We start from the raw sequence: 115,343 nt of genomic DNA, 5'->3' as shown, positions 1-115,343 counted from the left end.
GTGAGCCTCGTGATCCAGGTGCTGAGCGGGCATGCACCGAAAGACATCGCAGAAGCGGATATCTACTTCATCGATGCCATCGGATTGACCAGCCACCTCTCCCCCACGCGTTCCAACGGGCTGCTTTCCATGCTCAAACAGATGAAGCTGTACGCCGTCGCATTTCAGGCTAAATCAATGCAAAACTGACGCACAATGGAAATAACGATGAGAGACCAGGTGGAGGAAGCGTTGCGCACGGTGTACGATCCCGAGATCCCCGTGAACATTTTCGACCTGGGCCTGGTTTACCAGATTGAAGTGAAAGACGAAGGCAAGGTGCTCGTCATCATGACCCTCACCGCTCCCGGATGCCCCGTTGCGGGGTCTATCATGGAAGAGGTGAGCCAGAAGGTGTCCGCGATCCCCGGCGTTACGGATGCGGATGTTCGACTCACGTTCGACCCACCCTGGACGAAAGACATGATGAGCGAAGAAGCCAAGCTCGAATTAGGATTTTTATAAAACATTCGAAAGACGCCCTGCAAAGTGGCGTCTTTTTTAATACTACACACATGGCAGAAGACTTACAGATCATAAGGGGCACGAAAGCCGAGCAATATGAAGCCCTCCTCCCGCAGATCAAGGCGTTGATCACAGGTGAGCCGGACCTTACGGCCAACCTGGCCAATATTTCAGCTGCACTGAAAGAGCAGTTTGGATGGCTCTGGGTGGGATTTTACCTGGTGAAAGACGGGGAACTGGTGCTGGGGCCTTTCCAGGGGCCGGTTGCGTGTACGCGTATCCGTAAGGGGCGCGGGGTATGCGGGGCGGCGTGGGAACGTGCGGAAACGCTGGTGGTCCCGGATGTGGAGGCGTTTCCCGGGCATATTGCCTGCAGCAGTCTTTCCCGCTCGGAGATCATTGTGCCGCTGTTGGTGAACGGTGAAGTGAAGGGCGTGCTGGATGTGGACAGCGTGGACCTGGATACGTTCGATGAAACGGACAAACGTTACCTGGAAGAAATTACGGGCTGGATATTTTAATGCCCGCTCGGCTGGCGCAATCGCCTGACTGAAAGCCGAAATTTATTGGATTGATTTTCTCAGCATGAGAAAATTTTTCGCGTATATCTTTTCCGTACTTTAATTGCGGTTGTTAAAACGATGTGTTTCGTTTCAACAACCGCAATTTTGCTTTATATCCAACAAGCAAATAACCCAAACCTTGCCACTATACGGCATTTCAATTTGTTGACCCAAAACGATTCAATTATGAATTATTATGATCATTTCGCCGAATGGCTGTTCAGTCCGGAACGTTCCACCCAACAAAAAACGATCATTACACTTATCGGAATTGCTGCCATTTTCTTTACGAACGATTTACTAGGCCTCAGCTATTACTACGTCATGCAGCGCAAAACCGAACATTTTACGAAACTGACAGCCATCATCAATGCTCCTGCCACAGACAGCACCAGCAAATCGCTGGCATTTGAAATCAGAAAAGAAATCATCGAAAGGGAACCTTACTCTTTCTTCCTTTTTGACCTTTTAAAAGGAAATTCGCCTTCGTCCCAGGACAACCACCAGAAAAAACCAACAGTCCCGAATGCAATGAAATATGCAGAAAATATTTCCATAAAAAACCAGATGTTGTTTATTGCATCTTCGGGCGGAATCTACTTCATTTCATCATTCATAACTTTTTTGATGCTGTTTTTCGGGTTCAAAAAATTGCTATCGGGTTATTTAATACTGATTTTCCCGCTCATCATTACCATTCAATTTGCAGCGGGCTCAGCACTTGCATTTTTCTGCAGTTTCATTCCCAATTTTTCAAATGATACCGGATGGAATTACCTCTTCAATTTTCTCCTGCAATTATCCACCTTATTTGTATCTTATCCGTTGATTATCAAACTGATCCACCACCACAAAAAACGCCGCTGAAAGCAGCGGCGTATATGATCACATAACACGTAGCATCGAGTTGTACTACTGACGCTCAACCACGATGAATATTACTGACATTGGGGGCAACGTAAACCGGAGCCCATCCATCGTTTTGGCGGACCAGGCCTTCACGCTACCCACGTCTTCCGGCCCACCGGCAACGCCTGCAGGCCCGTTTCCGTTTACAAATACTTTTCTCGAAAAATAACTTACACCTTCTCCGCCCGTCAGCTCGTACCAATAGTATCGCTCGCCGGCCCGGAAGTTTTTCAGGTCTACCGAAACCGTCTGTGCAGCCGCCGCCCGGTTCACGATAACCAGGCCGGCATGGCCGCTGCTGAAAGTGGTCGTATAGGCGTTGATATTATGATTGTTTGCCGGCAGCTGCGTTTCTACCAGCCGGTTGCCCAGGCATTGCTGTAAGTAATACAGGTAGAAGAACGCCGGCCGCGCATTCCATTTAGTTTCGCCGGAAGCCGGCTCCCCCTGGCTGAAAAGCCCGTGATCATTACCGTTTTCCCAGGCGTTGGCGAGGTCCCACCGGCAAGCCATCCCAAATCCGTTCCGCAACAACTCTCCCACCACCAGAACCGCATGCATCCCCGCCACCTGAGACACCATCTGCTGCGAGCCCACCGCGAAAATGTTCCATTCCGTCAACGCCACGGGCTTCTGGGCCACACCATTCCGCTGGACCGTCGATTTCAGGTGCTCCATCATCGCTTTGGAAACGGCTTCCGCGGAAGCCAGCACTTCGGGCGGATTGGAATTCGTGTTGTAAGGCGTGTAATAGCTATGCACGATATAATAATCGGCCATGGCGCCCGCTTCCTTCAACACGCCTTCGTTCCAGTTTTTGTCCGTAGCCGTGGCCCAGGTGGGCGGATCGTGCTCCAGCAGCTGCGCGCCGATATAAATCGTGTGCCCGATGGATGCCGCCGCTTTCCGCATGGAATCAGCAAACACACGCCAGTGGCGGCCATACAGTTCTCCGGTGACGATGGCTGGCTGTGCGTCGTGGTTCGTGGCGGGATCGATCCGGTAACCGGCCTGCCAGGTGCCGTTGCTTTCGTTCCCGATCTCCCAGTACCGCGTCCGCCCTTTATCAAACCGCACCCATTCCGCCGCCAGGTGTGCCGCCGCCGCCACAGGATCGGCGCTTGTTCCGTACCGCGCGTAGCCGTAGTTAATGGTGATCACGCCTTCGTTGCCGGTTTGCTGCAGCATGGCGTAGTAATTGGCCGTGCTCATCGTCCAGCCATCGGTATTACCACCGAACCAATAGGCCGCGGGCTTCGTGGTACCGTCGGCATCCGCGAGCTGGGGCGGCGCATCGGCCGGTGCATGGCCAGGCGCGGCGTTCCAGAAAAAGATGCTGCTGATGTTCCCGCCGGGAAACCGCACCAGGCCGGGCCGAAGCAGCCGCAATTGTTGCAGCAGCTTCGGTTCCGTCACCATCTGCGTCATGTAAACGTTCGCGTTGTTGCCCAGCATCGTGGGCGGGATTTTGGTGAGGATTTTGGACATGTCGGCCGAAACAACGACCGAACCGGCAGCCGGCGGCGCTTTCTCGATGAAATCCGGCGCAGTGAACGTTTTCTCCTTCCACCCATCCATAAAAAACCCGATAGTTGCCGCCGTGGGCGGGTCTTTGGGCGACAGTACCGGACCGGTAGTATCGCCACCACCGCCATTGTTGACACGGTCGCCCGACTTTTTGTTGCAGCCCATCGACGCGCAAACTATCATGCTCCATAAACAGATCCCTCTTACCGTATTTTTCATTCCTATTTTATCTTGACGATCCTGAAATTGTCGAATGCTGCGTTAAAAACTTCGATGGGTTTGTCTTCCGACACCATCCTGAAAGTAAATGCCACTTTCCCGCCGGCGGCCACCAGTTCGCCCATAGACGCAGCGCTGGCGCCGGTGCCTTCCACCCCGTCTGCCGCTGTCTTGAATGCCGAAAGCTGCACGGTTACGGTAGTCCAGGTATTTTGGGTATGGAAAGCATTGCCGGGCAGGGAGCTCCAGGGCTTCCAGCGCACTGCGAAATTCTCGCCGAGCCGCAATACGCATACCGCCGTGGTCCAGGGTTCCTTAGTATTGACTTCGAACTTCAGCGCATAATCGGCCGCTTGTTTGGTACGGATAGCGTCGGTGAACAAAACGGTCTCGTTGAAATTGCCGGACCTTCCGCCTTCCCACCAGGCGCCGTTGTTCACGCCTACGCCGCCGAAAACGCAATTGAGATAGTAGCCCCGCGTACCGGGGAATTTCGTGGCATCGTTGATCCGGTCTGCACCCCACCAGGCCCAATTTAGACGGGGCAATTCTCCCGTTTCTCCGTCGTTCGTGAGATTGCTGATCACGTCGCCGCTCTGGTGATCGTTCAGCGGCCCGTTAGACACGGCCGTTCCGTATTTGGCTACTACCGACAATCGTCCCGTATCCGTTCCCAGGTCCGGCAGTTTGAACCCGACGCGCGTACCTTCCGGATTGGCGTTGAATTGCGTGATTTCCCGGTTCCCCGGCAAGGTGATCTTATTGATCAGCCACAGGCTGGAACCGAAGATGATCACGGAATCCCCCGGCATTGCGTTTTCATTGCTTACCTGCGCGATCGCCGGCGGAGGGATTTCCAACGTGAATTTGAACACCGCATCGCCACGGTCTGTCCTGATCCGCAGCTCGTTCGGTACATTCCGGTCGGTAGCCTCTGTGGTAGCGTTTTCCGGAATATTGATGATGATATGGGTGTTCGTATTGTATGCCGGGTTAAAGTATGCATCGAAATTATTGAACAGGACATGCGTTGCGCCCTGGAGGTTTTCACCGGTGATGAGAATGAGCGCACCGGGCAAGGCACGCACAAATGCGCTGTCCATTTTGGAGGAATCGAGCAGCGTCACGCGGTGGATGACCGGCGGGCCCGAAGGACCGTCATCTTTGGTACAGGCCGCCAGCAGCACGATCATCAGGCCAGCCAGCAGCAATCGGATATTTTGTTTCATACGTTTCGTTTTTGTGGGATCAGAACTTGAAAGGAACGGGAGGTTTCCGGAGATTCGGGGCGGCCGACAATTCTACCGCCGGAATGGGCAGGTAAAAATTGCCTGCCGTCACGGGATATTTGGCCACCACGTCTGACGTGATCTGCCAGGAAGTGGCGTTGAGCTCCGAATTGGGAACGATGCGATAGGTGCCGCGGTCCTGGTCTTTGATCATATCCAGCACCTTGGCGGGCGCATAGTAATACATCCGTACGAGGTCGTACCATGCTTGTCCTTCCATGGCCAGTTCCAGCCTGCGTTCGCGGTAAATATCATCTGCTGTGATCACCGTTTTTTCACCTACGTTCGCTCTTTTCCGGAGAGCATTGAAGTACTGGAGCGCCAACGCCTCGCTCGTGGAAGCGCTGTTGCCCAACGCTGCTTCGGCGTATACGAGGTACACATCCGCCAGCCTTAACATATAGGTGTTGATTTCCGTATGCTGCTGCGTCACTTTACCGTCGTTGTCTTCCGGCCGGCCTACGACGTATTTCTTCACCCAGGCCCGTGTATTGTACCTTTCCGTGCCCACCCATCTCCAGGGCACCTGCAATTCCTGGATGAGCTTTTTACCGGGATTGGCAGGATCGTCTACCGCCTGGTGGATGTAGGAGTAATGTGCGCCAGGCAGCATGAACGTGGCTTTCAGCCGTTTGTCGTTCGGGGAATAGAGCCGCAGCTGATCGAACGAAGCGCCCAGGTCGCTGCCCCATCCATCACCGAACCCGGTGATCTCAGAGCCGAAGGCCAGGAAGGCCTGCACGCTGTTTTGCGTCCCCCAGTCGCCGTCGTATTTCCATTGCAATGCAAAGAGGCTTTCGGAATTGTTGTTGTTCTTTGTCAGGAAAAGGTCTTCGTAATTGGCCATCAATTGCGCCCCGCTGTTGGCGATAACGTCTTGCGCGAGGGCTTTCGCCTTGTTGAGATCATCGGCATTACGTTGCCCGTTCCCGGCGAGCCCTGCGCGGGTGAGATAACTTTTCGCCAGCATCCCCTTCGCCGCCCATTTCGTCACGCGGCCTTTCTGGGCCGGCGTTGCGGGCAGATTGTCTGCGGCGAACTGGAACTCCCGTATAATGAATTCCCAGATGCTTTCCACGGTATTCCTTGCCACGGAGGTGTCCGTCAACAGGGTATTGTTATCAGTGATCACCGGCACCGGGCCCCAGTTCTGCACCAGGTAATAATAAGCCATCGCCCGCATGAACTTCCCTTCCGCGATCCCCATCTGCTTCACGTTTTCCGGCACACTGGGCGCCGTGTATTTCGTGACGTTGTAGATCACCATGTTGGATTGCGCCACCACGTTGAAAAAGGCCGTCCAGGAACTGTACACTTCCGGCGTAACGTCGGTCGTCTGCATGCGGATGTTCTCCACCTGGTAAGAGCCGGACATGAGGATGCCGGCGCGCCCGTCCCCGATCCCGTGCGATGCCTTGTCGTTATAGGCGAACCACACCACGTTATAAAGCGGCGCCGTTCCTGCCAGCACCTGGTCTGCCGTCTGGTAAAAATTCACGTCCACGATGGCGTCTTCCGGCGGACGGTTCAAAAAATCCTTGCTGCACGACGCCAGGAGCGCGCCGCAGCCGAGGAGGAACATATATTTGAAGATGTGCTTTTTCATGATTCGGATTATTTGATGCTTAAAAATCAACCGCCACGGCTGCGTTGTACATACGGGTCAGCGGATACCGGCCCGCGTCCACGGCGATCAGCTGGCTGTTGAGCTGCACTTCCTTGCCCAGATAGGCGCCCACTTCAGGATCGAAGCCGGAATATTTAGTGAAGGTGTGCAGGTTTTGCGCCCCGATCGAAAGGCGGACGGAACGCACCACCCGCTGCCGGCTCAGCCATTCCGACGGTAACACATACCCCAGCGTCACGTTCTTGATACGGATATAGGAACCATCTTCCACAAAGAAATTGGTGAAACGGTTGCCGTTCCCGTTCACATCCGTTCCCACGATGCGCGGAACGGAAGTTCCGGGGTTCGACAGCACATCCTTCCCGCTGCCGTCCTGCACGATGCGCGCATAATCGAACGCTTCCGACATGAGGTTGCGGCCCAGGTTGATGTTGTTGGGATTGGAATTGCTGTAGCGGACGTAATTGTAGATATCGTTCCCCGAAGCGCCCGTCAACAATATGCTCAGGTCAAAACCCTTCCACGAGAACGAGTTGGTCAGCCCGAACGTGAGCTTGGGCCATGGGTTGCCGATGAAGGTCTGATCGCGGGAGTCGATGACCTTATCGCCGTTGAGGTCTTTGTATTTGATATCGCCGACCCACACGCCGCCGTCTTTCTGGATGGGCAGCGGCGAACCGTCCGATTGCGTAGGGATGGGGCTTTTGCGTATTTCATCCTCCGACTGGAAAACCCCTTCGGCTACATACCCCCAGAACATCCACGGTGCCTGTCCGAGCGAGGACCGGGCCGTGAAATTATTCATATACCATGCGCTCCTGCTGAGGAAAGCCGCGTCGGAATAGAATTTCGTGATTTTCGTTTTGAAAGACGAAATATTGAAATTGGTTTTCCAGGTGAAGTTATTCCGGTTGATGTTGGTCGTGTTCACCGTGATCCCGAAACCTTTGTTCTGCATCGACCCGATGTTGACGATAGGTGCGCTGATGGCCCCTTCGCCCTGGGTGCCCATGTATGCGGGCAGCGGGTTGGGCATGAGCAGGTTGTCGGTTTTGCGGATGTAATAATCCGCTTCGATCTGTACCCTGTCTTTCAGCAGCCCGATATTCAGGCCGATGTTTTTCGTTTCGGTGGATTCCCACTTCAGGTCGGCATTTCCGTATTGCCCGGTGCGGAAACCCGCGCCCCATGGGGTTGTTACGGACGACAGGGAGCTAAACTGTGCGCCACCGCTGCCGCTGTTGCCGGTAGTCCCCCACTCCGCGCGGAGCTTCAGGTCGCTGATCACCGGCACTGCCTGCATGAAGGGCTCGCGCGAAATCCGCCAGGCCGCGGAAGCAGAGGGGAAATAGCCCCAGCGGTTGTTGGCGCCGAAGTTCGAAGAACCGTCGGCACGGCCCGCTACCTGCAGAATGTATTTTTCGTCGTAAGTATAGATTACGCGGCCGAGCCAGGACTCCAATGCGCCGGAGCCTTTAAACCCGCCCGTGGTCTGCCCCTGCGCGTCGCCGAGGTTGATGGACGGGATTTCGTTGCTCGCAAATCCCACACGGGTGATGCTATAACCTTCATAGTTCCAGGCCTGGGCTTCGTGGCTCGCCATGGCGTTGATGGCGTGCTTGCCGATATTCGTATTGTATTGCAGCAGCTCGTTGAGGTTCCAGTAAAAATTGCGGTTATTCTGGACAGACATGCTCGCTTTTTCGTTGACGTTGAAACCCAGGCGGTAAGTGGGCGTGAACTTCACACCGTCGAAGTATTCGAAGTTGCCGTTGAAGCTCGTGCGGAACGTCAGTCCTTTGATGATATTTACGTCTGCCGAAAGGCCGCCCATCCCGCCGGTCCGTTTCAGGTTGTTGCTGATGAGGTTGGCGATGGCCACGGGGTTGAGGGGCGCATAACGCGCGTTCGTCCCGAATTCATTTTCCGTAGCGCCGCCCCAGCTGCCGTCCGGATTCTTAACCGCCACGTTCGGCGCGAGGTTGATGGCGTTGCGGATCACATCCTCGCTGGTAGACGATAACTTTTCCTTCGTCTGGTAAAAATTGACGTTGGTGTTCAGCGTCAGCCATTTGAAAAGTTTGTTGTCCATATTCAACCGGAAACTGTACCGTTTGAAGTCGGACCCTACGGCCACGCCTTCCTGGTCGAAATATTCCCCCGATAGGTAGTAACCGGTGCGCTCCGTGCCACCGCTCACCGTGAGCTGATGGCGCTGCAGGGGCGCGGTTTTGAACAGCTCCTGCTGCCAGCGGGTGCCATCTCCCAACACGGAAGGATTGGCGAATTCCGGTGTGGGCGTGCGGCCCAGCAGCGCGGCGATCTCGTTGTTCATGATCGCGTATTGCCGGAGGTTGAGCGTCGCAACTTCTTCCGGTTTGTCTTGCAGCGTATACAGATAATTATAGCCCACTTTCATCTGCCCCTGCCTGCCCCGGCGGGTGGTCACCAGCACCACGCCGTTGGTGGCGCGGGAACCGTAGATCGCCGTGGCGGACGGGCCCTGCAAAATTTCCATGGACTCGATGTCATTGGAGTTGATCCCCGCCAGCGGGTTCATGGAGCTGGTATTGCCGTAAGACACGGTAGCCGGCTGGATCTGCACCCCGTCGATCACGTACAGCGGCTCGTTGGTGCCGCTGAGCGTATTCACCCCGCGGATCACCACCGATACGCCGCCACCTGGCTGACCGGAGTTTTGCGTCACATATACGCCCGCAGCGCGGCCCTGGAGCGCCTGGTCGATGGTGGTGTTCACCGTCCGGCCGATGTCCGTGGCGGAAACGGATACCTGGGCGCTGCTCTGGTCGGTCTTCTTCATCTTTCCATATCCAACTACTACCACATCGTCCAGCGTTTTGCTGTCGGTTTCGAGGGAAACATTGTAAGATGAGGCGCTGCCGATACGGATTTCCTGCGACGTCATCCCGATGAACGAGACCAGGAGAATATCCCCCGTTTTCGCGGAGATGGAAAAGCGGCCTTCGTTATTGGCGGCCACGCCCTGCGTTGTGCCTTTGATGGCTACCGTTGCACCGGGCACGGGTTGCCGCGAAGCGCGGTCGGTGACCACGCCGGTGATGGTACGTTTCTGGTCCGGGGAATTTTGGGCAAGTACCGTCACCTGGGCCAGCCATAGGCAGATGAACATCCACCAGGCCGGGCTCGGCTTGCCCGCTAAACTGATTTTTTTCATACGTAGAATGTTAATGAGTGGAATGAAATGCGCGTTTGATTTGGTTGACTATTGTAAACGTGGGCCCTCATCGGAGGGCAGGATAAAAGTATCCCGAATCTTCGGGAGGCAGGGTACCGCAATGTTTATAATCCGGGGCGCGAATGTTGCTACCGGAGGGTTAAAATGTTAATTACAGCGGTATGATTTGTTGCCTTCAGGGTTTGCGCATGGCCGTCGCATAGGCCGAAGGCAGCATGTGGTAGGCCATCTTGAAGTAACGCGCGAAATATTTGGGGTTATTGAATCCTACTTCATATGCCACCTCGGCGATGTTCATTTCCGTCTTCGAAAGCAGATCGGCCGCACGGCGCAAACGCACGGAACGGATGAATTCGATGGGCGGCTGCCCGGTAAGGGCGTAAATCCTTTTGTAAACAGAAACCCTGTTCATATGCAACTCCCGGCTGAGGGCTTCCACCGAAAAATCGGCGTCTGAAAGATGCTTTTCCACGATTTCCAATGCCCGCTGCATGAATTTTTCGTCGGCCGACAGCTGTCCGGGCTCCGCGTCTTTCGGGATCACCCAATGCACCGGTGCCTTCCTTTCGAGCAGGTTGCGCACGCGCGACAGCATGATCTCGAAGCTGAAGGGTTTCACGAGATAATCGTCTGCCCCTGCATCCAGCCCCTCCAGCTGCACCGTTTCCTCCCCCATGGCCGTTAACAGGATCACCGGGATGTGGCGGGTGCGCGCGTTGCCGCGGATCTTCCGGCAAAGGCTCAGGCCGTCCATCCCGGGCATCGTGATATCGCTGACCACTAAATCCGGTTGGGCCGACAAAGCCTTCTGCCATCCGGATTCGCCATCGGCGGCTTCCAGCACCTGGTAATATTGCTGCAGGTTCTCTTTCAGGTAAAAACGAAAATCCTCCGTGTCTTCCACCAGCAAAACCGTCGGTTTGCGCTTGCCTTTCCGCGGCGCTGCGGCACGGTCGCCACTTGAAGGAGCCGGCGCCTCCGGTACCACAGTCTCCGTTTTAACTTCCGCCGAAACCAACTGATACGGGATCCGCACGGTAAAACAGCTCCCCTGGTCGGGAACGCTCTCCACCTCCACGGTCCCCTGTTGCATGGTCACGAACTCGCGGGTAATGGCCAACCCGATGCCGCTGCCGGGGCTCACGAACGCGCTGCGCTGATCGGCCTGGAAATACCGGTCGAAGATTTTACCGATCCGGTCGGGCGAGATCCCGATCCCTGTATCGCGCACGCGCAGCTCCAGCCAGGCACGCTCCGGCTCTGGCGATATATCCACCGACACTTCCACTTTTCCGCCCGCCGGCGTGAATTTGAATGCATTGGAAAGCAGGTTGAAAACGATGCGCTCCAGCTTGTCGTGGTCGAACCGGGCGTACACCGGCTCCTCGCTGGCGGCATAATCCAGGGAAACGCCCTTCCGCTCGGCGAGGTCGGAAAACGACTGCACCGCTTCGCGCAGGAAGCTCATGAGCTCGCCCGGCAGCGGGTCTGTCCGCAGTTCCTGCATTTCCATTTTCCGGAAATCCATGAGCTGGTTCACGAGATTGAGGAGGCGCCGCGCGTTCCGCCGGATCAGCTGGAACTGGCGGCGGTCACTCTCATCGGCCGACTTCCGGATGAAATCCTCTATGGGGGAAAGTATGAGGGAAACGGGCGTCCGTAATTCGTGGCTGACGTTCGTCAGCAGCTTGATCTTCATTATGTCCAGTTCGTGGAGCCGTTGTGCCTCGCGGCGCTCGTTTTGCAGCGCGAAACGGCGATGCGCCCTGCGGATGATGGCCATCCGCCCGAGGTACAGGGCCGCGATCAGCAATACCACATATATCGTATACGCCCAACCGGTAGCCCACCAGGGCGATAAAATCCTGATCTGCAACGAGATGCCTCCGCCCGTGGGGTTCCCGTCTTCCGGCGACGACCGCACATGCAGCGTATAGGCGCCGGGGTTAATATTGGTGTAGGATATCCGGCGCGTCTTGCCGTCGGTCAGCATCCATTCCTTGTTAAACCCTTCCAGCTTGTATTCATACCGGTTCTTGTCCGCATGCCGGAAATTCAGCGAAGCGAAATCGACCGAAAAATCATTTTCATTATACCGCAATTCGATCTCCTGCGTTTCCGGCAGCGATGCGCTCAATACGGTGTGGCCACGGAAATTCTCGCCCGGCGCGATCGTTTTGTTGAATAGCTGCAGGCCCGTGAAAACCAATGCCGGCGGGGTCCTCGTTTCACGAATCTCCGCGGGGTTGAAGAGGTTGAACCCGTCTGCCCCGCCAAACAACATTTCCCCGCTTTTCAGCCGGAGCGCGGCATTGACGTTGAACACCTTGCCCTGCAAACCATCCTGTTCGTCGTAATTCCTGCAGGAAATGGCCAGCGCGCTTCCCTCTCCCGTGGCCCGTATGCGCGACAAGCCCCGCGTCGTGCTCACCCAGAGGTAACCGTTATCGTCTTCCAGGATGCTGACGATCGTATTGTCCGGCAGCCCGTCTTCCATCCTGAACGTCCGGAAGAGTTGGGTGGATGGATCGTAATAACTAAGTCCCTCGCGGGTCCCGGCCCACATGCGCCCCTGTTTGTCGCAAAGCAGGGAGGTGACGTTGTCGTTGCTGAGCTGGTGCGTGCTGCGCAACAGGTGCACGAAAATCCCTTTCGATTTGTCGAGCACATCGATACCGTAGGCCGTTCCGATCCAGAGGTCGCCGGCGGGCGTTTCGGCAAATGCGGTGATGTAGTTGGAATGGACGGAATTGGCCATGTCCACACTGTTATGATAGAAGATGCCATTGCCGCGGTCGAACCGGTCGAGCCCGCCGCCCAGGGTGCCAGCCCAGAAATTGTTCCGCCGGTCTTCATAGAGTTTCCAGACGGTTTTGTTGGCCAGGCTGTTCGCGTCTTTCGGGGAATGGCTGTAATGCGTGAAGCGCCCGTTGCTAAAGTATCCCATCCCGCCGAAATAATAACCGATCCAGAGCTGGTCCCATTTATCGACGTGGAGGCTTACGATAACGTCGTTGCTAAGACTGTTCTCATCGCCCGGTTTGTGCCGGTATTGGCGGTACAGCTTTGTTTTCCGGTCGTAATAGATCAATCCGCCGCCGTTCGTCCCGATCCAGATATTGCCTTTTTTATCCTCCGCGAAGCAGTTCACATCGTTGTAGGGCAATGAAAGCGGATCGCCGTGTTTGCTGTCGTGCAGCGCGAATTTCATTTTGTTCTCCGCGAAATAGCTCAGGCCGCGCTTGTACGTTCCGCACCACACGATGCCCTGGCGGTCTTTATACAACGCATAAATCGCATTTTCCGCGATGCTTTTGGAATCTTCGGGCCGGTTCACGAAAAACCGGGCCTTGAACGTGTTTTTATCGAGGATGTTGACGCCGCCATGATCGGTGCCGATCCAGATCAGTCCATGATCGTCCTGGATGACGCTGTTGACGATATCGTTGTTGAGGATGCCCGATTTCCGCGAGACGATGCGTTTTTCGCCGGTCGACGGCCGGAAGTACAACGCGCCGAAGTCGATGCCCGGCCGGTAGACCCAGCAATCTTTCTGCGCGTCTACGAACAAAGCGAGCGGCAAATTCCCGCGGGTAACGTCTGCACAAAGCGTTTCGGAATGCCAGATGGTGCGGCCGCTGCGGAGATCGATGCGGGTGAGGGCGCCATCGTGCCAAAGGAGCAACAATCCCTTTTCGTCTTCGCGGCGGATGTCCACGATCTGCGCGCCCGTCCGCATGGGGAGCGTGATCCTTGCGGCGCGTCCGTTGGGCAGTTTGCGATACAATCCCGAATCCGCATACGCCGCCCAGCAGGTATCTCCGGCCATGAGCATGGAGGTGAGCCCTGTTTCCGGCAACCCGCGCTGCCGCAGCCAGGGCGCTGCCTGCGAAAACTGTTCCCGGCGGGGATCGTACACGTTGTCGCCGTTGCGGGTGCGTACGTACATGCGGCCGTCAGGTGCGGAAAACAGGGCGATGATGTAATCGTCGCTGAGGGAAAGGGAATCGGAAAAGATGTGGCGGAAGACGCGGAAATTGGTACCGTCGTAGCGGTTGAGGCCGCCGAGCGTGCCGAACCAGAGGAAACCGCGGTCGTCCTTATAGATACAATTCACCTGGTTGTTGCTCAGGCCGTGGTGGATGTTAAGGCTGGAAAAAGGGTACGACGGCTGTTGTGCATTGGCATAACAGCACGCGGCGAGACATAGCGGGATCAGTAGTTTCTTGAACATGGAACATCGTGGAACTACCGTAATTTATGAAATAAAGGGCGAAAAAAAGCGCCCCCGGCCGGGGGCGCTTCGGAATTATTTCGGGCCTGTGTTATCAGGGGGCCGGTTTCCAGGTGTTGTTCGCGGGGTTAACGTCGGGCAGTACCTTGTCGGGGTCTACCGTTACGGCTACCACTTTGCTTTTGGAGAGGTGATGGAACGTCCATACCCCGCCGTTTTGCCAAACTTCCACGGGCAGATCGACGCGGGAGGTTTTGCCGTCGGCTTCCTTGATCTCCACGGTCACCGGCATCGGTGCTTTTTCCACGCAGATCACCTGGATGGCGGTGGTGGAATCGTTGCGCTGGAGCACGGTCCCGGCGGCCATGTCCACCTTCCAGTTATTGATGATCCAGCCGCGCCAGAACCAGTCCAGGCTTTCACCGGCGCTGTTCTCGATGGCACGGAAGAAGTCCCACTGCGTCGGGTGCTTGAACGCCCAATTGTCGATGTAATATCTGAAAGCTTTGTCGAACCGCTCTTCGCCGAGCACCACATCGCGGAGTATCTCCAGGCCTACAGCGGGTTTGTAGTACCCGAGGGTCCCATAGCTCATGGGCTTGATCACGTCCGGGCGGTGCAGGATGGCGGCGGCGGAATCGTAGAACATCATGCGGGCCACGGAATGGCGGTCGCGCGGGTGATAGAACTCCCCTTTATTGAATGCCCTGTCTGCGATCCCGTTGATGAAGGTATTAAAACCTTCGTCCATCCAGCCGAAGCGTCTTTCGTTGCTACCTACGATCATGGGGAACCAGTTATGTCCGAATTCGTGGTTGGTTACGCCCCACAGTCCGCCCTTCTGCGAGCGGGAAGAGCAAAACACGATGCCGGGATATTCCATCCCGCCCACGATCCCGGCTACGTTTACGGCAACGGGATAAGTGTAAGGGTACCATTTTTCGGAATAATGTTCGATGCAGCCTTTCACGAATTCGGTGGAACGGCGCCAGGCGGAATCGCCGGCGCTTTCTTCGGGATACACGCTCATGGCGAGGGCTTTTTTACCTGCGGGCAGATTGATGCGCGCGGCGTCCCAGATGAACGATTTGCTGGCGGCCCAGGCTACGTCGCGGGTATTGACGCAACGGAACTTCCAGGTCAGTTTGTCTTTGGCCGGGCGCGATGCGGGGTCTTTCACTTCGGAAAGGTCGCGCAGCATCACGGTTTTATCGCTCGCGGAAGCCTGTTTCCAGCGGGCGAGCTGCGTGGGCGTGAGCACTTCGGCGGGGTTGAGCAGTTCGCCCGAACCTACTACGATATGCGCGGCCGGCGCGGTCACGTTATAATCGATATTGCCGTATTCCAGGTAGAATTCGCCCTGTCCCATGTAGGGCAGCGTGTTCCAGCCGAGCACATTATCGAAAACGCACATCCGGGGATACCACTGCGCGATCTCGTAAATACGGCCGTTTTTCGTATTGAGGATGCCCATGCGGTCTGTTCCGTATTCCGGAATGGAAAACGAAAAGTCCACCTGCAGCTGGACCGTGCCGCCATTGGCTTTCAGCGCCTGCGGCAGTTCCACGCGCATGCGGGTATCGTTGATATTGAATTCCGCTTTTTGCGATTTGCCCGCCTGCAGCAGGGCTACGTTGGTGATGTTGTACCCGCCTTCGAAATTGCGGTTGGCCCAGCGGCCGCCCGTAGGTGAAGTGGCGGCTACGGAGCGCGACGAGAGCTTGTAAATGTTCTGGTCGAGCTGCAGCCAGAGGAAAGGCAGGTTTTCCGGGCTATTGTTCTTGTAAGTGATGATCACGGTGCCGGAAACGGTTTCCTTCACATCGTCGAACGTAACGTCGATCTTGTAATCTGCGCCGTTCTGCCAGTACCGGGCGCCGGGGCGGCCGCTGGCGGTGCGCTCGTCCGTTCCGTTTTCGGGGTAGAACACCGGGTTGAAGGCTTCGTAGGCATTGTAGCGGGATTCTGGTTGTTGCGCTGCGGCCGTGGAGCAGATGCAAATGCATCCCGCCATGGCGGCAAGCCAATTTTTAGTTTGCTGTAATGCAGGCATAATTCTGTTGTTAAGAAGAGGGAAAACTAGGGATATTTATTTGTTAAACAAAGCGATGTGGTATGAACGGCGTCCCGGGTCAGCGGCGCTTCCAGGCGTCCAGGACGGTTTCGCCCCTTGGGCTGAGCCGGTAACCGACTTCCAGGCTTTCGGTGAGGCCCATGTTCTTGAGCTTTCGGATGCTGACCTTCAGCCAGTCTTTATCGATCTGCAATGCTTCTGCCAGATTGCCTGCCCTTTCAGCCGGGCGCTGGCGGATGATGCCGAGGGCCCGTTTGGTCCAGTGGCCGTAGGGGCTCCGCTGGTCGAGGCCTTCCAGCTTTTTCAGGAGCTTTTCCATTTCGCCGGCGTCCAGGTCCCCGGATTCCCGCAGTGCGATGCGCGGATCGTCTCCCCCATAATGAAAGCGGATACGGAACAACGTCCCTTCCCGTTTATCCAGTTCCGTTAGTAAGGCCTGGCGGGTGGCGTAGCCGGATTCCCGAGCCGTTGCGTCGGTAATATCCTTGAGCGGCACTTCGTCTACCGCGTCGATATGCAGCAGGCCGATGGCCGTCAGCAAGGTGCCGCCGGCTTTGACGGTCGGCCGTTTCCAGCGGCGGTATGCCAGTTTGACCTTCCCCTGGCGGATGGGCTCCAATATCTTCTCCCTGAACAGCATACCCGAATATAAGGCTTTTTTTAAGCATATAAACGACCGCCAACTTGTCGCAAATGCCCCCTGATGGACTGATTTTTGTATATTTACTCCTTAAATTTTGAGCGTATGAAAATAGACATCTGGTCGGACGTGGCCTGCCCGTTCTGTTACATCGGCAAACGCCACCTGGAGGCCGCGCTGGCACAGTTCCCCCATGCGAAAGACGTGGAGGTGACCTGGCACAGTTTCGAGCTGAACCCCGATGCGCAAAAGGATTACAAGGAAGATCACTATACATTGCTGGCTTCGAAATACGGTATGACGCGTGAGGCGGCCGTGGCGAACTCCCAACGGGTTTCCGAGTCGGGAAAGGCCGTGGGCATCGATTTCAAGTTCGACGAGCTCATCCATACCAATACCTTCAATGCCCACCGGCTGATCCAGCTGGCGGCGCGGCATGGCAAGCAGGATGAAATCGAGGAGCGCCTTTTCCATGCTTACTTCACGGAAGGCAAACATATCGGTGAAACCCCGGTACTGGAAACCATCGCCAAAGATGCGGGCCTGGATGCGTCGGATATGCTGAAAGGCACGGATTTCACCGGTGAAGTGCGGCAAGACGAAGCGCAGGCCCAGCAACTGGGCATCCGCGGGGTGCCGTTTTTCGTGTTCGACATGAAATATGCCATCAGCGGGGCGCAGCCTGTGGAAGCATTCAATCAAACCCTGGAAAAGGTTTGGAGCGAGTCGCACCCGGCTTTGGTGAACGTACAGGGCGATGCGGACAATTCCTGTTCCGACGGGTCGTGCAGCATTTAATTACGATCGTCTCCCATAGAAAAAGCCTTCCTGCGCCGGTGTTAATACCTGCGCCGGAAGGCTTTCATTTTTAGGGTAATTTCCTAGAAGTTATACCCGGCCTTCAGCCCGAAGAAGCTGTTGGTGCCGTTTTTAAACCATCCCTCCCATTTGGCCTGCACATCGAGCCCGAGCACGCGGATGCCTACGCCCGGCGCGAAAAGGAACGCCGAGCCGTCGAGATCGCCGGTATAGTTGGCCGCACCTGCTTCCGCTTTTACGTACAGGATGGAAATCAGTTTGTATTTGAGGCCGATGCGAACGGGAACGGCTGCCACGTTGGGATAATCGATATTGTTCTCGGACTTGCCGCCGAAACGCATGTAACCGACAGACCCCGTCACGCCGAAACCTGCTACCAGCTTGATGTCTGCATTAAGACCAATGCCATAGCCGGTATTGTTGGTTTTGCTGAAATCCCCGACCGGGAAGCCGGCTTCTACATAAGGACCGATACTGAATCTTTTTAATTGCGCGCTGGCGGCGAAGCTGCCACAGAGCAGCAGTACCAGCAAAAGGGTTATCTTGTTTTTCATGCAACGGATATTTGGTGGTGATACATAACACGAAAGTATTATTTCTTTCCGATTCAGCCTAAAGTTCTTATTGTGAATTCCCTGGGCCTGAGCGGTTTCCTTTCGCATGCGTTTAATCGCTTCCGTTATAACGCGGGCGGGGCCGCGGGGGTTCTGTTTCGGGGAAGAAAAGATAAATTAGTATCTTCCGCTTTCCATTTTATGAAACGACTTGTTTTCCCTTTGATATTGCTCATGCTGGCCCAAACGGCATTTGCACAGCGCGGCGGCTGGGGCCACAGTGCCGCAATCCGTCTGAACACGACCGCTTCCGGGGCCAACGTTCCGGGAGATGTGGCGGGCTATCCGCTGGCGGTTTCCCTAAATGCGTCCAACTTCAACTTTTCCGACGCCATCGCAAACGGTGCAGACATTCGGTTTTCGGAAACGCCCGACGGGCCTTTCCTGCCGCAGAGCATCGAGTGGTGGGACCCCGCGGCCAAAGAAGCCCTCCTATGGGTCCGCATCCCTCTCGTAAAAGGGAACAGCCGCGCTCAGCTGCTGTACATGCACTGGGGCAATGCTGCCGCCACAGCCGCCGACCGCCCCGCCGAAGTTTTCGCTGTCTCGGACGGCTTCACCGGCGTTTGGCACCTCCAGGAGCCCGGCAACACCCTGCCCGGCGGCTATGCAGACGCCACGGCCAACGAAGCCAATGCCACCGGCGTCAACATGATGCCCTACAGCACGGTGAAAGGCGTGCTGGGCAAGGCGCAACGCTTCCGGTACCCGGAAAGGCAATGGATCAAGGTAGACGGCGAAAAGCGCAAGCTGTTCGATCTCGTGGAGCAAATGACGTTTTCCATCTGGGCGTATGCCGATACTTATTCCAATGCGGGCGATGAAGCCAAAAGAGTGCTTCCGGGATACGAAACCATGTTTGCCAAAGGCGATAATTCGTGGCGGTTACAGAAGTTCGGCATCCGCAACTGGCACCAGCCGGAGGCGGACCTGGTCGAGATTTGCGTGGAAAGGGCCTCGCCGCGCGGCGATCTTTGCGTGGTCGGCAAAACGGACATGCGGCTGAAACAATGGTACCACATCACCGGGGTGCATGATTTCCCCTACGTTCACCTGTACGTCAACGGTAAGCTGGAAAAAACGGAAAAATTCGATACCCCCTGGAAATCAGATGACCATCCCGTAGGGATCGGCAACCAGAGCCAGTTCCCGGACAAAGGCGGCCGTTTCTGGGACGGCGTGCTGGACGAAGCGCGGGTGATCGCAAAAGTAAAAGACGCCAACTGGATCAAATTGGATTATGAAAGCCAACGCCCCGGGAGCAGATTGCTTGAATTCCCTGCGGCTACCGCCGGCAGGTAAACCCGCGCTCCCGCGCCTGACCGCTATTTCTTCCGCTTCCGGCTGCTTTCGGCCGTTATGATACCGTTATATGAAATGGGCGACCGGTTATTGTTCGTGACCTGCAGCGAGGCGTACCCGTTCTCCGAAATCGTGAAGAACATTTGCTGCACATCGCGGTTGTCCCGGGGTTTGACCGTGATCTCCCAGCCTCCTTTCTTGCCGGCCGTTTCCGTGTATTCGAAATCGGTGGAGATAAAGTCGAGCCCATTGCGGGAAGGGTCTATCGGCGCGTTATACGCCCGCCCGAAAAACGGCAGGTAGGAATTCACCGTGTCTTTTGAAATCATCACCTCATACCCATCCCCCGCTACCTGCCGCGTTCTGCCGCTCATCGGCAATACGGTTTGCGCCCTGAAAACAAAGGAGCGGGCAGCCACGATGGATTTAATATTTTCTGCGCCGGCCGTAGGCACCTGTTGCGTGGAAGAACAGGCTAACGCCGTGAATGCCAGGAGCCAGACAGGGATCGTGTTCAGAATACGCATAGAAAACGGTTTAACAATATAAAAGGAAGAACAAAAGGTGGGCCATAAATGTTGCCGGGATTCCTTATATTGGGGTACTATATCCTTAAACACCTGATGCTATGACTCCATTCGTTTTGCTCGCCGCAGCAGCGGCCCTGTTTTTCGTCGCACATGTTCTTCTCCTTTTCACTTCCTTCGGGAAAGACAGCTACAACCGCAAAAAGTATCTCTGGTCTCACCTGACCCTGTGGATCTGCGGGGTGATCCTTTTTGCCATGACCACGCTGTTTGCCGGCAAGGGAACTTCCGAAGTGATGGACGTGTTCGATACGCCCGTGAAGCGCTGGCTGATCCTGGTGGTGGCACTGGGCCTCTCCGCGATCGCCCACACGGTCGTGAAACTGCTCGTGATGCCGAAATACCAGGCCCGCTGACCCCAGGGTTGCGCTGCTCCTTCCCGTTTCTTGCGTAAATTGCGGACATGACGCTCCGCAAAATCATTCATATCGACATGGATGCCTTCTACGCATCGGTGGAGCAGCGCGACCATCCGGAGTACCGCGGCAAACCCATTGCCGTGGGCGGCTCACCGGAAGGGCGTGGCGGAGTGGTGGCTACGGCCAGCTACGAAGCAAGAAAATTCGGCGTTCGCTCCGCCATGCCTTCCAAAAGAGCCCTGCAACTTTGCCCGCAGATCATTTTCGTATATCCCCGGTTCGATGTCTATCGCGACGTGTCCCGCCACGTCCGCTCCATCTTCCAACGCTATACCGATCTCATCGAACCGCTTTCGCTGGATGAAGCTTATCTCGACGTTACCCTCGACAAACTCAATATCGGTTCCGCCATCGCCATCGCGCAGCAAATCAAACAGGCGATCCGCGACGAGCTGAGCCTCACCGCTTCCGCCGGCGTTTCCGTCAATAAATTCGTGGCAAAAATCGCGTCGGACATGCAGAAGCCCGACGGGCTCACGTTCATCGCCCCCGCCCAGGTCGAAACCTTCATGGAAAACCTGCCCGTGGAAAAGTTTTTCGGGGTGGGAAAAGTGACGGCCGACAAAATGCAACGGATGGGGCTTTTCAAAGGCGCCGACCTGAAAAAACTGTCGGAAAACGATCTCGTCCAGCACTTCGGGAAAGCAGGCCGGTTCTACTTCCGCATCGTTCGCGGGCAAGACGACCGGACCGTGCAGCCCCACCGGGAAACGAAGTCCGTAGGCGCGGAAGACACCTTCCCCCACGATCTCACCACCCTCGCCGAAATGAACCCGGAATTGGACAAACTGGCCGTCAAAGTCGCATCCCGCCTGGAAAAGCATCAACTCAAAGGCCGCACCGTTACCCTGAAAGTGAAATACAGCGATTTCCGGCAGATCACGCGGAACCATTCCACCATCCACCCCATTTCCGACATGGAAACCATTGCCGGCGCCGCTAAACAGCTCCTCGCCAAAACCGAACCGGAGGAAGAAGGCGCCAAAATCCGCCTGCTCGGCATCACGGTATCCAACTTCAACGACGAACGCCCGGAAACGCCCCAGCTTTCCCTGTTTTGATCTCCCCTTTTCCGTTACATAAAAAAACCGCCACCCAATGAGTGACGGTTTGCATTATCGTGAGAACAGAACAGATCAGTATTTGGCGGCCTGTCCTTCTTTCGGGATGGATTTGAGGATGAACTGGCGCAGGTGCTCGTTGCTGGTAGCCAGATCGTCTTTGCGCAGGTACATCATATGTCCGCTGCGATACCCTTCGAACGACATCCGGTCTTTCAGCTTGCCGCCGGGGTCCATTTGCCAGAGGTTGTATTTGGCGTTGAAATAATCGCAGGCGCCGTCGTAATAGCCGCTTTGTACGAACACGTGCAGGTAAGGGTTCTGGGCCATGGCCTGGCGGAGGTTCTCGCCGGTGCGGTTATTGGACTGGTCCCAGGGCCAAACGGGCCCGAACATGTTGTATTTCAGGTCGGTCTTGTATTTCAGTTCCTCGCGGATGTAGATATTGATGGCCGGGGTGAAGGAATGCAGCCAGGAAGTCAGCTCCGCATTGTAATCCACGCCCTGTCCGGCGTCTTTTTTATCGATCCCCAGGTACCGGGAATCCAGCCGGCCAACTGTGTAGCCGCGGTCGCGGAGCAGCTCCTTCCAGAAGAAATTCGGCGAAATGTCGAGGTTGTTCTGCAACACCACTTTTTCGGAAATACCGGCATAGCGCGCCACTTTCGCGGCGATCTCCTTTCTTTTCGCATCGGGCAGGTTTCCGCCGAGCGCCAGTGCGGGCAGGTATTCGCGGATGGTGAAATCTTCCACTTCCGGGAGCATGGCGTTGAGGTCTTTCTGCTGCAGTTCGGGCGTGAGGGCTTTATGGTACCAGGCCGTGGCGGCGAAGTAAGGCAGCCGGAGCGCCGCTTCCGCCGGGCCGTTCCGCTCGATCCCCAGCTCCGTGGGCGATACGAGGACAACGCCGTTCACGTAGATCCATTGGGAGTTCTGCAGTTCCAGCGCCAGCCCGGACACGCGGGTGGTACCGTAGCTTTCGCCCACGAGGTATTTGGGGCTGGCCCAGCGTTTATACCGCGTGATGAACGTGCTGATCCATTCGGCGAGATACTTCACGTCCTGGTTCACCCCGAAAAATTTCGACCCCTGCACGTCTTTATTGGCCATGCGGGAGAATCCCGTGTTCACGGGATCTACATACACGATATCGGCCACATCGAGGATGGAATGGGGATTGTCTTTCAGTCCGTACGGCTGCACGGGATAGCCCTCGTCGTCGATTTTCAGCACCCGCGGCCCGGTATACCCGATCTGCATCCAGACGGAAGCCGTTCCCGGCCCGCCGTTGAAAGAGAATACCAGCGGCCGGGCGCCCTGGTCGGCCACGCCGGTGCGCTCGAAATAAGTGTAAAACACCCCGGCGATGGTTTTACCATCGTCGTCCCAGACGGGCAATGTGCCGGCGGTGACTTTATACGGCACACGCTGGCCTTTTATAGTGGCTTCGTGGGTGGTGACCACCGAGCGGTCGATCTCGAGCTTCCGCTCAACGGCGCCGGTGCCGGATTCGGCTTTCTCCGCTTCCGGAGCCGGTTTTTGAGCTTTTTGAGCAAAGACGGTAGTGCAGCAAAGCAGGCAGGCTGCGGCTAAGGTTGATTTCATATGCAAATAAAGAGCGATTTATATCCCAATATGGGAAATAAATCGCTCTTTACGGCATCAAAGGGATAAAAGGCGGATTATTTTGCCTGTGCGGTCATGAACGTCCATTTGACTTTGGGGGCGTAGCCGAAGGGCTTCCCGGAAGCGGGCTTTTCCATGCTTCCTTTTCCGTTTTCGGCTTTCAGCAAGACTTTCGTGAACTGCCCTTTTTCAAAATCGAAGGTATTGCCATCATCGTCGTACAGCACGAACGATCCGGGCGCGCTGCCGTACACCCGCACTTCGAGCGGGAGCACTTCCCCTGTTTTCGGGGCTTGCCGGCGCGGGGGCACCATGGGAACGAGGCCGCCGTCGCGCACGAAGAGCGGGATGCGGTCGAGCCGCGCATTCACGCTGATCACCCCGTCTTCCCCAGCCAGTTCACCGGTATAGAAATCATACCATTTTCCTTTCGGGAGATAAACTTTCCGGGCGGAATCGCCGGCGAAGAAGGGCGCCACGATGATATTGTCGCCCATCATGTACTGGTCTTTCAGCTCAGATCGGGTTTTGGCTTCGTAGGGGTTCAGCGTGGCGTCGAGCTTGCCGCCGCTCACCTGGGCCGTATAAGCGAATCCGTCGATGAGGTTCATGGAGCGGAAAGGCGGTTTTCCTTCGAATTTATATTGCGCGAAAGTGGAATAAATGTACGGGAGCAGCTGCATGCGGAGCATGGCCACTTCTTGCACGGCGGTTTCCACTTCGGGGAACGACCAGGGCTTGGTGCCGTCTGCCCAGGCGTTGAGCATGGCCATCGGTGAAAAACATACCGACTGCATCCGCCGTACCCATTCTTCGGCCGATTTGGAGGCACGCACTTCCGGCGTCCAGAGCACGCCGATGAAGCCGCTGTTGACCAGCGCGGTGATGAAGTCGGGATGGGAATAATAATCGTTATAGATCACGTAGGGAAATCGGCTGGCGCCTGCGTTGGACGCGCGTACCAGGCCGTACGTCCGCCGGTTTTGTTCGCGGAACCATTCGTCGGTCATTTGTTGCATGGCAAGACCGTAGATCTGGCGCATTTCTTCGGCCGACGTGCCCGACGGGAAGGTGGCCACATCGGGCCAGAGCCATTTGTCGTACCCATCGTTCTCATCCATTTTATAACCGCTGACGCCGAGGGAAATATGGTTTTTGATGAAGTGCCCGCGGAAAAGGGCTTTCGCCTCCGGCAGCGTGAAATCCGCCACCAGTCCGTTCCATACCGTATGCGACCCCGAAAGCGGCTTGATAGGCGCGTACAGGCTGCTTTTGGGGGAAACGTAGGGGTTGATCCAAAGGTTGGCCTTCACGCCCATGTTCCCCAGTTTTTTGATGAAACCCGCGGGGTCGGGGAAGCGCTTTTCGTCCCACTCGAACGTGCAGGGGTACGACATGGAATGCCATCCCGGTTCCACGCCGATGAAATCCAGCGGGAAGTTGTGCGTTTCGAATTCCTTCGCTTCGCGGATGATATCGTCCTGGCTGTACAGCGTCGGCACGCGTTGCGTGAAACCCAGGCCCCATTTGGGCGGCAGGTACCCGCCGCCGTTGAAGAGGTTGTATCGCTGTACGGCGTTCATGGCGGTGGGGCCGCCGAAAATGTACACCTCCGCCCCTTCTGCCGGCACGAGCATTTCCACGGCGTCGGAATAGGGTTGGGATTCCCAGTCTTTGTTGCCGTTGCGGTCGTGCAGGACGGGCGGATTTTTAGTATCCACGCGCACGGCGGTGCCGGCGTAAACGGTGATATAGCGCGCTGCGTCGACGAGCACGCCGTATCCGCGGGACGAAATGTACAGCGGCACGGGCGCATGGGTGCGGCCATCGTCTTTACCGCCGTAATGGTCTACATGCAGCTGGCTGACACGGCCGCGCTGGTTCACGGTTTTGAAGTTGAGGCCCAGGCCGAAGAGCTGTTCGTTGCGTTCGAGGGGGAAGCGGAGATAGACTTTCCCGTCAGCGAGCTTCACGGCGATTTCGCCGGGATCGAGCGGGAATGCGGACGGCGGGAGTTTGGCGAGGGCGGAGCTGTCTGGCGTAGCGCCGGCGATGCCGAGGAGGGTCACTTTGCCGGGAGTGCCCGCGGTGCCTTTCCAGACGCCCGGCATTACTTCGCGCCATTGCAATTGGGCGCTGAGGGTGGTGGACAGGCAAAGCAATCCGCACAGCAGCGGCAATGAAAATCTGATGTTCATAATCGTGGTAATTGGACGAGAAGATAATCAGATATTCCGGGTTTGCCGCGGCCGTGCGAAGATTCAGCCAACAACGGTGAAAATGCAGTTATCGTTTGACGGTGGTGGAATTGACGGGGTCCGTGGCTTTGGGGTTTACCTGGTAGCAGAGGACATCTCCGTTCTGGAGCACTTCCACGATGCGGTACCCGAAATAAGGCACGCCCCAGCTGCCGCCAAGGTGGCCGTCGAAGAAGTAATGTTTGCCGTTCTTTTCCTTCATGCCGTCTTCCGCGTGGTCGTGCCCGTGGAATATGGCGCGGAGGTTCTGTTGTTTGGAGAACATGTCCACCAATTCCGGGCAATCGATGCCGTGCTCGGTCCATTTCACGGGGGTGATATGCTGGATAACGAAGAGGTTTTTGGCATTGTTGTGTTTAGCGAGATGATCGCGCGTCCAGTCCAGATCAGGACAAACATATTTGCCTTTAATATCGGCCGTATTGAGGACGACGAAGGCGTTGTTGCCGACGGTGAAATCGTGGTGCCATCGGGTGCCGAAGACTTTTTCCCATTCGGATTCCTCTATCATGTCGTGGTTGCCGTGGGAGACGTAATATTTGGTGGAGAGCTGGTCCCACGCAGCTTTTGCGGGATGGATGAGGGCGGGATCGTTATGGAAAACATCGCCGTTGACGACGGTGAAATCGAGCCCTCTGCCGGCGGCTTCCTTGTTGAGGAGTTGGACCATGGCGCTGTGGTTTTCGGCGAACGTGGTTTGCGGCTGGCCGTAATGGCCATCGGAGGCCAGTGCGAAGCGAAGTTTCACTTTTCTGCGGGGAGGCAGTACGAAGCTTCCCGGCGCAAAGGATTGCAGCGCGGAACCGGCGCCGATGAGGACGATGCTTTTGAGCGAAAGCCCGATAAAATCTCTGCGGTTGATCATAAGCGAAGACGTTTAACCTTTCCAAGATAATAGAAAAAAAGTGTTGAAAAAATAAATGCTTGCCGGAAAATTTTTCGCGCGGGAATTTCCCGTATTGTTGGTTGCTAAAACATGCTGGGTGTAGTTTTCACGAATGATAAAATTTACATCCTTCAGTCATGGTGAAGAAAAATAAAAAAACAGTTCCGAAAAATTTTCGCGCAGAAAAAACAATTACAATTGAATCATAAAACCAGACGACTATGACATTTACGCTAACGATTCCCGACGAAAACCTGCAGGAACTGCATATGCAATCCGGAATTTTCAACCGCACCAAATTATGCCAGGAAATGGTGAGTTTTTATCAATGGATGCTGGATGAAGTCTGGAGTGGTAATGAAATCGTTTCCCAGGATCCGGAGGGGCAACACCAAAAGGTAATCAACTGCACCTCCATTCAAAACATTCAACGAAGAAGGCAAAATTTTCTCCATGGAAAAAAGTGATGATTCATTAATTGAAAAGTACCTGGTAAACTCGGGTGAATTGACCGCAGAGCAAAAGGCGGGTATGAAAATCGCCCAAATCCTGCTTTGGATGATCGGCGGGGTTATTGTGCTTTATGCGATGATCTGCATGGAACGAGGTTGCAGTCAAAGCCGGGCGCCCGCTCCAGCGGGCGCCACTTTAACACAACAGTTGCCGGCGTGGGGCCTCGCATGCGATGTGAATAAAAACCCTCCTTCGCAGTTGGAATTCGCCTTCCACAATTTCCAGTATGTATTGAATGTTTTGTTACCCGTCTTCACGACGGTGCTGGGGTACATCTTCGGCACCAGGTCCCGCGGCTGACCCGGCCCGGTTACCCGATAATTCTGACAGTTAATCATTTTTTTATTTTCCGGCGTAGCGGCTGTACTTTTTCAGCAGGCGGATGATTTCTGTGTGAGGAATCCCCGGCACAAAGTTCCCGTTGATCCCGGTCATGTCTCTCCCGGCCACGATGGCATTGAGGATCGCTTCTTCCGTTGCGAAAACGGTAGCGGTAAAGAGCGGGTCGATCTGATCGTTGGGGAGCATATCAAGCTTGGGGGCCACGTCGCGGCGGGAGGCTCTGGGATTGGCCGTACTGAAGGCGAGGAAGATATCGCCGGAAGAGTTCTCTCCCATTCCGCCCACCCTGGCAACGCCCAGCGCTACCCGCCGTGCGATGCGATTGAGCTGATGGGGCAATAACGGTGCATCGGTGGCTACGATCACGATGATGGAGCCGGTCCCGGGTTTGGCTTCGCCGAATTTCATGCGCCATTCCTTCGTCTTCAGCTCTGGCCACATCGGCACGCCCGCGATCGTGAGATGCCGGAACGCACCGTGGTTCGCCTGAACGAGCACGCCTACCGTGTAGGCCGAATCTCCCACGCGCACCACGCGTGACGATGTGCCCGTCCCTGCCTTGAACCCATGGCTCACCATGCCGGTGCCGCCACCCGTGCTGCCTTCCGATACCGGGCCGGACGTGGCACTGTCCAACGCATGAAAAACATGTTCTTTCGTGACATGCATGCCGTTGATATCGTTGAGCATCCCATCGTAGGTTTCCGCGACGATGGGCAGGGCCCAGAACAGTCCGTCGGTTTCTTCCAGGGGGAGGAAGTGTTTGTGTTTGTATTGCCATTCCACCACGGCATCGCGTACGATGCCGACGGAGTGAGTATTGGTGATGGTGACCGGCCCTTCCAGGAACCCGGATTCCGTGATCCAGGTGGTGCCGGTCATTTCGCCGTTACCGTTCAACGCGTACCATCCCGCGAATACCGGGTCATAGGTGTTGCCGCGCGGCAGGATGGCCGTTACGCCTGTGCGCACGGGGCCTTTCCCGGTTTGCAGGTTGCCTTCGCCGGAAATGAGGGTGGTCAGCCCCACCTTTACGCCCGGAACGTCTGTGATCGCGTTGAATTTACCGGTTTTGCCGGTGAGGGGAATCCCCAGGTCGCGCGCGCGGACCGCTTGCTGGGCAAATGTCGTATCGGGAATAAGGCTACCCAGTATGCAGGCGCCCATTAGCAGGGATAGGAGTTTCATGATCGGGGGTTTTTATGATTGTGGTAACAAATTGCGCATAGTTAAATTGCAAATCCACATGCAGGGCGTTGGTCGCGCTTACACATCCGTCAACAAGCCCATCTGACGGCTGTAGTCATATTGCTAATCCTCAGGCTGGGCGTCGATCGCGCTTACACCTTCGCCAACAACTCCAGCTCACGGCGATAGTCATATTGCAGATCCTCATGCTGGGCGTCGATCGCCTTTTCGATCTTGCGCAACTGCTGGAAATACAGGTTTCCCAGCTGCACACTGCTTTTCAGCAAATCCCCCGCGCGCCGGAGCCGCTTGCTGAAATGCAGCAGCAACTCGATCTCCGCAGTCTTGGATTGCGTAAAACGGATGTGTTTATTCGTAATACGGAGGATCTTCCGGATCGTTTTCTTCGCGAGATAAGCATGCGTGGTTCCGAGGTTATCGAATTCCGCATCGATATACGCCTTTACCTGGTCGAGATAGGTTTCGGGGTAAGACGCGTCGAACAACAGGTAACTGAGCAGCTCCTTGTTTTCCTTCTTGAATTTTGCCAGCCGGAGGCAAATTTCCACCAGTTCCGCATGCGGCAGCGACCCCATCTCCTTTTTCAATTCGTTGACCGTCACCGCCTTGATTTCCGCTTCGTTCTTTTTCTTTTTGGCCATACGCGTCCGGCTATTCCGTATAAAAATCGATCAGCGAACCGAAATACGCATCCCGCCAGCCTTCCACGATATCGTCGAACGCTTCGTCGGGGATATTGGAATGGCGCAGCTCCGCCGATGTGCCTTTTTTATGCGGGTGCAGGATGATCGTTACGATAGACGCGGGCTCCTGGTCGCCGAAGTACCACTCCTGCACCAGCTTCCGCCCTTCCTCGAACTCCAGGTTGCGGCCGGCGATGCTGCCGTCCCACAATGAGAACTCGGAACCGGGCTCGGTGCTCATTTCCGCCACGTCGCCCGTCCACAGCCGGATGGTGGCTTCGCGGGTAAGCGCCTGGTACACTTCTTCGGGTGGTGCGGGGATCACGAAATGTTGCTTGAAGTCTTTCATGTTGTGCAGGATGTTTATTCTTCTATCAGCTTAATGCCGGTTTTCGTCAGTTCGATTTTTTGTTGCTTGTAGAGCGCGCCCACGGTCATCTTGAAAGTCTTCTTACTCATGCCGAAGAACTCGCGGATTTCGTCGGGGTCCGACTTATCGTGGTAAGGCAGGTAACCGTCGTGCTCGCGGAGCAGCCGCAGCATGCGGGAGCCCTCGTCTTCCACCCGGTTGTACCCCGACTGGCCCGGCGCCACGTCCAGTTTATTGTCTTCCTTCACGGCTTTTACGAACCCTTTGAGGCGGTCGCCGATATCGAGCGGACGGAAAACGTCCGAATAATGCAATATCCCGGTGTGGCGGTTGTTGACGATGGTCACGAAACCAATGTCTGACCGGCGGTATACCAGCAGATCTACCCCATCCTTTTCCTGGACGGTCAGCGGATCGTTGCTGAGGAAAGGATCGATCTTTTCGGTGGCGGCCACGCGGCCGGTGAGCTCGTCGAGGTATATCATGACAAGATAATCCTGTCCTTTATGCATCTTGGAAACTTGCTGCGAAAGGGGGACGAAGAGGTCTTTGGCGAGGCCCCAGTCCAGGAACGCCCCCTGGTGGGTCGTGTCTACCGCCCTGAGGGAAACGATGTCGCCTACCACGCCTTTCGGCTTGTCTGTAGTGGCGATCAGCCGGTTTTCGGAATCGTGGTAGAGGAAAACGGTGAGCTCGTCGCCCGGGCGGGTGCCCGCGGGGACGTAGCGTTTGGGCAGGAGGATTTCCGTATCCCCGCCACCATCAAGATACACGCCGAAATCCGTCTCTTTTTTGACTTCCAGCTGGTTATATTCGCCGACTTTGTACATATCTGTTTTAAATTCGGCGGTAAAGGTACGATAAAAATAACGGGGCGGCGTGGGTGGTGGAAATTGGAAAAAGATCGATAAATTACCGGAACAATCCACGGACTATGAAAGAAACGCTCATGCTTCCCTCCAGCCGCCTGCCCGCCATCCCTGCCTGGCTCGCGGCCCCGTTCCGGCTGCTGGAGCCTGTCGGTAACCGGCTGCTGCTCATCGCCTTTTGCGGCGCGTTCAGTTTTGTTTTCATGTGCCTGTTCACGCCATTCAACATGAACCAGTGGTATAACGGCGGGCCGGTAACGGTCACGGGCGTGTTCGCGGTATTTTCCGGCTGCGGGATCGCCGCGCTGAGCATTTCGCAGTTCGGGTTGATGCGCCTGAAAGGGAAAAAGCCCCTCCGGCACTGGCAGTTCCTCGCCTGGTTCATGGGCGAATCGATGCTGGTGGCAGCCATCGTCAACATCGTCAATGTGTCGCTGCACGATTACCTTTCTTTCACCTGGTCGGAATATTGGGATACCTATAAATATGGGTTCGGCGTGCTGGCGCTTCCCTACTCCATCGCTTTGCTGTGGTTCCAGCGGGGCGTCCCCCAAATCCAGCCGGCCCCGGTACCCGTTCCGTTGGTAGAAGAAAAAGTGGCGGAACACCTCCTCATCCGGGATGAATACGACAAATTGGCCCTGAGCCTTCCGCCGGCGAGCTTGCTGATGTTGAAGGCCGAAGATAATTACGTACAGGTTTTTTACCGGAATGGCCAGGGGGTGAAAAAGGAACTGGTGCGCTCGTCCCTCAAAAAGCTGGAGCCCCAGCTTGCGGGGTTCAACATTACCCGGGCACACCGGTCGTACATGGTAAATATATCCAACGTGTTGTTATTCAAGAAAAACGCGAAGGGGCACTATTTGATGCTGGAGGGTCTGGACGACCAACCCGTGCCCGTATCGGCCAGTTACCTGCCCCAATTCCAGCAGAAATTCACCCCAGATTCATGAATTTCACCCCGCAACCCCGTTCCTTCACCCCGAAACAGCATTGTACAGGCAGCCGGTGAATGGTAATTGCATAATATCGCCTTTACCATCCCAACCAAAATTACTCGCCCATGTACAAACTGATGCTACTGTTCACGATAGCCATGCTGTCTGCATGGTCTACACATGCCCAACACGTGTTGACGGGTAAGGTGCGGAACAGCCAAACGGGGGAAACGGTGCCTGCGGTATCCGTTAAAGCCCGCAACACGCCTTATGGCGACTATACCAATGACCAGGGGAACTTCCGCTTCACCCTGAAGGCCCCGCTCCCCGTGACCCTCGTTTTCTCCTCAGTAGGGTACGGCACGAAGGAAGTGCTCGTCAGTAGTCCGGGCGCCATAGACGTTCAGCTCGACCCCGCCTCCATCCTCGGCACCGAAGTCGTTGTTTCCGCCAGCCGGAACATCCAGCGGAAAATCGAATCGCCGGTAACCATCGAACGGATCGACAACAAAGATGTCATGAATTCCCCCCAGCCCAGCTATTATTCCATGCTCCAGGGCCTCAAGGGCGTCGACATCACCACTTCCTCCCTCACCTTCACCACCATCACGACGCGCGGTTTTAACACCAGCGGCAACACCAATTTCACCCAGGTGGTAGACGGGATGGACAACCAGGCCCCCGGCCTCAACTTCCCCCTCGGCGCCGCCATCGGCCTCACGGAACTGGACGTCGACAACCTCGAGCTCCTTTCCGGCGCCTCCTCCGCATTATACGGCTCCCGCGGCCTGAACGGCACGCTGGTCATGACCGGCAAAGACCCCTTCAAATACCAGGGCCTCAGCTTCCAGATCACCCAGGGCGTAAACCATATCAAAAAAGGCAAGGGCAATGACCCCATGGGCGCGTCTCCCTATTACGACTGGACGCTCCGCTGGGCCAAAAAAGTGAACGACCGCCTGGCGTTCAAGGTGAATGCGCAGTACACCAAAGCGAAAGACTGGCTGGCGGCAGATACCAGCAACACCAACGGCATGGGATCGAGATACACCGACCCCAATTACAACGGTGTCAACTCCTACGGCAGCAAAACTTCGGTAGACATCAATCCCTTCCTCGAAGCTATCAAAGCGATGGACCCTTCCACCGCGCCCATCGTGGACCCGCTGCTCGCCAGCCCCACGAACTACGTCTCCCGCACCGGGTACCCCGAATACGGATACCTGAGCAACGACGCTAAAATGCTGAAATTCAACGGAGAAATCCGCTACAATATCAAACCCGGGCTCCAGGCCATCGTTTCCGGCACTTACGGAGAAGGCACCGCGGTCTACAGCAACGATACCCGTTACGCGCTGGACGGCTTCAAACTCGCCCAGTACCGCGCGGAGCTCAGGGCGGAAAACTGGTTCGTGCGCGCCTACACCACAAGGGAAAATTCGGGGAATACCATCATCGCCAGTCCAACCGCGCAACTCGTGAACGAAGCCTGGAAACCCAGTTACGACGGCTCCACCGGCGACGGTTGGTACCCGCAATATACCGTGGCGCTCATCACCGCGCTGGCCACCGGCCAATCCCTCACGGACGCCCACAATACCGCGCGGGCGACGGCGGACATCGGCAGGCCCCTGGCGGGCAGCGACCATTTCAACCGGTTGCGCGACAGCATTTCCGCCATTCCCACTTCCAAAGGCGGCACGCTCTTCCTCGACCGGAGCAAGCTCTACAACGCTGAGTTCCAGTATAATTTCTCGAAGTTCGTGAAGTGGGCGGAAGTGATCGCCGGACTGAACTACCGCCTCTACAAGCTCGATTCCAAGGGCACGTTGTTCCCTGATTACAACGGCCCCATCAACGTGGCGGAATACAGCGCCTTCGCGCATTTCTCGAAGAAAATGATCGACAATAAACTGAAACTGGGCGCGGCTTTCCGGTTCGATAAGAACACCCTGTTCGACCGCCCGCGGACCACTTCCCGCCTGTCGGCCGTGTTCGAGACCACGAAAGAGCACTTCCTGCGGTTCTCCTATCAGAACGCATACAGCTTCCCGTCCAACATTCAATCGCTGCAAAGCACGCTGGTGGATTATAACACCTATGCGTCCGGCGGATCGGCGCGGCTGCTGTACGGCGAGTATAAATTCGACAAGTACCAACCGTATTTGCTGGAAAGCGTGAACAAATACCGGCAGACGAACGACCCCTCGGTACTCGTGAAATTCGAGCCGAAGGATATCAAACCGCAGTCGGTAGACGCATTCGAGCTGGGATATTCCGCCCTCGTGGCCAAGCGTGTGCTGATCGACGTGCTGGGATATTATTCCACCTGGAAGAACTTCATCGGATACGTGAACGTGGCGAATACACCGGGTTCCAACGACGTGGCGGACTTCAAGGACCGCGACAAGTACATCGCCTACAACATCGCATTCAACGGCGCCGAGAAAGTGAACACTTACGGGTATGCGGCGAGCGTGAGCGTCGATCTTTCCCGTAACTTCGGGGCAAGGGTCAATTTCTCTTCCGATTTCCTCAAAAACAGGAACAACAGCCAGATCAACAACTTCAACACCCCCAACTGGAAAATCAACGCGGAATTCGGCAATTCGGGCCTCGGGAAGAAACAGTTGTTCTCCTTCAATACCAGCCTCCGCTATCGGCCGGCGTACTTCTACTCCATCGGTTTTGCGAGCGGGACGATAGACGCCAATGTAGTGCTGGACGCACAGGTAAGTTATAAATTGCCGAAAATCAAGAGCAGGATCAAACTGGGCGGCACCAACCTCACGAACAAATATTATTACACCGGCTTCGGCAGCCCCGGCATCGGCGGCGTGTATTATATCACTTACGCTTATAACGTATTCTAAAAACCATCGACATGAAATATTCCATTCCCTTGCTGGCACTGGCTTTAGCGGCCGGCTGCAGCGCCCCGGAGAAAAAATCCGCCGACGGCTACAAGCAAACCCTCGTATTCGGCCCCGGCGAGGAAGCCAAAATCACGGAAGCCTTCCTCACGCTGACAGACAGCAGCGCCGTGGAGCTGAAAGCCGGCACTTACAAATTCAACAACCTCAGCCTCGTGCAGCTGAAGCACATCAAGATCAGCGGCGCCGGGCCTGATAAAACGATCCTCGACTTTTCGGGGCAGACGCAGGGTGGCGAAGGCATTCGCGTGGCGGAAGTGAAAGGTTTTACCATCAGCGGGATGACCATCCGCGAATCGAAAGGCGACCTCATCAAAGTGAACAAAAGCGAAGATGTCGTGTTCCGCGACCTGCACGCCATTTGGGAGAAGGCAGACAGCACAAGCGGCGGTTATGGCATTTATCCCGTTCTCTGCAACAACGTGCTGGTAGAGAACTGTTATGCGCAAGGCGCATCTGATGCGGGCATCTACGTAGGGCAATCCAATAAGGCCATTGTAAGGAACAGTAAAGCTTACAAAAATGTGGCCGGCTGCGAGATCGAGAATACGACCAACGCAGAAGTGTACGACAACGAGTTTTACGGCAACACGGCCGGTTTCCTGGTGTTCGACCTGCCCGATCTTTCGCAGCGGGGCGGCCAGGTGAAGGCTTACAACAACAATATCCACGACAACAACGAGCGCAACTTCGCCAAATCCGGGAGCTTCGGCACCACCTGGGGCGTAGGCAACGCGGCGCCCGGCTGCGGGGTGATCATCCAGGCTACGTCTAACGTGGAGATCTACAACAACAAGATCGTCAACAACAATTCCGCAGCCATCGCCATGGTATCCGGCTTTTTCGTGGATGCGAAAGCAGGCGAAAAGATCAATGCGAACTACTTCCCCGTGTCGCAGAACGTGTCCATCCACGACAATACCATCGAAATGGCCGCAGCATTCCCCGAGCCGGTGTATCATCACCATACCGGTCAGATCCTGGTGGGGATTGAAAAAGCCCTCGGCAAAAGGATCCCTCCCATTGTGTACGACGGCATTTCCACCAACGTTATCACACAGGAAAAGAAAGTCAACCCGGATTCCATCTGCATCCGTCAAACCGGCGACAACCTTCTCGTGAACGCAGACGGCATGAACATCGGCAAACCGAACTGGAAACCATCCACCGATATGCAACCTTTCATCTGTAAATGACGCGCAACGAAATGAGAATGAGAATAGTGACAGCATTGGCATGCATGGGAATCTTCGCGATGGGCTGCGCACAGCCCGCAAAGCGCCCGGCGTCGGGGTTCCTGGACAAACTTTCGGACTACGGTTTCTTTACCGGCACGCTGAAGGATTTACAGCCCGCCGGCCGGGTGCATCCTTACGAACTGGCAACGCCCCTTTTCACCGATTATACCGTTAAAAAACGCTTCATCGTGCTACCGGAAGGCAGCACCATGCAGTATGCCCAGGCCGGGCCGATGGATTTCCCCGACGGCACGTACCTCGTGAAGAATTTCGCGTACCGCGACAGTCTGGGGAAAGAAGTGTTGCTGGAAACGCGCCTCCTGCACAAAGACCCGGCAGACGGTAACTGGAAGGTCATGAACTACAAATGGAATGCGCAGCAGACCGAAGCGGAGAAATGGATCACCGGCGACCGGCTGCCCATCACCCTCACCGACGATGCGGGCCGGCACATTTCCACCCATTACCAGATCCCCAATACCAATGACTGCAAGCGATGCCACGCGTCTGCCGGCAAGCTGATCCCCATCGGCCCGAAAGCGCGCAACCTCAACCATCTCGGCCAGCTTGAGAAGTGGGCAACGGCGGGTATTTTGCAGGGATTGCCGGAGATGTCCAAAGTGGAGAAATTCCCCGTCTGGAACGATAGCGTGCATTATACGGTGAACCAGCGCGCCCGCGCCTACCTCGACGTCAACTGTGCCCATTGCCATACCAAAGGCGGCGATGCGGACAATACCGGCCTGTTCCTCGAATATGGACAGGCAACCCCGGCGCACCTGGGCATCCTCAAAGGCCCCGTGTCTGCCGGCAATGGCGCCGGCGGGCTCGATCACGACGTGGTGCCCGGCGATCCGGCGAGTTCCATCCTGCATTTCCGGATGAACAGCACCGAACCGGGAACGGCCATGCCCGAACTTGCCCGAACGGTCGTGCACCGCGAAGGCGTGGACCTCATCGCCGAATGGATCCGCCAATTACCCAAATCGAATTAAAATAATCATCCCTTTGCCAACCAGGGGCGCCTGCTTGCGGGCGCCTCTGCTGTTTTGGGAGGATCAATGGCTCGCCGCCCAGATGTCCCAGGCAAAGCGAAGCAGCGTCGCGAAAACGACGCAGAGGAAGAAGATCCGGATGAAAGCGTTGCCCCGCAACAGCGCCAGCCGCGTCCCGAAGAAAGCGCCGGTCATATTGCAGGCCGCCATGGGAAGGGCGAACTCGTACAAAATATGTCCCGTGCTGGCGAAATAAGCGATGGACGCGAGGTTCGTGGCCAGGTTGACTAGCTTTGCGCTCGCGGAAGCGTGGATGAAATCGTACCCCATCAGCGCAATGAAGACCAGGATGAGGAATGTGCCGGCGCCGGGGCCGATCAGGCCATCGTAAAAACCGATGGCGAACCCGAACATCAATCCCAATGCCAGCTGCGTCTTTCGGCTATGGCTGATCTCACGGGGCTGCCCGAAGCTTTTGTTGAAATAGGTATAAGCCGCCACGACCAGCAGCACGAAAAAGATGACGGGCTTGATGATCCGGTTATCGATCATCGACACGCAATACGCCCCGAGGAAAGCGCCCCCGAACGCCAGCAGCGCCACGTACGGCAGGAGTTTCCAGTCGATCGACACCTGCCGGGAATATCGCCAGGCGGCGAAGGCGGTGCCGGAGATGGAGGGGATTTTGGTGGTCCCCAGCAGCGTGGCCACCGGGTATTGCGGCAATACGATCATGATGGCGGGTGTTTGCAGGAGCCCTCCTCCCCCAACGATCGCATCAATGAATCCCGCAAAAAACGCCACCAGGCATAGTACAACTGTTTCCACCAACATGGCCGCGAAATTATGAAAAAAGCGCCTGCAGCATATGCCGCAGGCGCTTTTCCACATGAAAATGTGATGCTATTTCTCAGGAACAAGCGCCGCCTTGAAGTAGTTGGCGTTGTTGAGATATTTGTCTGCAGCCGCTTTCACGCTGGCTTCGGTCACTTTTTCCAGGCGCTCGTTGGTGGTGAGCACCGATGTCGGATCTTCACCGTTCTTGAACTTGCCGGTCAGGTAACCCAGCCAGAAATTATTTTCCCGCATGTTCACTTCCAGGGCGCGACGGTATTCCGCTTTGAATTTGGTGATATCGTCGGCCGTAGCGCCGTTCTGCTTCAGTTTGGCGATCTCGTCGAGCACCGCGTTCACCAGCTTGTCGACATTAGCAGGGGCGCAGCTGAAGGAAACGGACAGGTTGTAGTTGCCGTAAGGATATTTTTCATACCCCACACCCACGTTCGGGCTGTACACACCGCCTTCTTTCTCGCGGAGGCGCTCCAGCACCTTGAACTCCAGGATGTCGCTCAGGGCGCTCAGCTGGATGTTGTTTTCAGGCGCGTAGTCGAAATCATTGTAGAAGAACAGTTTAACCATCGCCTTGTCTTCGATGCCTTTCTTCACGATCCGCTCGATCTTGCCGGTACGCGGGCGAACGCCACGGTCCACGAATTTCTCGGCTCGATTATTCGCCGGCAGGCCGCCGAGGTACGTTTCCAGCAACGGCGTAATGGCCGCGATGTCGAAATTACCTACGAAAACGAAGGTCTGGCCGCTCGCGTCCGCGAAGCGGTTTTTATAGAATTCGAAGGAACGGTCGAGGCTGATGGTGCCAAGTTCCGCCATGGTAGGCTTTTTCTCGCGAATGCTGTTAGACGACAGTACGGCGGTCACCGTATCGTTGAACACGTTTTCCGGGCTATCGTCGGAGTTCTGCAGGTAAATGGAATATTCTTCCATGTTCTTTTTGAACACGACAGGATCTTTCCGGGGATTGGTGGCATGTGCGTACACGAGTTGCAGCGCGGTTTCCAGGTCTTTCGGGGAAGCGCTGCCGCCAAAGCCCTGGTACAGCTCATCGATGTAACTCGAACCGCTGGCCGTGGTGCCCGCCAGGAGCCTCCGCAGCGAGGGATTATCGAATTCGCCGATACCGTCGGAAGGGATATTGCCGGCGTAGTTCACCGCCAGGTAATCCTTGTCTTCCGCCTGAGAAACACCACCCTGGCCGAAGGAAGAGAAGATGATCTGATCGTTCTTGAAATCCGTGGGTTTCAGGTAGATCACCACGCCGTTCGACAGGGTGAGCTTGGTTACGCCGATGCTTTCGATCTTTTCGGTTTTGGTCACTTTACCGGCGATGGGCTTGTTTTCCAGCAGCGGTTTGTTGACTTTATTGTCTTCGTAAGGTTTCAGGCCTTTGCCCGCGTCGCGGATAGCCGTCAGCAGCTGGTCTGCCGTGGGCAGCGTCGATTTTTCCTTTTCAGGCGCCTGTACGATGATGGTAAGGTTGTTGTCGCTGCCGATCATTTTCTTCGCGGCGGCATTGATTTCGGCCAGTGTGATCTCGCCCAGGAATTTTTTGGTGATTTCGTAACGGAAATCCGGGCTCACAACGGGAGCGCCGTACATGTAATTCCGCAGGTAAGCCTGAACGAAGGTGTTGGAAGCGATTTTGTCTTTCTCGCGGTTCGCCTTTTCATTGGCGGCTTCCGTCTGTTTCTTCACCACGTCCAGTTCCGATTGCGTAAAACCGAACTGAACCATGCGCTGGTACTCGGCCATTACACCTGCCAGCCCTTTGGCCAGTTCCGCACCGCTCTTGGTCACGGCCAGCACGGTGGCAGCCTCGATGCCGGGCACCAGGCCCTGCTGGTACGGACCGTAGTTCGCCTGTCCGTCCACGAAATCGGCCGTCCCTTTCTGTTTCAGCTCGTTGATACGTGCGCCCAGCATGGCGTTGGCCATGTTGATCACCATGTTGCGGCGGATATCGTCGGTATTGTTCGACGCTTTATGCCGTTGGCGGATGAAGGCGAAAGCCACGTTGTACGGGAACTCGGGATCGGTCACGATCTTTACTACAGGCTGTTTGCCATCGGGCAGATCGTAAGTGGTATGGGGTTTCGGCTTCGCCGGATTGGTCAGCTTGCCGAAGTTTTCCTTGATGAGGTTTTCAACCTGCGCCACGTCGAAATCCCCCACGGCGATCACGGCCTGGAGGTTCGGGCGGTACCAGTCGCGGTAGAAATTACGGATCTCTTCGTGCTTGAAGTTCTGCAGGATATCGAGCTTCCCGATGGGAATACGCTCGGCGTAGCGGGAACCGTGCAGCAGTACCGGGAGCAGTTCCTTCTGGATACGGCTCTGGGCGTTCTTGCCGCGCTGGCGGTCTTCTTCGATGATCACACCGCGCTCCCCGTCGATGTCGGGCGCCAGCATGCTGATATGGCCGGCCCAGTTGGCGAGGATCTTGAAACCGTTTCTGAACAAATCGGCACTATCGGTCGGGATAGGCAGCTGGTAAACGGTTTGGTCGAACGACGTATAGGCGTTCAGGTCGGCCCCGAACTTCACCCCTGCTTTCTGGAGGTAATTGATGAGGTCGTTTTTGGGAAAATCCTTCGTACCGTTAAACGCCATGTGCTCGGTAAAGTGCGCCAGGCCTTGCTGGGCGTCCGATTCCATGAGCGAACCGGCTTTCAGGGCCATATAGAGGACCGCGCGGTTGCGGGGCTCGGCGTTTTTACGGATATAATAGGTGAGGCCGTTGCTGAGCTTGCCGATCTTCAGTTCCGGGTCTGCCGGGATCTTTTGACCCGCCCCAGTGGCTGCTGTAGAAGCGCCGGCTGCCACTTTCTGCGCATGAACGGGGCGCTCGATCAGACAAAAGACGCTTGCTGCCGCAAGCGTCATTACTAAAAACTTTCGTTTCATAACTGATAGTTGGTTTTGATATATGCGATTTTACGGTTGTCGGAAAATGTCAGGCAATATACTGACATTCCGCGATTCCAAAACGCGGGCCTGGGATAACCGGTAATTTTCGCTGGACGGGCAACTCAAGGAAACTTGACAAGCCCGGGCCGGTACAGCCGTTGATGCGCCTTGAAAAAGGCCTCCACCGGGTTCTTGAACACCTTCCGGTCGTAGGTCATCAGTCCGTTCGTTTCTATTTCGACGTCCGTGGTCTGGGTATACACCGCAGCCGAAAGCCCGTGGCGGATCAGCTGTTCCATTTTTTCCATATAGCTGTCGTACCGCTTGAACAGCTCGCCGGCCGTTTTGAAGGTTTGGTAGCCCCAGTTGTCTTTCTGCTGCCAGACATGCCCGTCCACCGGCAGGCCCAGTCCGCCGAACTCTCCCAGTACGATCACCTGTTTCTCCCCGAAATACACGGGCTCGGGCATCACGGGGTCGGGATAGTTGTGCAGGTCGATGATGTGGCCCGTCAGCTCGAAGTTCCCGCCGCTGGCGCTGTTCACCAGGCGCGAGGGGTCTTTCGCCATCGTCCACTCCGTGATTTCCTTCGTTTTGAATTGTCCCCAGGCTTCGTTGAACGGCACCCAAACCACGATGGAGGGCACATTGTGCAGCGCGTCCATGATGGCGTTCCATTCCTTGCGGAAGTAACCTTCCGACTCGGGGCTCCGCTGCTTGTCTGTCTGCCTGCCGAAAATCCCGGGGCGGATTTCCCAATGATTGCCAAGGTCGCCGCTGGGCATGTCCTGCCAAACCATGATCCCCAATTTATCGCAATGGTAATACCAGCGCGCCGGTTCCACCTTGATATGTTTGCGGATCATGTTGAAGCCCATCTCCTTCGTTTTCTCAACGTCGAATCGGAGTGCGGCGTCAGAGGGAGCGGTATATAAACCATCAGGCCACCAACCCTGGTCGAGCGGGCCATAATGGAACAGGAATTTGTTGTTGAGCATCATACGCTGTGTACCGGCCTGGTCTTTGGCCACGCTGATCTTGCGCATCGCGAAGTAGCTCTTCACCTCGTCTACCGCCTTTCCTTTGCGGACGATGCTCACGCGCAGGTCGTACAGGAACGGTTTGTCGGGCGACCATAACTCCGGCGAGGGCACTTTCAGCACGGCCGTTGCGCCGGGTTCGGCTTCGGTTTCCGCCACCACGGCGCCGTCTTTCATGGCGGAGAACTTCACCAGGTCGCCGGCCACGGGGTTTACCACGGTGGTTTGCAGCGTCAGGGTCTGCGCGTCGATATCGGGCGTTTGGCGGATGTTGGACAGGTAAGTACCGGGCACGGTTTCCAGCCATACGGTTTGCCAGATGCCGGTAACCGGCGTGTACCAGATGCCTTCCGGTTTGCGGACCTGCTTGCCGCGCGGCTGCGGGCCTTCGTCGGTCGGGTCCCAGACCTTCACGACGATCTCCTGCTGTTTGGTTTTCTTGAGATACGGGCTGATATCCATGGAAAAGGGGTCGAACCCGCCTTCATGTTTGAGGACGAGCTGGCCGTTGATATAAATTTCCGACTGCCAGTCTACCGCCCCGAAGTGCAGCAGTACTTTTTTGCCTTTGGAATCGGCGGGCAGGGTGAAAGATTGGTGGTACCAGAGGAGCTGATCTTTCCCGACGGTTTTACCGACCCCGCTGAGGGCGGATTCGATGGCGAAGGGGACGAGGATCTTACCGGCCCAGCTGGCGGGGCGGCCGGCGTTCCTGGGCGTGAGGGCGTAGTTCCATAATCCGTTCAGGTTCTTCCAGGAAGTGCCGCGCTCGAACTGCGGGCGGGGGTGCTCCTGTAATACGCTGTCGGCCTTCAATGTTTCGGCCCAGGGCGTCATGATGCGGCCCTGAACGGGTTTCCATTCCTGTGCGTTGGCCATGGATGCGGCCATTAACCATGCGATCAGTTGCTTCTTCATAAAATGCATTTATTGCGCTAGAATCTGTTTCAAGGGTTTGAATGGTTTCTCGATACTGGCGGTGGGTACGAACGGCAGCAGGCCTTCCGTCGGCGGAAGAAAGACAAGTGCTGGATCATGACGTGGCGGCAAGTATATCGAAACAAAATAGGCAATAATTTTTATATCTTTCCTTTATGAAGCAATTAGTTTTCGGCGCAATGCTACTGTGCGCCTCCACGTTATGCCATGCGCAGCAGCGCAGTCTTTTCAACGGTAAAGACCTATCTGGCTGGCATATGGACGTGCCCGCCCTGGAGAAGGATTCCTCGCTCCGTATCCCCTTTATTATCCGCGACGGGCTGCTGGTGAGCCTCGGGAATCCGCAGGGGCACCTGATCACCGATGCGCGGTACGAAAATTACCGGCTGGAGGTGGAGTACCGCTTCGCGGGGAAACCGGGGAATTGCGGCGTGCTGGTGCATGCTTCCACGCCGCGGGTATTGTACGGGATGTTCCCCAAGTCGATGGAAGTACAGCTGATGAGCAAAAATGCCGGCGATTTCTGGTGTATCGGGGAAGATATTAAGGTAGACAGCATGGAAGTGTACCGCGGTAAACCCGAGAATTGGGGTGTGGTGGACGGAAAGGAGCGGCGGGTGCGGAACCGGACAGACGGGTCGGAGAAGCCCCTGGGCGAGTGGAACCGCATGGTGATCGAGTGCCTGGGCAATAAGGTGCGGGTGTGGGTGAACGGGGATTTGGTGAACGACGGGTACGACTGTACCGTTTCGAGCGGGAGCATTGCCCTGCAGGCGGAGGGTGCGGAAGTGGAGTTCCGGAAAGTGCAGGTGACGCCCATCAGGAAACTGACGGCTATTAAAAAGAAAAGATAACGGCAACCGCGGGCATCCGCGGTTTTTTTTTGCCTTCCTGTAAGATTTCGCCCCTTTTTCGCAACTAACTATTCAAAGCATTGCTAAATGGACGAATCAAGATTCCTGGAAGAACTGACGAAACACGAAGCGATCCTGCATAAAATCTGCCGGCTGTACCGCAATACGCCGCAGGACCGGGAAGACCTGTTCCAGGAGATGGTGTACCAGCTCTGGCGGGCCAGTCCGAAGTTCGAAGGGCGTAGCGGCTTCGGCACCTGGATGTACAAGGTGGCGCTGGGCACAGCGCTGGTGCAATACCGGGAGCGCCGGCCGGAAGTAGAGTTCCGGGAGCAGCTGCCGGAAGTAGCAGAAACCCAGGAAGAGGACCGGCTGGCGGAAATGCTGGCGGTGTTGACGCCTGCGGAGAAGGCCTTGATGGTGTTGTATCTCGAGGGGTTGAGTTACGCAGAGATGGCAGGGATCATGGGAATTTCAGAAAGCAATGCCGGAGCCCGCTTGTCGCGGGCGCGTCAAAAAATCAGGCAACACTTTAATCCCGACACATGGAAGCATTGAAAAAGGCCTGGCAGGACCTGCCGGCCGAAAAGACCTCTCCTGCCGCATTGCGTGGCATGATCCATCGACATCCCGCGCGCAGGGCTATGCGCAGACAAATGATCCTGGAAATTGTATTACTGGCTGTTTTTCTTTTTGTGTACTACGATTTTTTCGACGGGGACCGGAGGCCCTGGGGCGCAAATGCCTTACTGGTGGCAGCGGTGGCCTGGGTGATCGTGCATAATGTGGTGGGATGGGTGTACAGCCGCAAGGCGCTGCAGGGCGATCATTTGCAGGAAATGGTGCGGCGGCATGTATCGGAGATGCGGCGGTTCGCGGTATTGAGCGTTATTTCGCGTGTGGGAATGTTGGTGAGCTTGCTGGTGTTTTTCAGTTACGGGATGGCCTGGAGCGCTTGGAAAGGTTGGTTACTGGCGGCTACGGCCCTGGTGGCGTTGGCGCAAATGACCTGGCTGGGTTCCATCTGGCAGCGGCGCATCCGGAATATCAGCCGGGTGCTGGATGCGTAACAACGAAAGCGCCGAATCACCGGAATATTGCGTGCTGCATTCCATGTGATGCACCTGGTATCGGAAGCGTAATTATGAAAAGCGACTAATTACTGGACCGTTGCGTTCCCGGTTTCCATTCAAACTCCTGATGCTGGAAGAGAAACGATAAAAAGCAGCTATTCGCAGTAACGTTGTGTTCCCTCCTTCCACTCAAAACACGCTGCTGCTAAAAGCAACGGTATTCGGATATAAACGATGCCAGGCTGCCTGCCGTGGGCTGAAGTGGCTTAACGCCATTAGGTTCAACAATTAATTAAATGCTTGTGAAATTGAAACCGCCCGGTTGAGTAATGATCAATTTGAATAAATACTTCCCATCACCGGAGCCACCCGGTAACAGGAAGTAAACGAAAAACAAATTCAAATCAACGTACAGAATACGCGACATCTGAAACGGATAGAAAATTGAATGCTTATGAGAAAAAATGAATGACGAAAGAAGGCACCGGCTCCGTGAAATGGAAGCCTCCTGTAGAAACAGGCAGGCAAATGCTCCAGATCTAATCTAGTACAAATGTCAATGTATGCATATTTCCGGAGTCATAGATCAGCATTTGACGAATGTTCCGGCTGCAATATTTTTATGATCATACCATGGCGGAGGAAAGCGCATTTTGATAGATCGAATGTCGGCCAAAGGGGCCACAACGACCGTTAAACACTTGTTAAGCAATGGTTGGAGAAGGATCCGGAAATCTGGTTTGATAATTAATGCGAGAAACGGGTGGAAGAAAAATGCAAAAAGAGAACTAAGGAGGAAAAGATAATTACGAACGACGACATCCATCGTCAATGCAAATTCAGGAATGACTCGCCAGGGAAAAGAAATTCTATCGCGCCACAACACACAGACTTGTTTGAGATAAATCGCGGAAAGCCCAACAACCAGGCGTAAACGCCATCAAAACGACCCTCCGGTCGACAGCACCAACCCGATCCCGCCAGGCGCCTCCGCCAACCATACACTGCCCTGCGAGCCCTCGCTGCAAAACGGCTCCATGGCCCGGAGGATCCGGCCATAAGCCCCGCCCGTCAACTCCAGGCAAAACACACGCTCGTCGGTAGTTACTACGCCCTTGTCTTCCGATCCTGTCCGCATCACCAGCGAATAGCCGTTGCCGGCAACAAATGACAGGTCTTCCAGCCAAAGCAGCTCCCGCGCCCCGTCCGCCAATTCCTGCACCGCACGCCGAAGCCCTACCGCCTCGTCAGCGCTGAACCTGCTGATGCGCACCAGCCGCTCCGGACCGGTATAAGTCAACGCCCCGTTCCCACGGAGCCCTTTCAGATAATCCAGTTGCATCCTTCAAGATTACCATTTTTTTTCCTATCTACCCAAATCCCCCCGCTCCCCTATCCCATTACTTTAACATCTTCCTAACGCCCGCACCGCTATCTTCATCCCCGAAACGCAATACCATGCAGCCCTTCATCCCCTTCATCCTGTTCTCCCTCCTTTTTCCCGCCACCTCGTCAATGGCGCAGCAACCCCTCACCTTACGCGGCCAGGTCGTCAACGCCCGGTCGGGCGCCCCTCTCCCCGGCAGCTCCGTGAGCATCCCTGCCCTGAGCATCCACACCCTCACCAACGATCAGGGCCTTTTCGTCCTGAAACTCCCGTCCCTGCAAGCTGCAGACAGTTGCATCGTCTCACATATCGGCTACGGCACCCGCCGCTTCCGCATGGACCGCGATGAAACCGGCCGCTATCCGCTTACCGAACAATCCCTGTCGCTGCACGCCTTCCAGGTCAATAGCATCTCCCCCCGCAACCTGATCGAAAAAGCGGTGCAACACATACCTGAAAACTACCTGGCTAGTCCGCACGTCCTCCGCGGCTTCTATCGCCTCACAAGCATCTGGAGCTCCGCGCCCGACGGCGATTTTCCGCGGTTCGATATGACAGACCTGCCTTTGGATATGCCGAATTAACCTTTCCCCAACCCTACAATTGCATGGAAAGATGAAATGCAATAAATTACGGTAAAACCATTCTTTATGAATCCCAGGACGCGCGTGAAATGGCGACAGCTGTTGCAGATCATGATCATTTGGTCGGTGATCGGCCTGCTGATCGCGCTGTACGATCATCTCGTTTTGCAAACCAGCGGATCGGCGGGCTTCTCGGCCGAATATTCCCTCCCGAGGTCCATCATCATTAACATTGCGGCCGGGTTGATGGGCGCCCTGCTCGGCGGGAGCCTCCTCGTATTTTTCGTCAACGAACGCTTCCGCGACAAATCCTACGGCTACACGATCGCTACCGTAACCGTTTCCTTTGTGGCCGTGATCCTCATCATCGGGCAAGCCCTCCGCCTGCTCGAACATCCCGACATGGCACGCATGGCCAAAAACGGGCTCATCTGGGCGCTGGTGGTCGCTATCACGCAGATGTTCCTCCAGATCAACGCCAAATTCGGCGCCGGCGTTTTCCGCGACATCCTCCGCGGCAAATACAACACGCCCCGCGAAGAAAAACGCATCTTCATGTTCCTCGACATCAACGCATCCACCACCATCGCCGAAACCCTGGGCGACAAACGCTACCACGCTTTCCTGAAAGATTTCTTCACCGACATCACCAATCCCATCCTCGAAAACCGCGGGGAAATTTACCAATATGTAGGCGATGAGGTCATCATCGCCTGGCGGTACCGAGAAGGCTTCGCCGAAGCCAATTGCGTACAATGCTTTTTCGACATTAAAAACCGCATCCGCTCGCTGCAGGAAAAATACCTGGAACGCTACGGCGTATTCCCCGAGTTCAAAGCGGGCATTCATTGCGGGCCGGTAGTGGCGGGGGAAGTGGGCATCATCAAGCGGGACATCACCTATTCCGGCGATGTGCTCAATACCACATCACGCATCCAGGGCATGTGCAAACAATTTAACGAAGAGGTGATCGCATCCGCGGATCTCGTGTCGGAGTTGCACCTGGGAGGTACATTTACGACGATGACTTTAGGGTCTATCAAACTGAGGGGCAAGGAAAAAGAAATGGCCCTCATCGCGTTGAAACCCTTGCGGGTGGCGTAGAGGGCCATTGATACTTTATTTGGACTCGGCGTACTTCTTGAAATTGTCCAAAATCGCCTGCCAGCCTGCACGCTGCATGTCTTCAGGATTGGTATCTTCGGGATCGAAGGTTTCCACCACTTCCGTCTGGCCATTGGCTTCCGTGAATTGGATCTTCACCTTTCGGCCGTCGCCCAGGGTATATTCGATCCGGGAATGCGGTTCCACCACATCGAAAATCCCTCCGAAATCAAAGCTGAAAGAACCGTCTTTCGCCGCCATCGTGGTGCTGAAGGCCCCACCGGGACGCAGATCGCTGCTGGCTTTGGGCGCATGCCAGTCGTCGGACGCGGCGCACCATTGCGTAATATGTTCCGGGGCATTCCAGAATTCCCAAACTTTGGCTGCGGGCTGTTGGATCGTGCTGCTGATCGTGATCGCTTGTTTTGTTGCTTCCATAAAATAGTCGTTAAACGGTAAATGTTTTTTTGTTTTCGTTTGTGTGTGATTGACGATACAAACTTACGGCGCAGAACTTTCACCGCACGCGTGTGAAAACGACAAAAAGAAGGGTAAATCCCGACAACCTGCGATTTTCACCCCCAAACTAGTAAAGCAAACCCGAATACACCGGCGCCGAAGATCCGATATGGTAAATCTGCTCCTGGATGGAATCCACCATGCCATTGCCATTCAGCCGGAAACGCAGCGTCCCGAAGCCGTTGGGCAACAGTCCCGGTCCCTTCTCCATCCATTTCACGGCGGGATTTCCTTTCAGCACCGTCGCTTCCCCATATGGCAGTGCGCCATGACCGAGACAGCGGGCGAAGGTTTTGGTGGTTTGCGGATAACCATTGGTCCCGTTCATCGTGAGCGGAGAATTATACACGATCCCGTTATGCACATGCCCCCAGTACCAGGCGTACGGATCGCCGCCCAGCGCGCCGGTCACCTGGTCCCAAAGCGCCATGAACCCCGACCCGTCCCATTCGAACCCGGTATGGTGCGTCAGCACAATGGTTTTCGAAGGGTCCAGGTTGAGGCCGGAAATCCAGTTGATCTGGTCGCGGTTAAAAATATCCCCACCGATATAGCCAGACATGAACGCGTCGGTACTCGTCCCGAAATAAGCGGAATCCAGCCCCAGGACCGTCCATCCGCCCAGCGACAGCGCGAAATATGTGAGCCCCTGCTGCGCATGGAAAGGCGTAGTGGACGTAAGCGCATCCCCGTAAAGGCCATTGGCGCCGGTATACATTTCATGGTTGGAATTGAGGGTGAAGGAATAGTTCGACGGGTCGTTCGTCTTCGGCCAAACCGCCACCAGGTTGTTTTTCTCTTCGCCGGGATGGAAATAACTGCCCGCCATGGAACCCGTTGCCGGCGTTCCGGAATAATACACGTCGCCCAAATGTACGATGTACCTGGGCACCTGTCCTACCAACTGGTTCATAACGGCCGCGGCGGTATTGTCTCCCGTCCCCCAGTCGCCCACCAGTGCTATCAGCACCTCATTGCTACCGGCGCGGGGCTTGAGGGGAATGGGATTGGGCGATCCCGACTGAAAACCGAACCAGGCGTCTTCGAGGTCGGTGATGACCATATTCAGGAATGCGGTGAACCAGCCCTGGTCATAGGTTTCGTATTTGCCTCCGGAGATAATGCTGCCGTCGTCGTACACGAGCACGTGCGAAACGATCCAGTTATAATTCACGGTGGTGAGCAGCGAATCCGGCAGCCCGAGGGCACCTTTGGCATACTGGGCATACTTGCGGATGTCGGGGTCGGCGATCTGTGCAGGATTGTTGAAGAGATACAATACCGTTCCCAGCTCGATCGTCTGGCTGCTGCTGGGGAACCCGGACGGCGGCGGCGGAAACGGCCCCTGCCAGGCGTTCTGCTGCTTCATGAACTGGATCAGCAGGTATTCGCTGTTGGCCAGCAGATCGTTGAGGTAGGAAAGCTTGAGCTTCGCCGCAGGGTCGGATAATTTCAGGGCGAAGGTTTCGGGGGACAGATTTTCTAAAAGCATAAAATTGGATTAAAGGGTTATTTACAAAAGAAAGGATAGACGGCCGCCGGTATATACGTAAAACAGGGCCAGGCGACAGCAATCAGCGCCACCTGCAAGCAGCGCTTTCGCTACCGGGCGAAGTAAGGCTATCCTCCAAACCGGCGAATCCCTTTTTTCCGGGGGCAATTTGCCTTTTTTTCTACCTGTCCGAAGCTTTTTACGGCTTTTCCCATTGGAACAAAAAAATACCCGCGCCCCCGGGTTCCCACCGGGCAGCGCGGGCGCCATGTAACAACACCCCGTTACCGGGGATCTTCCGCCCTCGTGAAGTCGTTCACGGAGCCATCACTATAAGGGATCCGCCAGATGCGTTTGCCGTTTTCCGTCACCAATTGCCAGTTTTTCATCTCGTCTACATATTTGGGATGCAGGTCTTCCGGCCCGTAGTCTACGCGCTGGCCGTATCCGGGCGACTGGCTGCCGCCGCAGGAATTGTAGCGGCGGTAATAGCCCGATGCGGCATAGAACCGGAAGGTCTTTTTCTCCACATCGAACACGGCCGTGCCTTTCCGGTAGCCGAGCACCTGTTCGCGGCAATAGGTGGTGGTTTTGGTCCAGTAGAAATATTGCTCCGCGGTACCGTCGGCGGCAAACTTGTAGCCCGTCGAGATTTCGAAGGCTTGTCCGGCGTAGCTGCCGTCGTAATGGGAAAACTGGGTCATGGAGAACGAGCCCGCGTGCCAGTATTTCCCGATCATTTCAGCGGGTACGCTGGATTTGGGAAGGTTTTGGCCGGCGTCCGGCTTTCCGTCGTCTTTTTTGCCGCAGGCCACGGCGATGATGAGCATGGCGGGGACAAAGGCCCACCGCAGCAGGGGTTTAAAATTGGGGGTAAGCATACGATTTCCGGCTTGATTCAGGTGCAAAGCTATGGCCACCGCTACCGGTGGCGAATCCACGCTAATGCTCATTTTATATGGGCAGTAACGCCTATTTCAACGCGGAGGCTTCCGGAAATGGGGAATGTTGCGTATTTTAAGCGGATCATCAACTAAAACCAAAAGAGAAACCCATGAGCAAAACGAACAGGCGCAAATTCCTGGGCACCGCGGCGGCAATTTGTGCCGGAACTGCGGCAGCCGCCATGCCGGGACAAACCACTGCCAAAAAATATCCCATGTGCCACCATGTATTCTTCTGGCTGAAGAACCCGGGCTCGAAAGAAGACCGCGACGCGTTGATCGCCGGGCTGAAAACGCTCGCCAAAATCCCCACCGTGCGCGACCTTCGCGTGGGCATCGTGGCCAATACCGAAGCGCGTGGCGTGGTAGACACTACCTGGGGCGTATCCGAGCTGATGTTTTTCGACAATGTGGAAGGCGAAGCCGCTTACCAGGTACATCCCATCCACCAGGAATTCGTCAAGAAATGCAGCCACCTGTGGGATAAGGTGATCGTATACGACGCGATGGAAGTGTAGCTTCCGGGACGATAAAGAACGATCCCCCGCACGGCGGACCGGCGGGGGATCGATATTGAGTGATTATCCGTTTGAAAACCTAGCGGATGTAGCGGCCGAGGGCCTTTCCGGCCATCTCATACGCTTCCGAAATGCGTTCCCCGGTGTCGAAATCGTTGTCCCAGAACGTTCTGCCGGGCGATTTTTCCAGCGTACCTTTTGCGACCACCTTTCCGGACTCCATGAGGGTGAATTCCCCGCTGATATAGGCGTTTTTGCGCATCACGCCCACGTTGAACCCGGGCTCGGTGAAGGAGGTATTGAAGATGAGGGTGTATTTGGCTTTGTTGGCGAACTTGAGGTCGGTCACCTGCGTGAACAGCTCCTCGAACTTGGGCTCGAAGCGCGACTTGCGATCGTCTACCCAGGCTTTGGCCCAGGTGTCTCCCCGGCCGGGCTCTTTCTTGTTCAGGTCTTTGACCCGGCTGGCCACATAATCGGCTTCCTTGTCGAACTTGCCGACCTTCATGTTGTCGTACGTAAACTCGATGTTAATGTCTTTTTCGTTTTTGAGGACATCCAGGCTGCCTTCCGTCACGCGGATGCGCTGCGCATGGGCCGTGGCCGCCAGCATAAGGGCGCCTGCCATGCACATTACCATACGTAATGCTTTCATTGTTGAAGATTTTTTTGGAGTTGAACAATTATAATCAATTGCCCGAAGGTACAAAGAAAGCGATATTCCCGCTCAACCCGGCCGCCACGTTAACAAACCGGCTATTTTGACCGTCGAAGCGGCATTTCCGGCCTCCGAAATGCACTTCCCCTTAAGAATATTCCATCCAGTTATCGAAAACAATTTTACCATAACCATAAGTTATGAACCATCAACATTGGTGATTTGACTGCGGCCGCGGCAATCGGTACTTTTGAAGGGCAAATCAAGATATATGCAACCGCTCACCGATCCCGCGTTCCTACGCTGCAAATACACCAGCTACGTGCTCCTGGCAGGAACTTTCCTCCTGGCGCTGCTCTTCCTGCTCCATACGGGCATCATCGGTCAATCCGCCCCTTCCGGCCAGCCGGCCACCGCCGTTTCGGCGCATCCATCCCGCTAATTCTCCCCTCCTTCCCGCATTCCCCTGTTTTTCCTGCCCCGCAAATCGTATTTTTACCGCATGTTCGATTTCAGGCTAAAAGTATTCCATACCGTCGCCAAAAGGCTCAGTTTCACCAAAGCGGCGGAAGAATTGTTTATTTCCCAACCGGCCGTGACCAAGCATATCCACGGACTGGAGGAGCAACTCGGCATCGCCCTGTTCGAAAGGATCGGCAACCGCATCCGGCTCACGCCCGGCGGAAAGCTCCTGCTGCAGTACGCCAGCCAGATCTTTTTGCTGTACGGGAATATGGAGTACGACCTCCACCAGCTCAAGCAGGACCAGGGTGGCCTGCTCAATATCGGCGCCAGTTCCACCATCGCGCAGTATTACCTGCCCGGCGTGCTGGCACGCTTCAACCAGGAGCATCCCGCCATCCGCACTTCCCTCATCAACGGCAACACCGAACAGATCGAACAGGCGCTGCTGCACAAGGAAATCGAAGTGGGCATCATCGAAGGCCATTCCCGCAATCCGCAACTCAAATATACCGAGCTGGCCAAAGACGAGATCGCCCTCATCTGCAATGCCCGCTTCAAAGCGCCGGGGAAAGGCCCCCTTACCACCGAAGAGCTCTCCAAAATCCCCCTGCTCGTGCGCGAACATGGTTCGGGTACCCTGGAAGTGATCGTCAACGAGCTCAAAAAACTGGACCTCAAGCTGACCGATCTCAACATCCTCATGCATATGGGCAGTTCGGAAGGGATCAAATCCTACCTCCGCGAAGCCCCCTGCGCCGCATTCCTCTCCCTGCGCGCGGTGCAGAACGAACTGGAAAACGGAACGCTCCGCATGCTGCCCGTCAAACAATTCAAGCTCATCCGTAAATATCATTTCATCCACCCGCAGGGCCAGCAACACAAACTGGCGCAGTTGTTCATGAAATTCGCGAAAAAGCAGTCGGACTGACCCCATAAAAAAATCCCCCGGCATGGCCAGGGGATTTCGAATTTTTTCGGGTCGCGCGATCAGGTATGACCGGTGATAACGCACCATCCAGAACCGGAAGTTCCCAGTTTAAAGGAGTAAATCACCCCCGCGATGTTCATCGTGTAAATCACGTTGGGTTGCAGCGTGTACTGTGTTCCCGCCCAATAAATGGAAGTGGTGGTGGTGGGATTGATGTACTGCGTAACGCCCATGAACGTAAAAGGCACCGGCCCGAGGCCGCCCTGGCTGAATGCGGGCCAAACAAGCGACACCATTGGGAGCCCCGACGAATAATTGATCTGCCATTCGATACCGCGCGGAAAGTCGAGCATAGCAGCTTTGCGGGCGACCGGCGTGGCTTTGGCGGGTGCAAACGAAATCGTGCTGAGGGAAAGGCACATCAGTGCCAGGGAAAGGGTCAGGATTTTCTTCATCGGGTTAAATTTGATGTACTTTAACTTAATCCATTTTTCCGGAAAATTATAGCGGTGTGGATAAAATGATTTTCTCCGTTCGCTGGAGAGAAAGTGAATAAGGCCACCCGATGGATGGCCTTTATTATTTTTGTATGTTGATACAGGTGGGATCAACATTCCGAATAATCCGACGCAAAAGTACCGTTAACGGCAATGAGGGAACCGATGCGGATTTCGGTGGCATCCATCAGCCGGAACCACTTTTCTCCTTCTTTTTCGAATATCGCGGCGATGAGCCCGTTGGCGCGGGTTACCCCATTATCGTCATACAATACCGATGCGGGCTGTTTTTGTTCGAACAGTTCCACGATCTGGCTTTCGAAAGAGCCTTTCGGCGGGATTGTTTTACGTGTATCGCTCATGTTGTAAAGTTACACAATCGGCGGCGCATGGAAATGCCCGGATTGTGGGATGCGTGTCAGATTTCGGGGCTACAACCGCCGTTCCGACGCGCTGATCGGAGCGTCGTTGATACTGGCGTAGCGCCGTTCCATATAGCCGTCTGCATCGAATTCCCACATTTCATTGCCGTAGGAACGGTACCACTGGCCAGCGGCGTCGTGCCACTCATATTCGAACCTGACGGCGATGCGGTTGTCTGTGAAAGACCACAGCTCTTTGCGCAGCTTGTAATCCAGTTCCTTTTCCCATTTGGCGGTAAGGAACTGCCGTGCGGCTTCGCGCCCTTTGAGGAAAACGTCGCGGTTCCGCCATTCGGTATCAGGAGAATAGGCCAAGCTTACCTTTTCGGGATTGCGGGTGTTCCAGGCGTCTTCCGCCGCCTGTACTTTCTGCCGGGCCGTTTCTGCGGTGAACGGCGGCACGGGGAATCTCTTTTCCATTTGCAACGGTTTTATACGGTTTCAAAAATCCTTTTGATATGGCTTTCGAGCGAAAAGCCGGAAGCGATTTCCGGTTCGGGGATGAGGTACACCGCCGCTGCGGGATCGGCTGCGATACGCTGGCGCAACGCCGGCAGCTGCGGCCGTACGCTCTCGAAAGTGCCACCATTTTGCCTGGCCGTTTTCACCCAATCCAGCAGCAGCTGGAAGTAATGTTGCTGGTTACGGGGCGTATCGCCGTCACCGAGGTTGCCGTGCCCCGTCACAACGATCTTCGGCTGCAATGCGGCCATGCGTTCCAGCGATCTGGTCCACGACTCCACCTCCGCATCGCGGAACAGGTTGTAGGGCCCGTTCAGACAGGCGTCTCCCGCAAAAAGCACCCGCTCCTGCGGCAGCCAGACGATGCCGTCGCCGCGGGTATGCCCCGCACCGGGATGTATCAGTTCTACGCGACGGTGCTTGTCCTCTATCACCATCGTGTCGCTGAAAGTCAATACCGGCGGGAGGAGCGGCCAGTCGGCAAGATCGGTCCGCCGTTTCAGCGCCTGCTCCCAGCGGCCGGGCGCCCCGCCGAAGAACCCGGTTTCGTACTTGCGGATCTCTTCCATCACGCCCGCGTGCGCCAGCGGCGTGGCGCCTTCCTTCATCCAGAAACTGTTACCGTAGAGGTGATCGCTGTGGTGATGGGTGTTGAACACGAAACGGATGGGCTTGTTGGTCGTTTTGCGGATCTCGCGGAGGATGGCGGGCCCTGAGCCGGGGAAATTGGCGTCTACCAGCAGTACGAAATCATCGAAGATGATCCAACCGTTGTTGCATTCCACTTCCTGGTAATTGCCGTTTTCGAAATAACGGGTTTTCCCTTTGAGGAAAAATACGCCCGGGGCGATCTCTTCGGCCTTTCCAACTGTGGATGTTCCCGGTTCTTCCGGTCCCACCGGCACAAACGCCTGGGCGGCGGTTGTTGCGCCCGTCAGCGAAATGGACAGGGCCGCGAATTGTTTAATGAGTGTGCGTCTTTTCATATAGTTATACAGAATGGTCTGTCTATTAAATGGTCCAATAAAAACAGCTACCGTTCCAGCAGCTGTAAAGACATTTGCCGGGCTTTCCGGATGGGCCAGGTGTTCCGGCAGATTTTCGTTTCTACGATGGCACCTTCGAAGAGCAGGTAGATGGCGTCTGCCGTCAAGCCGGCACCTTCCCCATCCTTTGCCGGCAGCGCATCCATGACGAGTTGCGTGAAATACGCGCGCAGCTTCGTTTTATGGGCCAATATTTCCGCATACATCACGGCGCAGTTTTCCCCGATTTCCGACAGCATATTGATGAACCTGCAGCCCAGAAAATCCTGCTGCTGCATGACGTATTCCAGGAAATCGAAACAGGCCGCCACTTTCTGCGCAGGCGCCTTCTTCCTGCCCGTCCACTGCTCCAGCCCCGCAAACCAGGTCTCCCGGCTGGCCCTCAGGTAATGCAAGCCCAAATCCTCCTTCGAGGAAAAATGCTGGTACAGGCTCGCCTTCGCCACCTTGGCCTCGTCCAGTATCTGGTTGATCCCGGTACTGTTAAAGCCCTGGCGGTAAAACAGCCGGGTGGCCGTTTCCATGATCCGTTCCCTCGGTCCCGCTTTTTGCATGTCCTGAATTTAAAGTAAATGTAAAAGCATTTTCTGAAATAGACAAATCTGTCTATATTTTATTCTTTCTGTTAAAAGGATGGGCCGTCCCTAAAAGACGGCCCATCCAACGATATCGTACCCAACTCAATCCACGTCGGTGGTATTCAGCTCGATGTTTTTCGCGTTCTTTCCTCTCAAGCGTATGTTCAGCAGCTCCACGATCAGGGAGAAGCCCAGGCAGGAGTAGATGATGCTCTTGCTGATCTCCTGGTGGAAACCGCTGGCGATCAATACCACACCGATCACGATGAGGAAGGTCAGCGCCAGCATTTGCAGCGTAGGCTGCTTGTTGATGATGCGCGTTACCGGCCCGGCGAACAGCATCATGATCAGGATCGAAACGATCACGGCGATGATCATAATGATGACGTTTTCCACGAGCCCCACGGCCGTGAGGATGGAATCGAACGAGAAAACCGCGTCTACCAGCACGATCTGGAACAGCACGGCGCCCAGGCTGTGGGGCGTACGCGTCTTCTTATCGCCGTCGTGCGCTTCCGACTGCAGTTTATGGTGGATTTCCAGCGTGCTTTTCACGATGAGGAACAGGCCACCGGCCAGCAGGATAATGTCTTTCCAACTCAGCGCTATGTCCGTGCCGTTGATCCATTTGAATGCAACGACCGGGTCTACCAGCCCTACGATCCAGTTGATACAAAGCAGCAGTCCCACCCTGAACACCATGGCGAGGGTAAGGCCGATGTTGCGGGCCTTCCGTTGCTGGTGCTCCGGCAGTTTCCCCGCCACGATGGAGATGAAAATAATGTTGTCGATCCCCAGCACGATCTCCAGGAAACACAGTGTGAGCAAGCTGATCCAGACGCCGAGGTCGGCAAAGTCGGGTGTAATGAATTCCATTTATCGGTTTTTAGTAGTTCAGTCGAAATCGAAAAAGTCGCCCAAAAAGCCTTTTTTCTTCCTGGGATATTTATGGCGGTCGTCGTAATGGTCCTTGTCGCGGCGCTCGTCGTACCGGTGATGCTCATCGCGCCGGTGCTCGCCGGCGTGGCGGTTTTCATCCATCGAGCGGCGCTCGGCGAAGTCCAGCAGCTTGTCCAGTTCTCCTTTATCGAGCCAAACGCCCCGGCAGTTGGGGCAATAGTCGATCTCCACGTTGTTGCGCTGCGTCATGAGCAACGTTTCGTTGCAATTCGGGCATTTCATCGTATAACGGTTTATAATTTACAGAAATAATTTATCCCGGCCCTTGCATGGGCGGAAAAAATCGGGAAGATGCATCTCGGGGGAAATATGGGGAGGGGTCAAAACAGGTTGTACCTGTGGAGATGGCGGTAATAAGCCGGCCGTGCCCAATCGTATCGCTGGTAGCGGATTTCGGCCGCGGCGAGCGTGGGCGAAGCGGTGATATTACCGGAAGGCTGCTGTTTACGCAGTTGCTTGTGAAAGGCGTCTGCCTCCAGCCGCAGGCTTACTTTGCAGGCTTCCGGTATTTCGTTTTCGTGATGGATGGATTCGGGTGCCCTGGCCATGAGGTGCCCTCCCCCGTCGGGGAAAACGCCGGGCATGGCAGACACGAGGCTGAGCAACAACAGTACGATGATGCGCAGCCTTGCCGAACGGGTCATATGCCGGGCGGCGTTATGCATATTCGAGGACGGAAAGCAGCTCCTGCTGGAGGGATTTCCCTTTGTCTTCGTTATACCATTTCTGGATATCGGTTTTCATCCGCTCGAAGTCGGCCTTTTCGGCCTTCAGCTGGTCGTACACAGCCTGGCATCCTGCGGGCCGGGGGCCCCAGGTGAAGAGGTCTTTCCCTTCCGCATCCCGCGCAATGAGCTTGGGGATGGATTTGGTGCCGTTGGTGAGGTATTGGTTGATGAGGAACGGCTCGGCATCGCGGAGCTGGTACTCGGTGGTCACCAGCGGGTTCAGCGCGGCGATCTTTTCGAAGAACGGGATGTTATGCGCCGCATCTCCGCACCAGGGCTCCGTAATGATGATCCACTGCTGCGGCTGGGTGATGCGGGCCATGGCATCGTGCATCTCGTCAGTAACCACGCCCGTTTTGAGCCAGCGTTGCTGCCGTTGCCAGTTGAGCCGCGCGTAATTCAGGTAATCCGGGTTATCGTACGGCGCGGGCGGCTCGGGATTGTTGATGAGATGCTCCGAAATCAGGAGGTAATTCGCAAAATCCATATCTACACTTTTTTTAAGCGGGAACGCCGGCGTTCTCCAGCCAGTTCCCGATGATTTTTTTAAATGCGACGGCGGCATGATGCACGAGCACCTGCCAGTCTTCAGCGGCATTGCCGTCTGCCCCGTCGGAAATATATTTAAGGCACAGGAAAGGGATCCCTTCCTTCCGCGCGATGAGCGCCAGCGGATACGCTTCCATGTCGATGACGTTATAATCGTCCGTTTTATGGTCCATCTCGAAGCTGTCGCCCGTACCGCAAATGCCCTGCGGCAGACCCGGCACCGAAAGCCCGTATTGCAAAACGGGCTCCTCGCCGGAAAGCGGCGTTTCGTACAACCGGAAACCCAATCCCCGGACGTCCATATCCCGCTGGATGAACTGCGTGCAGCACACCACTTCGCCCCGCGCGAAAGTATGACTCCCGGCGGAACCGAGGTTCAGGATGAGGGCAGGACGGTTTTGCTGTAAATACCTGGTGAGATGGTAGGCGGCGTTCACTTTCCCGATCCCTACGATCAGGGGGTTGTACTGGTCGAATTCCCCCGCGGCTTCCGACTGCAAGGCAAAAACCAGCAGCGGACCCTGCCGCATGAGCCCCGAGATGATGTCCAGTCCGTCGTTTCCATTGTTCATATAATCGCTTCTGATAATATTATCCCAAAAAATCGATATCAAATTTACGACATTTACGGCAAACGGCTGTTCTTTAACGTTTTGCTAACAGCGCCCTGTAACAAGCAGGATGTAGCAGGATCTTCGTACATTCGGGTACTACTCCCGATCGCATCACTTCCGCGGGAAACGCGCATACATCAGCATGGTTCCATTTTATTCGCCTGCGGACCAACCCCATCATATTATGCCTAAATATGTCATCGAACGAGATTTACCGGGTGCCGGCAAACTGACCCCGGAGCAATTGAAGGCTGTTTCACAGACTTCCTGCGGCGTATTGTCCGAGCTCGGGCCCTCCATCCAGTGGGTCCATAGTTACGTTACGGGCGACAAAATCTTCTGCATTTACATTTCGCCCAACGAGGCGCTGATCCGCGAGCATGCCCAAAAAGGCGGTTTCCCCGCCACGGCGGTCCATGAGATCAGCGCGATCATCGATCCGGCAACGGCCGAGTAATCCATATCCACCTGAAACGGCATTGCCGGGCACCTGTCCGGCCCGGCAACGCTTTGCAATTCAATATTCATCTGTTATTCGTGAACGGAACGGATCCATTTTGCCGCCGCGCCCGGATCGGTGAAGAAATGCTCCTGCGGCCGGCTGTACCGCTCTTCGTACAGCGCGATCTTCGTTTCGTCCTGATGCGCATGCGCAGCGGCGAAGCAGCGGATGCCGCGCGTGTTGTACAACGGCAGGCCGTTCGCCTCTTCGAAGAGGTCCAGGTAGCCCACGCGCCAGCCATATGCCGCCAGCGTGAGCGGCACGATGTCGCGGAACTTTTTGTGCGTGTCGAAATCCACGGCTTTGAAGCCGTGCAGGTCCACAAAAATCTTGAACGAACCATTGTCTTCCACTTTTTCAAGGACTTGCCGCAAGGAAGCGGCCCAGGTTGAAACATCGGCTGCGTCTACTTGTCCGCTGATGCGGGTATGAATGAGCTTATCTTCGGGATGCCACCATGTGGCTGTAATTTTTTCCATCGCTGAGGGGTTTTGCATGGGAAGTTAATTCCTGGCGGAAAACGATGGCCCACATCCGTCGACAGACCCGCGAAATTCACGGCCCGACCGTCATTCCGGTTTTCCCAACGCTTCGCTTTTATTTTGCGGCGATAATGGCGCGGGCGGCCGTTCTTCCGGAAAAGATGCAACCGCCGAGGAAAGTCCCTTCCAGCGCGCGGTACCCGTGCATGCCGCCGCCACCGAACCCCGCGGCTTCGCCGGCCGCGTAGAGGCCGCCGATGCGCTCCCCTCCCGCGCGAAGCACGTTGGCGCTGAGATCGGTTTCCAGGCCTCCGAGGGTTTTGCGCGTGAGGATATGGAGCTTCACGGCGATGAGTGGCCCGGCGGCGGGATCGAGGATTTTATGCAAAGGGGCCGTACGGATGAGGCGGTCGCCAAGATAGCGGCGGGCGTTGCGGATGGCCATGATCTGCGCGTCTTTGCAGAACCCGTTTTGCAGTTCGTTATCGCGGGCGGTGAGGATTTTTTCGATGGAAGCGAAATCCAGCGGCAGATCGGGCGACAGCCGGTTCATGCCGGCCACCAGTTCGTGTAACGTATCCGCCACTACGAAATCGGCGCCATGTTCCTTGAACGCTTCCACGGGCGCAGTGGCCTTTTTCCCGAAAGCGCGCTTCACGACCAGTTTCCAGTCTTTTCCCGTGAGATCGGGATTTTGCTCGGAGCCGGATAATGCGAATTCTTTTTTTATGATTTTCTGGTTGAGGATGAACCAGGAATGATCGTACCCTGTATGCCCGAGATGTTCCAGCGTTCCCAGCGTATCGAAACCGGGGAACAGCGGCACGGGGAGCCGGTTGCCGGCAGCGTCGAGCCAGATGGACGAGGGGCCGGGCAATATGCGGATGCCGTGGTTTTTCCAGATGGGCGACCAGTTGGCGATGCCTTCCGTATAATGCCACATCCTGTCGGGATTGATGAGGTGGGCGCCGGCTTTTTCCGCCACGCCCAGCATTCGGCCGTCTACATGCTCCGGCACACCGGAAACCATATGCTTCGGGGCGGGCCCCAGGCGGGCGGGCCAGTTTTTGCGGACCAGCTCGTGATTGGCGCCGATACCGCCGGATGTGATGATGATATGGTCTGCCGAAAAATGGAAATCCCCTAAAACATCGTCCGGGCTTTTCTCGCCCCGTGCCGCTACAGACGGTCCTAATTCCACGCCCCTCACACCCCTCGCAACTCCATTCTCGACGATCAGTTCTTCCACCCGGTGCCGGAACCTGATTTCCACCAAACCTTTCTTTTCCGCTTCCAGCACCCGATTGGCGAAAGGCTCCACCACGCCGGGGCCTGTGCCCCAGGTCACGTGGAACCGCGGAACGGAATTGCCATGTCCAACTGCACCATATCCTCCCCGCTCCGCCCATCCTACCACCGGGAAGAATTTCAATCCGCGCGCCTTCAACCATTCGTATTTTTCCGTAGCGGCGAAATGCACGTACGCCTCCGCCCATTTGCGCGGCCAATGATCTTCCGGCCGGTCGAACGCCGCGGTGCCCATCCAGTCCTGCATTGCCAGGCAGAGGCTGTCGCGGATGCCCATCCGCCGCTGCATGGGCGTATCCACCATGAACAATCCGCCGAGCGACCAATACGCCTGTCCGCCCAGATGCCGTTCACTTTCCTGGTCGAGCAGCAAAACCCTGATCCCGGCTTCCGCCAGTTCCGCTGCGGCCACGAGCCCCGAAAGCCCCGCGCCGATGATGATAACGCCTGAATGTTGCATACGCTTAATATAGCGAATTTTCATTTCATTCCTGCGAATCGAAGTCCAGCCGTAATTCCGAAGGAAAACAGCCGCGTCATCAATTCCTGCTTGCTGAGCGGAGTGAAATTATAGTTCAGTGACGGACCGAAATATAAATCGGCGCACTTTATTATCCGTTTGTTATAACCTACCGCCAGCTTACCGATCCATGCATCCGTATTGACAGGTTCAGCCACTTCCCGGGCATCATGTAGCCGGGTGTAGTACAATCCTGTCTGGAACAAGAACTTGTTCGCCAGGTAATAGTAGGAAACCCCGCCGCCGCGGAACTCCGCGTCCATGTATACGCCCTGCCCGTCGGTCAATTTACCGTCTGCCCAATTGACGGCTGCCGTGCTGCGGAACCCCTCCTTGAGGACGAAAGCCTCGGCAGCAATGGTGTGGTTTTTCCAGAAACTGTATCCCAATCCCAGGTTTACGCCCAGCGCACCGATAGCGGATTCGGCCCTGTTACGGTCTTTGATGGGCTTGTCGTCTGCATATTGCGGCCTGTTGACGCGGACCATCCTGTTGCCGGCGCCGCCAAAGAAATTCACGGTAAATGCTACGCCGTGCACGGAAACAGCCGCGTCATGCACGGCGTACGGATAAATGGGATAAGGATCTTTCGTGCTGCCGGTACCATCACCGGAATTGATACCAGACGGATAATGTGGTTTCATATGGTATTGGAGGTCCTTCACGTTTTTTACCTCCTTCTTCAGCTTCTTCAAATTCAATACGGGCTCGCGATGCAGGATAATATCCGACCCCTTGATGGTTTCCGTTTTACTGAATTGGCCACCGGCTCCGATCGAATTTTGCGGCACTTCGCCTCCCAGTTGAATCAGATAGTCCTTTCCGTTTATATTGACATTTATCGCCAGCGGCTTTCCGGGATTGGTGTTTACGACATGGCCGCTACAGGCCAGGTCTATGTCATACGTTATTTCCGTATAGTCGCTATGGATGATGTGCTTGGCGATGGTTGTGATGATCAGTTTGACGCTGGCTTTGGGCGCCTCGGAATAGCCGATCCTCGTTTCGACCTGTTTAATATCTACCGTATAAGTATCCGTGCCATCTCCCTTATTTGCCCCAGGCGTGTACTTTTTACTTGTTAAACCCGGTTTTGCGGCTGGCAAGTGTGTCCAGGTTACCTGCATAGGCTCCGGCGCAGCCTGGGCGAACGAACCTCCGGGTTTCACAGCAAAAACCGCACAGATGAATATCGGAATATAAATCGCAATGAATTTGTTTGTCATGTTTGCTGGGTTTTACTTCCTGAACAAAATGTTATACGCATATCCCAGCTGAATTTGCGGGAAGAAATTATTGGCGTCTCCCTGCTGCCAGAAAAAGCGCCCCCGGGCAAATATCATCCCGTTTCCGCTACGGTTCGTTTCCACCCGGACGAGCATTTCCGCCATATGCGACAAGCGGGCACGTTTGTCCAACGACAGGATCGTAACGTCCGATTTCGTATCGCTCAGCACCTGCAGAAATTTATTGTTACTCATCAGCGTCGTGTTGTTTAGCTGGTAATACGCCATGAGGCCCACCCTCCGTTCGGAAAATAGTTCCACCGCCAGTTTCGGGAAAAACGTAATCGTATTGGCGCCAAATGCCTTATCAAGGTCTACTTCGCCAATTTTTCCATTGGCGACTGGCCTGATGCTGTCCTGTACGCGCAGGTGGCCGTATCTCGCGCCCAGGTCTATATACAGACTGAATTTATTGTCGGGCCAGTCGAACATGAATACATTCAGATCGAACTGGATCGAAGTATTTTCATATCTGCGCAAATCCAGATTGGTTGCATATGAGGGGGATACGATTACATTATTCTGGATAATACCCGCGTTCCGCAACGGGAGGACGCGGTCTTTATTCTCAATCTTGCTGAGGGTGGCAGACAGATAGCTGTAGGTAAACCAACCGTAGTCATACCGGCCATTTCCCTGGTGGCGGTTGGTGTTGATGTTGAATCTCCGGCCTACTTCTACCTGTACGAGCCCATTCGGTGCTTCTTCCGAGAAACCGGCCAGGTCGGTATAAATGCGTGAGTCGAAAAGCCGGATGTTTTTCTCCTTTTGCAGCTTCAAAACCGGCGTAGTAACGGGGTCGATATTATTGATCGCCATATCCGCCGGGCTATAATCCCGTGTGAACAATTGCAGCAGGTTGTCGTAGCTGGCGATCACATCGCTAAGAAAGATACACTCTTCCTTACGAGTGCTTTTTCGGTTGAAAAGCCGCAAATTCTCAAAATTCTTATAATTCTGGATCGACGAAAACCCGATGGCGTAGATATTCTCGAAAATATGGACATCCCCGAATTCCCGCGCCACTCTCACCTGGATCCTTTCTATATGTCCGCGCTCGAAGGTGATCGAAATATCTTTGATGGAAAGGATGCCATCTTTCTCCAGTTTCTCCTGTTGTTCCCGGATAGCAGTGGTGGCACTTTTATAGTCCTCCAGGGGTGTTGTCAGTTTATCTGTTTTTGCGGCAAATGATTGTTCTCCGGCTATTTCCTCCAGATTCTCCTTGACCTGCGCGATATCGATGGCACGGGTTTTCACTTTTTCAAGAAGCCCTTCCAATGCAGTTACCGTTACCTCTTTCTCCTTCTTTCGTGCTTCCACTTCCTCTTCGGTGCCTTCAGTGCCGGGGTCCTTTGCTTTATATTCGGTCAAAATGCTACCGATGACGAGTTCATGCTTCGCGATACTGGTATTTCTTTTACTGATCTCGTTCTGCAATTTCCGCATTGCTTTTTCTACCGCCTCTTCCCTTTGGCTGGAATTTTCATCGTTCGCATTCACCACTTTTACCGCCGGCCGGAACCGCAACGATCCGATTTCCTCGTTTTCATCTTCGTTAACCAGCGAATACAGCCACAGATACACCTGCTGAAGGCTATATTCATGGAAGAACTTCGCGTTCTGAGCCACTTCGTATTTCACGAGCTTCTCCGACATGTAATACCGGAAGGTGTTCAGATTTAGGTTATCGGCAATGACAAAGGTGGTATCTCCGCCCACGTCGCCCATGCGCAGAAAGGCAACGGTCATTTTTTTGGCGGTACGGTTGTACGTCGCTTTGATGTGCGCAAGGAACGAGTGTTTCTCCTCATCGAAAAAGATCTCGAACGATTTGGCTTCGATGGTAATTTCTTCCCGGGAAGGCGATTCGGAGACGCTTCTCTCCCCTCCTTCCACTACCGTTTTCACAACGGGATTTACCTGTGCATTGGCGATCTGCGATCCTAAAGCGATGAGCGCTGTCAGGAGGAAGTTGCGTAATATTTTATAGCTCATGCTGTTACTGCTTACTGGTTTGGGAAAGGATGAAGTTGACCTGGTTATCGAACGCAGTGTGGAGTTTCATGCGGAAAATGCATTTACCGTTCGTTGTATCGATCAGTTTGCGTGTTCCCGTTAGCGTCACGGAATCGAGGCTGAAGAGGATGGGCTGCAGGCCCTCCGTCAACAGCTCGCCGTCAAACGCCTGGAGCCCAGTGAAGAGGCCTTTGGCGTTGAGGTTCTTGCTGAATGCGGTTTTCAGGCGAAACGTGGCTGTACCGTCGGCCAGCACATACCCGCGGATCTGTCCGTAATACTTCGCTACCGTATCTGCCCCTTCGAAACCGGCGGAAACATTCCCATAAATTCCGCTGAGCGGATGCGGCTCCCTGCCACCGGCAGATATGATGCCGACATTGATGCGCTGGCTGTCGAGCACCATCCCCGTATTGACCCACTCCGCCAGGCGCACCGGCTCTCCGCCGGCAGCCAATGTGGGAATGACGTCGGTTACCTGCAGCGGACAATTATCGAAATTCTGCGTGACGGCGTTGCACAGCTCTGCAACATAACGGATGCCTGAAAGCGGTAGTTTATCGAGGTTGCGGATAAACATCCGGACCGTATCGGAACCAGGCACCGTCGTTTTCTGAAAAACGAACTCAACGGCGGCGATACCGTCTATTTTCGCCTGCAAGCGCAGTACCGCGGGCGGGGAGCTGACAGGCGGAAGCTCAAGCGAATTTTTGTTGCACGCAATGCCTGTGCAGCCAATGCAGGCTCCCAGGAGGAAAATCCTTCGGAATAACTTCATAGATAAAGAATACTATATGGATGTGTCGGAATAATTGGGAACGTATTCAGGTGAATAGGGTATCATCGAATTTTGGTTGACAAATAATTTACTACGGGGATCAGCACAAATCAATACAAAACCAAGGTAGAAAAAATCCCGCAAAAACAATAATATTTTTACCTGAAACCCATGACATTCACATGTTTGCGTAGACAGCCCGGCTGAAAATACTCACTTTTGAGTATTGGAAAATTGGAGAAATGTCCGTTTGCCGTTTTTTGGGGGAAATGGAAGATTTCGGCATCCCGCCGGGCCGGGAACATTTGATCGTCCGGGGAAAGGCATTTTGAAGATCTGCCGGGGCGTGGCGATGTACGACGCCGGACTATAAAGGCTTTAGGAGATACGGGAACCGGCGAACAATAAAAAAGGCCACCGGTTTTTACCTGGTGACCTCTTTCTGGTCGGGACGACTAGATTCGAACTAGCGGCCTCTTGCACCCCATGCAAGCGCGCTACCGGGCTGCGCTACGTCCCGAATTCCGGTGATTTTGTGTGTTACGGGGACGCGAAAGTAATAAATGTTTTCAATTCTGCATCATTGTCCGGAAAAAATTCATTTCATGGAGGATCGTATATTTGACGGAACCTTCACCATCATGGCTTATCAGCTTTTCCTCGACGACCTTCGGACAGTAGGCATGGTCTATAAAGATCGGCCCGCCAGTGATTTTGTCGTCGTACGTTCGTTCGAAGCGTTCAAATCCACGATCCTCGAGCGCGGGCTGCCGGCTTTCATCAGCTTCGACAATGATCTCGGGCTGGATGCATACGGCCGGTTGGCGCCTGACGGTTATGCCGCCGCAAAATGGCTGGTATACGAATCCGGATTCGATCTTTCGGAATTGAAATATTACGTCCACTCCGCCAATCCTGTTGCTGCCGAACAAATCCGCAGCCTGCTCCAGAATTACCAGGCCCACCTCCGCGACAACAAAGAATGATCCCCGCGGCACCTTCGTCATCCGCCGGAATTATCACTGCTGCCATTCCGCAGCGATGACAATCCACTTACAATTACGTATAGCCTATCCCGTTCCTGTTTATATTATTTGTTTGTTTTCGCATCCGTAAACACCTCCTGCAACTTCCGCATATTATCTTATGGTACATTTTCATCACCCAAAAAAACCATTGTATGAAAAAAGCACTCTTTATCCTGTTGGTATCCCTGGCATTCACCCACTTTCAGCAAGCCGCCGCAGCCGTTGCGCCGGCCTCCATGCAGCAAGCCGATTACCCGGAGCCCGTTCTTTACTACATGGCGCCCTTCGACTGGAGCTGCCAGCTCGTTTTCATCATGAATCCGGATAACGATACCATCATCGATATCTATTCCGTGAACACCGCTACGCAGCAGCGGACCTACTACGAGCACGACATCTCCATTTCCCCCGACGGTAAAAGCTATTCCCTCTACGTCGACAACACCGACGACGGCCGCACGGTGTACACCTACGGCACCATCAACGGAACTGCTGCGGGCGGATACGGATCCTCCGCAACCTGGAGCTATATATTCTAACCGTTCCCGATACCACAAATTCGCAAGACCTGCATTGCTGCAGGTCTTTTTTGTGCGCCCCCATCCAAAGCTGAAAATCCCCTTTCCCAATTTCTTTCATTTACCTACATTGCAGCGGTATGGTCCAAACCGACATCTGCATCATCGGCGCCGGCCCGGCAGGCGCTACCACCGCGCTTCAGCTGGCTTATATGGGCATTTCCTGCGTGGTGGTCGACAAGGCCGTGTTCCCCCGCGATAAGGTCTGCGGCGACGGCCTCAGCGGCAAAGTGCTCACCCTCCTTTCCCGCATCGATCCCGGCATTGCGGAAAGACTGCAGCAATATGTGCACAAGGAAGACAGCTGGGGCGTAACGTTCATCGCCGCCAATCGCATGAGCATCAACATCCCCTATCTGCCCGGCTATGAAAAACTGCCCGGCGAGCCACGGGGCTTCGTCTGCAAGCGCATTCATTTCGACAATTTCCTCGTAGAAGAACTGCGGCGCTGCCCGCAGGTGCAGTTGATTGAAGGAAAGTCCATCACGAAATACAACCTCCAACCCGACGGATACCTGCTGGCAGACGCCTCCGGCAGCCTGCAGATCAAAACCAAACTGGTGATCGCCGCCAACGGCGCGCATTCCGGTTTCACGAAAGACGTGGCCGGCATCCGCATGGAGCCAGACCATTATGTAGCCGGCATCCGGGCGTATTACAGCGGCATCAAAGGCCTGCACGCCGACAACCTGATCGAACTGCATTTCCTTAAAAACGTACTGCCCGGTTACTTCTGGATCTTCCCGCTGCCGAATGGCGAAGCCAATGTGGGCGTGGGCATGCTCAGCAAAGTAGCGCGGCGCAGGAAGGTAAACCTGAAGCAATTGCTGCTGGATGCCATACAAAACGATCCGGTGCTCCGGGAACGGTTCAGGGACGCCACGCTCCAGGGCATTATCGACGGGTATGGACTGCCGCTCGGCAGCAAGAAACGGCGCCTGTCGGGCGAAAGGTACATGTTGGTGGGCGACGCCGCCTTCCTCATCGACCCCTTCACCGGCGAAGGCATCGGCAATGCGATGTACTCCGCCCGCATGGCGGCCCAGCAAGCTGCGGCATGCATCGCCGCAAACGATTTCAGCGCCGCCGCCATGCTGGCGTACGACGCAAACATCGCGCGGGTATTAGGGCCCGAGCTGACCATGAGCACCCGGCTGCAAAAACTCATCCGTTTCCCCTGGCTGCTCAATATGCTCATGCGGCTCGGTGCCAGGAACAAGGAATTGCAGGAATTGATGACGTGCATGTTCCACGAAGTAGACCTCCGGAAAAAACTGGCAAAGCCGCAGTTTTACCTGCGGCTCCTGTTGGGGCGGGGGCTTCGCCCTTAAATATAGGGATGAAAAATGGTCACTTGTCGACCGAATACCCTTTCGTTGCGGCCAGTTGGAGGATCGACTGATTGATGGCCGTGCCCAGATCGTCTTTCACATTGGCCGTTTTGCGCTTGGCCTCGATGAACTCCTGCCGCTTTTTACCCAGTACGGCGATCGTTTTCTGGATACTGTCGCGTGCCTGTCCCTTCGCCGCGATCACCTGCCGGATTTCAGCCTCCGATTTGCCTTGCAGTTCCTGCGGAAGGTCGCCTTTACTGATTTTACTGAGCACGGCGTGGTCTTTTTTGCTACGCTCCACCAGGTCCCAGCTCTCGTTTTTGTACACTTCCTTCGCTTTGCTTACGGCACGTTCCGCCGAATTCGCGGCTGAAATGGATTTGGCGTTGTAATCCTGCTGCGCCTGGTTGCTTTTCTTTGCGCGGCCAACCGAGCCGTATGCAATGTAGGTGTCGTTCAGCTTTTCGTTGCACGCGTCGATCTGTGCGTCGTACGGCGTTTCGATGTATGTCACCTTCTCGTCGGAGTCGATGAAAAAGTATTTCCCTTTACCTTTGTCCGCACCGTCTTTCCACCGGGTATTTATACCTTCCTGCCTATCGCCACAGAAAATAGTATTGACGAAAATGCTTTTCCGCAGGGCATCTCCGGCGGCATTGACATAGGAAACGCGCCCCTGGTCGAAGGGCTCGTTGCCTGCAATATAGATCAGCTTCATATCGGCTTCGTCGCTTCCCCATTCCAGTGATTTCACAGCGGTATTGATCACGGCGCCGCAGTATTCCTGCCCACCGTTTGTTTTGAGCGAAAACAGTTTTTCCGACAGCAGGTCCAGGTCGGTCGTCAGGGGAAGCACTTCGCGGATGTGGCCGTTGGCTTCGGACAGTCCATCGTTCCCGTATTCATACAGTGCGATCTCGATGATGGGCGTTTTGCCCTGGTATTTCAGTGTGGTGAGGGTATTGATGATGTTCCACAGGCGGGATTTGGCCTGGTCGATGAGGCCGTCCATACTATTGGAGGTGTCCAGCAGCAGGGCCACCTGGATCCGCGTTCCGGTATTGTCTTTCGGTGAGGCCGGCGCCTGGGCGGGCAAGGGCGTTGCCATCGCAACCGGGGCTTGACGGGTTACGGGCGGAACTTGGTATTTCCAGGCAAGTAGGGCCGAGGTCAGGGCCAGACCGGTGATCCCGGTAATGATTACATTTTTCATATGCTTGGCGTTAGTTTGATGACCTGAAATTAGCCGGTCTCCCCCTACGCTTTCGGCACACTTGGTGAAAGGGGCGGCCCACTGGGTGAAATATTCCGCTCCAGCGGGGAAAAGTCCTATTTTGCAAGGGAATTAATCGCCATGGTACGACAGGGTTTCGTCATATTGATATCGATCGCGCTGCTATGCTGCGGTTTTTCTGTTTTTGCCCAGAAACAGGAACGCGAAAGCACGCCCGCAAGCAAGAAGGTAAAATACGACGGCCGGTCCAAAGCCGCGCGGGAACTGGAAAAATCGCTGTATGCCGACGATAACGAACTGAAAACCGCCCAAAGCTATGAAGCCCTTGCTACGGAACTGACGGAAAAGAACGATTACGCGAAAGCAGAAGAATATCTCAAAAAAGCGCTGGACATCTACCTCCGGCTCAAACACCGGAATGCCGCACCCGCCAGCCGCGCCCTCGCCAAGGTGCAGGAATTGCAGCACAAGATAAAGCCCGCCATCTCCAATTACCAATCTGCCGGCAAGTTGTCTTCTGACACTACCCTCGAACGCGCCAATTTCAACGACGCCAACCGCCTGTTGAACACGGGCAATCCCCAACGGCAAAAGGACTACGCACAATCCAACGTCGAGATCTTCGAGAAGGAAGGCAAAAAATCCGAAGCCGCCGACGCCTACCGCCAGCTCGGCAACAGCCTGTTCAACCAGAACAACAAGTCTGAAGCCATCGAAAGCTACAGGCGGGCGCTCGATAAAAGCGACAATACCGGCGACATTTCCGCCATCAGCAAAGAAATTTCCCGGGCATACGTGGAAGACAATAATATCGCAGGCGCCATCCAGCAAAGCGAAAGCATTCTCGCCAAAGCCCGGGAAGAACACAACACTACGCTCCAGATCGATCAGCTCCAGGAACTCGCACGGCTGTACGCCCGCCACCAGCAGCCCGACAAAACCGGCGATCTCCTCGAAGAAGCCTACCTGCTGGCGCTCAAAAGCGGAAATACCTCGAAGGCGAAAGATTGTCTCCTTGCGCTGACGAGCTATCTCAAACATCAACGCAGGGAATCCCAGGCCATCCAGCGGTACGATAATTTCCTCCTCAACCTCGATTCCCTCATCCGGACAGACAGCTCGCTGGTGGATGCCAGTCTTTTCGACATCACAGAGGGGAAGATCAAGGACCTGGAGCGGGAAAAGGCGCTACAGCTGGCGCTCATCGACAACAAGAACAAACTCAATTATTTCCTCATCGTTTTCGTAGCGGCGATGGTAGTGCTGCTGGTGTTCATCGTACGATCGCTGCGGGCCATCAAAGTCAAGAACAAAAAGATCGCGCTGCAATCGCTGCGCCGGGAGATGAACCCGCATTTCATATTCAACAGCCTGAACAGCGTCAATCAATATATCGCGGAAAACAATGAAATGGAGGCCAACCGTTACCTTACCTCCTATTCGGGCCTCATGCGGAACGTGATGGAACATTCGAACCGGGATTTCGTTACCCTGGCCGTGGAGGCCGAGCAGCTGAAAAGGTACCTCGACCTGGAGCAGCTCCGCTTCAGCGATAAATTCGTGTACATCCTCGACATCGACGAAACGCTGGACCCCGATACCGCCATGATCCCCAATATGCTCATTCAGCCCCATCTCGAAAACGCCGTCTGGCACGGCCTGCGGTATAAAGACACGAAAGGCCTGCTGCGCGTGGGCTTCCGGAAAGAAGGCCAGCATATCGTCGTGGAAATCGAAGATGACGGGATCGGACTGGCGAAGAGCCGGGAACTGAAAACCACGCACCAGAAAGCGTACCAGTCGCGGGGCATCACCAACACCCGGGAACGCATCAACCTGCTGAACGATATTTACCATCTCCGCATCCGGCTGGAAATGGAGGAAATCACCGCCAGCGGCGCCACCGGCACCCGCGTGGTATTGCATCTTCCCTTAATGGACAAGCATGAATTTAACCGGAAAGATCACAGCGGTCATCGTTGAAGATGAAACCGCCGCCATCGTGGCTTTGCAGAATTACCTGGGGAAATTTTGCCCGCAGGTAAAAGTTATCGGTACCGCGCAGAACAGCCGCGAAGCCGTGGAAGTACTACACGACCTCCAACCGCAACTTGTGTTCCTCGACGTGGAAATGCCCTTCGGCAATGCGTTCGATGTGCTGGAAGGTTGCCAGGACCTCCAGTTTGAAACGATCTTCGTCACCGCGTTCTCCGAATATTCGCTGCGGGCGCTGAACCAGAGCGCAGCGTATTATTTGCTCAAACCCGTGAGCATCGAGGAACTGATCCTGGCCGTGAACAAAGTGCAGCAGCAATTACAGCAGCGCCAGTGGATCGACCGCAACCGGATCATCATGGAAAACGCCCGGGAAAACAATCCCGGCATGCAACAGGTGATCCTGCCAACGCTGGACGGGTTCGATGTCGTGAAGATGCATGAAATCGTAAGACTGAAAGGGAACGGGAATTTCACGGACGTATTCCTGACCGACGGCAGCAAGAAGATGGTCTGCCGCTTCCTCAAACACTTTTCGGAAATGCTGCCCCATCCTTTTGTCAGGGTCCATAAATCGCATATCATCAATATTCATTACGTCCAATCGTACCATAAGGGTGCGGGCGGATACGTAAACCTGAACGACGGCACCGAAGTGGAAGTGTCGCCGGCGTACAAAGATAGTCTCCTCAAGGCTTTCCAGTAAGTTTATTGCTGCCCCAGCATGATAAAAATGAGTATGATGACAAGCACCACCAGCACTACCAGCGTTACTTTCCATCCCGAAACGGGTTTCTTCCCGTGCACTTTCCCGGTTTGACCGTTCACAAGAAAATGGTATGTTTTCTTTTTATAGACGTAGGTGCAAAGCCAGATCGGCAGCAGGATGTGCTTGTAGGTTTGATCGGCGTACGTGGTGTTGACCCGTAAATCTTTGTAAGTATCGATCCGGCACATGTCAGCACAGGCATTTTCGATGAAATCGTCCATGATGGCTTCGGCTTTGGTGTATCCGTCGTGCACGGCCACGTCGTACACATCGGCCGCCCAGCCAGACAGGTATTGCGCGTCGAAGTTCACCAATTCTTCCAGCTGGTAAGGAAACACGCTTTCGTATTCCTTTTGCGAAAGCTCGGTGGCGCCGCCGATGAGGATGTCATCAAAAAAGTGATCGAAAGTGCCGCTCCGGTAAATCCATTCCGTGCGTTGCACCGTGCGGGTCTGGCGTTTTCCCTGTGCATCGGTGTAAGATTCCGTTTCGTAGTAATAACGGCCCCCGTATCCGGTCCAGCTGCTATGGGTTTGCGCGTCGTAGGTCCAGAACGGCAGGTAAATACCGTGCAAGGCATCATGCCTGGCGATTTGCTGGAGGTCTCCCGGCGCCCACCACCCTTTGCCGATCCAGGATTTGAAGATGCCGAGCGATTGTTGCTTATCGACCTTGAAGGGAACGATACCAGAAGGCTGGATGACCCGCGTTTTATACGCTTCCGGGTTTACCGCCTCATAGTTACAGAAGCTGCAGGTAAACGTGGGCGTTTCCGACATAAAAACCGATTCCGACCCGCAGCGGTTGCATTTATACACCCGCTGCTCCACGGTCACCGACGCATCATTACCGGCCTGCAACTGCTGGCGCAGGTTATGCTCCCGGATGTGATCGGTGGATTTGTCGATGTCTACCTGCGTGCCGCAATGTTCGCAGACGAGCTTTTGCAGCTTTGGGTTGAAATACAATTGGGCATTGCATCCCGGACAGGGAAACAGTAGTAAGGGAGCGTTGGCGGTCTTGGAATCCATTTAAAGTTTGCGTGAGATCGGAGAACGGCGACTGTATTGAATTTGAACGGCCGGACCGGGTTCGGTGCCCGCTCCGGCCGATGCGGAAGTTTATAATTTACCGAGGATTTCAGCTTTCTTCTGGTTGAATTCCTCTTCCGTCAAAATGCCCTGGGCTTTCAGTTCGCCCAGTTGTTTGAGGAGGTCCAGTAGCTTTTGCTTTTCGTTGGGATCGGCTGCGGGTGCGGCCTGCGGCGCAGCCGGCTGCTGTTGCTGCTGCTGGAGCATATTGGTGAGGATCACGCCTGCGCCCATGCCCGCCATGCCGGCGGCGCCCGGGTTGTTGGAGAGGTTCTCCAATGCGATACCGCCCTGCATCTGGTTGAACTGGTTCAGTTTGTCGGCCATCATGTTGAGCTGCGTCGTTTTATCGAGCATTTTCTCCACTTCTTCCGGCAGCGTGACGTTTTCGATGAAGAACTGCCCCAGCTCAATGCCCCAGATGTCGAATTCCTTCTGGAAAACCGGCTTCAGTTTCTCCCCGATCTCGGTAAAATTAGCGGACAGGTCGAGCACAGACACGCCTGCTTCGGCCAGGCCTTCCGCCAGTTTGCTGACGATCACGTTGCGCAATTGCTCGCTCACCGATTCCACGCGCACCCAGGGATGGGTGCCGGCAAATTCCTTGATGAACTTCTTCGGATCGGTTACCCGCATGGTGTACGTCCCGAAAGAACGCAACCGCACCTGTTTGAATTCAGGGTCGCGGACAATGACCGGGTTGGAAGTCCCCCATTTCAGGTTGGTGAACTGCCGTGTGCTTACGTAGTAAATATCTACTTTGAAGGGCGAGTCGAACAGGTATTTCCACGATTTCAGCGTGGTGGTGATGGGCATGTTGCTGGTAGTGAGCTCGTGCCGGCCGGGCAGGTACATATCCCCGAATTCGCCCTCGTTCATGAGCACTGCCACCTGCGATTCCCGCACGGTCATTTGAGCGCCGTTCATGATCTTGTCTCCCTTGTCGGGGAATTTATAGATCACGGTATCCGTAGTGTCATCCACCCAGTCGATGACTTCGATGAACTCATTTTTGATAAAGTCGAATATGCCCATGGAAAAAGGTTTTATTTGGAGTCGTATATGAACACCGGAAGTTACAGAAAATATAAATGCAATGGTTATTGGATGATGAACATTCTCCCGCCCGTTAGCAGGTCGTAATATTGGGCAAAGACCTGGCGGGGTTGACCGGCACCGGAACGCGCTGTACGATCTTGACGTAGTTGCTCGTGGAATTATCCGGCGGCAGCAGGGAAAAACCGGAACCCGTTGCGGGAGAAAGGGAAATGATCGTTCCCCTGAACACCTGCTCGGGGTAGGCATCCGCCACCACTTTCACCGAATCGCCGATATGCATGTTCGCCACCTGCGCTTCCTTGTAATTGGCCACCATCCATTTGTCGGTTTCGTCGTTCACGATGAAGGCCAGCGTTTCACCCGCGTCGATCATCTGTCCAACTTCCACCGTTCGCCGTACCATCCGGCCGTTGTACGATGCAGTGACGACCGTATAGCTCACATTGAGCTTATACCTGTCCAGCAAAGCTTTCAGCCGGGCGATCTCCGCTGTTACGACGGTCATTTCCGCATCGATGTCGCCGATGCGGGAAACGGCAGCGCCGTAGTTGTCTTCGGCCGGCGGATTTCAGGAAAACTGATCGCCCGCCTGCTAATATCCCGCCGGAACCGGTCAATGGAATGGCAGTCATTTTTCCGGGATACCCCTACTTTTATAGGAATTTCCAAGCGTTTATCGTCCAAAATCAAAAACAGCATCACATGTATCTGTATAAAAGATGGCTGTGCGCACAACTGGTATGCCTCCTGCTGGCCGCAGCGGCTTATGCCCAAGACAACAAGGCAGGCAAGGTCTGGTACACAACACCGGCCAATGCGGCCGTGAAAGACAATCCCGACGGCTGGGTAAGCGACCCCGAATGGCTGAAAGCCCTGCCTGTGGGGAACGGGCACGTTGGCGCCATGGTTTTCGGCGATGTGAACAAGGAACGCATCCAGCACAACGAAATGACGTTGTGGAGCGGCAGTAAGGATGAAGGCGACAACCCCGAAGCATCGAAGCACTTGCCGCAGATCCGGGAATTGCTATTCCAGGGAAAATACCGGGAAGCCACGGAACTGACCAATAAAACGCAAATCACCAAAGGCAAGGGCTCCGGCCACGGCAACGGCGCCAATGTGCCCTTCGGTTGCTTCCAGACATTGGGCGACCTCTGGCTCGATTTCCCTTCCCGCCAACCCTATACCAATTATTACCGCGAACTTGACCTCATGAACGGTATCGCCCTTAGCCGGTTTACGCAGGACGGCGTCACCTTCACCCGGGAAGTTTTTGCCAGTCATCCTGCAAAAGCGCTCGTGGTCCGGCTAACGGCCAGCAAGCCCGGCGCCATCCATTTCGATGTTTCCATCGACCGGCCGGAAAGATATACCACTACCACCAAAGGCAATACCCTTTTGATGGAAGGCGTGATGAACGATGGGCGCGGCGGAGAAGGTATGCGGTACAAAACCTACGTATCGCCCGTGCTCACCGGCGGTACGGTAAAAGCGGCCGGCGGCCGGCTGCAGATCAGGAACGCCACCGCCGTCACGCTCTTCATAACCGCCAAAACCAGCTACAGGCAACATTATCCTGACTTTCACAATCCCGGTTTCGCAACGGAGCTGGAGGCCATCACCAGGGCTGCCGTAGCAACACCTTACGCTAAATTAAAACAGGCGCATATCGCCGATTTCAGCGGAATGATGAAACGGGTGGATTTTCAGCTGGACGGGGCACCGAACGATATCCCCACCGATCAGCTCCTGAAAAAAAACTTCGATAGCAAAAATGAGCAGGTGTTATACCCGCTGTACTTCCAGTTCGGGCGCTACCTCCTGCTTTCGTCTTCGCGCGCGGGCGGGCTGCCCGCGAACCTGCAGGGAATCTGGGCCAACAAGGTCCAGACGCCCTGGAACGGCGATTACCATACCGACATCAACGTGCAGATGAATTACTGGCCGGCGGAAGTCGCCAATTTATCGGAATGCCATGTTCCGCTCATGGACCTGATCGCCATGCTGTCTGAGCCTGGTAAAAAAACGGGCCGGATCCAATATGGGATCGAAGGTTTTGCGCTGCATCCCATTACCAATGTCTGGGGCTATACTTCGCCCGGGGAAAGCGCCAGCTGGGGGATGCATATCGGCGGTGGCGCCTGGATCATGCAGCACGTTTGGGAACATTATGCCTTTACCCGTGACCACGCTTTCCTCGCAAAGGCGTATCCGTTGTTGAAAGACGCCAGCAACTTTTATCTCGGCTGGCTGGTGAAGCACCCGATAACAGGGAAACTCGTTTCCGGCCCGTCTCCTTCGCCGGAGAATACCTTCAAAGCGCCCGACGGCTCCAATGCGCAAATCAGCATGGGCCCGGCTCACGACCAACAGGTGATCTTCAACCTCTTTGAAAACACCTTGCAAAGCGCGAAAATACTGGGATTGAAAGACGATGATTTCCTCGCGAAAGTAGCGGCAGCAAAAGCTAACCTGGCGCGCCCCGCAATCGGGCCAGACGGCAGGTTGCTGGAATGGGCGGAGCCATTCCAGGAAGTCGAGCCGCTGCACCGGCATTTATCGCACTTGTTCGCATTTTACCCCGGCAACGAAATAACCGTCAACAAAACGCCCGAAATGGCCGCCGCGGTCAGAAAATCGCTGGAAGCCCGGGAAGACGCGGGCGTTGGCTGGACGTACGCCTGGAAAATAGCGCTCTGGGCGCGCCTCCACGACGGCAATCGGGCGCTTTCCATATTGAACAATCAATTGCGACCCACTTCGGCAACCGATACCAGGTACAACGATGGCGGCGGCACGTACTTTAACCTGTTCGACGCATGTCCGCCTTTCCAGATAGACGGCAACTTCGGCGTGATCGCCGGGATGACGGAGATACTGCTGCAGAGCCATGAAGATTTCATCGAATTGCTGCCGGCGTTACCGGCAGCGTGGAGAAATGGACATGTGAAGGGACTTGTGGCCCGGGGGAATTTTGTCGTGGATATGCAATGGAAAGATGGAAAACTGGCGAAGGCGGCGATACTATCGAGATCGGGTACGCCATGTAAAGTAAAATACGGGAACAGGATCGTGGACATATCCATAAAACGCGGACAGCAAGTGCAGATTGCGCACCTTTTTCAATAAGCGGGAAATAAATTGTAACGCGAAAGGGCTCCTGGATGGGGGCCTTTTTCGTTTATAACAACCAGGCAGGAACAGGCGTAATGTGCAAGCAATTATAGGACGGATTTTCTCATCGGGAAGATGCGGGATGGCGCATTTGGGATCGACATTAATTTGCCCAGGACCGAAGCGTGCAGGAAGGATTTAAATATCCTGAAAACAAAAAAGCCATCTCTGAAAGAGATAGCTTTTTTAAAGTTCGTCGGGACGACTAGATTCGAACTAGCGACCCCTTGCACCCCATGCAAGTGCGCTACCGGGCTGCGCTACGTCCCGAACTTCCGGTCCGTTTGTTTGTGACGGGATGCAAAAGTAACGAATGTTTTCATTTTCACAAATTTTTCTGTGTTTTTTTGTCAAAAAACTGTTGACAACCGCTCCCCGTACGCTATACATCCGGTCACAATTATGCGTACATTTGCACGGGATAAAATCAAAAGATGCAAATTTTACTGAAAAGCGCGACCATCGTTTCTGAACAATCGCCTTTTAACGGGCAACGAAAAGATATACTGATCGAGAATGGCGTGATCGCTTCCATCGCCGATGAAATTACACCGGGGAACGCTACCGTGATCAACGGCAGCGGCCTGCACGTTTCCGGCGGATGGATGGACGTTTTCGCCCATTTCTGCGATCCCGGACAGGAATACAAGGAAGATCTGCAATCCGGCGCCCTCGCCGCGGCAGCTGGCGGGTTCACGGCCGTCATGATCGTTCCCAATACGCAGCCGGCGATCGATACCAAATCGCAGATCGCTTATGTGCACAGCTCCGCCCGCAGCAGTGTGGCGGAAGTGCTGCCGGTAGGCGCCATCACCAAAAAGCTGGAAGGCGCTTCCCTCGCGGAAATGTACGAAATGCGCGAAGCCGGCGCCGTGGCCTTCTCCGACGGGCTCAAACCTGTGCAGTCGTCGGGCCTCATGCTCAAGGCGCTCCAGTACGTGAAAGCGTTCGACGGCACGGTGATCCAGATCCCTGACGACATGACCATCTCCGGTCACGGCCTCATGCACGAAGGCATCCATTCCACCCGCCTCGGCATGCCCGGCAAACCGGCCATCGCCGAAGAGATCATGCTCAAGCGAGACCTCGACCTCCTCGAATATACCGGTTCCCGCCTCCATGTAACTGCCGTATCCACCCGGGAATCCATTCGCCTCATCGCAGCCGCCAAAGCCCGCGGGCTGCAGGTTACCTGCTCCGTAACGCCGTACCACCTGCTGTTCACGGACGCGGACATGGCTTCGTACGACAGCTTCCTGAAAGTGAATCCGCCGCTACGTACCCAAGACGATGTGGACGCGCTGCGCGCCGCCGTGGCAGACGGCACGGTGGATTGCATCGCCACACATCACCAGCCGCAGGACTGGGACGCCAAACAGGTGGAGTTCGAATATGCCAAACCGGGCATGATCGGCCTGGAAACGGCTTTCGCCGCGCTGCGCGCCGCTTTGCCCGAACTGGGAATGAGCCGGCTGGTAAAACTGCTGTCAGACAATCCGAGGCGCATATTCGGTCAAACGGTATCCCCCATCGCCGAAGGTGCTCCTGCCAACCTTACCATTTTCGAGCCTGAAACGGAATATACGCAGAGCGACGACCGCTTCCAGTCCAAAAGCCGCAACACGCCTTTCCTCGGCAAGCCCGCGAAAGGCAGCGTAACCGGCATCATCCGTCAACAAAAATTCTGGTTCCGGTCATGAAGAACAAAACGCATCTCCGCTTCGGCCTTCTGGCCGCAGGCATCAATTTCGCATTGCTGCTGACGCAACATTTTACCGGCGCCAGCTCCAATAATATCTTTTTCCGCATCATCGCGCTGGGCGTGCTGGTGGTGGCCGTAGTGGCTTCCTGCCTGCGCTTTTCCCGCGATATGGACCACAAAGCAAGCTTCGGAGAGGTTTTCGGCACGGGGTTCCGCACCACCGCCGCCGCTACCGTCGTTTTCGCTGCGCTGTTCATGATCTTCGCGATGATGATGCCCGGCTACAAGGAACAGTTCATCCAGGACATGATCGCCATGGGCCCGCAGGCCAATATGCCTGAAACCCATGCGGAAGAGTTCGAACGGTTGAAACAAGCCTTCCCCGTAACCGTGCTGTCCGGCATCCTCATGTTGTACGTGCTCCCCGGTACTGTTGCCGCTTTGCTGGGAGCCGCCTTAGCCAAAAAGAAATGAAACACCTGGACATATCCGTAATCGTTCCCTTAAAAAACGAAGAAGAATCGCTGCCCGAACTGGCGGCATGGATCGACCGCGTCATGCAAGCCAACGGCTTCTCTTATGAAGTATGGATGGTGGACGACGGGAGCACCGACCAGTCGTGGGACGTGATCCGCCAGCTTTCCCACGAAAACCCGAACGTCAAAGGCATCAAATTCCAGCGCAACTACGGCAAATCGGCCGCGCTCAACGAAGGTTTCCGCAAGGCCCAGGGCCGCGTGGTCATCACGATGGACGCCGATCTGCAAGACTCGCCCGACGAAATCCCCGGCCTCTACAGCATGATCGTAGACGATGGGTACGACCTGGTGAGCGGCTGGAAGAAGAAGCGCTACGACAATACGCTGACCAAAAACCTCCCTTCGAAGCTCTTCAACTGGGCCACCGTAAAGATGAGCGGCATCAAACTGCATGATTTCAACTGCGGTTTGAAATCGTACCGTAAAAAGGTGGTAAAAACCATCGAAGTATACGGGGAGATGCACCGGTATATTCCCGTGATCGCCAAGTGGAGCGGGTTCCGCAACATCGGCGAGAAAGTGGTGGAGCACCGCAAGCGCAAATACGGCACCACCAAATTCGGGCTGGAGCGCTTTATCAACGGCTTCCTCGACCTGGCGTCCATCACTTTCGTAGGGCGTTTCGGGAAACGGCCCATGCACTTTTTCGGTGCACTGGGCACACTTTTTTTCCTCATCGGGTTTATCATCGCGGGGTACCTGGCCACGGCCAAGATATTCTGGATGCAGTACAAAATGACGGAAAGGCCGCTGTTTTTCCTCGCCATGCTACTCCTCATCATCGGTTCGCAACTGTTCCTCACGGGGTTCATTGCCGAACTGGTTGCGCGCAACGCGCCGGAACGCAATTCCTATCTCGTGGAGGAAATCCTTGAAAACGAAGACTGATGGCTGCTCCGCAGAAAATCGTCATCATCGGTCCCGCCCACCCTATCCGGGGAGGGCTTGCCGCTTTCAACGAGCGGCTGGCGCGTGAGCTTATCGCGCAGGGGCACGAGGTGGATATCCATACGTTCTCTTTCCAGTATCCCGGGTTTATGTTCCCCGGGAAAGAACAATATACTTCGGCGCCCGCTCCTGCCGGGCTTCGCATCAAACGGAGCGTGCATTCCCTCAACCCGCTGAACTGGCGGAAAACGGGGCTCGCCATCCGCAGGCAACGGCCAGACATGGTGATCGTCGCATTCTGGATGCCGCTCATGGCCATGAGCCTCGGCAGCCTGGCGCGCATCATCCGTAAGAACGGGCATTCCCGCATCGTGGGGCTGGTACATAACCTCATCCCCCACGAGAAACGGCCGGGAGATGCCGTGCTCACCAGGTATTTCGTGAACAGCTGCCACGCGTTCATCACCCTCAGCCGCGAAGTGCTGAGCGATATCCGCCAGCTCACCGATAAACCCGCCGCATACGCCCCCCATCCCGTGTACGACCATTTCGGCGATAGGCTCCCGGCGCCGGAAGCGCGCCGCCATCTGGGTCTGGACGAGCACGGAAAATACCTTCTGTTTTTCGGGTTCATCCGGCATTACAAAGGGCTCGACCTCCTGCTGCAGGCCATGGCCGATCCCCGCATCCGCGCCATTGGGGACCTGCGGCTCGTGGTGGCGGGGGAATTCTACGAAGACCGGAAGAAATACGAACCGCTCATTGGCGGCAACGTGAAAATCGTCAGCGATTTCATCCCGGATGCCGACGTGAAATATTACTTCTCCGCGGCCGACCTGGTGGTCCAGCCCTACCGTACCGCCACGCAAAGCGGCATTTCGCAGATGGCCTACCATTTCGAAAAGCCCATGCTGGTCACCGATGTGGGCGGACTCCCGGAAATTGTGCCGGACGGGAAGGCAGGATACGTCGTGCAGCCTGATCCAACGGCCATTGCAGACGGTATTCTCCGGTTCCTGGAGCAACCGGCCGGCCGTTTCGACGCCTTTATCCGGGAGCAAAAGCTGCTGTATTCCTGGGGCCATTTCGTAAAAACGCTCGAATCCCTGCAATAAATCGATGCTTTTGGGGTTAAATAAGTCTAGTATCATGAAAGCCACCTTCCTCATAATCGCCATATGCTCCGCCGCTGCCGCCTTTGGACAGAAGCTTCCGGCAGCCAGCTTCGCCGAGCTCGAAAAGCGGCAGGATTCCCTGCGCGCGATGAGCTACGAGATCATCAACGGTAAAACACAGGAAGTGCGCAGCACGAGAAACGATGCGTTCATCCCCGCGCTCGTCAAAGCCCTCAAAACACCGTATTCCTTCTACTACCCGTTCGATTCGCTGACCACCATGGCCAAGGTCTACCCGGCAGACAGTACCTTCCGCATCTTTACCTGGCCGCTGGAAAACGACAACAGCACGTTCCGCCACTTCGGCGTGATCCAGATGAACACGAAAGACGGCTCCCTGAAGTTGTTTCCCTTGTTCGACAATTCAGACTTTACCACCAATACGGATACGGTCACCAATCACCACGGATGGTACGGATGCCTCTACTACGCCATCATCCAGCGGCGGTATTTTAACGCCGAATACTACACGCTGTTCGGCTGGGATGCCAATAACATGCGCAGCCAGAAAAAGATCGCGGAAATGCTCACGTTCAAAGACAGTGTGCCCGTTTTCGGCGGCCCCTATTTCAGTTTCGTGGAAGATACCGTCCGCAAGCCCACGCGCAACCGATTTATCCTTGAATACAAGCGCGACGCGGCCGCCAGCCTCAACTGGAACCCCGAAGCCAATCTTATCATTTACGACCACCTCATTTCCGAAACCGGCGAAGAAACCAAAAAACACACGCTCGTCCCGGATATGGACTACGAAGGCTTCAAATGGCAGGCCGGCAAATGGGTGCACGTAGAAAAAATATTCCACGACGCGCTGGAGAAAGGCAAAGTGCCGGTGGGCGTGCCTTTCGACAAAAGCAAATCGAACCTGAAAGAACCCAAAACCTACGATGAAATAGCGGAAGAAGAAGCCGCGAAACAGGCGGAGAAAAACGCGAAAAAGAAGAAAAAGAATTAACCATCCGTGGCGCTATTCCAAATAGCGAAGCATCAATAGTACATTTTCCAATAGATTGCAGGAATTGAATCATTGTTATGATCCGGCCAGGTGCGCAGCTCAACCGCCGTTGCGTCGCACACTGCGGCGATAGTAAGGGTTTCAGCTTTGCATCAGGGAGTTGGCAGCTCCGCATCCGGCAGCGGGAGCTCGTTCATTTCGTGGTTGAAAACATGCAGCTCGATATCCGAGATCTTATTGAACGGGTAATGCGACTTCGGGCCGAAGAGCAGCATCAGCCTTACCTGTCCTACCGAACCTTTCATTCCTTTCCCGCTGTAAATGGGAATAAAAACGACGCGTTTATTGTATGTTGAAACAGAGTCGGTCACAAAAACCGGCGGCCTTTCTTTCGGCGCATATTCTTCATACACCCGGCAAATCCGGTCGAACTTCCGGGCCAGCGTAGCTTCCGATTCCCCGATCTGATCCAGCGGCACGCCCACCAACTCGCGGAAGGCCTTCTTGTCCTTTTTTTCGATCGTAGCCAGCACGGCTTCGCTCGTTGCCCGGATCTCACGGATTTCATTCGGTTGCTTGTCAGACGAAGCACAAGCCACAGCCAACAGGGTCGCAAACATGCATGTGTACTGCTTCATAGGCACAATATAATGAAAAAAGCTAATTGAATACTCCATCTCCATCGCACCAAACAGCTCCTCACCGCTTTCTTGATGGATTCCTACTTCTCCCCTGCGGTCCCGTTCTAAAGCACAAAATCCGCCATTGCGGCGGATTCTGCAGTATAAGCAATTTGAATTCCCTTAATCTTTCGGCTTCTTCACATTCGAAGCGGGCAGTTTCGCCGGCGCCGGTTGCTTGAAATCCGATTCCGCCACTTTATCCTTATTTCCGAGGTAGGTCCATTGCACCTCGTTGAGGTAATTCCCGAAAACGCGGTTCACATCTTCCGTCTTCACCTGTCCGATACGGGTATTGATCTCGTCGAAGATGCGCCAGTTGCCGGAAGCCTCGCAGGTGCTCATCACATTAGCCTGCGCGCCGCTGCTCTGGTTGGTCATGTAGTAATTCGTGAGGTACGATTTTTTCTTGTTCTCGATCTCCTTCGGCTTGAATCCGTTTTCCTTCACGTCGTTGATGATAGCCGTCATCACCTCCAGCGACTGCTTCGGGTCTACCGTCGTGATATACAGCTGTGCGGCCGGCGTTTCGATAAATGCGTTGTTGTAGCCGGCGGCCGGGGCGTAAGACAGGCTTCGCTTCGTCCTCAGCTCCACGAAATAACGATCGTACAGAATGCTCATGGCAAACTGGAAAAGCGGCCCGTCGGGCGAATAGTATTTCGGCGCGTTCCCGAAACCAATGATGTAATTGGTGGCCAGCTGGCGGTCGGAAATATTCACGCCGGGCTTGATGGCAGCGGCCGTAGGCTTGCGCGGGGCTTCGCCGGATGGGAGCGCCGCCAGGGTATTCTTTACTTTCGCAGCAATGTCTTTCTCATCCAGGTTACCGACCACTACGAGGTAAATCCGCTGCTTGCCGAGGAGTTTCTTGTAAAAATCCTTCGCATCGGCGAGCGTGAGCTTTTCCAGGGTTTCCGGGACACCGTTCACGCGCTTCGCATAGTCCGTTCCCGCAAACAGCTGCTGGGCGGCCAGGATGCGGAGGAACTGATCGGGATCGGCTTCCAGTTGCTTGGCGCCAGACACCATGCGGTCGCGCTCCAGCTTGAACTCGCCTTCGTCCATCACCGGGTGCAGCACGGCATCGGAAAACAGCGCCCAACTGCGGTCCCAATTGTCGCGCAGGCAGGTCATGGTCATAAAAGTAAAGTCGTTCTTAGCGCCGGCGGAAAACTCGGTCCCGAGTTTCTCCAGTTCGGCCGACAGCGCGTCTTTGTTCACGGAAGCCGTACCTCCGTTCAGCGCGGTCCGCAACGCCAGGGGCTCCAGACCCTGCTGTGCCTCGGTGATATTGGCGGCGCCGCCGCGGATGCAGAGGTTTACGGTGGCGACGGATTTTTCCGTCTTCTTGAAAATCACTTTGATCCCGTCTACCTGCAACTCTTTCGTGGTTTGGGCAAACAGGGGCGTACCGCCGCAAACGCACAGGATGATATAGATAATTCGTTTCATGTTCGGTATTTATAAGGTTAGCGGTATAAGGCGTCCAGGTCGGTTACGTTCCATTCTTTCTGCATGTCCGGGCTCAGCAGCAAACCCGCCACGGAAGGCTGGTTCTTGATGTACTTGCGGACATAGTCCTGGATGTCTTTACGCGTCACCTTGTTCAGTTCGGCGATATAATCGAAATAATAATCCAGCGTTGCCGAAGCCCACCAGAAGCTCAGGGAATGTATGTAGTCGGTGGTGGCTTCCATATTGAATTTCTCGCTGTTGGCCAGCTTGATCTTCGAGGTTTCCAGTTGCTCGTCGGTAAAATAATCGTCGCTGTCGAACTGCGCGATCTCCCTGGCCAGCGCCTTGAACGATTCCTTGAATTTCGCCGGGTTCGGCACGCAGAAAACCTGGATCGGCCCCACGAATTTGGCCGTCTGGTAGCTGATCCCTACGTTGAGGGCATACCCGCTGTCGATGAGGTTTTTCTGGAACCGGGAGTTTTTCTGTGACAGGATGTACGAAAACACATCGGCCACCAGCGTGGCTTTGAGGTCGTTGCGCGTATCCGGGCCATGCCATACCTGCAGCAAAATAGGCACCTTGGCATTGGGGCTGATCGTCACGAAATGCAGGCTGTCTTTGCCTTTCAGCGTTTCGAATTCAGGGATAGGCCAGCGTTGGAACGGATCGAAGCCGGCCGCTTTCCAATCCCCGAACACTTCCTTCGCGCGGCGGAAAACGTCTTCATGCTTTACATCGCCAGCTACGAGGAGGATGGAATTATCGGGATAATAATATTTGTCTTTGATGATGCGCATCTTCTCCGGCGTGGCGGTCAGGATGATGTCGTGGTCGCCGATGGGGTTCTTCCGGGAATAATGCGCGCCCCAGGTTTTGTGGTTCACTTTGTCGAACAGCGCCCAGGCCGGATTGGATTCCGCGCGCTGGAACTCGCCGTCTACCACGGGGTTTTCCTTCTTCATTTCCTCCTGCAAAAACAGCGGGTAGCGGATGGCGCTGTTCATGAACCGTAGACCATTGTCGAGGTCCTTGCTGCCGAGGGTAAAAAAGTAATTGACGCGCTCCTGGCTGGTGGTGCCGTTAAACGAGATCCCGAGCTCCTGCACGCGTTCGAGGTATTTCTCCTGCGAGGGAATGTCTTTGTTGGCTTTAAAGAACATGTGCTCGTAGAGGTGCGACAAGCCGTTATACTCGTTGTCTTCCGTGTAAGATCCGTTGCGGACGGCCATTTCAATGGTTACCAGCGGCACGGAGCGATCTTCCAGCACCAATAGCTCCAAACCGTTCGGCAATTTGGACATGAAAATATTGGCAGGTTTGTTGGGCGATTTTTGCGCGGATGCCGATAACGCCAGCACCAGCAATGGAAATAAAAGGGGTGATTTCTTCATGGGCGAAATTTCCAGGGTCAGAAATAGAATACAGGTTTGAAAATGTCAGGCCGGGCAGGTAAGCCCTTACCGAATATAGCGGTAAATCTGCATTCGGCCAATCCGTTCGTCCCAAACGTCTGACTGGATAAAAACAAAAAAGGCGCAAGGGTTTCGCTGCCCTTGCGCCTTCATACTAAATGATTGATTATCAGAACAATTCACCCTGAACGTTCCCGGCATCATCGTCTTCCTGTTCAGCTTCTTCGTCTTCGGTGATGAGCTCGATGTTCACGAAATCGTCTCCTGCGATCTTGTTGCCTACGGTGCGCCAGCCGGTCACTTCATAGGCTTCGTGGAGGGAGATTTCTTCTTCTTCGGGGTCGCGCTTCTTGCCTGTGCGGAGGATCACGACGGGTTCTGCCTGCGTGGTCACGAGCTCCACATGGTTATGGGCGCCTTCCTTGATGAAGGAGAACTTGTTGTTGAGGGTTTGCGTTTCGATCTTGAAACGTTTTACGTTATACTGTTTCTTGTCGGCATCGAAATACACGGTGGAAACGATCCTTTCCGGGTTGAACTTCTCGATGTACATGGCCTGTTCGGCGTCGAAACGGTTCGTCAGTTCGAAGTTCGTCAGTTCGTACGTCCCGTTTTTATAAAACACGACGATCTTGTCTTCCCCTTCGAACGAGCCCACGAACACGCCGCGCTGGTCTGTGTTCAGGCGGCCCACGGCATCATCGTACCAGATTTTCAGTCCGCTGAGGGTAGAAACGCCTTTCTCCTTGAACTTCACGGAACGGATGGGCCATTTGGTCACCACGTTGCCCATGGAGCTACGGCCTTTGATGGGAATGGTCTCGAAATAGAAATCGAATTCCTTCTTCTTGGCGGCGCAATTGGCGCTGAGTTTCACCGTTACCACTTCCGCTTCGCCGTTGGCGTTTGCGGTGAAATAATGCACCTTGGAACCTTTTTCGCCTTTGGTGAGATTATATTCCTTATCGCGGGTGATACCGGTAACGTTGAAGCGTTTGGCCAGGCTGTAGCCGGTTTTGCCGTCGGTGTAGATCATGTTGTAGGTCATGCGCTCATCGTTCTTGCGGAACACATCCACATGAATGATGTCTTTGCCCACGAATGTTTTGTCGGACACTTTGGTGACCAGCATCACGCCGTCGCGGCGGAAAACGATGATATTGTCGATATCGGAGCAATCGGCCACGAACTCGTCTTTTTTGAGCGAGGTGCCGATGAACCCGTCTGCCCGGTTCACGTATATTTTGGTGTTGGCGATGGCGACGGATTGTTGCTGGATGGTATCGAAGGTTTTGATCTCGGTTTTCCGTTCGCGGCCTTTACCGTATTTTTTCTGGAGGCCTTCGAAGTAGGATACCGCGAAATCGGTCAGGTTGGCGAGGTCGTGCTTTACCTGTTTGATATCGGCGTCGATCGCCTTGATCTGTTCGTTCAGTTCGTTGATATCGAGGCGGTAGATGCGGCGCACCGGTTTTTCGGTGAGCTTCACGATGTCTTCCCGGGAAATCTCGCGCTTGAGCTGTTTCTTGTAGGGTGTGAATCCCTTGTCGATGGCCACCAGTACGGCTTCCCAGTCTTTATGTTTTTCTTCCAGCTCTTTGTATATCCCTTTTTCGAAGAAGATTTTTTCGAGGGAAGTGTAGTGCCATTTTTCTTCGAGCTCGGCGAGGCGGATCTCGAGTTCCCGCTGCAGGAGGTGTTTCGTGAAATCGACCGAGCGCCGCAGCAGGTCGGAAGCGCCGAGGAAAAGGGGCTTATCGTCAACGATCACGCAGGCGTTCGGGGAGATGGACACTTCGCAGTCTGTAAAAGCGTACAACGCGTCGATGGTGATGTCGGGCGAAATGCCAGGCGCCAGCTGCACTTCGATCTCCACATCGGCGGCGGTATTGTCGATCACCTTCTTGATCTTGATCTTGCCGTTGTCATTGGCTTTCACGATGGAATCCATGAGGCCGGTGGTGGTAACGCCGTACGGTACGTCTTTGATGACGAGTGTCTTTTTGTCTTTCTCCTCGATATGGGCGCGGACGCGGACTTTGCCGCCGCGTTTACCGTCGTTGTAGTTGGCCACGTCGATCATGCCGCCCGTGAGAAAATCGGGATACAGCTCGAATTTCTTTCCGCGGAGGTATTTGATGGAGGCGTCTATCAGTTCGATGAAGTTATGCGGGAGGATTTTGGTGCTGAGGCCCACGGCGATGCCTTCCGCGCCCTGCGCGAGGAGCAGCGGGAATTTCATGGGCAGAGCGAGCGGCTCGTTCTTACGGCCGTCGTAGCTCAGCTGCCATTCGGTGGTTTTGCCGTTGAAAGCTACTTCCAGCGCAAATTTCGAAAGGCGTGCCTCGATGTACCTGGCAGCGGCGGCATCGTCGCCCGTGCGCACGTCGCCCCAGTTGCCCTGCATATCGATCAGCAGTTCTTTCTGGCCGAGGTTCACGATGGCGTCGCTGATGGAGGCGTCTCCATGCGGGTGGTACTGCATGGTTTGCCCGATCACGTTGGCCACCTTGTTGAAACGCCCGTCGTCCATTTCCTTCATGGCGTGCATGATGCGGCGCTGAACGGGTTTGAGCCCGTCTTCCACGCCTGGCACCGCGCGCTCCAGGATAACGTACGAGGCGTAGTCCAGGAACCAATCCTTGTATTTCTCGTCTACGTGCGCTGCGCCATGCAGTGATTCGTCCGGTGTTTCTTTTGTATTGCTCATATGCTTGATTCAGAAAAGTAAAAACTAACGTTTCCCGGCCTCGAAGTCTTCCCGCCAAACGCGCACGGAATCGATATGCACGTCGTTAAGGGTATTCAATTCGATGAAGGAACAATCGGTGACGGCGATCAGCTGGTGCCAGACGTTGACGGGTATTTCCACCCTGGCCGGGGCCACGATCGTATCCATCCGGATATCGGATTCTTCGAGCGGGCACCAGTGGAGCTCCGCGGTGCCGCTCAGCAGGTACAGGATCTCGGGGTTCTTGTAATCGGATTTCCCCTGGTGATAATGCTGCCCGCTGCTGCTGCCGGCGTTCCGGTAGCAGAGGAGGAACGTTCCGGTACGGAAACTTTCCCATTCATATCCGCTTCCGCGGTCATCTTTCCCGATCTGCCGCAACGGCTGTATATCCGGCTGTGCCATCGTTATGCATTTTCTGCGGTTTCCGGTGCTGCCGCTTCGGATTCGCCTCCGCCGCCCGGTTGCCTGATCTCGTAATCTTTTAATGTCTTCAGCTCCCCGCGCGCTTCCAGTTTCCCTTCCTTCACGAGCTCTTTCAACCGCCAGTTCAGGTAATGGTCCATCACGGGATATTTCATTTTGCCGATCACCGCCGAGGCCGACTTGCCCGCTTTCGCGAACTCCTTGCCCGTGGCGGCCAGCAGCTCTTTATCGTAATATGTCGCCGCCTCTCCGCGGATCTTCTTTCCGCCTTCCAGCAGCCGTACGCCTGCGTTCTCGTTCATCAACCGGCGCCATTCGTCGCCATCCAGCTCGAATTCCGCCAAAGACACTTCCCGCGCCAGTTTCTTTGCCTTCAGGTATTCTTTCGGCAATATCTGGCTGAGGTGCGTAGGGTAAAACACGCCGTTCTTCTCGTTGAGGAAAGGCAGATTGTTGAGGTAGATGAGGTGGATGCGGCCCGAAAAACGGTCGAGCTGGCTGATCAGCCAGTAATACCCGCAAACATCGGTCGGGTTTTGGCCCGCCCATATCCAGATCACCAGTTCTTCTTCCTCGCGCAGGCGTGCCTTGAGGCTGCGAACGGGATCCTCCGGTACGGGGACCTGCTCCCCTTCTGCCGGCGGCGGCAGGGTAATGTCTTGCAGGTCGTTCCACCAGTCGCGGCGCGCAACGCGCCCGTCCGGCGTGTCGAGGATGAAGATCGGGCCCACGGCCAGATCGTCCTCGTAACACAAAATCTCCCCTTCCAGTTGCGGGTCCAGCTCGAAGGCCGCTTTCAGGTTGGCGACGCTCGACTGCCCGAATACAATATGCAATATCATTGTCGGTATTCGTCTTCTTCTTTATAATTACGCTTCCGCCGTTTCTTCCACCAGGTCTTTCTCCAGCCGGAGATTGCTGATGATGAAATCCTGGCGGTGCTGGGTGTTCTTGCCCATGTAATATTCCAGCATTTTGGCGACCGGCATTTCCTGCGACGGGATGATGGGCGATTTGCGCATATCGTCGCCGATGAACTGCCCGAATTCTTCCGGACTGATCTCGCCCAAACCTTTAAACCGGGTGATCTCCGGTTTGTTGCCCAGTTTCTTCACCGCTTTCTGTTTCTCTTCTTCGCTGTAGCAGTAAATGGTTTGCTGCTTGTTGCGGACGCGGAACAGGGGCGTTTCCAGGATGTAGATATGCCCGTTCTTCACCAGGTCGGGGAAGAACTGCAGGAAGAACGTGAGCATGAGCAGGCGGATGTGCATACCGTCTACGTCGGCATCGGTGGCGATGACGATATTGTTGTACCGCAGGCCTTCGAGCCCTTCTTCTATATTAAGGGCGTGCTGGAGGAGATTGAACTCCTCGTTCTCGTACACGATCTTTTTCGACAGCCCGTAACAGTTCAGCGGTTTACCGCGGAGGCTGAATACGGCCTGGGTTTCCACGTTGCGGGACTTGGTGATGGAACCGCTCGCGGAGTCGCCCTCCGTGATGAAGATGGTGGTTTCCCGCTGTTTGGTCTCCTGTTCGTCTTTATGTTTGCCGGTAGCTTCTTCGTTGAGATGGAAACGGCAGTCGCGCAGTTTGCGGTTATGGAGGTTCGCTTTTTTTGCGCGCTCGTTGGCGAGTTTCTTAATCCCTGCCAGTTCTTTCCGCTCCCGCTCGCTTTGCTCGATGCGTTTCTTGAGGGATTCGGCGACGGCGGGGTTCTTGTGCAGGTAATCGTCGAGCTGTTTGCTGAGGAATTCAAGCACGAAGGCTTTCATCGACTGTCCGCCTTCGGAGACCGTCAGCGATCCGAGCTTGGTCTTGGTCTGGCTTTCGAACACAGGCTCCTGCACGCGCACGGCGATGGCCGCGCAGATAGAGGCCCGGATGTCGGTTGCGTCGTAATCCTTTTTATAGAAATCGCGCAGGGTTTTCACGAACGCTTCGCGGAACGCCGCCAGGTGCGTACCGCCCTGGGTGGTGTGCTGTCCGTTCACGAAGGAGTAATATTCTTCGCCGTATTGGTTCTCGTGGGTGATAGCCACTTCAATATCTTCCCCTTTCAGGTGGATGATGGGGTAGCGCAGATCGTCCGGGTTGGTTTTGCGTTGCAGCAAATCCAGCAGCCCGTTTTTGGACAGGTATTTCTGGCCGTTGAAGTGAATGGTGAGCCCCGCGTTCAGGAAGCAGTAGTTCCATATCTGGTTCTCCAGGAAGTCGGGGATGTAATGGTAGTTTTTGAAAACGGTATCGTCCGGCGTAAAGGTCACGAGCGTGCCGTTGCTTTCCTTCGTATCGGCTTCCTTATGTTCCTTCGTGAGCACGCCCCGCTCGAATTCGGCCACTTTCACGCGGCCATCGCGCATGGAGGAGATCTTGAAGTAGCTGGACAGGGCGTTGACCGCCTTGGTACCTACGCCGTTCAGCCCCACTGATTTCTGGAATGCTTTGCTATCGTATTTCGCGCCGGTGTTGATCTTGCTCACTACGTCCACCACCTTGCCCAGGGGCACGCCCCGGCCATAGTCGCGCACCGTCACGGCGTGTTCCGTCACCTTGATGTCTATCTGCTTGCCGAAGCCCATCATATGCTCGTCGATGCTATTGTCTACCACCTCCTTGATCAGGATGTAGATGCCATCGTCCTGACTGCTGCCGTCTCCCAGTTTGCCGATATACATACCCGGACGGAGGCGGATGTGCTCGCGCCAATCGAGCGAGCGGATGGAATCCTCCGTATAGGTGTTGAACAACTCTTTGTTTTCTGCCATAAGTCTGACTGTTAACCTGTTGATGATTAAACCGTTGGGGTGGGGTTGACCCCGGCCCCTTACTAAATCTTTTAGCAAAACCCGGTCGTTGGCAAAAATAAAGGATTCGCGGAATATGCCAAGTAGATTTTATGCACCATACCTTCTGCACTGATTTTCAACGGGAAGTAAAATTATCCACGCCCCTGTCCTCAACTGTCTCCCTGCTGCGCCCGCACCGCAGCGGCAAAATCCCCCGTTCGTATCATAACATGTTATCAAAAAATGCATATTTTTTTGAACGTTTTCCGGGTGAATTCGATGTCAACAAAATTTCCATTCAAATAATATTTTATATAATTAAAATATCTATATTTACACCGGAATACGGCAAATCTATCCTGTCATTATTTAAATAGATATCCTGATGAAAACTGTATTTATTGGTATCGTCGTATCTGTTTTACTGATCGCCTTGATCGTAGTGCTACTTGTCAGACGTGAGCAGCGCGATATGCGCCGGTTGAAAGACACCTGCATCGGGTTCTCCAGGCACCTGGAATCCTGGCGGGCGATGTCCTGAAGCCATCTTCCCTTCGATTTTTCACCTTTCGTAAACTTATAATCCCTATACCTATGAAAACCGGTCTACTATTCAAACTCGCATGTCTATGCATCGCTTCCGTGGTATTACTGGCGCATTTCGCCCGTAAGTACATGCAGCGCGTCACTACGCAGAAAGTGCCCGCCACGCGCTGATCGCTTCACCACCCGAACCAAACGTAAAAAAATTGATCCGCCCGGAATCGGGCGGATCTTTTTTTTTGCTTTTTACAATGTAATCACAAATCTTCCCAGCCGGGATTCTGGGGATATTTCGGCCCGGTAGTAGTGGCGTCTATCTGCGCCTGCGGTATCGGCCTCAGCACGTGCCTCGGCTGAATGTTCTTTTGCCCGTCGGTATTGTGCAGCACGATCCTTTCCAGCAATTTGCCCGTACGCACGAGGTCGGGCCAGCGGGTGAGCTCGCCGCATAGCTCGCGGGAGCGCTCGTCGAGGATGAAATCGAGGTTCAGGTCCGCCAGCGTGATCTCCATGGCGGCGGCGTTCCCCGTCGGGAAGGCGGCCCTCCGGCGGATGGCGTTGATATATGGCAGCGCCTCTCCTGCCCTGCCGGCTTTCAGGAGCGCTTCCGCGGCAATGAGGTAGGTATCCGCGAGCCGGTATACGATCACGGAACGGATGGAAGGATAGTTCATATCCTGCCGTTTGGTGTCGTAATATTTCGTCATCGCCGGGCTCATGGAAGTGGAATATTTGCGCGGCGGAATGAGGGTATACGGCGCCGCCTTGATCTGCGCGTCGGTCACATCGTACCCCGGCATCCAGATCGCGGTATCGCCCACCCGGAATTTCGGTTGCCCCGAAACCGCGCCTGCAGGGGCTCCCGGGGGCAGCGGACTGGGCCATTTCGGCAGTTTCGCGCCGTTATTGCTGATCCACATGGTCTGGAAGGTTTTACGGTAACGGGTATCGTTCGTCCTTTCCCTGAAAACGGTATCGGTCAGCCAGCGGGTAGGCACCACGCGGATGTAGGGCCTCCCGTATTTGGTATCGCGCTGCATGCCGTCGAGGTCTTCGTATTTCGGCACCCAGAGGTGGTTCAGGATATTGTCGTGCCCGCTGCTGTTGTTGGGCCCGTTGTACGGGAGGTTCGCCGTGTGCTGGACGGTCCAGATCACTTCGCTGTTCGCCTCGTTCCCCTCCTTGAAAACATTCCCGAAATCTTCCTGCAGCGACAACCCGGCCTGGGGCGCCACGTCGTTGATGAGCTTCGTCGCCCATTCCGCCGCTTTCGTGAAATCGTCGGGCTTCGCGGCTTTGCTGTAGCCACGGGTGAGCAATACTTTCGACAACACGTGCATCGCCGCCGCCTTGTGCGCCTTACCGGGCAAAACCCCTTCTACGCCCGGCCCCGCTGGCAAAGTATTGATCGCTTCCGTGAGGTCGGCGACGATCAGGTCGTAGGCCGCTGATACAGGATGCCGGTCGGCACTGGTTTTGGGCAGGGTATTGAATTCGGTGGACACGGTCAGGTCGCCGAACTGCTGCACCAGCTGGAAGTAATAGTTCGCCCGGAGGAATTTCACTTCCGCCACCATCCGTTTCTTCTTTTCTGCGTCTATCCCTTTCACATTGGGCGCAGCGCTGATCACCCCGTTGCAGTTGTTGATATATTGATAGACGGGCCGCCACAGGTTGTTCATCGTTCCGGTGGATGGCGTGTAGCCGCTCGCGTATCGGTTCAGGTCGCTGCCGCCGTCTTTCCCGGAAATGAATTCATCCGTTCCCGGAACGGTCAGGAAGAAGAAGTCCATCGTCCCCCAAACCGTCCGTCCGCCCGCATAACAGGCGTCATACGTCAACTGGAAGCCCTGCGCGGTTTTCAGGAACTCCGGCGTAATGAGGGCATGCGGCTGTTCCTTCAGTTTATCTTTACATCCCGCAACGGCGATCGCCGCCGCGAGGATCATTGCATATTTTTTCATGGTTCGATTTTTTCAGGTTAGAAGGTTACGTTCACACCAAACACGGCAGACCAGACTGGCGGCGTATCCGCAGCGAGGTTCCCCGCCGTTTCCGGATCGAGGCCGCCGTATTTCTTCACGAAAGGCGAATACACGATGAACGGATCTTCCAGGGTGGAATAAATCCGCAGGTTCCCCAGCCCGATGCGCTTGAGCACCGCCGGCGAAAGCGTGTATCCAAGGCCGATACTGCGGATCTTCACGAACGACCCGTCGAAATAACTGAGCAGGCTTACGTTAGGCGCATTGGTATTGTTGGCGTTGGGCTTGGGATAGCGGGTTTCGCCGTTCTCCGGCGTCCAGTAATTCACGCGGAGGTTATTGTAATTGCTTTGATAGGTGTGAACGAAAGCGTTGCCGCTTTTGTGCAGGTTGCTGGAAATCATCCCGCCCATCCGCGCGAACGCGGAAACGGTCAGATCGAAACCCTTGAAGGTAAACCGGTTCGTCATCCCGCCCTGCCAGGTGGCCTGCGGGGAACCGATGAACGTACGGTCGTCGGAGTTCATTTTCTTATCGCCGTTGATGTCTTTATACCGGATATTCCCGATCACGGAACCGTTGCCCGTAAGCGTTTGCTTGTATTCGCGGGCCCAGGCGCTGTCTCCCGGTGTATTCTGCCAGATGCCGTCGAGCACGAGGTCGTAATACACGCCGATCGGCTGGCCAACGAAACGGCCGTTGGCGATGTCGTTGATCACGCCTTCCGAAAGTTCCACGATCTTGCCGCGGTTCATGAAGAAATTCATGTCGGTGCTCCAACCGAAATGGTCCCGCGAGCGCGCCACGATGTTCTGCGTGTTGAGCTGGATTTCCAGCCCTTTGTTTTCCGTTTTCCCAACGTTGAGCAAAATCGGTTCGGGAATGCCAGAAGTGGGCGGCAGGGTTTTAGGAAGCAGCAGGTCGCTCGTGTTTTGTTTGTAGACTTCCGCCGAGCCGCTGATCCGGTTGTTCCACAGCCCGAATTCCAGGCGGAGGTTCGTGGTGGCGGTATATTCCCAGGTGAGGTTGGGATTGGGGATCGTGTTGAGGTAGGCGCCGATGGCTGTCTGGTCTGGCCCATAATTGTAGCGCACGTCGCGGAGGCTGCCCAATGTCTGGTAAGGATCGATGGCCGTATTGCCCGTTCTGCCATAGGAAGCGATGAGGCGCAGCGCGTTGATCGTGGAATTGCCGCGCAGGAAGGCTTCGTTGGAGATGTTCCAGGCTGCGGAAGCGGACGGGAATATCTGGAAATGGTTCCCCGGCGCCAGTCTCGACGAGCCGTCGGACCGCATGGTCAGCGTCAGCAGGTAACGGTTGTCGTACCCGTAATTGACGCGCCCCATATACGAAATGATGCTCCATTGCTCCTGTTCGCCCGTTCCCGTGTGGTTTTGCGCGAACTGAGGCGCGAAATACTCGAGGAAATCGCCCGGCACGTTGTTGTTGGAAAAATCGTTCCGCTGATAGTTGGACTGCTGGTAGCTGTATACCGCCGTGGCATGCAGGCGGTGCTTCTGCGCGAAGGTTTTTTCGTAAGTGAAAATGTTCTCGAGCGTATAGTTGGTAGACAGCCGGTTCTGGTTCGTTGACCGCGATAAAGCCCCCAGGTTATAAGTGGTATTGCTGGCCGAGAAGCTGCCATAAAGGTCGGACCGGATTTCCGCGCCGGCATTGAACCGGTATTTGAGGCCGGGAATGAATTCGTAGTCGAGGAACAGGTTGGTGAAGGTGCCGAAGCGCTTGCGGCGTTCCGCTACCGCGTTCGGGATTTCGTTGGCGAGCGGGTTCCACACCTGGTTGGCGTTGCCGATCACGAAGCCCACGAGCGCACCGGTGGAGTCGTACGGCGATGCGAGCGGATTGGCGCGGAGCGCCTGGCTCATGGGGTTGTTGCTTTCGCCCATGGTCACGCTGTAGTTGTTGAGCGAGCTGATCCCGAGCTTGAGCTTGTTGCTGAAAGCATGGTCGATGGTAGCTTTGAGCGAATACCGCTCGAACGATTGGCCGTAATAGATCCCCGTTTCGCGGAAATACGCGCCGGAAAGGGCGTACTGGGTGGATTCGCTGCCGCCGCTGATGCCGATCTGGTGGTCGGTAGTGGTGCCGGTGTGATAGATGAGATCTTGCCAGTCGGTACCTTTTCCCGCTTTGTAATTATCGATTTCCGTGGGCGTGAATTCTTCGCCCGCCTGGTTCAGGCGCGGATCGTCGATGCCGGTATAAGCGCCCGGGGTGCTGATGGCGCCCCAGTACTTCGCCCATTGTTTGAACCGGAAGAACTCCTCCCCGTTCATCACCGGGAATTTCCCGCGGGGCTTCACGATGCCGGCATACCCGTTGTAGGTGACGCGCGCCTTGCCGGATTTACCGCGGCGGGTGGAGATGAGGATCACGCCGTTGGCGCCGCGGGAACCGTAGATCGCCGTGGCGGAGGCGTCTTTCAGCACTTCGACGGACACTACATCGTCCTGGTTCAGGTCGTTGATATTGCCGTTGTATGGAATCCCGTCTACTACGAACAGCGGATCGTTGGAGGCGTTGAGCGACCGGTTGCCGCGGATGAGGATGCGCGGGGCGGCACCGGGCTTACTGTTGCCGCCGCCTTTCTGGATATCGACGCCGGCGGCCTGTCCTTGCAGTGCGGCGCTGATATTGTTGACAGGCGTTTGCTTGAGGGTTTGTTCGTTGATGGAAACGATGGAACCGGTAACATCCGATTTCTTCTGTTTACCATATCCCACCACGATCACTTCGTTGAGATCGCCTTTGTCGGCAGACAGGGTGATGCGGAGGTTTTCCGGCGCCGAGGTACCGATGTTCACCTCCTGTGTTACGAAACCGACATAGGAAATGCGCAATATGCTGTTTTCCGGCACGCGGATGGAAAAGGAGCCGTCTTCCTTCGTGGCCACGCCTTCCGACGATCCGCGAACGCCCACCGCTGCGCCGGGCAGCCCCACGCCCTGCTGGTTGGCGACAAGGCCTTTGACGGTAATGCTGCGCTGCTGGGCTTCCGTCAGCAACGGCAGCAGCATGAGGAACAGGCCGGCCACGATCGCGCCGAAACGCTGGCGCCCGATCGATGGCGGCATGAAGAACATTTTCATACATGGAATTTTTAAAAACTGGAAATAATGGGAAGGAAAGCGCCCTGCGGGCAAAAGAAGGTTTGCCGGAGCTGCGGGGCTCCTGCATCTGCGGCGTGGAAAGCTGATATGTGCATAATAGGTCATACAGTCATAGCGTTAGGCGCATGCGTGTACCGCATGGCATTACGTGTGAACTGCAGACGTGCCGCTGCGTGCCGCCGGAACTGAGCGGGCAAACAGGCTTGCCCTCCCGGGGGAGCGGTTTCGTGGAAGCGGATGTTACGATGGGAAAAATGGCATCGTTCTCATCCCGTGGAATCTTTTCTGTAGCCGGATTTCACCTTTTTCAGTGCAATCGTTTGCATATAACCGGCAAAAATAAAGCGTGAATTATACGCTTTATCAATACTAATATCGTAAAAATTTCATTTCCCTGTTAGCGGTTTCGCATCTTTTTTCCGCCAGACAGGAAAAAAGGCCGCCTGCAAATGCAGACGGCCTGTCAGTGCTCCATATTCGACCGGGTTGCTCAATTAAGGCATCCAGTAGATTTTTTGCAATACCTGCTGGCCAGGGCTCGCACCGCCGGTAGCCGCCTGCCAGTTTTCGTGGTTATTGATATTTTCATCGTCCGGGTAAGGCAATTTGTTCACCACACTCGGCGCATAATTCGGGTCTTTGGGCGTGAGGCCGGTCCTCCTTACGATGGCCCAGGCTTCCCAGGGCTGGAACAGCGTGGCCAGCCATGCCTGCGTGGCGATCTTGCGCAATGCGTCGGCATCGTTCGCCCCGTTGTACAGTACTTTCGGGTTGGTCAGGAACGCCGTCATCTGCAGGGCGGTCGGCGCAGCGGGCTTGGTGCCCCAGAACGGGGAATTGTTCGCATAACCGTACCAGAATGCTACGGACGAGCGCAGCCCGGCTTCGTACTCCGCTTTCGCTTTCACGATATCCTTCGCAACGCCCATCCCGCGCTGATAAATTTCCGCTTTCAGCAAATGGACGTCGGCTTCGGTAATGATGAGGATCGGCTGATAAACACGGTCTGCCGCCATGTACAGGTTCACGCAGGAGAATTTATTGGCGATGTCCGTACCGATAGGCCGGCGCACCGTCATCCCTCCTTCATACGGCCTTCCGCCTTCGGGCTGCGACCCGTCTTGCGGCTGCGGCGCCCATTTGTCGCGGTTGCTCGTCATATAGAACACCTTGCAGCGCGGGTCGAAAATACCGGCCCCGCTGGAATCGTTGCTGGACGACATCTGCTGCCACACGTTACTGCTCATCCGCATGTTGGAGATAGACAGTTCGGCGTAGGAATTCCATTTGGAATCGAGCGCGGCGAAGGTGCCGGCGTTGGAGAAGTTATTGGGCCAGAGGCCGAAATTGTCTTTCCAGATATCGCTGGCCGCTACGTTCTGGTTATTGGGCAAGGGCTTGTTGCCGCCGATGATATCCGTAATGATCTGGCTGGACAGTGCGTTCTCTTTATTATACAACCGCACTGCGTACCGGAGGCGAAGGGCGTTGCCGAACTTGCGCCAGGCGTCGATGTCGTTTTTCAGGAAGCTTTCCGACGCACCGATGCTGGTTTGGCCGGCAGCGGTAGTCAGCCCGTCCGTAGCGGTTTTCAGATCGGCCAGCACGCTTTTGTAAATATCCGCCTGCTTATCGTACGGCACGCGGAAGAAGGCCGGCCCGTCTGCCGCGCTCACGGCTTTGCTATAGGGAATATCCCCGTAATAATCGACCATCCGCAGCGTACGGGAAGCCAGCAGAATGGTGGCCATATAGCGCACGTTCGAGAAAGAAGCGGCATCGGGCTGCTGATCAATGAGCCGGATGAGCGCGCGGTAGTTGTGCAGCGCGGGATAATAGTTCCCCCAGAAACCGCCGGCGTAGTTCACGTACGGCGCGAGGGTATTCTGATAAGCCTGTTGATTGGTGATGGGATACAGGAGGCTCACGTTGAGCGCATCGTCGCCATATTTGGTGAACGATTCTACCAGTCCGTTATACAACCCTGGGATATTGATCCTGCTTTCGTCTGCGTCGCTGTAAGGTCTGTTCAGATCTTCGAACCCCTTCCTGCAAGAACCGCCCCCGATCAGGAGCCCGCAGGCCAGCAAACTGTATATGATGCTTTTCATGTGCTTTTCGTTTTGAGATTAGAGGGATGCTTTCACGGTGAAACCGAAGGAGCGGATCCGCGGCATGGAAGAATATTCGATACCCTGCTGGTTCCCGATACCGTTCACGCCTTCGGGATTCAGTCCTTTCGGAATGGTGGTGAAAATGTAGAACAGGTCGCGGCCGATGAGCGACACGCTCAATCCCTGGAGTACTTTGGTTTTCCGTACCACGTTGTAGGGCAGCTGATACGTCAGCGCCGCTTCACGCAGCTTCATCCACGAATTCTCGAACACGGATGCGGAACGCGGCACGCCGAGGTGGTTCCAGGAAGTGTAGGTCATAAGGTAATACCAGGGAGCTGCCACCACATCGGTGTTCTGTTTCCCGTCTGCGAACACCCCGTCGAAAACGATACCGGTGTTGGACTGCGTACCGTCGGGGTATACCAGCGCCGCACCGCCGCCATTGCGCTCTTTCACGGTTTCCTGCAGCAGGCCGTTGCCCATGGCTGCGGCGTAGGTGCCGAAGTAAGTATCGCCACCGATCTTCGCGTCGGCCAGCACGTACAGAGAGAAGTCTTTATACCGGAACGTGTTGGAAATACCGCCGGTCAGTTTCGGGGTCACATCGCCGATGGGCACTTCGGAAGGCGTCAGCACCCATTGCGTGCCGGCATAGTAGGTAGTGCCGTTCACCGTGTAGGTCAAGGGCAGCTGCGATTGAGGGTTCACGGCCCTTTTCAGCACTTTCTTGCCGTTCAGGTAAGTGAAATCCTTGCCATAGAGCGTACCATAGCTTTCGCCTACTTTCAGGCGGGTGGAAACACCGCTGCCGCCGAAGAAGTTACCGATGCCGAGGTTATCCACCCCTTCATCCAGCGCCAGCACTTTATTGGTGTTATGCGCTGCGTTCAGGCCGATCGTCCAGGAGAAATCCTTCGTGCGGACGGGTGTTGCGTTGATCACCAGTTCCAGCCCCTTGTTGCCCAGCGACCCGCGGTTCAGCACCACGGAAGTAAAGCCGGCAGATTGCGGCAATGTACCGTCCAGGATCTGGTCGTACGTTTTCATCGTGTAACCCGTCAATTCCACGTTGAGCCTGTTGTCGAGGAATCCCAGTTGCAGGCCCAGTTCGAACTGGCGGCTGCGTTGGGGCTTCACGTCGGGGAGCTTCAGCGCGTTCTGGAACGTCTGGGAAGCCTGTCCGTTGATATTGTTTACGGTCAGCAGATTATGGATGCTGAAAGGCGTGGTGCCGCTGCCCGTTTCCGCGTAGGAAAGGCTCACCTTGCCGAAGCTCAGCCAGGGCATCGCCTCGCGTACGGCCGGAATGCCGTCGGAGAATACATAGCTGAGGTTGGCGGAAGGATAGAAATAGGAGTTGAATTCCCTGGCGAGGGTCGACGACCAGTCGTTACGCGCCGTGATCTGCAAATAGAGATAGTTGCGGAACGACAGATCGAGGAACCCGAAGGTGGAGTTGATCTTCTGCTGGTAGCGGATTTCGCCCGGCGCGTCGGGCACTTCGGAACCGTTTTTCAGCGCGAACACGAACGGACTGAGCAGCAAACCTTTGGTGGATGCGCTCACCGTATAATCTTTCCGGTAGAATTGCTCCACACCACCCGTCAGGCTGGCGTTGAAATCCCCGTTACCCAGCCCTTCTTTATGAATGCGGGCCATGGCAGTAAGGTTGCGGCTGAGGTTCTGGGAATTGGCTTCGCGATAGGCGCCGTCCGTTCCCTGTATATTTTTCGGGTACTCGCGGATCTCGGTTGCGTCGTTGGAATTATCGATGCTACCCTGGCCGGTAAGCGTCAGCCAGTCGGTGAGGTTGGCCGTGAGGCGGATACCGCCCAGCAGCTGGTTGCGGCGAAGCTCGGTGTTGTTCTTTTCGATGTTCCACCAGGCGTTCGTCATGTAGGAATAGTAAGGATAAGCGGGCGATCCGGCGGGGAAGTTGCTGGAGTTGCCCACGTCCCTGCGCGCGCCCTGCGGCGTGAAGTTGTTCATCTTGTCCACATCGGGCCGGTAATCGCGCGTGGCGGCGTAGCTCATCCCTGCGAGGTAGTTGCCGGAACCGATCGGCGGCGTATTCAAACGGTAGTAGCTGATATAGCTGGCGGTCACATCCGCCGTCAATATCTTGCTCACCTTGATGCTGGAACCGAGGTTGAACGTATTCGTATTGTATTTGGAATTGGGGATGTTGGCCTTGCTGTCGTCGCGCGTGTAGGAAATGCGGACGGTGCCGTATTCGCCTCCGCCGGAAAGCGAAACGTTATGCTGGTTTACATTCCCGTCGGGGAAGAACGCCTTCCAGTTGTCGGGCTGCGCGGAATACGGGCGCTCAACGCCATCGTACCAGAGGATGGGCTGGTTGTCGAACTTCGGGCCCCAGGAAAGGCCGCTGGGGAAGGAAAAGAGGTCCCAGGCCTGGGTGCTGTTGTTATAGGGCAGCATGCCGTATGCGCCGGTTTTGTAGTCGCCTGCCGCATAGCTGCCGGTGTAGGTACCGATCTGGTAGCGTTTGCCGGCGCCGTTCACGGGGAACTGTTTCTGCTGGTCGGCCGTCCACAGCGAGCCTACGAGCCCAGAACCGAAGTCGTTCTGGAAATCGAGGTATTCATAGACCTGTGTTTTACGGGCGGAGTACGAATATTCCACGCCGAGCCCTTTGCGCTGCGTGCCTTTCTTGCGCGTTACCATCACCACGCCGTTGCCGCCGCGGGAACCGTAGAGCGCCGAAGCGGCGGGGCCTTTGAGCACGGTCACGCTTTCGATGTCTTCCGGGTTGATGAAGTTCAGGCCGGTGCCCCAGTCGTTATAACCGGAGATGTCCGCTCCCTTGTTCAGCCCGAGCGCGCCGCCGCCGTTGTTGAGGCCGTTGTTGTTGATGGGATCGTTGTTGATGGGGACGCCGTCTACCACCACCATGGCGCGGTTATCGCCGGTGAGCGTGGTATTGCCGCGCACCACCACGCGGGAGGAACCGCCTTCCACACCGCCGGAGGCGTTGCTGATCTGGAGGCCGGCCACCTTGCCCATGAGGCCCTGTGCGATCGTAGGCGCCTGTGCGATAGTGATCTCGTTGCCTTTCACGTTCTGCACGGCATAACCGAGGGAACGGGGAGATCGTTTCACGCCCAGGGCCGTTACCACCACTTCACCGAGCCCTTTTTCATCTGTCTCCAGCGAAATGTTATAACTGTTTTCCCCCGAAACGGTCACTTCCTTCGACTTGAAGCCGATGGCCGAGAACACGAGCACGTCGCCCTCGTTGGCATCTACTTCGAAGCGGCCTTCTCCGTTGCTGGAAGTGCCTTTGGTGCTGCCTTTGACCATCACCGTTACGCCGGGGATGGCGGCATTGGTTACCGCATCGCGGACAACGCCGCTGATTTTCTTGAAAGCCATCGCGGCGATGGCTTCGTCCATTTCTTCCATACCGCCGGCCATCGCGCCGATCCGCTGGCGCTTCAGAACGATCTGGCTGCCGATGGCTTCGTAATTGATATTATAGGGCTGGAACAGCTCGTCGAACACTTTCGACAGGGCTTCGTCTTTCGCCCGTAAAGTCACTTTTTCTTTCTCCGGGATCGTGTTGCGGGTATAGGAGAATTTCACGTCGGCCTTGCGGCTGATCTTCTCCAGCACGCCCCTGAAGGCTTCGTGCTCGATAGACAGGGTGAGCTTTCTGTCTAGCACGCCCTGTTCCGCATTTGCACGGGCCCCGGCCGGCAAAGCGGTGGTGAGGGCCAGCATGCCGTACAGGCACGCGCGCATCCTCGATGTGGAATAGCTCTTCTTCATAACATTAAACGATTTAGCAATTAATTTAAAGGCAAACGCCGTCGCTGCGGGGGATTGGCCGCAGGGCACAGATAGTCCGGACTGCTCCGGTCAGTCTCATGCGTTCATTTTGGTTGTCTGAGTTTAGTTTTTAATTAATCTATTTCATTGTTCATTCTGGCACCCATTTCCTTCTACACGGATGCCGTAAGTACTCATAGTGTACGATGCGTCGATAGTCCTGGTAATGACTTTCAATATTTCCTCAAGGCTTTCATTTCCAAGCGTCAGCGTGATATAACAGTTCTTAAACGTGTCTGCGTCGAATGTGATGGGGATGGCGTAATGCGTCTCGAGTGCGCGGAGCACTTCAGCCACGGGCGCTTCCTCGAACACCAGGGTTTTCAGTTTGGCCAGTTCCGCTTCCTGGACGAAGTTGCCGCCGAAATCTTCGGTCACCAGCTCCTGCAGCGCGGCTTCGTAGCGGCACAACTGCCGCGGCATCACGATGCTCGCCGCCCGCTGCTCCAGGTCCTGGCCTTTCAGGTAAACAGACACCTTGCCGGTGCTCACCGCCACGGACTCCTCCGCACCGGAAGCCTTCACCCGGAAGCTGGTGCCCAGCACCTTCACGACCATCTTGTCGGTATATATATAAAACGGTTGCTGCGGATTGGGGACTACGTCGAAAAAAGCTTCTCCCGTCAATTTCACTTCGCGCTTACTGCCGTCCATCAACAGGTTGTACGCGATACGGGCGCCTTTGCCCAGTACAACCCTCGATCCATCGGGCAGAAAAAGCGCCTGGCTGCCGGAGTTGCCGTTGAACCGTACCACTTCGGGCGAGCGCCCTTCTGCCACGGTTGCCACTTCTCCCCTTTTCGTTTCTCCGCGGAAAAGCATCCATCCGCCGGCTGCCAGCAGCAATGCAATGGCCGCCGCAACGGCGGTCCAGCGGAGGGGGCGCATGCGATGCCGTTCCCTTTCGCCGATGCCTTCCCGTATCTTCCCGAAAAGCGCGTCCACTTCGCCGGCCGGCATTTCTTCTCCCCCGTATTCCTCTTCCATCCCGATCTCCAGCACCATTGCGCGGGCGCAAGCGGCCAGTTCGGCGTTCTCTTCGCGCTCGGCAGACCAGGCCTCCCAGTACGACGCGTACCTGCTTCCCGGGTTAAGGACCCAGTCCACAAAGCGGTTGTCGAGCAACAGCGATTCCAGTTTGTCTTCGGATGATGGCATGCGGAGCGTGTATATCCTGTAATGGACGATTTATTAGCGGGATACTCACTTTGCGGGAATTATTTTTTCAGCGGCGGGGCGCCTTCACCGAAAACCCCTTCCGCAGGGCTTTCAGCGCGCGCTGAACGAGGTTGAGGACCGATTGGTAGTTCATATCCATCATCTCGGCGATGTTTTCGTAAGACACGTTATGGTAAAAACGGAGGTGGATGGCTTCCTGCTGGCGGCGGGGCAGCTCGTCGAGCAGGTGGCGGAGGGTTTCGCGGTTGTGGGTTTCCGTTTCCCGCGCCACGATCTCCAGTTCCACATACCCGGAAAGGAGCTCGCCGGCAGCAAGGTTCAGCTCGCCGTTGCGGACGAACGATTGCTTCGACAGGGATTTGGACAATTTATTGCGCAGCGCGCGGAGCAGATAATATTTGGGATAAGGCGTATCGGAAAGGTGCTGGCGGTTTTTCCAGGTTTCTTCGAACAGGTCCTGGATGCAATCCTGTACCAGGGCGGGATCATCGGTGATTTTGAGGCCGTAGCGCATCATGGGCTGGACGTGCGCGCGATACAGGCGCTCGAACGCGGAGAGGTCGCCGCTTTTCATCCGGATCCAATCCATATCGTGGTCAAATGCGCTCAAACAGAGAGGGAAATTGAAGATGAATGTAGGACAAAACGGGAATCTTTCCTAATAGGATCGTGCCGAAGCGGGATACTTTTATGAGCAGGATAAGAAAAAGGGCCCCCTGTGCCGGGAGGCCCTGTCAAAAATGGCAATAGTCAACCTTTAACGGTTAAAATATTTGTTGACCGCGTCCGTCCGGCTGCGCACGTGCAGCTTTTCATATATATTATGGACGTGGCGGCGTACGGTTTCGATACTGATGAACAGGTTGCCGGCGATTTCCTTGTAGAGGAAACCTTTGGACAGCTGGTCGAGGATTTCTTTTTCGCGGGAAGTCAGTGCTTCGAGGGCCGGGTTCGGCTTGGCCTGTTTCTGGAAGTAGGCCACTACCCTTCTGGCGATCTGCGAGCTCATGGGCGATCCGCCTTCATGAAGGTCACGGATGGCGTCGAGCAATTCGCCGGGAGATGTCTTTTTCAGGATATAACCGCTGGCACCTGCTTCCAGGGCCATAAAGATCTTGTCGTCATCTTCATAGACCGTCAGCATCATGAACTGCATGTCGGGGAATTCCCCCTTCAAACGTGCGATGCATTCTATACCGTTCATTCCCGGCAGATTAAAGTCCATCAACACCACATTGGGTAACAACTGAGGAATCTTTTCAAGCGCATTTTCTGCATTGTTGAAAGCTCCAATGCACGCATATCCCTCAGAACCATTGATTAACAACTCCATGGCTTGCCTGATATCGTGATTGTCTTCAACAATAGCCACAGAGATGATATCCATGCTATTTTGTAGCTTTTTTTTCGAATATACCATCATTTCAATTTAAAGTCATAACACCAAGATGTTATAAAAAGTAAATGTAGATTAATTTAATGGTATATCTAAGAAAACTGTCGTCCCGTTCTGTGAAATGATGTCGGCCTGCCCGCCCACCTGCTGCATCCGCTTCTCGATGTTTTTCAGTCCGTTGCCGAACAGGCGTACCTTTTCGGGGTCAAATCCTTTCCCGTTGTCTTTGATCATGATCGTCATATTTTTGAACACTTTCACTTCGATGATCACTTCCGTGGCCTGCGAATGCTTCACGACGTTGTGCAGCGATTCCTTGACGGCCAGGTAGATATGCCGGCGGGTGCCTCCGTTCAGTTTAACGTTGGGAATGCTTTCAGGGATGATGAAATGGTGCTGGATATGTGCATGCTCCAGGAAATCAGCCGCAAAGCTCCGCATGTACGCGATGAGGTTGGCCAGCGAATCGTTCGAGGAACTCATGGCCCAGATGATCTCGCTCATCTTGTCCACCAGCTCGCCCGCCGCTTCGGAAATCCTTTCGATTTCCTTCGTTTGCCCGGAATCCTTGATCTTCCGCTTCGCGATCTCGCTCAGCAGCCTGATGGTCGACAGGCCGGAACCCAGATCGTCGTGCATATCGCTCGAAATGCGCGCCCGCTCCTGGTCTACCGCCTGTTCCTTCTCCAGCTTCAGTTTCTCGTTCCGGATCTTGTAGTCAAGATACAGCGCGGAGAAATAATATGCTATACCTAATATGAGTAACAATAACAGGAACCGGAACCAGAGCGACTGCCAGAACGGGATTTTGATGACGATCTGCAGCGTGGTGGGCTCCGTATTCCAGACTTCGTCGTTGTTGCAGGCTTTTACCTTGAACAGGTACGTGCCGGGCGCGAGGTTTGTATACCGCGCCATATTCTGGTTGCCGGCCATGAGCCAGTCTTCGTCCGCCCCCTCCAGCATGTACTGCACCTTGTTTTTCAAAGGATTGGTAAATTCCAGCGGCACATACTCGATGGCGATGGTATTTTGGTTGTAGGGCAGCTCCACCCGTTGCAGCAGCGATATCGCCGTGTCCGATATGAATGGCTTGTCGAGCACCTCCAGCCGCTTGATGATCACTTTCGGCATCCAGGGATTATTGCGGAAGTTGCGGGGATAGAAACCCGTCACCCCGCGGATACCGCCGAAGAACAGTTCGCCGTCCATCGATTTGAAATACGCGCCGGTATTGAACTCGTTGCTTTGCAACCCGTCTTCGAAATTGAACGTCACGAGGTTATCGCCATTCTGGCGAATGTGGGTAAGGCCGCGGTTGTGGCTGATCCACATATTGTCCTTATCGTCCAGCAACACGGCGTACACGTAATCGCTCACCATGCCCGCGTAGTCGTAACTGTTATAGTGCTTCAGTTTGCGGTTGGCTTCGTCCAGCACCAGCAATCCCTTGTTGGTGGCCAGCAGCAGCTGTTTATGCGCATTCTTGTTGATGGATTTGATTTCCACGTCTTTGACCCATAGCGGGATCTGCTCCCATTTCGAGCCTTCCGATTTCCGGCAATAGACGGAAGCTTTGGTGCCCACGTACTGGTTGCCCCAGAAATCCTCGAAAAAGCAGGTCAGTTGCTCGTTATCGAACCGGTGAACGATGGCGGGCGTGAGCCCGTTATCCGCGCTGCTGAATTTCAGCAGGTATTCCCCGTAATTGAAATACGTTTCCCCGTTCGGCCGCTTGTTCACGAAGGGATAGATGACCAGCTGCTGTGGCAGGCCCAGCGCCTGCACTTTACCGGTCAGGTCCTGGAACCGTTCGGATTTAATGTCGAACAGCCCGATGTGCCCCCGCACGAAATGGAACCACAGGCTTTCGTAATCTTCCCGGCAGATGGCGTGGAGGTTGTTGGCCGGGAAGCGCCCGGGCGTCAGTTCGTTGGAAATCCGTTTGAGGTATTTACCGCCTTTCTCGTAAATATCCAGCCCGTCCTGCAGCAAACCTACGTACAACCGCCCGTCGTCGTGCTTGTATACGGCTTTGACGATATTGTGCGAAATCCGCGGGGAACGGTAAAGACTGAACACCTTCTTGTTCGGCGCATATTTTTTCAATCCGTCGCCATCCGTACCGATCCACATGTTATTGCCGCGATCGCGGTACAGCGCCGTGATCTTGTTGAACGAATTGGTTTCGAAGGCGTTGAAACTGGTGATGTGATTGATGACCTCGTGATTGGCGATACTGTAAACCAGCACGCCGTTGTTCCCGCCGATCCAGGCGTTGCCGCGCTCGTCGAGCTCGATGACGTTCGGGGTGAAAGGTTCCTGGAGCTCGTTGTAAATGGAAAACTTCGTATCGGAGTAGCGGTTGCGTTTGGTGTCGAAGATCGTGATATGCCCGTTGCTGGCCACGAGCAGGGAATCAGCGCTCAGAGCGCGGATAACGGGCTTTCCGATGAGCGTGGGCAGGCAGAAGGTGGTGAGCCGGGCGGTATGCACGTCCATCCGGTACAACTGCTCGTTCTCGAAACAGATCCAGATGTAATTATCCTGCATGATCACCGTCTGCGGGATTTTATTTTCCCGCGCATAGGCCGGCGGGTAAAGGATAATCTTCTTCAGCTCGAACGTTTCGCTGTCGAGCTGGTAGAGCCCTTTCGCGGGCCGCCAGACCCACAGCGACTGTGTGGCCGCGTCTTCGCCGAGGATTTTGAACTTGGGCAGGAAGTCGCGCTCGGATTCGTTGACGTAGATGCTGTCGGCGAACACGAGGCGGAAAGTGCCTTTATAGCTATCGTAATAGCTGATCCCGGCGTTGTGGGCAACGAACAGCTGGTTGTCGTGATCGAGGTAGAACAGGTGATTGCGGGTACCGTGCAGCCCGAAGCTCTTTATCACGGCCCGGCCGAGCTGTGCGGCGGAGTTGTAGACCACGCGCTCGTTGGCTTTGTCTGCCCGGCCCTGAGCGGGATTGGTACGGAATTCGTTGAACACGTAGCCGTCGAACCGGTTGACGCCGTCGAACGTCGAGATCCAGAGAAACCCTTCCGGGCCCTGGATGATGCTGCCGATACTGTTCTGCGACAGCCCGTTATCCACGCTGTATGCGTCGAAATTATAACTGCGCTCCTGTGCGGAGGCAGTTGCCGGGCATGACAGGAACAAGCAAAGGATAAGGATGCTTGTCTGGTAAAATGATCGCATCGTGCAGTTGAATATGTCTTAGGAGGTTTGCAAATATATAATTCTCGTCTACACTTTGTAACGAATTTGCATTTTTCTTCATTATTATTGCCGAAAACGAAGCGCGTATGAAATTCAGACTGTTGATGGTGATGACCGTGATCGCTTGCCGGCCTGCGCTGGGGCAGACGGCCCCCATCGCCCCCAAACCCGCCCCGAAGCCCGACCCTGCGATCCAGGAGCTGGTGAATGCCCCGATCGGGAGCATCCGGGGGTTGAGCGTGGTGAACGACAGCGTGGTATGGGTTTCCGGCACCCAGGGCAAGGCGGGCCGTACGACGGACGGCGGTAAAACCTGGACCTGGATCACCGTTCCCGGCTGCGATTCCGTCGATTTCCGGGACGTGGAAGGTTTTTCCGGCGAAAGGGCGCTGCTCATGGGGATCGCGTCTCCCGGGCGGGTGATGCTCACCGAAGACGGCGGCAAGAACTGGGAACAGGTCTATTACAACAGCGATTCCGCAGTGTTCCTCGATGCCATGGACTTCTGGGGAGATAAGAAGGGCTTCATCGCGGGAGACCCGCTGGGCGGCAGCTTCAAAGGGCTCATTACGCCCGACGGGGGTAAAACCTGGTACAACCTGCCCATGCCCAAAGCGGATTCAGCCGAAGCGATTTTCGCGGCGAGCGGCACCACGTTGCGGGCGCTGCCCGGCGGACAGGTGGCTTTCGCTACCGGCGGGAGCCGCAGCCGGTTTTACCGGCTCAAGGGGCGGACCTGGCAGGTTTCCGAATGGGCGGCCACGCAGGGGCAGGCATCCACCGGTATATTTTCATTCGCATTCCTTACTGATAAACAAGGCATTGCAGTGGGCGGCGATTACGTCAAACCGGAAATCGTACAAGGAAATTGCCTCATCACGGCCGATGGCGGGCTCAACTGGGCACTGCCCAAAACGCCGCCGCGCGGGTACCGTTCCGCCGTGGAATACGTCGATAAGCACATCGTGATCTGTACCGGGCCTACGGGGACGGACTGGTCGGCCGACGGCGGAATGACCTGGCAGGCACTCCCGGGCGAGGGATTCCACGCCGTGCGCAGGGCCAAAAGCGGGAAAGCGGTGTACCTGGCCGGCTCGAAAGGGCGGATCGCCGTGGTAAGGGGAATGTGACCGAATGCAAAGGGCGCCCTGGAAAGGACGCCCGTTACAATACGCTTATTGTATCACAACCGGAACAATAGGTTAAAGCAAAAAGTACATTTACTACAAGTTAAACCTTCTCACTGCAATATTTTCGGACAATCTCGCCAACACAGTTATTTTTTTTGTAAAAGCCGGAAATGCCCCGTTAAATGCAGGGAAAAAGTAATTTTTAATTAATTTAGATGGAATACGGCCCCTTGAAAGGCCGTGACATTTATCAGTAAAAGAAACAGATCGGCACGATGCAAGTGGCAACATCTTCGGGTAAATACTCGGTCAAACACTACCCAGACAATATTCAATCCTGGAAAAAGGAAGGCAACTATTTCTACTTCTATACCTCTGCAACCATCCTGGAAATCAGGGTGATATCCGACAAGATCGTCCGGTTCAGGTATGCTGCCGACGGGCAGTTCCAGCGGGATTTCTCCTACGCCCTGAGCGATAAACTGGAAGAATCCCCCGAAAATTTCGATATCCGGGAATGGCAGGAGTCCTTCGAAATATTCACCACCGCCATCCGCGTCTACGTGGCCCGCGAAAACCTCCGGATCACCATCACCGACATCGACGGGCGGATCATCAACCAGGACGAAACGGGCTTCCACTGGCAATACTACCTCCAGAAAGGTGGCAAGATCGTGTACTGTACCAAACTTATCCAGGAAGGCGAGGCTTTTTATGGCCTGGGCGACAAGCCCACCGACCTGAACCTCCGCGGCAAGCGCGTGGAGAATTTCGGGACGGATGCGTACGGATATGCGAAAGATACCGATCCCCTTTACCGGAACATCCCTTTTTATTACGGCCTGCACAACGGCATCGGGTACGGATTGTTCTTCGACAATACTTTCCGCACCCTGTTCGATTTCGGCAGCGAGCGCGAAGATGCGTCCAGCTTCTGGGCGCGCGGCGGGGAAATGAACTATTACTTCATTTACGGCCCCGAACTGCTGAAAGTCGCCGAATCCTATGCCCGGATCACTGGAACGGCCGAATTGCCGCCCCTCTGGGCCCTCGGGTACCATCAGTGCCGCTGGAGCTACTTCCCCGACACCCGGGTTCGCGAAATCGCCAAAGAATTCCGTGACCGCGGCATCCCCTGCGACGCGCTCTATCTCGATATCGATTATATGGACGGCTTCCGCTGCTTCACCTGGAGCAAGGAAGGCTTCCCCGACCCGAAAAAACTGCTCAAGGAACTGGCTGACGGCGGGTTCAAGACCGTGGTCATCATCGACCCCGGGATCAAGGTAGACCCGGATTATTCCGTGTACCAGGAGCTCGTGCAGAAAGGGTACGCCTGCAAACGGGCAGACGGCGCGCTCATGGAAGGCGACGTATGGCCCGGCAAATGCGCGTTCCCCGATTTCACCGATCCGAAAGTGCGCGATTGGTGGGCGGGGCTGTTCAAGGATTTGACGGATTTCGGCGTCAGGGGCGTGTGGAACGATATGAACGAACCGGCGGTGTTCGAACTGGGGACCTTCCCTGAAGACGTGCGCCACGATTACGACGGAGAGAACGTGAGCCACCGCAAGGCGCACAATGTGTACGGCCACCTCATGAGCAAGGCTACCGCAGCGGGCTTGAAGAAACACCTCATGCCGAGGCGCCCCTTCGTCATCACCCGGTCCGCCTATTCCGGTACACAGCGCTGGAGCAGCGTTTGGACGGGCGACAATATGAGCACCTGGGAACATCTCTGGCTTGCTTCCGTGCAATGCCAGCGGCTGTCCGTTTCCGGGCTGAGCTTTGCCGGCAGCGATATCGGCGGTTTCATCGGCGAGCCCAGCGGCGAGCTCTATACCCGCTGGATCCAGCTGGGCGCGTTCCATCCCCTCATGCGGACCCACTCGGCCAGCAACGAAACCGGGTTTGACCAGGAGCCCTGGAGCTTCGGGCCGGAATATGAAGCGGTGATCAAATCGTTCATCCAGCTCCGTTACCGCCTCCTCCCCTACATCTACACCACTTTCTGGCAATATGCAGCGTATGGCACGCCCATGCTGCGGCCCCTCGCTTTCGTAGCGCAAAACGATGCCCATACGCACGACCTGAACCATGAGTTCATGCTGGGCGACAGCATCCTCATCAGCCACGTCAGCGAGCCCGGCATGCAGGAAAAGTCGGTTTACCTGCCCGAAGGCACCTGGTATTACTATTTTAACGACCAGCGCCATACCGGCGGCCAGACCGTTACCGTTCCCACCCCCATTTCTGAAATGCCCATTTTCGTGAAAGGCGGCGCCGTGGTGCCCCAATACCCCGATATGGAATGGGTGGGCCAGCGCAAGGTGGAAGAGATGATCCTGCAGGTGTATTACGGCGAAGGCATCACCCACAGCATCCTGTACGAAGATGCCGGCGATCATTACGCTTACAAGACAGGGCAATATAACCTCGTGCGCTTCAAGCAGGTATCCGAAGAAAAACAGTTCCGGCTGAAAAAGAAATTCGTGGGCAAGTTCGAAGCGGATTACACGCATCACCGCCTCCGCATCCATGGACTGCCCTTCCGGCCCACTACCTGCGTGGTGGATGGCCAGGTGATGGACATTCCGCAGGATGCGCTGCAGGCATCCGTGATCGAGATCCGGCTGGCCCGCAACTTCGAAGAGATCGTTCTCAAATAATAGCAAAGCGAAACGGATTTTGCCGTTTCGCTTTTTTACCGTTTATTTGTCTACTGTTCTTATAGACCAACCATACTAACTAGTAGACCTTATGCAACATCTGAACTGGATCGCCCTGTCCATCGTCGGGTTCCTGCTTTTCATCGGGCTGGAATACCTCGTTTCCCGGCGCACGGGACGCAATTATTTCCATTTCGCGGAATCCGTGGCCAACCTGAATACCGGGATCGCGGAGCGGCTGCTGGACGTGTTCGTGACCGGATTGTTCTACTTCTTTTTCGATTTCATCTACCGGAATTTTGCGATCTGGGACATCCGGCCGGCCTGGTATACCTGGGCGCTGCTGTTCATCGCTACCGACTTCGTCTGGTATTGGTACCATCGTTTGGCGCACGAGGTGAACATCCTCTGGGCGGCGCATGTGGTGCATCATCAGAGCGAAGATTTCAATTACACGGTTTCCGCGCGGATAACGGTTTTCCAGTCGGCCGCGCGCTCCCTGTTCTGGGCGGTGCTCCCGCTGGCGGGCTTCCCTCCTGCCATGATCACGGCATTGCTGCTTGTGCACGGATTATACCCGTTTTTCATCCATACGCGCACGATCGGTAAGCTTGGCTGGCTGGAGTACATCCTGGTGACGCCAAGCCACCATCGCGTGCATCACTCGTCCAACGCCGCATATCTCGACAAAAACTACGGCGACGTTCTCATCATCTGGGACAAAATGTTCGGAACGTTCGTGGCCGAAAAAGCAGACGAGCCCTGCGTCTACGGCCTCACCAAGCCGCTGGGCAGCTACAGCTTCCTGTGGCAGCAATTCCATTTCATGCTGGAGCTGGGCACGGCTTTCGTGCGGGCGCGTGGCTGGAAGGAAAGATGGAAAGTGATTTTCGGCAAGCCGGACGACATCGATCCCGGCATCCGCGGCGAGCTGGAGGAACGATGGCTGCGCAAATCGCATACCCGCGAACAGACGCGCGGTCAGCGGGTTTACATCGTCATCCAAACCATCGTGAGTATCGGCATCCTATTTATCGTCATGCTCCTGGAAGCCTGGGTGCCGGCGGGCCTTGCGGTGTTCGCGGTGCTCTTTGTGCTGCTGAGCCTCGTCAACACCGGTGCTATCCTCGAACAGAAAAAATGGTTCTTTTACCTCGAATATGCCCGCGTGATGCTGGTGGCCATCGCCTGCCTGTTTTACTTCAGGCATTTGTATGTGTATGTGAGCATTGTATCGGCCGCCGCGCTCATCACCTTCTATTTCTCGCGTATCCGGGAATCCGTGCAACGCTGGTTGTTTCAACCGTAAAGATTTTGCCGCGTGGCCGAGTGGACAGGCAGAGGCTTCCCGCCTTCTACGATGGTTCGATTCCATCCGCGGCTTCAAATTTCAGGATTTTGCCTTGCAGGCCGGTGCGACGGAAATGATTCGCTTCCCGCCTTCTACGATGGTTCGATTCCATCCGCGGCTTCAATTTTCAGGATTTTGCAATGCAGCCGGTGTAGCGGCAATGATTCGCTTCCCGCCTTCTACGATGGTTCGATTCCATCCGCGGCTTCAATTTTTATGATTTTGCCTTGCAGGCCGGTGCGGCGGCAATGATTCGCTGCCCGCCTTC

The 115,343-nt window shown here is 55.3% G+C and carries 97 protein-coding genes and 3 tRNA genes (1 of these 100 only partly in view); 40 read left to right on the top strand and 60 right to left on the bottom strand.

Annotated elements, in window-relative coordinates:
• The 4 genes from ACQKLP_RS12215 to ACQKLP_RS12200 form a co-directional block, all read left to right on the top strand.
• A protein-coding gene (locus ACQKLP_RS12215; protein WP_427323028.1) for a SufE family protein crosses the window boundary here: on the top strand, positions 1 to 189 show its 3' end. Its footprint begins 240 nt before the window's first position; only the last 189 of its 429 coding nucleotides appear in the window; its start codon lies beyond the left edge, outside the window; the stop codon is at positions 187 to 189.
• 6 nt (positions 190 to 195) lie between these two features.
• The gene (locus ACQKLP_RS12210; RefSeq protein ID WP_427323027.1) at positions 196 to 504 is read left to right on the top strand and encodes an SUF system Fe-S cluster assembly protein; all 309 of its coding nucleotides are present in this window, start codon (positions 196 to 198) and stop codon (positions 502 to 504) included.
• Positions 505 to 554: 50 nt separating this feature from the next.
• A complete protein-coding gene (locus tag ACQKLP_RS12205; RefSeq protein ID WP_427323026.1) occupies positions 555 to 1,025 on the top strand; it encodes a GAF domain-containing protein in 471 nt (156 codons plus the stop codon).
• A 228-nt stretch (positions 1,026 to 1,253) separates the two neighbouring features.
• Positions 1,254 to 1,934 carry a hypothetical protein gene (locus ACQKLP_RS12200; RefSeq protein ID WP_427323025.1) on the top strand — a complete coding sequence of 227 codons (681 nt, stop codon included), beginning with the start codon at positions 1,254 to 1,256 and terminating at the stop codon, positions 1,932 to 1,934.
• Positions 1,935 to 1,979: 45 nt separating this feature from the next.
• Here the strand turns inward: ACQKLP_RS12200 and ACQKLP_RS12195 are convergent, their stop codons facing one another.
• From ACQKLP_RS12195 to ACQKLP_RS12165, 7 genes are all read right to left on the bottom strand, one after another.
• A complete protein-coding gene (locus tag ACQKLP_RS12195; protein ID WP_427323024.1) occupies positions 1,980 to 3,722 on the bottom strand; it encodes an alpha-L-arabinofuranosidase in 1,743 nt (580 codons plus the stop codon).
• A gap of 2 nt (positions 3,723 to 3,724) precedes the next feature.
• Positions 3,725 to 4,951 (bottom strand): glycan-binding surface protein, encoded by a 1,227-nt coding sequence (locus ACQKLP_RS12190; protein ID WP_427323023.1) that lies wholly within the window; start codon positions 4,949 to 4,951, stop codon positions 3,725 to 3,727.
• A 19-nt stretch (positions 4,952 to 4,970) separates the two neighbouring features.
• The gene (locus ACQKLP_RS12185; RefSeq protein WP_427323022.1) at positions 4,971 to 6,617 is read right to left on the bottom strand and encodes a RagB/SusD family nutrient uptake outer membrane protein; all 1,647 of its coding nucleotides are present in this window, start codon (positions 6,615 to 6,617) and stop codon (positions 4,971 to 4,973) included.
• Positions 6,618 to 6,636: 19 nt separating this feature from the next.
• Positions 6,637 to 9,834: a SusC/RagA family TonB-linked outer membrane protein gene (locus ACQKLP_RS12180; protein WP_427323021.1), complete on the bottom strand. Its 3,198-nt coding sequence runs from the start codon at positions 9,832 to 9,834 to the stop codon at positions 6,637 to 6,639.
• Positions 9,835 to 10,030: 196 nt separating this feature from the next.
• Positions 10,031 to 14,089 carry a hybrid sensor histidine kinase/response regulator transcription factor gene (locus ACQKLP_RS12175; RefSeq protein WP_427323020.1) on the bottom strand — a complete coding sequence of 1,353 codons (4,059 nt, stop codon included), beginning with the start codon at positions 14,087 to 14,089 and terminating at the stop codon, positions 10,031 to 10,033.
• A 94-nt stretch (positions 14,090 to 14,183) separates the two neighbouring features.
• On the bottom strand, positions 14,184 to 16,103 hold the full coding sequence (locus ACQKLP_RS12170; RefSeq protein ID WP_427323019.1) for a M1 family metallopeptidase: 1,920 nt from the start codon (positions 16,101 to 16,103) through the stop codon (positions 14,184 to 14,186).
• A 118-nt stretch (positions 16,104 to 16,221) separates the two neighbouring features.
• Positions 16,222 to 16,803: a hypothetical protein gene (locus ACQKLP_RS12165; RefSeq protein ID WP_427323018.1), complete on the bottom strand. Its 582-nt coding sequence runs from the start codon at positions 16,801 to 16,803 to the stop codon at positions 16,222 to 16,224.
• 105 nt (positions 16,804 to 16,908) lie between these two features.
• On the opposite strand from ACQKLP_RS12165, the gene ACQKLP_RS12160 reads away from it, so the two are divergent.
• Positions 16,909 to 17,601 carry a DsbA family oxidoreductase gene (locus ACQKLP_RS12160; protein WP_427323017.1) on the top strand — a complete coding sequence of 231 codons (693 nt, stop codon included), beginning with the start codon at positions 16,909 to 16,911 and terminating at the stop codon, positions 17,599 to 17,601.
• Between the two features lie 83 nt (positions 17,602 to 17,684).
• Here the strand turns inward: ACQKLP_RS12160 and ACQKLP_RS12155 are convergent, their stop codons facing one another.
• Positions 17,685 to 18,176 carry an outer membrane beta-barrel protein gene (locus tag ACQKLP_RS12155; protein ID WP_427323016.1) on the bottom strand — a complete coding sequence of 164 codons (492 nt, stop codon included), beginning with the start codon at positions 18,174 to 18,176 and terminating at the stop codon, positions 17,685 to 17,687.
• A 201-nt stretch (positions 18,177 to 18,377) separates the two neighbouring features.
• On the opposite strand from ACQKLP_RS12155, the gene ACQKLP_RS12150 reads away from it, so the two are divergent.
• A complete protein-coding gene (locus ACQKLP_RS12150; protein ID WP_427323015.1) occupies positions 18,378 to 19,538 on the top strand; it encodes a DUF2341 domain-containing protein in 1,161 nt (386 codons plus the stop codon).
• 23 nt (positions 19,539 to 19,561) lie between these two features.
• On the opposite strand, the gene ACQKLP_RS12145 is transcribed toward ACQKLP_RS12150, so the two are convergent.
• On the bottom strand, positions 19,562 to 20,065 hold the full coding sequence (locus ACQKLP_RS12145; protein WP_427323014.1) for a DUF4251 domain-containing protein: 504 nt from the start codon (positions 20,063 to 20,065) through the stop codon (positions 19,562 to 19,564).
• A 101-nt stretch (positions 20,066 to 20,166) separates the two neighbouring features.
• On the opposite strand from ACQKLP_RS12145, the gene ACQKLP_RS12140 reads away from it, so the two are divergent.
• Entirely contained in the window at positions 20,167 to 20,481 is a 315-nt protein-coding gene (locus tag ACQKLP_RS12140) for a hypothetical protein (protein WP_427323013.1), read from the top strand.
• Positions 20,482 to 20,528: 47 nt separating this feature from the next.
• Positions 20,529 to 21,605, top strand: a complete 1,077-nt coding sequence (dinB, locus tag ACQKLP_RS12135; protein ID WP_427323012.1) for a DNA polymerase IV — start codon at positions 20,529 to 20,531, stop codon at positions 21,603 to 21,605.
• Between the two features lie 75 nt (positions 21,606 to 21,680).
• Here dinB and ACQKLP_RS12130 read toward each other — a convergent pair whose 3' ends face one another.
• The 3 genes from ACQKLP_RS12130 to ACQKLP_RS12120 all read right to left on the bottom strand — a co-directional run bounded on the left by ACQKLP_RS12130 (position 21,681) and on the right by ACQKLP_RS12120 (position 26,354).
• The gene (locus ACQKLP_RS12130; protein ID WP_427323011.1) at positions 21,681 to 23,210 is read right to left on the bottom strand and encodes a S10 family peptidase; all 1,530 of its coding nucleotides are present in this window, start codon (positions 23,208 to 23,210) and stop codon (positions 21,681 to 21,683) included.
• 77 nt (positions 23,211 to 23,287) lie between these two features.
• A complete protein-coding gene (locus ACQKLP_RS12125) occupies positions 23,288 to 25,429 on the bottom strand; it encodes a TIM-barrel domain-containing protein (RefSeq protein ID WP_427323010.1) in 2,142 nt (713 codons plus the stop codon).
• A gap of 88 nt (positions 25,430 to 25,517) precedes the next feature.
• Positions 25,518 to 26,354: a metallophosphoesterase family protein gene (locus tag ACQKLP_RS12120; RefSeq protein ID WP_427323009.1), complete on the bottom strand. Its 837-nt coding sequence runs from the start codon at positions 26,352 to 26,354 to the stop codon at positions 25,518 to 25,520.
• 242 nt (positions 26,355 to 26,596) lie between these two features.
• Between ACQKLP_RS12120 and ACQKLP_RS12115 the strand changes: the two genes are divergently transcribed.
• Together ACQKLP_RS12115 and ACQKLP_RS12110 are read left to right on the top strand one after the other, a co-directional pair.
• Entirely contained in the window at positions 26,597 to 26,842 is a 246-nt protein-coding gene (locus ACQKLP_RS12115; protein ID WP_427323008.1) for a hypothetical protein, read from the top strand.
• Positions 26,829 to 27,188, top strand: coding sequence for a hypothetical protein (locus ACQKLP_RS12110; protein ID WP_427323007.1), 360 nt, complete (start codon positions 26,829 to 26,831; stop codon positions 27,186 to 27,188). Before ACQKLP_RS12115 ends, ACQKLP_RS12110 begins: the two co-directional genes overlap by 14 nt.
• A 42-nt stretch (positions 27,189 to 27,230) precedes the next feature.
• Here ACQKLP_RS12110 and ACQKLP_RS12105 read toward each other — a convergent pair whose 3' ends face one another.
• The 4 genes from ACQKLP_RS12105 to ACQKLP_RS12090 all read right to left on the bottom strand — a co-directional run bounded on the left by ACQKLP_RS12105 (position 27,231) and on the right by ACQKLP_RS12090 (position 30,322).
• A complete protein-coding gene (locus ACQKLP_RS12105; RefSeq protein WP_427323006.1) occupies positions 27,231 to 28,418 on the bottom strand; it encodes a P1 family peptidase in 1,188 nt (395 codons plus the stop codon).
• Between the two features lie 152 nt (positions 28,419 to 28,570).
• On the bottom strand, positions 28,571 to 29,080 hold the full coding sequence (locus ACQKLP_RS12100) for a hypothetical protein (protein ID WP_427323005.1): 510 nt from the start codon (positions 29,078 to 29,080) through the stop codon (positions 28,571 to 28,573).
• Positions 29,081 to 29,090: 10 nt separating this feature from the next.
• Entirely contained in the window at positions 29,091 to 29,471 is a 381-nt protein-coding gene (locus ACQKLP_RS12095) for an SRPBCC domain-containing protein (protein ID WP_341839254.1), read from the bottom strand.
• A gap of 14 nt (positions 29,472 to 29,485) precedes the next feature.
• A complete protein-coding gene (locus ACQKLP_RS12090; RefSeq protein ID WP_427323004.1) occupies positions 29,486 to 30,322 on the bottom strand; it encodes a CvfB family protein in 837 nt (278 codons plus the stop codon).
• A gap of 104 nt (positions 30,323 to 30,426) precedes the next feature.
• On the opposite strand from ACQKLP_RS12090, the gene ACQKLP_RS12085 reads away from it, so the two are divergent.
• The 4 genes from ACQKLP_RS12085 to ACQKLP_RS12070 all read left to right on the top strand — a co-directional run bounded on the left by ACQKLP_RS12085 (position 30,427) and on the right by ACQKLP_RS12070 (position 36,465).
• Entirely contained in the window at positions 30,427 to 31,314 is an 888-nt protein-coding gene (locus ACQKLP_RS12085) for a LytTR family DNA-binding domain-containing protein (RefSeq protein WP_427323003.1), read from the top strand.
• A 110-nt stretch (positions 31,315 to 31,424) separates the two neighbouring features.
• The gene (locus ACQKLP_RS12080) at positions 31,425 to 34,172 is read left to right on the top strand and encodes a carboxypeptidase-like regulatory domain-containing protein (RefSeq protein WP_427323002.1); all 2,748 of its coding nucleotides are present in this window, start codon (positions 31,425 to 31,427) and stop codon (positions 34,170 to 34,172) included.
• A gap of 11 nt (positions 34,173 to 34,183) precedes the next feature.
• Positions 34,184 to 35,428: a parallel beta-helix domain-containing protein gene (locus ACQKLP_RS12075; RefSeq protein WP_427323001.1), complete on the top strand. Its 1,245-nt coding sequence runs from the start codon at positions 34,184 to 34,186 to the stop codon at positions 35,426 to 35,428.
• An 11-nt stretch (positions 35,429 to 35,439) separates the two neighbouring features.
• Positions 35,440 to 36,465, top strand: coding sequence for an SO2930 family diheme c-type cytochrome (locus tag ACQKLP_RS12070; RefSeq protein ID WP_427323000.1), 1,026 nt, complete (start codon positions 35,440 to 35,442; stop codon positions 36,463 to 36,465).
• A 63-nt stretch (positions 36,466 to 36,528) separates the two neighbouring features.
• On the opposite strand, the gene ACQKLP_RS12065 is transcribed toward ACQKLP_RS12070, so the two are convergent.
• The 3 genes from ACQKLP_RS12065 to ACQKLP_RS12055 all read right to left on the bottom strand — a co-directional run bounded on the left by ACQKLP_RS12065 (position 36,529) and on the right by ACQKLP_RS12055 (position 42,185).
• Complete coding sequence (locus ACQKLP_RS12065; RefSeq protein ID WP_427322999.1) at positions 36,529 to 37,299, bottom strand: sulfite exporter TauE/SafE family protein; 771 nt, start codon at positions 37,297 to 37,299, stop codon at positions 36,529 to 36,531.
• A gap of 69 nt (positions 37,300 to 37,368) precedes the next feature.
• Complete coding sequence (locus tag ACQKLP_RS12060; protein ID WP_427322998.1) at positions 37,369 to 40,224, bottom strand: M16 family metallopeptidase; 2,856 nt, start codon at positions 40,222 to 40,224, stop codon at positions 37,369 to 37,371.
• A 125-nt stretch (positions 40,225 to 40,349) separates the two neighbouring features.
• Positions 40,350 to 42,185 carry a glycoside hydrolase family 2 protein gene (locus ACQKLP_RS12055; RefSeq protein ID WP_427322997.1) on the bottom strand — a complete coding sequence of 612 codons (1,836 nt, stop codon included), beginning with the start codon at positions 42,183 to 42,185 and terminating at the stop codon, positions 40,350 to 40,352.
• Between the two features lie 176 nt (positions 42,186 to 42,361).
• On the opposite strand from ACQKLP_RS12055, the gene ACQKLP_RS12050 reads away from it, so the two are divergent.
• The 3 genes from ACQKLP_RS12050 (at position 42,362) to ACQKLP_RS12040 (ending at position 44,130) form a co-directional block, all read left to right on the top strand.
• Complete coding sequence (locus ACQKLP_RS12050) at positions 42,362 to 43,060, top strand: 3-keto-disaccharide hydrolase (protein ID WP_427322996.1); 699 nt, start codon at positions 42,362 to 42,364, stop codon at positions 43,058 to 43,060.
• A gap of 87 nt (positions 43,061 to 43,147) precedes the next feature.
• Entirely contained in the window at positions 43,148 to 43,618 is a 471-nt protein-coding gene (locus ACQKLP_RS12045) for an RNA polymerase sigma factor (RefSeq protein ID WP_427322995.1), read from the top strand.
• Entirely contained in the window at positions 43,606 to 44,130 is a 525-nt protein-coding gene (locus tag ACQKLP_RS12040; protein ID WP_427322994.1) for a hypothetical protein, read from the top strand. The genes ACQKLP_RS12045 and ACQKLP_RS12040 overlap by 13 nt, the downstream gene beginning before the upstream one ends.
• A 943-nt stretch (positions 44,131 to 45,073) precedes the next feature.
• On the opposite strand, the gene ACQKLP_RS12035 is transcribed toward ACQKLP_RS12040, so the two are convergent.
• Positions 45,074 to 45,475, bottom strand: coding sequence for a hypothetical protein (locus tag ACQKLP_RS12035; protein ID WP_427322993.1), 402 nt, complete (start codon positions 45,473 to 45,475; stop codon positions 45,074 to 45,076).
• A 116-nt stretch (positions 45,476 to 45,591) separates the two neighbouring features.
• On the opposite strand from ACQKLP_RS12035, the gene ACQKLP_RS12030 reads away from it, so the two are divergent.
• A complete protein-coding gene (locus ACQKLP_RS12030) occupies positions 45,592 to 46,104 on the top strand; it encodes a carboxypeptidase-like regulatory domain-containing protein (RefSeq protein ID WP_427322992.1) in 513 nt (170 codons plus the stop codon).
• 66 nt (positions 46,105 to 46,170) lie between these two features.
• On the top strand, positions 46,171 to 47,208 hold the full coding sequence (locus ACQKLP_RS12025; RefSeq protein ID WP_427322991.1) for an adenylate/guanylate cyclase domain-containing protein: 1,038 nt from the start codon (positions 46,171 to 46,173) through the stop codon (positions 47,206 to 47,208).
• Between the two features lie 15 nt (positions 47,209 to 47,223).
• On the opposite strand, the gene ACQKLP_RS12020 is transcribed toward ACQKLP_RS12025, so the two are convergent.
• From ACQKLP_RS12020 to ACQKLP_RS12010, 3 genes are all read right to left on the bottom strand, one after another.
• Positions 47,224 to 47,646: an SRPBCC family protein gene (locus ACQKLP_RS12020; protein ID WP_427322990.1), complete on the bottom strand. Its 423-nt coding sequence runs from the start codon at positions 47,644 to 47,646 to the stop codon at positions 47,224 to 47,226.
• Positions 47,647 to 47,794: 148 nt separating this feature from the next.
• Entirely contained in the window at positions 47,795 to 49,219 is a 1,425-nt protein-coding gene (locus tag ACQKLP_RS12015; RefSeq protein WP_427322989.1) for a metallophosphoesterase family protein, read from the bottom strand.
• A gap of 284 nt (positions 49,220 to 49,503) precedes the next feature.
• The gene (locus tag ACQKLP_RS12010; protein ID WP_427322988.1) at positions 49,504 to 50,100 is read right to left on the bottom strand and encodes a hypothetical protein; all 597 of its coding nucleotides are present in this window, start codon (positions 50,098 to 50,100) and stop codon (positions 49,504 to 49,506) included.
• A gap of 173 nt (positions 50,101 to 50,273) precedes the next feature.
• Here ACQKLP_RS12010 and ACQKLP_RS12005 point away from each other — a divergent pair, with 173 nt between their 5' ends.
• Positions 50,274 to 50,681 (top strand): Dabb family protein, encoded by a 408-nt coding sequence (locus ACQKLP_RS12005; RefSeq protein WP_427322987.1) that lies wholly within the window; start codon positions 50,274 to 50,276, stop codon positions 50,679 to 50,681.
• A 79-nt stretch (positions 50,682 to 50,760) separates the two neighbouring features.
• Here the strand turns inward: ACQKLP_RS12005 and ACQKLP_RS12000 are convergent, their stop codons facing one another.
• Positions 50,761 to 51,336, bottom strand: a complete 576-nt coding sequence (locus tag ACQKLP_RS12000) for a hypothetical protein (RefSeq protein WP_427322986.1) — start codon at positions 51,334 to 51,336, stop codon at positions 50,761 to 50,763.
• A 274-nt stretch (positions 51,337 to 51,610) separates the two neighbouring features.
• Here ACQKLP_RS12000 and ACQKLP_RS11995 point away from each other — a divergent pair, with 274 nt between their 5' ends.
• Both ACQKLP_RS11995 and ACQKLP_RS11990 read left to right on the top strand, forming a co-directional pair.
• Positions 51,611 to 51,781 carry a hypothetical protein gene (locus tag ACQKLP_RS11995; protein ID WP_427322985.1) on the top strand — a complete coding sequence of 57 codons (171 nt, stop codon included), beginning with the start codon at positions 51,611 to 51,613 and terminating at the stop codon, positions 51,779 to 51,781.
• Between the two features lie 60 nt (positions 51,782 to 51,841).
• Positions 51,842 to 52,732 (top strand): LysR substrate-binding domain-containing protein, encoded by an 891-nt coding sequence (locus ACQKLP_RS11990; protein WP_427322984.1) that lies wholly within the window; start codon positions 51,842 to 51,844, stop codon positions 52,730 to 52,732.
• Positions 52,733 to 52,791: 59 nt separating this feature from the next.
• Here the strand turns inward: ACQKLP_RS11990 and ACQKLP_RS11985 are convergent, their stop codons facing one another.
• The 10 genes from ACQKLP_RS11985 to ACQKLP_RS11940 all read right to left on the bottom strand — a co-directional run bounded on the left by ACQKLP_RS11985 (position 52,792) and on the right by ACQKLP_RS11940 (position 58,546).
• Positions 52,792 to 53,187, bottom strand: coding sequence for a hypothetical protein (locus ACQKLP_RS11985; RefSeq protein WP_427322983.1), 396 nt, complete (start codon positions 53,185 to 53,187; stop codon positions 52,792 to 52,794).
• Positions 53,188 to 53,339: 152 nt separating this feature from the next.
• A complete protein-coding gene (locus tag ACQKLP_RS11980; protein WP_427322982.1) occupies positions 53,340 to 53,591 on the bottom strand; it encodes a hypothetical protein in 252 nt (83 codons plus the stop codon).
• Between the two features lie 69 nt (positions 53,592 to 53,660).
• On the bottom strand, positions 53,661 to 54,071 hold the full coding sequence (locus tag ACQKLP_RS11975; RefSeq protein WP_427322981.1) for a nuclear transport factor 2 family protein: 411 nt from the start codon (positions 54,069 to 54,071) through the stop codon (positions 53,661 to 53,663).
• A gap of 11 nt (positions 54,072 to 54,082) precedes the next feature.
• Complete coding sequence (locus ACQKLP_RS11970) at positions 54,083 to 55,099, bottom strand: MBL fold metallo-hydrolase (protein WP_427322980.1); 1,017 nt, start codon at positions 55,097 to 55,099, stop codon at positions 54,083 to 54,085.
• A gap of 47 nt (positions 55,100 to 55,146) precedes the next feature.
• Positions 55,147 to 55,713: a TetR/AcrR family transcriptional regulator gene (locus tag ACQKLP_RS11965; RefSeq protein WP_427322979.1), complete on the bottom strand. Its 567-nt coding sequence runs from the start codon at positions 55,711 to 55,713 to the stop codon at positions 55,147 to 55,149.
• Positions 55,714 to 55,839: 126 nt separating this feature from the next.
• On the bottom strand, positions 55,840 to 56,613 hold the full coding sequence (locus ACQKLP_RS11960) for a TerC family protein (protein ID WP_427322978.1): 774 nt from the start codon (positions 56,611 to 56,613) through the stop codon (positions 55,840 to 55,842).
• Positions 56,614 to 56,631: 18 nt separating this feature from the next.
• Positions 56,632 to 56,919 carry a zf-TFIIB domain-containing protein gene (locus ACQKLP_RS11955; RefSeq protein ID WP_427322977.1) on the bottom strand — a complete coding sequence of 96 codons (288 nt, stop codon included), beginning with the start codon at positions 56,917 to 56,919 and terminating at the stop codon, positions 56,632 to 56,634.
• Between the two features lie 98 nt (positions 56,920 to 57,017).
• On the bottom strand, positions 57,018 to 57,341 hold the full coding sequence (locus tag ACQKLP_RS11950) for a hypothetical protein (RefSeq protein ID WP_427322976.1): 324 nt from the start codon (positions 57,339 to 57,341) through the stop codon (positions 57,018 to 57,020).
• Positions 57,342 to 57,354: 13 nt separating this feature from the next.
• Complete coding sequence (locus tag ACQKLP_RS11945) at positions 57,355 to 57,912, bottom strand: thioredoxin family protein (protein WP_427322975.1); 558 nt, start codon at positions 57,910 to 57,912, stop codon at positions 57,355 to 57,357.
• A gap of 13 nt (positions 57,913 to 57,925) precedes the next feature.
• On the bottom strand, positions 57,926 to 58,546 hold the full coding sequence (locus tag ACQKLP_RS11940) for a hypothetical protein (RefSeq protein ID WP_427322974.1): 621 nt from the start codon (positions 58,544 to 58,546) through the stop codon (positions 57,926 to 57,928).
• Positions 58,547 to 58,772: 226 nt separating this feature from the next.
• Between ACQKLP_RS11940 and ACQKLP_RS11935 the strand changes: the two genes are divergently transcribed.
• Positions 58,773 to 59,045, top strand: a complete 273-nt coding sequence (locus ACQKLP_RS11935; protein ID WP_427322973.1) for a DUF4242 domain-containing protein — start codon at positions 58,773 to 58,775, stop codon at positions 59,043 to 59,045.
• Positions 59,046 to 59,119: 74 nt separating this feature from the next.
• Here ACQKLP_RS11935 and ACQKLP_RS11930 read toward each other — a convergent pair whose 3' ends face one another.
• The 6 genes from ACQKLP_RS11930 to ACQKLP_RS11905 form a co-directional block, all read right to left on the bottom strand.
• Positions 59,120 to 59,569, bottom strand: a complete 450-nt coding sequence (locus tag ACQKLP_RS11930; RefSeq protein ID WP_427322972.1) for a hypothetical protein — start codon at positions 59,567 to 59,569, stop codon at positions 59,120 to 59,122.
• Positions 59,570 to 59,687: 118 nt separating this feature from the next.
• Positions 59,688 to 61,340 (bottom strand): FAD-binding dehydrogenase, encoded by a 1,653-nt coding sequence (locus tag ACQKLP_RS11925; RefSeq protein ID WP_427322971.1) that lies wholly within the window; start codon positions 61,338 to 61,340, stop codon positions 59,688 to 59,690.
• A 20-nt stretch (positions 61,341 to 61,360) separates the two neighbouring features.
• The gene (locus ACQKLP_RS11920) at positions 61,361 to 62,626 is read right to left on the bottom strand and encodes a hypothetical protein (RefSeq protein WP_427322970.1); all 1,266 of its coding nucleotides are present in this window, start codon (positions 62,624 to 62,626) and stop codon (positions 61,361 to 61,363) included.
• A 12-nt stretch (positions 62,627 to 62,638) separates the two neighbouring features.
• On the bottom strand, positions 62,639 to 64,684 hold the full coding sequence (locus ACQKLP_RS11915) for a hypothetical protein (protein WP_427322969.1): 2,046 nt from the start codon (positions 64,682 to 64,684) through the stop codon (positions 62,639 to 62,641).
• Between the two features lie 4 nt (positions 64,685 to 64,688).
• The gene (locus tag ACQKLP_RS11910; RefSeq protein WP_427322968.1) at positions 64,689 to 65,483 is read right to left on the bottom strand and encodes a hypothetical protein; all 795 of its coding nucleotides are present in this window, start codon (positions 65,481 to 65,483) and stop codon (positions 64,689 to 64,691) included.
• 443 nt (positions 65,484 to 65,926) lie between these two features.
• Positions 65,927 to 66,003: transfer RNA gene (locus ACQKLP_RS11905), tRNA-Pro, on the bottom strand.
• Between the two features lie 85 nt (positions 66,004 to 66,088).
• Between ACQKLP_RS11905 and ACQKLP_RS11900 the strand changes: the two genes are divergently transcribed.
• The 3 genes from ACQKLP_RS11900 to ACQKLP_RS11890 all read left to right on the top strand — a co-directional run bounded on the left by ACQKLP_RS11900 (position 66,089) and on the right by ACQKLP_RS11890 (position 68,420).
• Positions 66,089 to 66,469 (top strand): cyclic-phosphate processing receiver domain-containing protein, encoded by a 381-nt coding sequence (locus ACQKLP_RS11900; protein ID WP_427322967.1) that lies wholly within the window; start codon positions 66,089 to 66,091, stop codon positions 66,467 to 66,469.
• A gap of 194 nt (positions 66,470 to 66,663) precedes the next feature.
• Positions 66,664 to 67,050, top strand: coding sequence for a hypothetical protein (locus ACQKLP_RS11895; protein WP_427322966.1), 387 nt, complete (start codon positions 66,664 to 66,666; stop codon positions 67,048 to 67,050).
• Between the two features lie 119 nt (positions 67,051 to 67,169).
• On the top strand, positions 67,170 to 68,420 hold the full coding sequence (locus ACQKLP_RS11890) for an NAD(P)/FAD-dependent oxidoreductase (protein ID WP_427322965.1): 1,251 nt from the start codon (positions 67,170 to 67,172) through the stop codon (positions 68,418 to 68,420).
• A gap of 19 nt (positions 68,421 to 68,439) precedes the next feature.
• Here ACQKLP_RS11890 and ACQKLP_RS11885 read toward each other — a convergent pair whose 3' ends face one another.
• Positions 68,440 to 69,636, bottom strand: a complete 1,197-nt coding sequence (locus tag ACQKLP_RS11885) for a hypothetical protein (RefSeq protein WP_427322964.1) — start codon at positions 69,634 to 69,636, stop codon at positions 68,440 to 68,442.
• Positions 69,637 to 69,777: 141 nt separating this feature from the next.
• Here ACQKLP_RS11885 and ACQKLP_RS11880 point away from each other — a divergent pair, with 141 nt between their 5' ends.
• Both ACQKLP_RS11880 and ACQKLP_RS11875 read left to right on the top strand, forming a co-directional pair.
• Positions 69,778 to 71,640, top strand: a complete 1,863-nt coding sequence (locus ACQKLP_RS11880) for a tetratricopeptide repeat-containing sensor histidine kinase (protein WP_427322963.1) — start codon at positions 69,778 to 69,780, stop codon at positions 71,638 to 71,640.
• Entirely contained in the window at positions 71,603 to 72,358 is a 756-nt protein-coding gene (locus tag ACQKLP_RS11875; protein WP_341839205.1) for a LytTR family DNA-binding domain-containing protein, read from the top strand. The genes ACQKLP_RS11880 and ACQKLP_RS11875 overlap by 38 nt, the downstream gene beginning before the upstream one ends.
• Positions 72,359 to 72,360: 2 nt before the next feature.
• Here ACQKLP_RS11875 and ACQKLP_RS11870 read toward each other — a convergent pair whose 3' ends face one another.
• From ACQKLP_RS11870 to ACQKLP_RS11860, 3 genes are all read right to left on the bottom strand, one after another.
• Entirely contained in the window at positions 72,361 to 73,452 is a 1,092-nt protein-coding gene (locus ACQKLP_RS11870) for a hypothetical protein (RefSeq protein ID WP_427322962.1), read from the bottom strand.
• Positions 73,453 to 73,542: 90 nt separating this feature from the next.
• Positions 73,543 to 74,547: an SPFH domain-containing protein gene (locus ACQKLP_RS11865; RefSeq protein WP_427322961.1), complete on the bottom strand. Its 1,005-nt coding sequence runs from the start codon at positions 74,545 to 74,547 to the stop codon at positions 73,543 to 73,545.
• Positions 74,548 to 74,641: 94 nt separating this feature from the next.
• Complete coding sequence (locus tag ACQKLP_RS11860; protein WP_427322960.1) at positions 74,642 to 75,076, bottom strand: HlyD family secretion protein; 435 nt, start codon at positions 75,074 to 75,076, stop codon at positions 74,642 to 74,644.
• Positions 75,077 to 75,273: 197 nt separating this feature from the next.
• On the opposite strand from ACQKLP_RS11860, the gene ACQKLP_RS11855 reads away from it, so the two are divergent.
• Complete coding sequence (locus ACQKLP_RS11855) at positions 75,274 to 77,700, top strand: glycoside hydrolase family 95 protein (RefSeq protein ID WP_427322959.1); 2,427 nt, start codon at positions 75,274 to 75,276, stop codon at positions 77,698 to 77,700.
• Positions 77,701 to 77,941: 241 nt separating this feature from the next.
• Here the strand turns inward: ACQKLP_RS11855 and ACQKLP_RS11850 are convergent.
• Positions 77,942 to 78,015, bottom strand: a tRNA-Pro gene (locus ACQKLP_RS11850).
• Between the two features lie 164 nt (positions 78,016 to 78,179).
• On the opposite strand from ACQKLP_RS11850, the gene ACQKLP_RS11845 reads away from it, so the two are divergent.
• From ACQKLP_RS11845 to ACQKLP_RS11825, 5 genes are read left to right on the top strand one after another with little or no spacing between them, the layout of a single operon-like run.
• Entirely contained in the window at positions 78,180 to 79,445 is a 1,266-nt protein-coding gene (locus ACQKLP_RS11845) for a dihydroorotase (protein WP_427322958.1), read from the top strand.
• Positions 79,442 to 79,921: a DUF4199 family protein gene (locus ACQKLP_RS11840; RefSeq protein WP_427322957.1), complete on the top strand. Its 480-nt coding sequence runs from the start codon at positions 79,442 to 79,444 to the stop codon at positions 79,919 to 79,921. Before ACQKLP_RS11845 ends, ACQKLP_RS11840 begins: the two co-directional genes overlap by 4 nt.
• The gene (locus ACQKLP_RS11835) at positions 79,918 to 80,874 is read left to right on the top strand and encodes a glycosyltransferase family 2 protein (protein WP_427322956.1); all 957 of its coding nucleotides are present in this window, start codon (positions 79,918 to 79,920) and stop codon (positions 80,872 to 80,874) included. Before ACQKLP_RS11840 ends, ACQKLP_RS11835 begins: the two co-directional genes overlap by 4 nt.
• The gene (locus tag ACQKLP_RS11830; protein WP_427322955.1) at positions 80,874 to 81,989 is read left to right on the top strand and encodes a glycosyltransferase; all 1,116 of its coding nucleotides are present in this window, start codon (positions 80,874 to 80,876) and stop codon (positions 81,987 to 81,989) included. The genes ACQKLP_RS11835 and ACQKLP_RS11830 overlap by 1 nt, the downstream gene beginning before the upstream one ends.
• A gap of 34 nt (positions 81,990 to 82,023) precedes the next feature.
• Positions 82,024 to 83,004 carry a hypothetical protein gene (locus tag ACQKLP_RS11825; protein WP_427322954.1) on the top strand — a complete coding sequence of 327 codons (981 nt, stop codon included), beginning with the start codon at positions 82,024 to 82,026 and terminating at the stop codon, positions 83,002 to 83,004.
• 152 nt (positions 83,005 to 83,156) lie between these two features.
• On the opposite strand, the gene ACQKLP_RS11820 is transcribed toward ACQKLP_RS11825, so the two are convergent.
• The 7 genes from ACQKLP_RS11820 to ACQKLP_RS11790 all read right to left on the bottom strand — a co-directional run bounded on the left by ACQKLP_RS11820 (position 83,157) and on the right by ACQKLP_RS11790 (position 92,482).
• Entirely contained in the window at positions 83,157 to 83,642 is a 486-nt protein-coding gene (locus ACQKLP_RS11820) for a hypothetical protein (protein ID WP_427322953.1), read from the bottom strand.
• Between the two features lie 165 nt (positions 83,643 to 83,807).
• Positions 83,808 to 85,139: a M16 family metallopeptidase gene (locus tag ACQKLP_RS11815; RefSeq protein ID WP_427322952.1), complete on the bottom strand. Its 1,332-nt coding sequence runs from the start codon at positions 85,137 to 85,139 to the stop codon at positions 83,808 to 83,810.
• 17 nt (positions 85,140 to 85,156) lie between these two features.
• Positions 85,157 to 86,536, bottom strand: a complete 1,380-nt coding sequence (locus ACQKLP_RS11810) for a M16 family metallopeptidase (protein WP_427322951.1) — start codon at positions 86,534 to 86,536, stop codon at positions 85,157 to 85,159.
• 190 nt (positions 86,537 to 86,726) lie between these two features.
• Positions 86,727 to 89,267: a DNA gyrase/topoisomerase IV subunit A gene (locus ACQKLP_RS11805; RefSeq protein ID WP_427322950.1), complete on the bottom strand. Its 2,541-nt coding sequence runs from the start codon at positions 89,265 to 89,267 to the stop codon at positions 86,727 to 86,729.
• Between the two features lie 24 nt (positions 89,268 to 89,291).
• Positions 89,292 to 89,693 (bottom strand): hypothetical protein, encoded by a 402-nt coding sequence (locus tag ACQKLP_RS11800; RefSeq protein ID WP_427322949.1) that lies wholly within the window; start codon positions 89,691 to 89,693, stop codon positions 89,292 to 89,294.
• Positions 89,694 to 89,695: 2 nt separating this feature from the next.
• Entirely contained in the window at positions 89,696 to 90,556 is an 861-nt protein-coding gene (locus tag ACQKLP_RS11795) for a DUF1835 domain-containing protein (protein WP_427322948.1), read from the bottom strand.
• 27 nt (positions 90,557 to 90,583) lie between these two features.
• A complete protein-coding gene (locus ACQKLP_RS11790) occupies positions 90,584 to 92,482 on the bottom strand; it encodes a DNA topoisomerase IV subunit B (RefSeq protein ID WP_427322947.1) in 1,899 nt (632 codons plus the stop codon).
• A 406-nt stretch (positions 92,483 to 92,888) separates the two neighbouring features.
• Here ACQKLP_RS11790 and ACQKLP_RS11785 point away from each other — a divergent pair, with 406 nt between their 5' ends.
• Complete coding sequence (locus tag ACQKLP_RS11785; protein WP_427322946.1) at positions 92,889 to 93,044, top strand: hypothetical protein; 156 nt, start codon at positions 92,889 to 92,891, stop codon at positions 93,042 to 93,044.
• Between the two features lie 53 nt (positions 93,045 to 93,097).
• Positions 93,098 to 93,220 carry a hypothetical protein gene (locus ACQKLP_RS11780; protein ID WP_262707042.1) on the top strand — a complete coding sequence of 41 codons (123 nt, stop codon included), beginning with the start codon at positions 93,098 to 93,100 and terminating at the stop codon, positions 93,218 to 93,220.
• Between the two features lie 83 nt (positions 93,221 to 93,303).
• On the opposite strand, the gene ACQKLP_RS11775 is transcribed toward ACQKLP_RS11780, so the two are convergent.
• From ACQKLP_RS11775 to ACQKLP_RS11740, 8 genes are all read right to left on the bottom strand, one after another.
• Positions 93,304 to 95,010 carry a RagB/SusD family nutrient uptake outer membrane protein gene (locus ACQKLP_RS11775; protein ID WP_427322945.1) on the bottom strand — a complete coding sequence of 569 codons (1,707 nt, stop codon included), beginning with the start codon at positions 95,008 to 95,010 and terminating at the stop codon, positions 93,304 to 93,306.
• Between the two features lie 17 nt (positions 95,011 to 95,027).
• Positions 95,028 to 98,141, bottom strand: coding sequence for a SusC/RagA family TonB-linked outer membrane protein (locus ACQKLP_RS11770; protein ID WP_427322944.1), 3,114 nt, complete (start codon positions 98,139 to 98,141; stop codon positions 95,028 to 95,030).
• A 515-nt stretch (positions 98,142 to 98,656) separates the two neighbouring features.
• Positions 98,657 to 100,273 carry a SusD/RagB family nutrient-binding outer membrane lipoprotein gene (locus tag ACQKLP_RS11765; RefSeq protein ID WP_427322943.1) on the bottom strand — a complete coding sequence of 539 codons (1,617 nt, stop codon included), beginning with the start codon at positions 100,271 to 100,273 and terminating at the stop codon, positions 98,657 to 98,659.
• Positions 100,274 to 100,291: 18 nt separating this feature from the next.
• Entirely contained in the window at positions 100,292 to 104,068 is a 3,777-nt protein-coding gene (locus tag ACQKLP_RS11760; RefSeq protein WP_427322942.1) for a SusC/RagA family TonB-linked outer membrane protein, read from the bottom strand.
• Between the two features lie 144 nt (positions 104,069 to 104,212).
• Positions 104,213 to 105,286: a FecR family protein gene (locus tag ACQKLP_RS11755; RefSeq protein WP_427322941.1), complete on the bottom strand. Its 1,074-nt coding sequence runs from the start codon at positions 105,284 to 105,286 to the stop codon at positions 104,213 to 104,215.
• A gap of 67 nt (positions 105,287 to 105,353) precedes the next feature.
• A complete protein-coding gene (locus ACQKLP_RS11750; protein WP_427322940.1) occupies positions 105,354 to 105,917 on the bottom strand; it encodes an RNA polymerase sigma factor in 564 nt (187 codons plus the stop codon).
• A 147-nt stretch (positions 105,918 to 106,064) separates the two neighbouring features.
• Positions 106,065 to 106,694: a response regulator transcription factor gene (locus tag ACQKLP_RS11745; protein WP_240646501.1), complete on the bottom strand. Its 630-nt coding sequence runs from the start codon at positions 106,692 to 106,694 to the stop codon at positions 106,065 to 106,067.
• A gap of 84 nt (positions 106,695 to 106,778) precedes the next feature.
• The gene (locus ACQKLP_RS11740; RefSeq protein ID WP_427322939.1) at positions 106,779 to 109,904 is read right to left on the bottom strand and encodes a ligand-binding sensor domain-containing protein; all 3,126 of its coding nucleotides are present in this window, start codon (positions 109,902 to 109,904) and stop codon (positions 106,779 to 106,781) included.
• 107 nt (positions 109,905 to 110,011) lie between these two features.
• Here ACQKLP_RS11740 and ACQKLP_RS11735 point away from each other — a divergent pair, with 107 nt between their 5' ends.
• From ACQKLP_RS11735 to ACQKLP_RS11720, 4 genes are all read left to right on the top strand, one after another.
• The gene (locus ACQKLP_RS11735; RefSeq protein WP_427322938.1) at positions 110,012 to 111,055 is read left to right on the top strand and encodes a WD40/YVTN/BNR-like repeat-containing protein; all 1,044 of its coding nucleotides are present in this window, start codon (positions 110,012 to 110,014) and stop codon (positions 111,053 to 111,055) included.
• Positions 111,056 to 111,330: 275 nt separating this feature from the next.
• A complete protein-coding gene (locus ACQKLP_RS11730; RefSeq protein WP_427322937.1) occupies positions 111,331 to 113,724 on the top strand; it encodes a glycoside hydrolase family 31 protein in 2,394 nt (797 codons plus the stop codon).
• Between the two features lie 91 nt (positions 113,725 to 113,815).
• The gene (locus ACQKLP_RS11725; RefSeq protein WP_427322936.1) at positions 113,816 to 115,033 is read left to right on the top strand and encodes a sterol desaturase family protein; all 1,218 of its coding nucleotides are present in this window, start codon (positions 113,816 to 113,818) and stop codon (positions 115,031 to 115,033) included.
• A gap of 7 nt (positions 115,034 to 115,040) precedes the next feature.
• Positions 115,041 to 115,108, top strand: a tRNA-Gly gene (locus ACQKLP_RS11720).
• Positions 115,109 to 115,343: the final 235 nt, after the last annotated feature.

Source organism: Chitinophaga sp. NPDC101104, from assembly GCF_050277495.1.
Lineage (GTDB): Bacteria > Bacteroidota > Bacteroidia > Chitinophagales > Chitinophagaceae > Chitinophaga.
The sequence above is the reverse complement of the archived record's forward strand: the minus strand, read 5'-3'. Positions and strand labels throughout refer to the sequence as shown.

Bases quoted from the DNA above. Each gene is read 5' to 3' on its own strand.
- ACQKLP_RS12020 (WP_427322990.1), bottom strand. From the start codon at position 47,646: ATGGAAGCAACAAAACAAGCGATCACGATCAGCAGCACGATCCAACAG.
- ACQKLP_RS11900 (WP_427322967.1), top strand. From the start codon at position 66,089: ATGGAGGATCGTATATTTGACGGAACCTTCACCATCATGGCTTATCAG.
- ACQKLP_RS12070 (WP_427323000.1), top strand. From the start codon at position 35,440: ATGAGAATGAGAATAGTGACAGCATTGGCATGCATGGGAATCTTCGCG.
- ACQKLP_RS12055 (WP_427322997.1), bottom strand. From the start codon at position 42,185: ATGAAGAAGCAACTGATCGCATGGTTAATGGCCGCATCCATGGCCAAC.
- ACQKLP_RS12045 (WP_427322995.1), top strand. From the start codon at position 43,148: ATGGACGAATCAAGATTCCTGGAAGAACTGACGAAACACGAAGCGATC.
- ACQKLP_RS11775 (WP_427322945.1), bottom strand. From the start codon at position 95,010: ATGAAAAAATATGCAATGATCCTCGCGGCGGCGATCGCCGTTGCGGGA.
- ACQKLP_RS11960 (WP_427322978.1), bottom strand. From the start codon at position 56,613: ATGGAATTCATTACACCCGACTTTGCCGACCTCGGCGTCTGGATCAGC.
- ACQKLP_RS12030 (WP_427322992.1), top strand. From the start codon at position 45,592: ATGCAGCCCTTCATCCCCTTCATCCTGTTCTCCCTCCTTTTTCCCGCC.
- ACQKLP_RS12170 (WP_427323019.1), bottom strand. From the start codon at position 16,103: ATGGCGGGATGCATTTGCATCTGCTCCACGGCCGCAGCGCAACAACCA.
- ACQKLP_RS11965 (WP_427322979.1), bottom strand. From the start codon at position 55,713: ATGCAAAAAGCGGGACCGAGGGAACGGATCATGGAAACGGCCACCCGG.
- ACQKLP_RS11870 (WP_427322962.1), bottom strand. From the start codon at position 73,452: ATGGATTCCAAGACCGCCAACGCTCCCTTACTACTGTTTCCCTGTCCG.
- ACQKLP_RS11970 (WP_427322980.1), bottom strand. From the start codon at position 55,099: ATGAAAAGACGCACACTCATTAAACAATTCGCGGCCCTGTCCATTTCG.
- ACQKLP_RS11890 (WP_427322965.1), top strand. From the start codon at position 67,170: ATGGTCCAAACCGACATCTGCATCATCGGCGCCGGCCCGGCAGGCGCT.
- ACQKLP_RS11885 (WP_427322964.1), bottom strand. From the start codon at position 69,636: ATGAAAAATGTAATCATTACCGGGATCACCGGTCTGGCCCTGACCTCG.
- ACQKLP_RS11780 (WP_262707042.1), top strand. From the start codon at position 93,098: ATGAAAACCGGTCTACTATTCAAACTCGCATGTCTATGCATCGCTTCC.
- ACQKLP_RS11915 (WP_427322969.1), bottom strand. From the start codon at position 64,684: ATGAGCTATAAAATATTACGCAACTTCCTCCTGACAGCGCTCATCGCT.
- ACQKLP_RS12010 (WP_427322988.1), bottom strand. From the start codon at position 50,100: ATGCTTACCCCCAATTTTAAACCCCTGCTGCGGTGGGCCTTTGTCCCC.
- ACQKLP_RS12035 (WP_427322993.1), bottom strand. From the start codon at position 45,475: ATGCAACTGGATTATCTGAAAGGGCTCCGTGGGAACGGGGCGTTGACT.
- ACQKLP_RS11930 (WP_427322972.1), bottom strand. From the start codon at position 59,569: ATGGAAAAAATTACAGCCACATGGTGGCATCCCGAAGATAAGCTCATT.
- ACQKLP_RS11805 (WP_427322950.1), bottom strand. From the start codon at position 89,267: ATGAGCAATACAAAAGAAACACCGGACGAATCACTGCATGGCGCAGCG.
- ACQKLP_RS11840 (WP_427322957.1), top strand. From the start codon at position 79,442: ATGAAGAACAAAACGCATCTCCGCTTCGGCCTTCTGGCCGCAGGCATC.
- ACQKLP_RS11785 (WP_427322946.1), top strand. From the start codon at position 92,889: ATGAAAACTGTATTTATTGGTATCGTCGTATCTGTTTTACTGATCGCC.
- ACQKLP_RS12125 (WP_427323010.1), bottom strand. From the start codon at position 25,429: ATGAACATCAGATTTTCATTGCCGCTGCTGTGCGGATTGCTTTGCCTG.
- ACQKLP_RS12150 (WP_427323015.1), top strand. From the start codon at position 18,378: ATGAAACGACTTGTTTTCCCTTTGATATTGCTCATGCTGGCCCAAACG.
- ACQKLP_RS11765 (WP_427322943.1), bottom strand. From the start codon at position 100,273: ATGAAAAGCATCATATACAGTTTGCTGGCCTGCGGGCTCCTGATCGGG.
- ACQKLP_RS11950 (WP_427322976.1), bottom strand. From the start codon at position 57,341: ATGACCCGTTCGGCAAGGCTGCGCATCATCGTACTGTTGTTGCTCAGC.
- ACQKLP_RS12110 (WP_427323007.1), top strand. From the start codon at position 26,829: ATGGAAAAAAGTGATGATTCATTAATTGAAAAGTACCTGGTAAACTCG.
- ACQKLP_RS11980 (WP_427322982.1), bottom strand. From the start codon at position 53,591: ATGAGCGATACACGTAAAACAATCCCGCCGAAAGGCTCTTTCGAAAGC.
- ACQKLP_RS12175 (WP_427323020.1), bottom strand. From the start codon at position 14,089: ATGTTCAAGAAACTACTGATCCCGCTATGTCTCGCCGCGTGCTGTTAT.
- ACQKLP_RS12185 (WP_427323022.1), bottom strand. From the start codon at position 6,617: ATGAAAAAGCACATCTTCAAATATATGTTCCTCCTCGGCTGCGGCGCG.
- ACQKLP_RS11815 (WP_427322952.1), bottom strand. From the start codon at position 85,139: ATGAAACGAATTATCTATATCATCCTGTGCGTTTGCGGCGGTACGCCC.
- ACQKLP_RS12000 (WP_427322986.1), bottom strand. From the start codon at position 51,336: ATGAAAGCATTACGTATGGTAATGTGCATGGCAGGCGCCCTTATGCTG.
- ACQKLP_RS11935 (WP_427322973.1), top strand. From the start codon at position 58,773: ATGCCTAAATATGTCATCGAACGAGATTTACCGGGTGCCGGCAAACTG.
- ACQKLP_RS11760 (WP_427322942.1), bottom strand. From the start codon at position 104,068: ATGAAGAAGAGCTATTCCACATCGAGGATGCGCGCGTGCCTGTACGGC.
- ACQKLP_RS12060 (WP_427322998.1), bottom strand. From the start codon at position 40,224: ATGAAACGAAAGTTTTTAGTAATGACGCTTGCGGCAGCAAGCGTCTTT.
- ACQKLP_RS11810 (WP_427322951.1), bottom strand. From the start codon at position 86,536: ATGAAGAAATCACCCCTTTTATTTCCATTGCTGGTGCTGGCGTTATCG.
- ACQKLP_RS12105 (WP_427323006.1), bottom strand. From the start codon at position 28,418: ATGAAACTCCTATCCCTGCTAATGGGCGCCTGCATACTGGGTAGCCTT.
- ACQKLP_RS11800 (WP_427322949.1), bottom strand. From the start codon at position 89,693: ATGGCACAGCCGGATATACAGCCGTTGCGGCAGATCGGGAAAGATGAC.
- ACQKLP_RS12190 (WP_427323023.1), bottom strand. From the start codon at position 4,951: ATGAAACAAAATATCCGATTGCTGCTGGCTGGCCTGATGATCGTGCTG.
- ACQKLP_RS11735 (WP_427322938.1), top strand. From the start codon at position 110,012: ATGAAATTCAGACTGTTGATGGTGATGACCGTGATCGCTTGCCGGCCT.
- ACQKLP_RS11825 (WP_427322954.1), top strand. From the start codon at position 82,024: ATGAAAGCCACCTTCCTCATAATCGCCATATGCTCCGCCGCTGCCGCC.
- ACQKLP_RS12075 (WP_427323001.1), top strand. From the start codon at position 34,184: ATGAAATATTCCATTCCCTTGCTGGCACTGGCTTTAGCGGCCGGCTGC.
- ACQKLP_RS12140 (WP_427323013.1), top strand. From the start codon at position 20,167: ATGACTCCATTCGTTTTGCTCGCCGCAGCAGCGGCCCTGTTTTTCGTC.
- ACQKLP_RS11820 (WP_427322953.1), bottom strand. From the start codon at position 83,642: ATGAAGCAGTACACATGCATGTTTGCGACCCTGTTGGCTGTGGCTTGT.
- ACQKLP_RS11925 (WP_427322971.1), bottom strand. From the start codon at position 61,340: ATGCAACATTCAGGCGTTATCATCATCGGCGCGGGGCTTTCGGGGCTC.
- ACQKLP_RS12080 (WP_427323002.1), top strand. From the start codon at position 31,425: ATGTACAAACTGATGCTACTGTTCACGATAGCCATGCTGTCTGCATGG.
- ACQKLP_RS11860 (WP_427322960.1), bottom strand. From the start codon at position 75,076: ATGACCGTCGTAACAGCGGAGATCGCCCGGCTGAAAGCTTTGCTGGAC.
- ACQKLP_RS11985 (WP_427322983.1), bottom strand. From the start codon at position 53,187: ATGAAGAAAATCCTGACCCTTTCCCTGGCACTGATGTGCCTTTCCCTC.
- ACQKLP_RS12025 (WP_427322991.1), top strand. From the start codon at position 46,171: ATGAATCCCAGGACGCGCGTGAAATGGCGACAGCTGTTGCAGATCATG.
- ACQKLP_RS12005 (WP_427322987.1), top strand. From the start codon at position 50,274: ATGAGCAAAACGAACAGGCGCAAATTCCTGGGCACCGCGGCGGCAATT.
- ACQKLP_RS12195 (WP_427323024.1), bottom strand. From the start codon at position 3,722: ATGAAAAATACGGTAAGAGGGATCTGTTTATGGAGCATGATAGTTTGC.
- ACQKLP_RS12115 (WP_427323008.1), top strand. From the start codon at position 26,597: ATGACATTTACGCTAACGATTCCCGACGAAAACCTGCAGGAACTGCAT.
- ACQKLP_RS12120 (WP_427323009.1), bottom strand. From the start codon at position 26,354: ATGATCAACCGCAGAGATTTTATCGGGCTTTCGCTCAAAAGCATCGTC.
- ACQKLP_RS11945 (WP_427322975.1), bottom strand. From the start codon at position 57,912: ATGGATTTTGCGAATTACCTCCTGATTTCGGAGCATCTCATCAACAAT.
- ACQKLP_RS12165 (WP_427323018.1), bottom strand. From the start codon at position 16,803: ATGCTGTTCAGGGAGAAGATATTGGAGCCCATCCGCCAGGGGAAGGTC.
- ACQKLP_RS11845 (WP_427322958.1), top strand. From the start codon at position 78,180: ATGCAAATTTTACTGAAAAGCGCGACCATCGTTTCTGAACAATCGCCT.
- ACQKLP_RS11875 (WP_341839205.1), top strand. From the start codon at position 71,603: ATGAATTTAACCGGAAAGATCACAGCGGTCATCGTTGAAGATGAAACC.
- ACQKLP_RS11920 (WP_427322970.1), bottom strand. From the start codon at position 62,626: ATGACAAACAAATTCATTGCGATTTATATTCCGATATTCATCTGTGCG.
- ACQKLP_RS12210 (WP_427323027.1), top strand. From the start codon at position 196: ATGGAAATAACGATGAGAGACCAGGTGGAGGAAGCGTTGCGCACGGTG.
- ACQKLP_RS11830 (WP_427322955.1), top strand. From the start codon at position 80,874: ATGGCTGCTCCGCAGAAAATCGTCATCATCGGTCCCGCCCACCCTATC.
- ACQKLP_RS12205 (WP_427323026.1), top strand. From the start codon at position 555: ATGGCAGAAGACTTACAGATCATAAGGGGCACGAAAGCCGAGCAATAT.
- ACQKLP_RS12160 (WP_427323017.1), top strand. From the start codon at position 16,909: ATGAAAATAGACATCTGGTCGGACGTGGCCTGCCCGTTCTGTTACATC.
- ACQKLP_RS12095 (WP_341839254.1), bottom strand. From the start codon at position 29,471: ATGAAAGACTTCAAGCAACATTTCGTGATCCCCGCACCACCCGAAGAA.
- ACQKLP_RS11755 (WP_427322941.1), bottom strand. From the start codon at position 105,286: ATGCCATCATCCGAAGACAAACTGGAATCGCTGTTGCTCGACAACCGC.
- ACQKLP_RS11795 (WP_427322948.1), bottom strand. From the start codon at position 90,556: ATGATATTGCATATTGTATTCGGGCAGTCGAGCGTCGCCAACCTGAAA.
- ACQKLP_RS11865 (WP_427322961.1), bottom strand. From the start codon at position 74,547: ATGGGCATATTCGACTTTATCAAAAATGAGTTCATCGAAGTCATCGAC.
- ACQKLP_RS11790 (WP_427322947.1), bottom strand. From the start codon at position 92,482: ATGGCAGAAAACAAAGAGTTGTTCAACACCTATACGGAGGATTCCATC.
- ACQKLP_RS12180 (WP_427323021.1), bottom strand. From the start codon at position 9,834: ATGAAAAAAATCAGTTTAGCGGGCAAGCCGAGCCCGGCCTGGTGGATG.
- ACQKLP_RS12090 (WP_427323004.1), bottom strand. From the start codon at position 30,322: ATGTACAAAGTCGGCGAATATAACCAGCTGGAAGTCAAAAAAGAGACG.
- ACQKLP_RS12130 (WP_427323011.1), bottom strand. From the start codon at position 23,210: ATGAAATCAACCTTAGCCGCAGCCTGCCTGCTTTGCTGCACTACCGTC.
- ACQKLP_RS12085 (WP_427323003.1), top strand. From the start codon at position 30,427: ATGAAAGAAACGCTCATGCTTCCCTCCAGCCGCCTGCCCGCCATCCCT.
- ACQKLP_RS11740 (WP_427322939.1), bottom strand. From the start codon at position 109,904: ATGCGATCATTTTACCAGACAAGCATCCTTATCCTTTGCTTGTTCCTG.
- ACQKLP_RS12015 (WP_427322989.1), bottom strand. From the start codon at position 49,219: ATGCTTTTAGAAAATCTGTCCCCCGAAACCTTCGCCCTGAAATTATCC.
- ACQKLP_RS11995 (WP_427322985.1), top strand. From the start codon at position 51,611: ATGCAACCGCTCACCGATCCCGCGTTCCTACGCTGCAAATACACCAGC.
- ACQKLP_RS11910 (WP_427322968.1), bottom strand. From the start codon at position 65,483: ATGAAGTTATTCCGAAGGATTTTCCTCCTGGGAGCCTGCATTGGCTGC.
- ACQKLP_RS11940 (WP_427322974.1), bottom strand. From the start codon at position 58,546: ATGAACAATGGAAACGACGGACTGGACATCATCTCGGGGCTCATGCGG.
- ACQKLP_RS12100 (WP_427323005.1), bottom strand. From the start codon at position 29,080: ATGGCCAAAAAGAAAAAGAACGAAGCGGAAATCAAGGCGGTGACGGTC.
- ACQKLP_RS11975 (WP_427322981.1), bottom strand. From the start codon at position 54,071: ATGGAAAAGAGATTCCCCGTGCCGCCGTTCACCGCAGAAACGGCCCGG.
- ACQKLP_RS11855 (WP_427322959.1), top strand. From the start codon at position 75,274: ATGTATCTGTATAAAAGATGGCTGTGCGCACAACTGGTATGCCTCCTG.
- ACQKLP_RS12050 (WP_427322996.1), top strand. From the start codon at position 42,362: ATGAAGCAATTAGTTTTCGGCGCAATGCTACTGTGCGCCTCCACGTTA.
- ACQKLP_RS11770 (WP_427322944.1), bottom strand. From the start codon at position 98,141: ATGAAAATGTTCTTCATGCCGCCATCGATCGGGCGCCAGCGTTTCGGC.
- ACQKLP_RS11745 (WP_240646501.1), bottom strand. From the start codon at position 106,694: ATGGATATCATCTCTGTGGCTATTGTTGAAGACAATCACGATATCAGG.
- ACQKLP_RS11955 (WP_427322977.1), bottom strand. From the start codon at position 56,919: ATGAAATGCCCGAATTGCAACGAAACGTTGCTCATGACGCAGCGCAAC.
- ACQKLP_RS11725 (WP_427322936.1), top strand. From the start codon at position 113,816: ATGCAACATCTGAACTGGATCGCCCTGTCCATCGTCGGGTTCCTGCTT.
- ACQKLP_RS11835 (WP_427322956.1), top strand. From the start codon at position 79,918: ATGAAACACCTGGACATATCCGTAATCGTTCCCTTAAAAAACGAAGAA.
- ACQKLP_RS12145 (WP_427323014.1), bottom strand. From the start codon at position 20,065: ATGCGTATTCTGAACACGATCCCTGTCTGGCTCCTGGCATTCACGGCG.
- ACQKLP_RS12040 (WP_427322994.1), top strand. From the start codon at position 43,606: ATGGAAGCATTGAAAAAGGCCTGGCAGGACCTGCCGGCCGAAAAGACC.
- ACQKLP_RS11990 (WP_427322984.1), top strand. From the start codon at position 51,842: ATGTTCGATTTCAGGCTAAAAGTATTCCATACCGTCGCCAAAAGGCTC.
- ACQKLP_RS12200 (WP_427323025.1), top strand. From the start codon at position 1,254: ATGAATTATTATGATCATTTCGCCGAATGGCTGTTCAGTCCGGAACGT.
- ACQKLP_RS11730 (WP_427322937.1), top strand. From the start codon at position 111,331: ATGCAAGTGGCAACATCTTCGGGTAAATACTCGGTCAAACACTACCCA.
- ACQKLP_RS11880 (WP_427322963.1), top strand. From the start codon at position 69,778: ATGGTACGACAGGGTTTCGTCATATTGATATCGATCGCGCTGCTATGC.
- ACQKLP_RS12155 (WP_427323016.1), bottom strand. From the start codon at position 18,176: ATGAAAAACAAGATAACCCTTTTGCTGGTACTGCTGCTCTGTGGCAGC.
- ACQKLP_RS11895 (WP_427322966.1), top strand. From the start codon at position 66,664: ATGAAAAAAGCACTCTTTATCCTGTTGGTATCCCTGGCATTCACCCAC.
- ACQKLP_RS12065 (WP_427322999.1), bottom strand. From the start codon at position 37,299: ATGTTGGTGGAAACAGTTGTACTATGCCTGGTGGCGTTTTTTGCGGGA.
- dinB (WP_427323012.1), top strand. From the start codon at position 20,529: ATGACGCTCCGCAAAATCATTCATATCGACATGGATGCCTTCTACGCA.